The organism is Parasaccharibacter sp. TMW2.1882, assembly GCF_023337635.1.
Taxonomy (GTDB): domain Bacteria; phylum Pseudomonadota; class Alphaproteobacteria; order Acetobacterales; family Acetobacteraceae; genus Bombella; species Bombella apis.
This window is the reverse complement of the sequence record NZ_NWUT01000003.1, coordinates 111,901-227,243: the sequence shown is the minus strand read 5'-3', so window position 1 is coordinate 227,243 and position 115,343 is coordinate 111,901. Positions and strand designations below refer to the sequence as shown.

The 115,343-nt window shown below is 60.6% G+C and carries 88 protein-coding genes, 1 CRISPR repeat array and 1 riboswitch (1 of these 90 running past the window's edge); of the genes, 40 read left to right on the top strand and 48 right to left on the bottom strand.

What is annotated here, in order from left to right; genetic code table 11:
* Positions 1-34: 34 nt before the first annotated feature.
* From CO583_RS08540 to CO583_RS08505, 8 genes are all read left to right on the top strand, one after another.
* Positions 35-814 carry a gluconate 2-dehydrogenase subunit 3 family protein gene (locus CO583_RS08540; protein WP_249103359.1) on the top strand — a complete coding sequence of 260 codons (780 nt, stop codon included), beginning with the start codon at positions 35-37 and terminating at the stop codon, positions 812-814.
* A gap of 3 nt (positions 815-817) precedes the next feature.
* Positions 818-2,611, top strand: coding sequence for a GMC family oxidoreductase (locus CO583_RS08535; RefSeq protein WP_146046919.1), 1,794 nt, complete (start codon positions 818-820; stop codon positions 2,609-2,611).
* A complete protein-coding gene (locus CO583_RS08530; protein ID WP_227449727.1) occupies positions 2,611-3,984 on the top strand; it encodes a cytochrome c in 1,374 nt (457 codons plus the stop codon). The genes CO583_RS08535 and CO583_RS08530 overlap by 1 nt, the downstream gene beginning before the upstream one ends.
* Positions 3,985-4,282: 298 nt before the next feature.
* Positions 4,283-7,552 (top strand): efflux RND transporter permease subunit, encoded by a 3,270-nt coding sequence (locus CO583_RS08525; protein WP_081562917.1) that lies wholly within the window; start codon positions 4,283-4,285, stop codon positions 7,550-7,552.
* On the top strand, positions 7,552-8,751 hold the full coding sequence (locus CO583_RS08520) for an efflux RND transporter periplasmic adaptor subunit (protein ID WP_043558961.1): 1,200 nt from the start codon (positions 7,552-7,554) through the stop codon (positions 8,749-8,751). The genes CO583_RS08525 and CO583_RS08520 overlap by 1 nt, the downstream gene beginning before the upstream one ends.
* A gap of 8 nt (positions 8,752-8,759) precedes the next feature.
* A complete protein-coding gene (locus CO583_RS08515) occupies positions 8,760-10,418 on the top strand; it encodes an efflux transporter outer membrane subunit (RefSeq protein ID WP_408902070.1) in 1,659 nt (552 codons plus the stop codon).
* 135 nt (positions 10,419-10,553) lie between these two features.
* A complete protein-coding gene (locus tag CO583_RS08510) occupies positions 10,554-11,648 on the top strand; it encodes a catalase (RefSeq protein WP_248630762.1) in 1,095 nt (364 codons plus the stop codon).
* A gap of 3 nt (positions 11,649-11,651) precedes the next feature.
* Positions 11,652-12,200: a cytochrome b gene (locus tag CO583_RS08505; RefSeq protein WP_192848720.1), complete on the top strand. Its 549-nt coding sequence runs from the start codon at positions 11,652-11,654 to the stop codon at positions 12,198-12,200.
* A gap of 79 nt (positions 12,201-12,279) precedes the next feature.
* Here the strand turns inward: CO583_RS08505 and CO583_RS08500 are convergent, their stop codons facing one another.
* The 3 genes from CO583_RS08500 to CO583_RS08490 form a co-directional block, all read right to left on the bottom strand.
* Entirely contained in the window at positions 12,280-13,671 is a 1,392-nt protein-coding gene (locus tag CO583_RS08500) for an NAD-dependent succinate-semialdehyde dehydrogenase (protein WP_081562921.1), read from the bottom strand.
* Between the two features lie 133 nt (positions 13,672-13,804).
* Positions 13,805-14,965, bottom strand: coding sequence for an iron-containing alcohol dehydrogenase (locus tag CO583_RS08495; protein WP_081562922.1), 1,161 nt, complete (start codon positions 14,963-14,965; stop codon positions 13,805-13,807).
* 221 nt (positions 14,966-15,186) lie between these two features.
* Positions 15,187-15,780, bottom strand: a complete 594-nt coding sequence (locus CO583_RS08490) for a TetR/AcrR family transcriptional regulator (protein WP_086431560.1) — start codon at positions 15,778-15,780, stop codon at positions 15,187-15,189.
* Between the two features lie 155 nt (positions 15,781-15,935).
* On the opposite strand from CO583_RS08490, the gene CO583_RS08485 reads away from it, so the two are divergent.
* The 3 genes from CO583_RS08485 to CO583_RS08475 all read left to right on the top strand — a co-directional run bounded on the left by CO583_RS08485 (position 15,936) and on the right by CO583_RS08475 (position 19,135).
* Positions 15,936-16,637, top strand: a complete 702-nt coding sequence (locus tag CO583_RS08485) for an AraC family transcriptional regulator (protein ID WP_248630761.1) — start codon at positions 15,936-15,938, stop codon at positions 16,635-16,637.
* 84 nt (positions 16,638-16,721) lie between these two features.
* A complete protein-coding gene (locus CO583_RS08480; protein WP_248630760.1) occupies positions 16,722-17,624 on the top strand; it encodes a dihydrodipicolinate synthase family protein in 903 nt (300 codons plus the stop codon).
* Positions 17,625-17,839: 215 nt separating this feature from the next.
* A complete protein-coding gene (locus CO583_RS08475; protein ID WP_154981041.1) occupies positions 17,840-19,135 on the top strand; it encodes an esterase family protein in 1,296 nt (431 codons plus the stop codon).
* A 48-nt stretch (positions 19,136-19,183) separates the two neighbouring features.
* A CRISPR array of direct repeats spans positions 19,184-21,105; the repeat unit is 29 nt; unit sequence CGGTTCATCCCCGCGTAGGCGGGGAACAG.
* 246 nt (positions 21,106-21,351) lie between these two features.
* Here CO583_RS08475 and CO583_RS08470 read toward each other — a convergent pair.
* Together CO583_RS08470 and CO583_RS08465 are read right to left on the bottom strand one after the other, a co-directional pair.
* Complete coding sequence (locus tag CO583_RS08470) at positions 21,352-22,815, bottom strand: mannitol dehydrogenase family protein (protein ID WP_081562377.1); 1,464 nt, start codon at positions 22,813-22,815, stop codon at positions 21,352-21,354.
* A gap of 72 nt (positions 22,816-22,887) precedes the next feature.
* Positions 22,888-23,559 carry an HAD family phosphatase gene (locus CO583_RS08465; RefSeq protein WP_052348991.1) on the bottom strand — a complete coding sequence of 224 codons (672 nt, stop codon included), beginning with the start codon at positions 23,557-23,559 and terminating at the stop codon, positions 22,888-22,890.
* A 281-nt stretch (positions 23,560-23,840) separates the two neighbouring features.
* Here CO583_RS08465 and CO583_RS08460 point away from each other — a divergent pair, with 281 nt between their 5' ends.
* Complete coding sequence (locus CO583_RS08460; protein ID WP_081562378.1) at positions 23,841-24,623, top strand: DUF421 domain-containing protein; 783 nt, start codon at positions 23,841-23,843, stop codon at positions 24,621-24,623.
* Here CO583_RS08460 and CO583_RS08455 read toward each other — a convergent pair whose 3' ends face one another.
* Both CO583_RS08455 and ssb read right to left on the bottom strand, forming a co-directional pair.
* Complete coding sequence (locus tag CO583_RS08455) at positions 24,624-25,277, bottom strand: hypothetical protein (RefSeq protein ID WP_219811875.1); 654 nt, start codon at positions 25,275-25,277, stop codon at positions 24,624-24,626.
* A gap of 84 nt (positions 25,278-25,361) precedes the next feature.
* Entirely contained in the window at positions 25,362-25,928 is a 567-nt protein-coding gene (ssb, locus tag CO583_RS08450) for a single-stranded DNA-binding protein (protein WP_043558983.1), read from the bottom strand.
* 138 nt (positions 25,929-26,066) lie between these two features.
* Between ssb and uvrA the strand changes: the two genes are divergently transcribed.
* From uvrA to CO583_RS08430, 4 genes are all read left to right on the top strand, one after another.
* Entirely contained in the window at positions 26,067-29,003 is a 2,937-nt protein-coding gene (uvrA, locus tag CO583_RS08445) for an excinuclease ABC subunit UvrA (RefSeq protein WP_248630759.1), read from the top strand.
* A gap of 14 nt (positions 29,004-29,017) precedes the next feature.
* Positions 29,018-29,356, top strand: coding sequence for a multidrug efflux SMR transporter (locus CO583_RS08440; RefSeq protein WP_043558985.1), 339 nt, complete (start codon positions 29,018-29,020; stop codon positions 29,354-29,356).
* A 3-nt stretch (positions 29,357-29,359) separates the two neighbouring features.
* Positions 29,360-29,905 (top strand): DUF2946 family protein, encoded by a 546-nt coding sequence (locus CO583_RS08435; protein WP_248630758.1) that lies wholly within the window; start codon positions 29,360-29,362, stop codon positions 29,903-29,905.
* 239 nt (positions 29,906-30,144) lie between these two features.
* Entirely contained in the window at positions 30,145-32,310 is a 2,166-nt protein-coding gene (locus CO583_RS08430; protein ID WP_408902069.1) for a TonB-dependent receptor, read from the top strand.
* A gap of 68 nt (positions 32,311-32,378) precedes the next feature.
* On the opposite strand, the gene CO583_RS08425 is transcribed toward CO583_RS08430, so the two are convergent.
* The 8 genes from CO583_RS08425 to CO583_RS08390 form a co-directional block, all read right to left on the bottom strand.
* Complete coding sequence (locus tag CO583_RS08425; protein WP_043558988.1) at positions 32,379-33,323, bottom strand: rhodanese-related sulfurtransferase; 945 nt, start codon at positions 33,321-33,323, stop codon at positions 32,379-32,381.
* A gap of 109 nt (positions 33,324-33,432) precedes the next feature.
* Positions 33,433-34,953: an autotransporter strand-loop-strand O-heptosyltransferase gene (locus CO583_RS08420; protein WP_248630756.1), complete on the bottom strand. Its 1,521-nt coding sequence runs from the start codon at positions 34,951-34,953 to the stop codon at positions 33,433-33,435.
* Complete coding sequence (locus CO583_RS08415) at positions 34,950-36,119, bottom strand: autotransporter strand-loop-strand O-heptosyltransferase (RefSeq protein ID WP_043558991.1); 1,170 nt, start codon at positions 36,117-36,119, stop codon at positions 34,950-34,952. The genes CO583_RS08420 and CO583_RS08415 overlap by 4 nt, the downstream gene beginning before the upstream one ends.
* A 70-nt stretch (positions 36,120-36,189) precedes the next feature.
* Positions 36,190-38,013, bottom strand: coding sequence for an AMP-binding protein (locus CO583_RS08410; protein ID WP_248630755.1), 1,824 nt, complete (start codon positions 38,011-38,013; stop codon positions 36,190-36,192).
* Positions 38,010-44,522 (bottom strand): type I polyketide synthase, encoded by a 6,513-nt coding sequence (locus CO583_RS08405; protein ID WP_249103356.1) that lies wholly within the window; start codon positions 44,520-44,522, stop codon positions 38,010-38,012. The genes CO583_RS08410 and CO583_RS08405 overlap by 4 nt, the downstream gene beginning before the upstream one ends.
* Before the next feature lie 57 nt (positions 44,523-44,579).
* Positions 44,580-46,157, bottom strand: coding sequence for a class I adenylate-forming enzyme family protein (locus CO583_RS08400; protein WP_248630753.1), 1,578 nt, complete (start codon positions 46,155-46,157; stop codon positions 44,580-44,582).
* A 97-nt stretch (positions 46,158-46,254) separates the two neighbouring features.
* A complete protein-coding gene (locus CO583_RS09240) occupies positions 46,255-47,214 on the bottom strand; it encodes a glycosyltransferase (protein ID WP_248630752.1) in 960 nt (319 codons plus the stop codon).
* Between the two features lie 103 nt (positions 47,215-47,317).
* Complete coding sequence (locus CO583_RS08390; protein WP_248630751.1) at positions 47,318-49,531, bottom strand: protein-disulfide reductase DsbD; 2,214 nt, start codon at positions 49,529-49,531, stop codon at positions 47,318-47,320.
* Between the two features lie 159 nt (positions 49,532-49,690).
* Between CO583_RS08390 and CO583_RS08385 the strand changes: the two genes are divergently transcribed.
* Positions 49,691-50,344: an RDD family protein gene (locus tag CO583_RS08385; RefSeq protein ID WP_248630750.1), complete on the top strand. Its 654-nt coding sequence runs from the start codon at positions 49,691-49,693 to the stop codon at positions 50,342-50,344.
* 4 nt (positions 50,345-50,348) lie between these two features.
* Here CO583_RS08385 and mdoH read toward each other — a convergent pair whose 3' ends face one another.
* The 5 genes from mdoH to CO583_RS08360 form a co-directional block, all read right to left on the bottom strand.
* Positions 50,349-52,658 carry a glucans biosynthesis glucosyltransferase MdoH gene (mdoH, locus tag CO583_RS08380; RefSeq protein WP_249103353.1) on the bottom strand — a complete coding sequence of 770 codons (2,310 nt, stop codon included), beginning with the start codon at positions 52,656-52,658 and terminating at the stop codon, positions 50,349-50,351.
* Positions 52,655-53,770, bottom strand: coding sequence for a polysaccharide biosynthesis/export family protein (locus CO583_RS08375; RefSeq protein WP_249103350.1), 1,116 nt, complete (start codon positions 53,768-53,770; stop codon positions 52,655-52,657). Before CO583_RS08375 ends, mdoH begins: the two co-directional genes overlap by 4 nt.
* 35 nt (positions 53,771-53,805) lie before the next feature.
* A complete protein-coding gene (locus CO583_RS08370; protein ID WP_248630748.1) occupies positions 53,806-54,810 on the bottom strand; it encodes a hypothetical protein in 1,005 nt (334 codons plus the stop codon).
* Between the two features lie 227 nt (positions 54,811-55,037).
* Positions 55,038-56,318: a YncE family protein gene (locus tag CO583_RS08365; RefSeq protein WP_227449731.1), complete on the bottom strand. Its 1,281-nt coding sequence runs from the start codon at positions 56,316-56,318 to the stop codon at positions 55,038-55,040.
* Positions 56,315-57,103 carry a creatininase family protein gene (locus CO583_RS08360; RefSeq protein WP_086431643.1) on the bottom strand — a complete coding sequence of 263 codons (789 nt, stop codon included), beginning with the start codon at positions 57,101-57,103 and terminating at the stop codon, positions 56,315-56,317. The genes CO583_RS08365 and CO583_RS08360 overlap by 4 nt, the downstream gene beginning before the upstream one ends.
* Positions 57,104-57,335: 232 nt before the next feature.
* On the opposite strand from CO583_RS08360, the gene CO583_RS08355 reads away from it, so the two are divergent.
* Positions 57,336-57,890 (top strand): DUF2721 domain-containing protein, encoded by a 555-nt coding sequence (locus tag CO583_RS08355; RefSeq protein WP_227431483.1) that lies wholly within the window; start codon positions 57,336-57,338, stop codon positions 57,888-57,890.
* Here the strand turns inward: CO583_RS08355 and pstS are convergent.
* Complete coding sequence (pstS, locus tag CO583_RS08350; protein ID WP_408610232.1) at positions 57,841-58,899, bottom strand: phosphate ABC transporter substrate-binding protein PstS; 1,059 nt, start codon at positions 58,897-58,899, stop codon at positions 57,841-57,843. The genes CO583_RS08355 and pstS overlap by 50 nt on opposite strands.
* A 289-nt stretch (positions 58,900-59,188) precedes the next feature.
* Here pstS and CO583_RS08345 point away from each other — a divergent pair, with 289 nt between their 5' ends.
* From CO583_RS08345 to CO583_RS08315, 7 genes are all read left to right on the top strand, one after another.
* Positions 59,189-60,829, top strand: a complete 1,641-nt coding sequence (locus CO583_RS08345) for a hypothetical protein (RefSeq protein WP_143539847.1) — start codon at positions 59,189-59,191, stop codon at positions 60,827-60,829.
* An 88-nt stretch (positions 60,830-60,917) separates the two neighbouring features.
* A complete protein-coding gene (locus CO583_RS08340; RefSeq protein WP_248630746.1) occupies positions 60,918-62,264 on the top strand; it encodes a UDP-glucose/GDP-mannose dehydrogenase family protein in 1,347 nt (448 codons plus the stop codon).
* 153 nt (positions 62,265-62,417) lie between these two features.
* On the top strand, positions 62,418-63,548 hold the full coding sequence (locus CO583_RS08335) for a hypothetical protein (protein WP_248630745.1): 1,131 nt from the start codon (positions 62,418-62,420) through the stop codon (positions 63,546-63,548).
* Between the two features lie 25 nt (positions 63,549-63,573).
* Positions 63,574-64,359 carry an ABC transporter permease gene (locus CO583_RS08330; protein WP_043559016.1) on the top strand — a complete coding sequence of 262 codons (786 nt, stop codon included), beginning with the start codon at positions 63,574-63,576 and terminating at the stop codon, positions 64,357-64,359.
* Positions 64,359-65,195, top strand: a complete 837-nt coding sequence (locus CO583_RS08325; RefSeq protein ID WP_052348997.1) for an ABC transporter ATP-binding protein — start codon at positions 64,359-64,361, stop codon at positions 65,193-65,195. The genes CO583_RS08330 and CO583_RS08325 overlap by 1 nt, the downstream gene beginning before the upstream one ends.
* A 1-nt stretch (position 65,196) precedes the next feature.
* Complete coding sequence (gene radA, locus CO583_RS08320) at positions 65,197-66,603, top strand: DNA repair protein RadA (protein WP_081562394.1); 1,407 nt, start codon at positions 65,197-65,199, stop codon at positions 66,601-66,603.
* A gap of 83 nt (positions 66,604-66,686) precedes the next feature.
* Positions 66,687-67,679 (top strand): MIP/aquaporin family protein, encoded by a 993-nt coding sequence (locus CO583_RS08315; RefSeq protein ID WP_103765650.1) that lies wholly within the window; start codon positions 66,687-66,689, stop codon positions 67,677-67,679.
* Between the two features lie 33 nt (positions 67,680-67,712).
* On the opposite strand, the gene CO583_RS08310 is transcribed toward CO583_RS08315, so the two are convergent.
* Positions 67,713-68,324: a YigZ family protein gene (locus tag CO583_RS08310; RefSeq protein WP_043559417.1), complete on the bottom strand. Its 612-nt coding sequence runs from the start codon at positions 68,322-68,324 to the stop codon at positions 67,713-67,715.
* Positions 68,325-68,666: 342 nt separating this feature from the next.
* Between CO583_RS08310 and CO583_RS08305 the strand changes: the two genes are divergently transcribed.
* The 3 genes from CO583_RS08305 (at position 68,667) to CO583_RS08295 (ending at position 74,049) form a co-directional block, all read left to right on the top strand.
* Complete coding sequence (locus tag CO583_RS08305; protein ID WP_248630744.1) at positions 68,667-71,255, top strand: MMPL family transporter; 2,589 nt, start codon at positions 68,667-68,669, stop codon at positions 71,253-71,255.
* Positions 71,256-71,673: 418 nt separating this feature from the next.
* Complete coding sequence (locus CO583_RS08300) at positions 71,674-73,392, top strand: alginate export family protein (protein WP_081562396.1); 1,719 nt, start codon at positions 71,674-71,676, stop codon at positions 73,390-73,392.
* 162 nt (positions 73,393-73,554) lie between these two features.
* A complete protein-coding gene (locus CO583_RS08295) occupies positions 73,555-74,049 on the top strand; it encodes a flavin reductase (protein WP_248630743.1) in 495 nt (164 codons plus the stop codon).
* Between the two features lie 6 nt (positions 74,050-74,055).
* Here the strand turns inward: CO583_RS08295 and CO583_RS08290 are convergent, their stop codons facing one another.
* From CO583_RS08290 to CO583_RS08275, 4 genes are all read right to left on the bottom strand, one after another.
* Positions 74,056-75,345 carry an Nramp family divalent metal transporter gene (locus tag CO583_RS08290; RefSeq protein ID WP_081563321.1) on the bottom strand — a complete coding sequence of 430 codons (1,290 nt, stop codon included), beginning with the start codon at positions 75,343-75,345 and terminating at the stop codon, positions 74,056-74,058.
* 56 nt (positions 75,346-75,401) lie between these two features.
* Positions 75,402-75,650 (bottom strand): DUF3297 family protein, encoded by a 249-nt coding sequence (locus CO583_RS08285; RefSeq protein WP_043559024.1) that lies wholly within the window; start codon positions 75,648-75,650, stop codon positions 75,402-75,404.
* A gap of 169 nt (positions 75,651-75,819) precedes the next feature.
* Entirely contained in the window at positions 75,820-76,290 is a 471-nt protein-coding gene (locus CO583_RS08280) for a RidA family protein (protein ID WP_086431576.1), read from the bottom strand.
* 97 nt (positions 76,291-76,387) lie between these two features.
* Positions 76,388-77,677 (bottom strand): O-acetylhomoserine aminocarboxypropyltransferase/cysteine synthase family protein, encoded by a 1,290-nt coding sequence (locus CO583_RS08275; RefSeq protein WP_081562399.1) that lies wholly within the window; start codon positions 77,675-77,677, stop codon positions 76,388-76,390.
* 235 nt (positions 77,678-77,912) lie between these two features.
* Here CO583_RS08275 and CO583_RS08270 point away from each other — a divergent pair, with 235 nt between their 5' ends.
* Positions 77,913-78,689 carry an alpha/beta fold hydrolase gene (locus tag CO583_RS08270; RefSeq protein WP_043559029.1) on the top strand — a complete coding sequence of 259 codons (777 nt, stop codon included), beginning with the start codon at positions 77,913-77,915 and terminating at the stop codon, positions 78,687-78,689.
* An 82-nt stretch (positions 78,690-78,771) separates the two neighbouring features.
* Here CO583_RS08270 and hisD read toward each other — a convergent pair whose 3' ends face one another.
* The 3 genes from hisD to gmk are packed head-to-tail and all read right to left on the bottom strand — an operon-like array spanning position 78,772 to position 81,429.
* Positions 78,772-80,064, bottom strand: coding sequence for a histidinol dehydrogenase (gene hisD / locus CO583_RS08265; RefSeq protein ID WP_081562401.1), 1,293 nt, complete (start codon positions 80,062-80,064; stop codon positions 78,772-78,774).
* Entirely contained in the window at positions 80,064-80,756 is a 693-nt protein-coding gene (gene hisG / locus CO583_RS08260) for an ATP phosphoribosyltransferase (protein WP_043559032.1), read from the bottom strand. Before hisG ends, hisD begins: the two co-directional genes overlap by 1 nt.
* A 49-nt stretch (positions 80,757-80,805) precedes the next feature.
* The gene (gmk, locus tag CO583_RS08255; RefSeq protein ID WP_043559423.1) at positions 80,806-81,429 is read right to left on the bottom strand and encodes a guanylate kinase; all 624 of its coding nucleotides are present in this window, start codon (positions 81,427-81,429) and stop codon (positions 80,806-80,808) included.
* A 256-nt stretch (positions 81,430-81,685) separates the two neighbouring features.
* Here gmk and pqqA point away from each other — a divergent pair, with 256 nt between their 5' ends.
* The 6 genes from pqqA to CO583_RS08225 all read left to right on the top strand — a co-directional run bounded on the left by pqqA (position 81,686) and on the right by CO583_RS08225 (position 86,003).
* On the top strand, positions 81,686-81,766 hold the full coding sequence (pqqA, locus tag CO583_RS08250) for a pyrroloquinoline quinone precursor peptide PqqA (RefSeq protein WP_043559425.1): 81 nt from the start codon (positions 81,686-81,688) through the stop codon (positions 81,764-81,766).
* A 167-nt stretch (positions 81,767-81,933) separates the two neighbouring features.
* A complete protein-coding gene (gene pqqB / locus CO583_RS08245; RefSeq protein WP_043559430.1) occupies positions 81,934-82,851 on the top strand; it encodes a pyrroloquinoline quinone biosynthesis protein PqqB in 918 nt (305 codons plus the stop codon).
* Complete coding sequence (gene pqqC, locus CO583_RS08240) at positions 82,848-83,579, top strand: pyrroloquinoline-quinone synthase PqqC (protein ID WP_043559033.1); 732 nt, start codon at positions 82,848-82,850, stop codon at positions 83,577-83,579. The genes pqqB and pqqC overlap by 4 nt, the downstream gene beginning before the upstream one ends.
* 29 nt (positions 83,580-83,608) lie before the next feature.
* Positions 83,609-83,911: a pyrroloquinoline quinone biosynthesis peptide chaperone PqqD gene (gene pqqD, locus CO583_RS08235; protein ID WP_081562403.1), complete on the top strand. Its 303-nt coding sequence runs from the start codon at positions 83,609-83,611 to the stop codon at positions 83,909-83,911.
* A 20-nt stretch (positions 83,912-83,931) separates the two neighbouring features.
* Complete coding sequence (gene pqqE, locus CO583_RS08230; RefSeq protein ID WP_081563322.1) at positions 83,932-85,038, top strand: pyrroloquinoline quinone biosynthesis protein PqqE; 1,107 nt, start codon at positions 83,932-83,934, stop codon at positions 85,036-85,038.
* Positions 85,039-85,205: 167 nt separating this feature from the next.
* Complete coding sequence (locus CO583_RS08225) at positions 85,206-86,003, top strand: polyprenol monophosphomannose synthase (protein WP_081563323.1); 798 nt, start codon at positions 85,206-85,208, stop codon at positions 86,001-86,003.
* A 79-nt stretch (positions 86,004-86,082) separates the two neighbouring features.
* Here CO583_RS08225 and rfbD read toward each other — a convergent pair whose 3' ends face one another.
* The 6 genes from rfbD to CO583_RS08195 all read right to left on the bottom strand — a co-directional run bounded on the left by rfbD (position 86,083) and on the right by CO583_RS08195 (position 92,735).
* Complete coding sequence (gene rfbD / locus CO583_RS08220; protein WP_248630742.1) at positions 86,083-86,973, bottom strand: dTDP-4-dehydrorhamnose reductase; 891 nt, start codon at positions 86,971-86,973, stop codon at positions 86,083-86,085.
* A 45-nt stretch (positions 86,974-87,018) separates the two neighbouring features.
* On the bottom strand, positions 87,019-87,579 hold the full coding sequence (rfbC, locus tag CO583_RS08215; RefSeq protein WP_081562405.1) for a dTDP-4-dehydrorhamnose 3,5-epimerase: 561 nt from the start codon (positions 87,577-87,579) through the stop codon (positions 87,019-87,021).
* A gap of 77 nt (positions 87,580-87,656) precedes the next feature.
* A complete protein-coding gene (rfbA, locus tag CO583_RS08210) occupies positions 87,657-88,580 on the bottom strand; it encodes a glucose-1-phosphate thymidylyltransferase RfbA (RefSeq protein WP_227449732.1) in 924 nt (307 codons plus the stop codon).
* The gene (gene rfbB / locus CO583_RS08205; RefSeq protein WP_043559038.1) at positions 88,577-89,632 is read right to left on the bottom strand and encodes a dTDP-glucose 4,6-dehydratase; all 1,056 of its coding nucleotides are present in this window, start codon (positions 89,630-89,632) and stop codon (positions 88,577-88,579) included. The genes rfbA and rfbB overlap by 4 nt, the downstream gene beginning before the upstream one ends.
* Before the next feature lie 214 nt (positions 89,633-89,846).
* Positions 89,847-91,259, bottom strand: a complete 1,413-nt coding sequence (locus tag CO583_RS08200; protein ID WP_081562406.1) for a mannose-1-phosphate guanylyltransferase/mannose-6-phosphate isomerase — start codon at positions 91,257-91,259, stop codon at positions 89,847-89,849.
* A gap of 126 nt (positions 91,260-91,385) precedes the next feature.
* Entirely contained in the window at positions 91,386-92,735 is a 1,350-nt protein-coding gene (locus CO583_RS08195) for a glycosyltransferase family 39 protein (RefSeq protein WP_156878792.1), read from the bottom strand.
* Positions 92,736-93,020: 285 nt separating this feature from the next.
* Here CO583_RS08195 and CO583_RS08190 point away from each other — a divergent pair, with 285 nt between their 5' ends.
* Complete coding sequence (locus CO583_RS08190) at positions 93,021-94,514, top strand: glycosyltransferase family 39 protein (RefSeq protein WP_248630741.1); 1,494 nt, start codon at positions 93,021-93,023, stop codon at positions 94,512-94,514.
* A gap of 95 nt (positions 94,515-94,609) precedes the next feature.
* Here CO583_RS08190 and CO583_RS08185 read toward each other — a convergent pair whose 3' ends face one another.
* From CO583_RS08185 to CO583_RS08150, 8 genes are all read right to left on the bottom strand, one after another.
* Positions 94,610-96,022, bottom strand: coding sequence for a hypothetical protein (locus CO583_RS08185; RefSeq protein WP_248630740.1), 1,413 nt, complete (start codon positions 96,020-96,022; stop codon positions 94,610-94,612).
* A gap of 18 nt (positions 96,023-96,040) precedes the next feature.
* Positions 96,041-96,982, bottom strand: a complete 942-nt coding sequence (locus CO583_RS08180) for a glycosyltransferase family 2 protein (protein ID WP_043559049.1) — start codon at positions 96,980-96,982, stop codon at positions 96,041-96,043.
* Between the two features lie 269 nt (positions 96,983-97,251).
* Positions 97,252-97,722 carry a 6,7-dimethyl-8-ribityllumazine synthase gene (gene ribH / locus CO583_RS08175; RefSeq protein WP_043559053.1) on the bottom strand — a complete coding sequence of 157 codons (471 nt, stop codon included), beginning with the start codon at positions 97,720-97,722 and terminating at the stop codon, positions 97,252-97,254.
* Between the two features lie 3 nt (positions 97,723-97,725).
* Complete coding sequence (locus CO583_RS08170; RefSeq protein ID WP_043559442.1) at positions 97,726-98,970, bottom strand: bifunctional 3,4-dihydroxy-2-butanone-4-phosphate synthase/GTP cyclohydrolase II; 1,245 nt, start codon at positions 98,968-98,970, stop codon at positions 97,726-97,728.
* 5 nt (positions 98,971-98,975) lie between these two features.
* Positions 98,976-99,626, bottom strand: a complete 651-nt coding sequence (locus CO583_RS08165; RefSeq protein WP_081562410.1) for a riboflavin synthase — start codon at positions 99,624-99,626, stop codon at positions 98,976-98,978.
* Between the two features lie 4 nt (positions 99,627-99,630).
* The gene (gene ribD, locus CO583_RS08160) at positions 99,631-100,692 is read right to left on the bottom strand and encodes a bifunctional diaminohydroxyphosphoribosylaminopyrimidine deaminase/5-amino-6-(5-phosphoribosylamino)uracil reductase RibD (protein WP_243831558.1); all 1,062 of its coding nucleotides are present in this window, start codon (positions 100,690-100,692) and stop codon (positions 99,631-99,633) included.
* 92 nt (positions 100,693-100,784) lie between these two features.
* Positions 100,785-100,936, bottom strand: a riboswitch (FMN riboswitch).
* Between the two features lie 110 nt (positions 100,937-101,046).
* On the bottom strand, positions 101,047-101,571 hold the full coding sequence (locus CO583_RS08155) for a hypothetical protein (RefSeq protein ID WP_043559059.1): 525 nt from the start codon (positions 101,569-101,571) through the stop codon (positions 101,047-101,049).
* Positions 101,572-101,669: 98 nt separating this feature from the next.
* Positions 101,670-102,413 (bottom strand): Crp/Fnr family transcriptional regulator, encoded by a 744-nt coding sequence (locus tag CO583_RS08150; RefSeq protein WP_227656483.1) that lies wholly within the window; start codon positions 102,411-102,413, stop codon positions 101,670-101,672.
* 264 nt (positions 102,414-102,677) lie between these two features.
* Here CO583_RS08150 and CO583_RS08145 point away from each other — a divergent pair, with 264 nt between their 5' ends.
* The 4 genes from CO583_RS08145 to CO583_RS08130 all read left to right on the top strand — a co-directional run bounded on the left by CO583_RS08145 (position 102,678) and on the right by CO583_RS08130 (position 109,556).
* A complete protein-coding gene (locus CO583_RS08145; RefSeq protein WP_043559061.1) occupies positions 102,678-103,544 on the top strand; it encodes an OmpW family protein in 867 nt (288 codons plus the stop codon).
* A 226-nt stretch (positions 103,545-103,770) separates the two neighbouring features.
* A complete protein-coding gene (locus tag CO583_RS08140) occupies positions 103,771-104,886 on the top strand; it encodes an efflux RND transporter periplasmic adaptor subunit (protein WP_193599749.1) in 1,116 nt (371 codons plus the stop codon).
* Between the two features lie 16 nt (positions 104,887-104,902).
* A complete protein-coding gene (locus CO583_RS08135) occupies positions 104,903-107,995 on the top strand; it encodes an efflux RND transporter permease subunit (RefSeq protein ID WP_103765654.1) in 3,093 nt (1,030 codons plus the stop codon).
* Between the two features lies 1 nt (position 107,996).
* A complete protein-coding gene (locus tag CO583_RS08130; RefSeq protein ID WP_248630739.1) occupies positions 107,997-109,556 on the top strand; it encodes an efflux transporter outer membrane subunit in 1,560 nt (519 codons plus the stop codon).
* A gap of 85 nt (positions 109,557-109,641) precedes the next feature.
* Here CO583_RS08130 and CO583_RS08125 read toward each other — a convergent pair whose 3' ends face one another.
* The 5 genes from CO583_RS08125 to CO583_RS08105 form a co-directional block, all read right to left on the bottom strand.
* Entirely contained in the window at positions 109,642-110,238 is a 597-nt protein-coding gene (locus tag CO583_RS08125) for a histidine phosphatase family protein (RefSeq protein WP_043559071.1), read from the bottom strand.
* Positions 110,239-110,327: 89 nt separating this feature from the next.
* A complete protein-coding gene (locus tag CO583_RS08120; RefSeq protein WP_043559073.1) occupies positions 110,328-111,263 on the bottom strand; it encodes a ribose-phosphate pyrophosphokinase in 936 nt (311 codons plus the stop codon).
* Positions 111,264-111,423: 160 nt separating this feature from the next.
* Positions 111,424-113,382: a DnaJ domain-containing protein gene (locus tag CO583_RS08115; protein ID WP_248630738.1), complete on the bottom strand. Its 1,959-nt coding sequence runs from the start codon at positions 113,380-113,382 to the stop codon at positions 111,424-111,426.
* 225 nt (positions 113,383-113,607) lie between these two features.
* Positions 113,608-114,627 carry a hypothetical protein gene (locus CO583_RS08110; protein WP_193599751.1) on the bottom strand — a complete coding sequence of 340 codons (1,020 nt, stop codon included), beginning with the start codon at positions 114,625-114,627 and terminating at the stop codon, positions 113,608-113,610.
* 119 nt (positions 114,628-114,746) lie between these two features.
* Positions 114,747-115,343: the 3' portion of an energy transducer TonB gene (locus CO583_RS08105; protein WP_227449735.1), read on the bottom strand. The gene runs 567 nt beyond the window's last position; the window shows 597 of its 1,164 coding nt (coding positions 568-1,164); its start codon lies off the right edge, out of view; the stop codon is at positions 114,747-114,749.

The window sequence follows — 115,343 nt, the reverse complement described above, 5'->3', positions numbered from 1 at the left end:
TTCTGGACTTTCTCAAACCGGGCCGCCCTGTGCGATGACATCATCTTCCTCCCCTCCCTCCCACGATGCTCCTGCCCCGTTGTCCCGGCGTGGCTTCATGGGAGGGGCAGCCTCCCTCTCCAGCCTTCCCCTGCTCAGCCATGCCGCCCGGGCAGACGAAAAGGATGGGAAACAACAGCCCGCCCCCCCGGATGATGACCCCGCCCATTACAGGCCCGTCTTTTTCAGTGCGGAGGAATATCTCTTTCTCTGCCATGCGTGCGAGCGCATCTTTCCGCAGGATGAAAACGGGCCGGGAGCCCAGGCCCTCGGCGTACCCCGCTTCATCGACAGGCAGATGACCACCCCTTACGGCCGGGGTGACCTCTGGTACATGAAGGCTCCCTTCGTGAATGGGCCGCCAGAGCTGGGCTACCAGCTGCCCTACAGCCCACAGGACCTCTATCGTGGGGCCATCACGCCCATCAACACCCATTGCCTCATGCTGCATGATGCCGTTTTTGCAGCCCTCTCGCCACAATGGCAGGATGAGGTGCTGCATGCGCTGGAAGATAACAGGCTCCACCTCAATGACATTCCCAGTGCCGCCTTCTTCGAGCAGCTGCGGACCAATACACTGGAAGGGGCCTTCTCCGACCCTGCCTATGGCGGCAACCACAACATGGCTGGCTGGAAAATGATGGATTTTCCCGGTGCCAGGGCGGACTTCATGGACTGGATCAACCAGGACGGGGCCCGCTATCCCCTGGGCCCGGTCGGCATGCCTCCAAAACCGGACCCATACAGCGCCTCTTTCCAGAATGAGGAGGGATGAACCATGACAGACCAGACATTCCCTCCCGCGAAGCCGGATGTCGTTGTCATCGGCGCTGGCTGGGCCGGCAGCATCATGGCCAAGGAACTGACAGAGGCCGGACTGAACGTCACCATGCTGGAACGTGGGCACGACCACAGCACAGCCGTGGAAGGGACCTATCCCGGCTCCATTGACGAACTGCGGGGCGCCGTGCGCAAGCGCCTCTTCCAGAAACTGGCCCGCACCTCCCTGACCATCCGCAACCGCCCAGACCAGACTGCCCTGCCCTACCGCCAGCTGGCCGCCTTCCTCCCCGGCGAAGGCGTTGGTGGTGCCGGACTGCACTGGTCAGGCTGCCACTTCCGTGTCACGGAGGATGACCTCCGCCTGCGCAGCGCCACCATTGAGCGCTACGGGCAGAAATTCATCCCCAAAGACATGCACCTCCAGGATTACGGAATCAGCTACGGAGAACTGGAACCGTTTTTCGACAAGGCAGAGAAGGTCTTTGGAACTTCGGGGGAGGCATCCTCCGTGCAGGGGCAGAAAACAGGCCGTGGCAACGTCTTTGCCCTGGACCGCTCCAGCCATTTTCCCCTGCCGCCCATGGCAGACACCTTCTCTGCCAGCGTCTTCCGCCAGGCAGCCCGGGAGGCAGGCTTCCACCCTTACAGCATGCCTGCCGCCAATGCCTCCCAGCCCTATACCAACCCTTATGGCTGCCAGATGGGCCCCTGCAACTTCTGCGGTTATTGCAGTGGCTATGCCTGCTATCTCTATTCCAAAGCCTCCCCGAACGTGAACATCCTGCCCGCTCTGCGGCAGGACAAACGCTTCCGGCTCATCACACAGGCACAGGTGCTGGAAATCCTGCTGGATGACACCCGCAAGAGAGCCACCGGTGTGCGGTACATCGACCTCAAAACCGACTCCGAACAGGTCATTGAGGCGGATCTGGTCATCCTCAGCGCCTTCCAGCTGCACAATGTCCACCTCATGCTGACATCCGGCATTGGCAAACCCTATGACCCGGTCAGCCAGAGCGGGACCATCGGCCGCAATTTCACCTACCAGACCATCACCTCCTCCCGTGTCTGGCTGCCGGAAAACCGCTGCACAAACCAGTTTGTCGGCGCCGGCGGCGCTGGCGTGGCCATTGATGACTTCAACCAGCCCGGTTTCGACCGGGGGCGGGCCGGTTTCATTGGCGGGTCTCCTGTCTGGGTCAATCAGGCGGGCCTCAAGCCCATTGCTGCCGCACAGGGCAGTGGCGGAAAAGGATCACCCCGCTGGGGAGGTGCCTACAAGGCCGCCATGATCGACCAGTACAGGCATTCCTTCAGCATTGATGCCCATGGCAGCAACATGGCCTACCGGGATGTCTATCTCGACCTGGACCCCACATGGCGCAATGCCTATGGCCAGCCCATGCTGCGGATGACCTTCACATGGAAGGACAACGACATCCGCATGAACCAGTATGTCGTCAGGCAGATCGGCGACATTGCCCAGGCCATGGGGGCCACACGGACCAGCCTGAACAGCCTCCAGCCGGGCCAGCTTTTCGACAGCCGCATCTATCAGACAACACATCTCAGCGGTGGTGTCATTCTGGGCAGCAACCCGAAGACCAGCGCCCTGAACCGGTATCTCCAGAGCTGGGACGTCCCGAATCTCTTCGTCATCGGCTCCAGCGCCTTCCCGCAAGGAATGGGATACAACCCGACAGGCCTGGTGGCAGCACTGGCCTACTGGTCCGCTTACCATATCCGCCAGACCTATCTCCGCAATCCCGGCCCGATGGTACACGCCTGATGTCCCTGTTCCTCCGTTCCACCGGCACGAAACGCACATCCCCCCTTCGCCCCCTGCTGATGATGGGGCTGGGTCTGCTGGGCATCGTGGCTGCCACCCTGCCCACCCGTCCTGCACAGGCTGATGATGCTCCCCTGCCTGCCGGACTGATTGAAGAGGGCCATTATCAGGCCGTTCTGGGCGACTGTGCCGCCTGCCACACCCAGCCGGGGCGGCCACCCTACAGCGGGGGGATGCCCTTCAAGCTGCCCATAGGCACCATCTACTCCACCAACATCTCGCCAGACCCCGTCCACGGCATCGGCCACTATACCGAAGCCGAATTCGCCCGGGCCGTCCAGCTCGGCATCCGCAAGGATGGCAGCGCCCTCTATCCGGCCATGCCCTATCCCTCCTACGCACGGCTGAGCAAGGCGGACATCCACGCCCTCTATGTCTATTTCCAGAGGGGGGTGACACCGCAGCCTGTTGACCCGCCCGCCAATGGGCTGATCTGGCCACTTTCCATGCGCTGGCCCCTGCATATCTGGCGCTGGCTGTTCTCACCCTCCATCCAGTCTGCCCAGCTGCGCACCAACAACCAGTTCTCCGACCCCATACTTGCCCGTGGAGCCTATCTGGTGGAAGGACCCGGCCATTGCGGGGCCTGCCACAGCCCCCGCAGCATCACCCTCAATGAAAAAGCCCAGACAGCCAAGGACGGGCCGCTCTTCCTCTCTGGCGGGGGCGTGGTGGAACAATGGGTCGTCCCCTCCCTCCGGCAGGAAAACCGGACAGGACTGGGCCGCTGGAGCGAACAGGACATCGTGGATTTCCTCCGCACGGGGCGGTCCCGGACTGGTGCCAGCTTTGGCGGGATGACGCCTGTCATCGTCCATAGTGCCCATGCCTTCAAGGAGGCGGACCTGCACGCCATTGCCCGTTACCTCATGCAGCTGGCCCCGGCACGGAAGGAAACACCCTGGGTCTATGACCCCACGACGACCGACATGCTCCGCCGTGCCGACCTCTCCCAGCCCGGGGCACAGACCTACATGGACCGCTGCGCCGCCTGCCACCGCACCGATGGTGCCGGGTATGGAACGGTCTTCCCCCCACTGGCTGGCAACCCCATCGTGATGACGGATGATGCCACATCACTCATCCATATCATTCTGGCCGGCGACAGTATGCACGCCCTGCCTACGGCGGCCTCCGCCTTCACCATGCCGGGCTTTGCGGACACGCTCTCTGACAGGGAAGTAGCTGATGTTGTCAGCTTCATCCGGCAGAGCTGGGGCAATAACAGCAGCCCCGTGAAGGAAAGTACCGTGAAACACATCCGCCACTCCATCCCGCAGGCAGAAACACCGGACCAGCTTCCCAAAAACTGACACCATCGGCACGGAAGGAAGAAACATCCTTGGCGGTTTTTTCCCTCCGTACCCATACAGACGGAGCGTTGCATTCCGTGACATTCCTGTAACCTATGCTCCCGTCATCTCGTGACAGGATGAGGACTGTAGAACAGAAGCAGGGGCCTTTCTGCCTGCCCTACAGAAGAAGGTGCCGTACCTTACGGAGATGTCATAACTCAGACTAAAACAGTATTTAATTCGCCCTGTCGTCCTTTTTGCCTAGATTGTCCCGGCTTCCTTCTGCCTCTGGAATAAAACTGGAACAGTCCGACCCATGAATGCCATTGTCATCACCGCCCTGAAGCGGCCTCTGACCTTTGTGGTACTGTCCATCCTGATCGTGATGTTCGGGGTGATGTCAGTCTTCAAAACACCGACTGACGTCTTTCCGAATATCAAGATCCCGGTGGTCTCTGCCGTCTGGACCTATGGCGGGATGCTGCCTGAGGAATTTGCAGGCCGCATCATCTACAATTACGAGCTGATGGTGACCTCCACCGTGGAGGGCATCGAGCACATGGAGTCCAACTCCTATTACGGGCGGGGGATCGTGACGATCTTCTTCCAGCCCGGGTCTGAGATTGGCGAGGCAGAGGCGGAAGTCACCGCCATTTCCCAGACCGTCATCAAGCAGCTGCCAGTGAACATCCCGGCCCCGATGATCATGCGGCTGGATGCGTCTTCCGTTCCAGTCATCTCGCTACAGATCACCTCGGACAAGCAGACGCCGTCCGACCTCTACAAGCTGGCGATGATCCGTGTCCGTCCGCTTCTGGTCACCGTCGAGGGGGCCGTGGTGCCGCATCCCTATGGCGGGATGGACAGCTTCGTGATGGTCACGCTGAACCAGGACCAGCTGCGGGCGCACCATCTCTCGGCCATGGACGTGCAGAATGCCATGCATGACCAGAACATCGTCCTGCCCGCCGGTGACCAGAAGATCGACGCCGTGGACTGGATGGTGCAGACCAACGCCACCCCCAAGAGCATGAAGGCCATCGGCAACATTCCGGTCAAACGGGTGGGCAATGCAGTGATCTACGTTCACGATGTGGCGGACGTCTATCGTGGCGGCCATCCGCAGACAAACCTCGTGCTCGTGAAGGGACGTCAGGGCGTCGAGGTCGTCGTCATGAAGAGCGGCGAAGCCTCCACGCTGGACGTGGTGGATGGCGTAAAGAAGGCCCTCCCCCGCCTGCGGGCCGTGCTGCCGGATGACGTGAAGGTCAGCATCCTGACCGACGCCTCCATCTTCGTGAAGGACGCCATCAAGGACGTGGTGCGGGAGATGGTCACCGCTGCCTTCCTGACCGGCATCGTGGTGCTGCTCTTCCTCGGCTCGTGGCGGTCCACCGTCATCATCGCCACCTCCATCCCGCTGGCCATTCTCTGCTCGGTCATCGGGCTGAGCTGGGCCGGGGAATCCATCAACGTGATGACACTGGGCGGGCTGGCCCTGGCGGTCGGCATCCTCGTGGACGACGCCACGGTGATGATCGAGAACATCGACACCCATCTCGAAATGGGCAAGGAGCTTGAACCTGCCATCATCGATGCCGCCAACCAGATCGTGACGGCGACCTTCGTCTCCACCACCTGCATCTGCATCGTGTGGCTGCCCCTGTTCGAGCTGGACGGCGTGGCCGGTTACCTCTTCCGACCGATGGCGGAAGCCATCATCTTCGCCATGATCGCCTCCTTTGTCCTCTCCCGGACGCTGGTCCCGACCATGGCAAAATATCTGCTGGCCAATCATGGTCACGGCCATGACATCCCGGACAGGGAGCAGCATACTGCCGATGCCAACGCTGCTGCCGTGGCGGCCGGTCACCCGGCCAACCGTGGCGACGGGACGGACAGCCACAACCATTCCGCTCCCCTGCCACCACGCAGCGGTGTCATGGGCTTCTTCATCCGCTTCCAGCGGGGCTTTGAGGAAAAGTTCAACAGCTTCCGGGACGGCTATTACGCCATTCTGGTCCGCTGTGTGGAGCAGCGCAAACTGTTTGTCGGCATCTTCCTCGGCCTTTCCGTCCTGTCATTGGGGCTTTACTTCACGGCCGGGCGGGACTTCTTCCCGGAGACGAAGTCCAACGCCCTCCAGATGCACATGCGGGCCCCGCTGGGTACCCGTATCGAGGTTGCGGGCCGCATTGCCGCTCTGGTCTCCGACCGCATCGAGCAGGACCTGCCCGGCCAGGTGGAAGAGATCGTCAGCAACTGCGGCCTGCCGGAAGGGGCGCACAACCAGGCCTTCATCCCGACACCGACCATCGGGACGCAGGACTGCGACCTGACCATCGCCCTGAAAAACGAGGCCTCCCCCGTGTGGGATTATCGTGCCCTGCTGCGCAAGGACCTCTCCGCCCGCTTCCCCGGGACGGTCTTCACCTTCCAGCCGGCGGACCTGACGGCGAAGATCCTCAATTTCGGCTCTCCCGCACCGATCGACATCCAGATCAACGGGCCGGACATTGCCGACAATTATGACTATGCCCGCAAGATCATGACCCGCCTGCGGCACATCCCGGGGGCTGCCGATGTCGTCATCCAGCAGACGATGAAGACACCGACACTGATGATCCGTGGCAACCGGACCTTCAGCCAGGCCACCGGCCTGACCGAGGCCGACCTCGCCAACAACCAGCTGATGACGCTCTCCGGTTCCAGCACGGTGGACCCGCAGTTCTGGCTCGACCCCAGCAACGACGTCACATTCCCGCTGAACACCTACGTCTCGCAGGACCAGCTGACGCATCTGAGCGACCTGCTGACCATTCCGGTGGACAAGGGGGACGGCAACCCGACCGGTACGGGCGACCAGCTTCTGGGCAGCATCAGCACCGTCGTGCCGACCGGCACGCCGGGTGAGGTGTCCCACTTCAACTCCATGCCGGAGGTGGACATCTACGTCTCCACCGAAGGACGGGACCTCGGGGCCGTGCTGACGGACGTCAAGAAGGTCATCAGCGACACGAAATCCCTGCTGCCCAAGACGGCCGCAACGGAGATCCATGGGGCCGCCGTGACCATGTACGGGGCCTATGGCCAGCTCATCATCGGGCTGATGGTTTCCATCGTGCTGATCTACCTGCTGATCGTCGTCAACTTCCAGTCCTGGATGGACCCGTTCATCATCATCACCGCCCTGCCCGGCGCACTGGCCGGGATCGCCTGGGCCCTGTTCCTGACCGGGACACGCCTGTCCGTCCCGGCCCTGACAGGAGCCATCATGTGCATGGGGACGGCCACGGCCAACTCCATCCTCGTGGTGTCCTTCGCCAGGGAGCGGATCGAGCTGCATGGCGATGCCCTCCGGGCAGCGACGGAAGCCGGACGGGAGCGCATCCGCCCCGTGCTGATGACGGCCCTTGCCATGGTGGTGGGGATGATCCCCATGGCCACCTCCAACTCCACCAATGCCCCACTGGGCCGGGCCGTGATTGGCGGGCTGATTGTCGCCACGCTGTCCACGCTGCTCTTCGTTCCCTGTGTCTATGCAATCATCCACAACCGTACTGCGCGTCATAAGGAGACCGTCTGATGGCCAGCATGTCCCGCAAACACAAATTACTGCTCGGCCTGATCGCCCTGGTGCTGGGCCTCTACATCATCGTGCTGCTGCTCGGCCGCATGGCCCACAACGCCCACCTGCATGACGTGGCGGAACAGAGTGCCGTGCCCAACGTGGCCATCATCCTGCCCCACAAGGCGGACAGCAAGGTGAGCCTCACGCTCCCCGGCACGATTGATGCCTGGTATCAGGCGCCGATCTATGCGCAGGTCTCCGGTTACGTGAAGATGTGGTACAAGGATTACGGTGCCGTCGTCCATCAGGGTGATGTGCTGGCCGAAATCAACGCCCCGGCACTGGATGCCCAGTACGCCCAGGCCCTGGCAGACCTTGATGCCCAGAAGGCCAAGTACAATCTGGCCTCCGTGACGGCCAACCGCTGGCGGGCCATGGGGCACTCCCAGGCCGTTTCCGGGCAGTCCGTCTCCGTCGCCACGGCGGATGAACAGGCCGCCTACGCCAAGATGGAAGCAGCCCAGCGCAATGTGGACCACTTCGCCGCCCTGGAGAAGTTCAAGCAGATCGTGGCTCCGTTCGATGGTGTCGTGACGGCCCGCTCCATCAATGTGGGTGACTATGTCAACAGCGGGGGCGGGCAGCTCAACGCCACTGGTGGGGCCTCCGAACTCTTCACCGTGGCGGACACGCACCGCCTGCGTCTCTTCATCTCCGTGCCGGAAATCTTCTCCTACATGCTGACGGACGGGCTGACGGCGGAGGTCCACGTGCCGCAGTATCCGGACCGCATCTTCACGGCCAAGTTCCTGACGGCATCCCTCGGCTATGACCCCAACACGAGAACGGCCGTCTCCGAATTCACGCTGGACAATGCCGACCACGCCCTCTGGCCGGGGACCTTCGCCTCTGTCTCGCTGAAAGCCAACAATAATGCCTCCCACCTGCTGAAGATTCCCACGGGGTCCCTCGTCTTTCAGGAAAAAGGAATGCAGGTGGCAACCGTGGACCAGAAGAACACCGTCCACTTCAAGAATATCCGTGTCGGCAAGATGGCGGACAGCTCCACCGAGGTTCAGGCAGGCATCACGGCGGATGACCGCATCATCAACAACCCGCCCGCCGACCTTCTGGAAGGCGACCCCGTCCACATCGTGACACCGGCCCGGGGCTATAACCAGAGCGGCTGGGAAGAATCCGGAGATGATGACTGATGACCACCATGATCTCTGACCGTTCTTCCTCCATGAAGAAGACCCGCCGCAGGCTGGGCCGTCTTGCCCGCCGGACTGCCCTTGGTGGCAGCCTGCTGGCCCTGACGGGCCTCGGTGCCTGCGACCTCGCCCCACGCTACGAACCGCCGCATTTTGTCGTGCCGGACAGCTGGCAGGGGCAGGCCCCCTTCGCCGTGGCACAGCCCGCCGATGCCACCCTCCCCAGTGACTGGTGGACGCTCTTTCATGATCCGCTGCTGAACGAGCTGGAAGACCGGGCCATTGCCGAGAATGGTGACCTCCAGGCCGCCGCCGAGCGTTTCCTTCAGGCCCGCTCCCTCGTGGCCAAGGCCCGGGCGGACCTGCTCCCGCATCTCAGCCTTGATGCAGGCGGGTCAGACAACAAGCAGTCGGCAGACAGGCTCTTCCGCAACGGGGCCACGCTGACCCAGACGCAGGAAGAATATGCCGGTCTGGCCTCGTGGGAGCCGGACATCTGGTCCGCCATCCGCAACCGTGTCCGCATGAACCGGCAGGCCGCCCAGCAGGAGGCCGCCCGCTTCGCCATGGCACGGCTGAGCCTGGAGGCCGAGCTGGCCACCGACTACATCCAGCTGCGTGGTTATGATGCGCAGATCGCCATCTACCAGCAGTCCATCGCCTATTATAACCGGGCACTGGATGTCACCCGCACCCAGCTGCAATACAAGGCGGCCCCCCGGCTGGACCTCGCCCGGGCAGAAGCCCAGCTCTACACCACGCAGGCCGCCCTGTATGACATCCAGGCCGCCCGTGAGGTGACGGAACATGCCATCGCCGTGCTGACCAACAGTGCGCCCTCCAGCTTCCACATCGACCCCGTCAAGGCGCTGGACTTCCACCAGCCCAATATTCCGGCGGGCGTGCCCTCGGGCCTGCTCCAGCGGCGGCCCGACATTGCCAGTGCGGAGCGTGAGATGGCCCAGGCCAACCGGGCCATCGGCATTGCCCGTGCCGCCTTCTACCCGCATTTCTCTCTCAATGCGGATGCCGGGTTCGAGGCCAACGGCTTCAAGCTGGCCAATCTGGCCAACTCGCTCTGGACCTACGGTGCCCGCATGAACATTCCGCTCTTTGATGGCGGCGTACATCGGGCGGAACTCCAGCGGTCATGGTCCGCCTACCGGGAGACACGGGACCAGTACCGCACGACCGTCCTCTCCGCCTTCCGGGAAGTGGAGGATGGTCTCTCCCGCACCAACCGCCTGAATCTGGAAAACCAGGCTCTGGAAAAGGCCGTCAATGCCAATCTGGAAACCCAGAACATGACCATGACGCTCTATCAGGGCGGTGTGGGCACCTATCTGGATGCCATTTTCAGCCAGGAAAACACCCTCCGCAGCCGCATCACGCAGGTGGAGGTGGCCACAAGGCTGTATCAGGCTGATGTTTCGCTGATCCGCAGCCTTGGCGGCGGGTGGGACTCCAAGAACCTTCCCACGATGGCCGAGACGCTGTCAGTCGGTGCCTTCCAGTATGAGGGGCTGCACCATCCCAAGCAGGTTGGTGACGTCAATGCCTCCGAACATCCCGAGGCCCATGAGGACCTGACCCATGATGCCCCGGATGCCGTAGGTCGTGGCACCAATGCCCACCTCAAGCCGCTTCCCATCGGGGCGATGCCCTGAGGCAAAGAACGGTTCCACCCGCCCCGTCCGGCGGGTGGAGTCTTCTGGTGCGGCCCGTCCACTTTTCTTCCCGTCACTGGTAACATCTGATACAGCCTACGAATTAGTTTCGTCACCTGTTGAGGAGAGCATCCAATGGCGCATTCCCCCCGCAAGGGCAGTCCGGCCCGCTGGGCGGCTGTCATTCTGCCGCCACTCTGTCTGGGTGGCCTGCTGGCCTGGACGGCCGACATTTTCAGTCCGGCCGCCATATCTCCTTCCCACTTCATGCAGCGCTTCCATAATGCTGGGGCTCCGGGTGATGGCTTCCGCCGTGCTCATGCCAAAGGCATGTGTACCACCGGCTGGTTTGATCCCTCTCCAGAGGGACGGGCCCTGTCCCGTTCCGGCATCTTCAGGGGCGAGCATCTGCCTGTCATGGGGCGTTTCTCACTGGCTCCGCCACTGCCGTATCTGCCGGACAATCCCGCCGTGGCCCGCAGCCTTTCCATGCAGATACGCTCCCCATCCGGTGATGACTGGCGGCTGGCGCTGGTGGATGCCCCTCTCCAGTCCATGCGGGATATTGCCGATGCTTACGCTTTCTTCGGAGCCGCAAAGCTGGACCCTGCCACCCACAGGCCCGACCCTGTAGCCGTTCAGGCCTATGCAGCCCAGCGCCCCTGGCTGAAAACGGCTTTTGAACAGGCAAAAGCCCACAAGCAGACATCCGACCTGACCAACGACACATACAACAGCCTCGACAGCTTCATCCTGACAGATGAAGCTGGAAAAAAGGCAGCCGTCCGCTGGGCTGCCGTGGCGCAGGAACCCTTCAGCCCGGCTGACGGCAGTGGCGCCAATGATGGCAACTATCTCTTCAAACGGCTGGTCCAGACGCTGGATCAACGGCCCCTCCGCTGGGACATCGTTGCCACGGTGGCCCGTGAAGGAGACCCGGTCAACGACTCCAGCCAGCCATGGGACAATGCGGACCAGAAGGTAACGGTCGGCACGGTGACCTTCACGAAGGCCTACAGCGAGGATGAAAGCCCCTGTGGCCCCATGGTGTTCGACCCCACCATCCTGCCTGACGGAATCAGCGCCTCGGACGACCCGCTGCTGGCCCTGCGCTCGTCAGTCTACATGAGGTCCTATGCAACCCGGTCTGCCGAGCACAAAGCACCCAGCATGGTCACGCCGGGCGATGTTGCCAGTCCGACCCTCACACAAGACGAGAAGGGCCAGTAACCCATGTCTTTTCCACAGAATACAGGCCATGCTACGCCCTTCCCCCGCCTCTCCATCCTGCTGCACTGGGTGATGGCGGTCCTCATCATCGTCATGCTCTTTGTCGGGCTGGTCATGGCGCATGACTCCACCATCCACTATGCCGGTCTCTTCACGCTGCATCGCACGGTGGGGTTCCTGCTCCTGCTGCTGGTGGTCATCCGGCTTGTCAACCGGTTTGCCAACCACACACCTGCCCTGCCAATGGACATGCCCGGCCCCATGAAGCTGGCCGCCCATTTCTCCCATATCCTGCTTTATGGCTTCATGATCGCCCTGCCGCTGGTCGGCTGGGCCATGCTCTCGGCTGGCGGATACCCGATCACCCTGTGGGGGGGCTGCCACATCCCGCCGCTCATGGGCTTCCATCCCCATCTGTGGGGTGTCCTGCGCTGCCTGCACAGTCTTCTGGCCTATGGGCTGATCCTGCTCATTCTCGCCCATATTGGAGCGGCCCTGCTGCACGGCATCATCCGGCGGGACGGTGTCATGGGCTCCATGCTGGGGCGATAAAAACCTCCAGACACGAAAAAAGGCGGCTCCATGATGGAGCCGCCTTTTTCATGACCAAAGATACGGGCCAGCCCGTTCTTCAGAACGGAGAGTCAATGTCCATGACATTGACGAGCTTGTGGTTCACGAATTCCTTGATCCCAAGGCTCATAAGTTCACGCCCATAACCGGAGCGGGCAATACCGCCGAAAGGCAGTTCCGCTTTGGTCGTGGTCGGGTGGTTGATGAACACCATGCCGGTACGGATCTTGGACGCCACACGAACTGCCCGGGCTTCATCCCTGGAGAAGATGGCGCCACCCAGACCATACGGAGAGTCATTGGCGATGCGAACGGCATCATTCTCATCCTTGGCACGATAAAGCTGGGAAACCGGGCCAAAGAACTCCCAATGACGGGCCTCATTGTTCTCATCCAGTTCCGTCAGAACAACCGGCTGGAAAAACGCCCCCTGGTTAGGCACGGCTACAGGAATGGTCTCAGCCTTCGCTCCCTGCTTGACGGCTTTCTCCACCATTTCACGCAGATCATCCGCAGCCTGCTGGGAAGCAAGAGGAGCGAAATTGGTGTTCGGGTCCAAAGGATCCCCGGCCCTCAGCTCGGCAATGCCCTTCTTGTACAGTTCCACAAAGCGGTCATAAAGGCTGTCCACCACAATGATGCGCTTGGCAGAGACACAGACCTGACCGGCATTCCAGTGGCGGCCGAACACGGCCCATTTAACGGTCTTCTCAAGGTCGGCATCATCCAGAACGATGAAGGCATCGCTGCCCCCCAGCTCCATGGTCGCCTTCTTGAGAGCCTTGCCAGCAGCACCAGCCACGATGGACCCGGCCCGCTCGGACCCTGTCAACGCCACACCACAAGTACGGGGATCATCCAGCACCATCTCCGTGAATTTGTGCGGCATGTAGATATTCTGGAACAGCCCCTTCGGTGCGCCCGCTTCTTCAACCAGCTCCTGGCAGGCAGCAGCACACTGCGGCAGGTTGCCTGCATGTTTCAGAAGGACCGCATTACCGGCAGAAAGCTGTGGCGCCACAATGCGCAGCACCTGATAATACGGGAAGTTCCAGGGTTCGATGGCCAGCACGATGCCCTGCGGCTCATACACCAGCTTGGCACGCCCCATCTTGGGGTCGGAGAGCTTCAGGTCTTCCGGCTTCAGCAGCTCTGCCAGGTTCTCGGCATAATATTCGCAGATCTGGGCAGACAGGATGGCTTCGGCCTTCCCTTCGGCCAGCACCTTGCCCATCTCCAGCGCAGCCAGACGGGCCAGCTTCTCCGCATCACGGCGCAGCAGGGCACCGATGTTCTTCATGAGCTTGGCGCGCTCTTCAAAGCTGGTTTCCCGCCATGCTTCGTAAGCCTCATGTCCCCGGGCCAGGGCGGCCTGAACGTCCTGTTCCGTTGCTTCCGGAAACTCTTTGACAACTTCATTCGTATAAGGATTAACAGTGGCAAATGCCATGATACACCTCGTTCTTCCCGGGTCCCTGCAGCGGAACCTGGGTGTGATATGGACAGTGTTGAATCACTGCCCAAAGGTCGGCTGGGGAGCAACAACACGGACCATTGCCGCCCCCCAACCAGATATTGGAACCTTACAAACTTCTTTCCAGAACTTTGCGGCTGATTTCTGACGTAATGTCCTGATGTTCACCAAGAGTTGTCATGCCATGCTCTTCCAGCTGGGCAATGATGGGATCAATACCAGCACGGTCAATGTCGTAGGCAGAAAGACGGACCGGAATCTCCAGCCCTTCAAAGAAGGCTTCGATACGGGCGATGGCGGCATCGATGCGCTCATCCTCCGTGCCTTCCGTCAGCCCCAGAACACGGGCGGCATATTGCAGCAGCTTGGCACGCTTCTGCTCCCGACGCTCCTTCAGCATGGCCGGGAAGACGATGGCCAGCGTGCGGGCATGGTCGATCCCGTATTTCGCCGTCAGCTCATGGCCGATGGCATGGGTGGCCCAGTCCTGCTTCACGCCAGCCCCGATGAGACCATTCAGGGCCTGTGTTGCCACCCACATCAGGTTGGCACGCAGGTCGTAGTCATCAGCAGGAGCACTGGTGATGCGCTGGCCAATCTCATGCAGGCTCAGCAGCAGGCCCTCAGCGTAGCGGTCCTGCACCATCGCATCCTGCGGCAGGGTCATGTACGCTTCCATCACGTGGACGAAGGAATCCGCCACACCATTGGCCACCTGCCGGGGCGGCAGGCTGAAAGTGCGGGTCGGGTCCAGAATGGAAAAGACCGGGAAGACGTGCGGGTTCGAGAAAGCCAGCTTGTCGCCCGTCTCCTTGCGGGAGATCACGGCAATGCTGTTCATCTCCGACCCGGTAGCGGGCAGTGTCACGACCGTTCCCAGCGGCAGAGCCTGCTGGACCGTCTCACCCTGCTTCAGCAGGATTTCCCACGGTTCGCCCTGATACGGCACGGCAGCAGCAACGAATTTCGTGCCATCCATGACGGAACCGCCACCAACAGCCAGAAGGAAATTCACCTTCTCCTTGCGGGCGACCTCGACAGCCTTCATGAGCGTCTCGTAAGTCGGGTTGGCCTCAATCCCGCCGAATTCGCAGAATGTCCGCTGCCCCAATGCCTTGCGGACTTCACCCAGCGTACCGCTCTTCTCGGCGCTGGCACCACCATAGAGGACAAGAACCCGGGCCTGCTGGTCGATCTGCTCATCCAGCCTGGCAATCATCCCTTTGCCAAAAAGGATTTTTGTCGGGTTATAGAATTCAAAATTATCCATGCTGTCCTCCTTACCGCTCTTTCAGGCCAGATCACATAATAGACCGGTCATCTTTAACGGCCATGTGAGATACCATTCTCTCCCTGGTCCCAAAGCCTTTAGGGAATCGGCCCTGAGCCTTCATCGGGAACACTCAACAAATAGACCGGTCATCTCGAAAATGAAAGACCCTTCCCGAAAAAACTTTCCTTCTTCGAAAAAAGACGGGAAACCGGGATGACTCAGACTGTCACAAGATGACGGGTCGCCTCGAAAGCCTCCTCGAACGGAGCCTGCTGGTGCGTGACCTTGACCAGCAGAGTGGCTCCGAGCCACGTCTGATACACGGCAGACGCCAGATACCGGGCGGGCAGCGCCTTCGTGATGGAGCCATCCTTCTGCCCCTCCTCGACGATACGGGCCAGACAGTCCACGATCCGGGTCGTGCCTTCGGCAAGGATCAGCCGCATCCTCTCCGAAAGATCGGACACCTCCGCCGCCAGCTTGACGACAAGACATTTCTCATTGAGGCAGCCATCCTGCTGGGCATCCACCCAGCACTGGCAATACAGAGACAGTTTCTCAAACCCGGTCCTGCCCGTCTGCGCAATGAGAGCTTCCAGCTTGACCAGATACTGCTCGTTGTAAAGCTCCAGAAGGGCAGCCCCGAAATGCTCTTTCGACTCGAAATAATGATAGAACGAGCCTTTGGGGATACCAGCTGCCTCCAGAATCTGGCTCAGCCCCACGGCAGAAAACCCCCGCAGCCCAATGAGAGGGCGGGCAGATTCCAGAATACGCCGACGGGCCTGCTCATGCTTTTCTGCAACTGTCATGCTGTAATCCTATCAGGAAAGACCTGTTCTGTCCACAAAGAATAGACCGGTCATTCTATTTTTGGTACCCTCCAGATCAGATGGACGCTCCCCCGGAAGGCAGGTTATCCTGCCCCCCCCCTATCAAGGACCAGACGACGCCCCGGCACCACATCATGCTCCCTCTTTCCTCCTCCCTGATGCCTCCCGGCCCCCCGTGGCACTACTGGCGGGCAGGCCATCCTGACGTGAAAGAAATGAGCATGGCCCGGGGCACCACGCTCGCCTTGCCGCTGCATTTCCATCAGGAAGACCAGCTGGCCTTCATCCTCTCCGGCTGTCGCCATTTTCTCATCGCTGGCCAGCCCGTCCACCTCACGGCGGGGCAGGCCCTGCTCATTCCTGCGGGTACGCCCCACGTTTCGCAGGATGCCGATCCAGCCCGTGTCGGGCAGACACTCTGCCTGAACCTCTATCTCACGCCCGGTCTCCCTCTGGACCAGGCAGACTGCGCCGCCCTCATCCAGCACTGCCTTGGTAACCGTCCGTCCCATGTCCATCTGGCCGCCCCACCGCGCCTTCCCCTGCCCATGCAGGACATGTCGCTCACGACGTCCATCCAGAGTCTTGCCCAACAGGCCAACATGAGCCGGGAGGCCTATTCCCGCCGTTTCCAACGTCATTACGGCTTATCACCACAGACATTCCGCCTGCTCCAGCAGCTCAACCATGTGAAAACGCAGCTGCGGGCCGGTGTCGGCAGCCTTCAGGCCGCCATGGAGGCAGGCTTTGCCGACCAGAGCCACATGGGGCGCCTCTTCCGCCGGACATTCGGCACGACACCGGGCCGGTACCGGGCAGGTCCCCTGCCCCGCTGAAACCACGGCCTGTCACATTCCTTCTATACGGCGCAGCCTTTTTCCCGCCATCATGACCGGGACCGTACACGGAAAGGACAGACCATGACATTTTCCTTCACGGGGCTGAGTGCCTTCCCCATCACCCCCATGCACCAGGACGCACCCGATGAGGCCCGCTTCGCCGCACTGATCGCCCGACTGGTCGAGGCAAAAGTCGATTCCATCGGTGCCCTCGGTTCCACCGGCAGCTATGCCTTCCTGACCCGGAACGAACGGGAAAAGATCGCCCGACTGGCTGTCAGCCACGCTGGCACGACGCCGGTTCTTGTCAGCATCGGGGCCATCAACCTGCGGGACACGCTGCTGCTGGCCGAAGATGCCCAGAAAGCCGGTGTCAAAGCCCTGCTGCTGCCCCCGATGAGTTACTTCCCCCTGCGGGACGAAGAGGTCTTCACCCTGTATGAAACGGTGAGCCGCCATGTGTCCGTGCCGCTGGTCGTCTATGACACCCCCGGCACGACACAGTTCCATTTCTCCGATACCCTGATGCAGCGCATCTGCCAGCTGCCGCAGGTCCGTTCCATCAAGCTCCCCAGCGGCTCCCCCACGGCAGAAGAGGCTACCGCCCGGATGAAACGCCTGCTGCCTGCCCTGCCTGACAGCACCTCCCCCGGCATCAGCGGTGATCCGACCGCCGCCGGTGCCTTGATGCAGGGCGCCCGCATCTGGTACTCTGAATGGGGTGGCCTGTTCCCCCATCTGGCCCGCCAGCTGACGGATGCGGCCCTGACTGGCCAGAGAGAAGATGTAGCCCGCATCGAGGCCATCTTCGCCCCCTTCTGGGAGATGAGTGCCCGTTATGGTGGCTCCCTGCGTGTGATCGCCTCTGCGGCGACGATCATGGGGCTGGCTGGACCCAGTGCGCTCCCCCGTCCGCTCCAGGGCGTGTCCCCGCAGGATGCGAAAAAACTTGCCACGCTGATCGACACCCACCAGCCGGGCTGATCCAGCAGGATGGGCCTCTGATCCCTGGGTCAAGGCCCATCATTTCCGGGACAGCAGGGCTTGGCGATGAGGCAAACTATGGTAGCGTCTGACACGATGTGTCCCATATTTCTTCTTCCGTGATGTTTGCCATGCGTTTTTCTGCCCCAAGCCCTTCACCGCTCCGATGGAGCACCAAAATCCATTTTTGCCGGTACAGCCTCTGCACCGGGCTCATGAGTCTGATACTGGGTATTTCAGCCCCTACCCTGGCACAGGCCGCCTCTGCTGACTGCGTTCCCCTGAAAGCCCTCCAGCCCCCACAGGCCAATACAACCGCACCACACAAACCTTTCTTCATCGACACATCCGGCCTGAGTGGCTCTGGCGCCATGCCGATACATGATCCACATGATCCACTTTATCCTGAAGCCATTGACCTGCCCGACAACGCCCTGCCGCCTGTGGATAAAACAGGCAACTACATTCTTGGCACCTCCCACACACTCCCTGCACAGTGGCAGAACATACAGCTCCCGGAGGGGCGGATCATCAGCTTCACGCTGGCCTCATCCCCGACCAGTGGCTACAGCCCCGGCACTGTACGGGATGACCCAGCCCCCTGCACCACCAGCACAGGGGAAGCAGGCATGGTGCATGTCTCCACAAGCGTGCCGGGCGATCCATCCAATCTGACCGTTCCCGGAGCTCACCCGGCCCCTTGGACCCGCACGGTGGATGTCTATATCCCCCCCAACACGCCGACCGACCGCCCCCTTCCCTTTCTCATCTTTGGTGATGGCAGCAATAATGGCCTCTATCCGGGACGGGATCTTTTCGCCATGGTGGACGGGCTGCTGAAAGAAAAACGTATCCCTCCCATGATTGTCATTGGCGTTGGAGCCGGGGGTGGCGACGCCCAGGGCAGTGAACGGGGGCGGGAATATGACACCATGTCCGGCGCTTATGCCGACTGGGTAGAGGCGCATGTCCTCCCTCTTGTGGAGAAGAAGGCCAGCCTCACTCTCTCCCGCAACCCGGAGGAACGGGCCACCATGGGGTTCAGCTCCAGTGGGGCAGCGGCCTTTGCCATGGCCTGGTTCCGGCCCAACCTCTATCACCGGGTGCTGGCCTACTCTCCTTCGCTGGTCAACCAGCAATGGCCGCACGACCCCGCCCTGCCCGGCGGGGGATGGCAGCTTCACTCCCCATGGGCCGGAACACCGGAAGCCGTACCCCCCCATCCCGGTGCGGCGCTCATCCCGGCGGCACCACTGGCCCCGCTGCACATCTGGTACGAAGTAGGCGACCAGGACCTGTTCTACCCCGTTCCGTCCATGCCTGATGGCATGCATGACTGGGTGCTGGCTGGGGAAAACATGGCCCGCGTGCTGGCCGACAAGGGCTATGATTACCAATTTGTCTTTGCCCGCAATGCCCGGCATGTGGATGGCCCCACCATCGAACAGACCCTTCCCGAAGCTCTGGAATGGCTCTGGCGACCACATATGCCACCAACCACCACCCCATGACCCACTGGCGAACAGTTCGGTACAGGCCAGTGATGGCGGTCTGGCACCGAGTTTGTCCCCGCGTGGGCGGGGAACAGGGGTAGATGGGCTGACTGGGACCAATAAGTCTCGGTTCATCCCCGCGTAGGCGGGGAACAGAGTGAAGCGGGCCGCTGTTTGCTCTGTTATGACGGTTCATCCCCGCGTAGGCGGGGAACAGTGCTCTTTCAAAAGCTGGAAAGGGTCATTCGTCGGTTCATCCCCGCGTAGGCGGGGAACAGCCACTGGGCGTCGGTCATTCCTGCCATCTGAACGGTTCATCCCCGCGTAGGCGGGGAACAGGCCTTCCCTGCGACGGTCTCTGGCGGCCGGACCGGTTCATCCCCGCGTAGGCGGGGAACAGCCTGCTCATCCGGTGTGGTGGGTGTGCCTACCCGGTTCATCCCCGCGTAGGCGGGGAACAGCTGGCAACCGCTGGCCGGGATGGGCACCACCCCGGTTCATCCCCGCGTAGGCGGGGAACAGCTTGGCCCGGAACCCGGTTACAATCAGATTGCCGGTTCATCCCCGCGTAGGCGGGGAACAGCATGATGTGCCGTCCCGCCAGTCAATGCCGGTCGGTTCATCCCCGCGTAGGCGGGGAACAGGTGGCGCAGCACGTCAGAGGGGATGATGATCCCGGTTTCATCCCCGCGTAGGCGGGGAACAGAATGTGCTGATCTGGATGCCCATGCGCTCCGGCGGTTCATCCCCGCGTAGGCGGGGAACAGGAGAAATCCTTAATCCAGACGATCTGAATTCTCGGTTCATCCCCGCGTAGGCGGGGAACAGCAGAAACGATGAGCAGATCGGTGAGGGGCTGCCGGTTCATCCCCGCGTAGGCGGGGAACAGGGTGGTGTTCATCAGTCTGGCGGATCAGGCCGCGGTTCATCCCCGCGTAGGCGGGGAACAGGGGACGCTCCCTCGGTATGAAATGACCTCCGCCGGTTCATCCCCGCGTAGGCGGGGAACAGACTTGAGCCTGACATATGCAAGCCTGCACGGACGGTTCATCCCCGCGTAGGCGGGGAACAGCGGCTGCGATATTGCGCCACGCCTGCCTGGGGCGGTTCATCCCCGCGTAGGCGGGGAACAGATACCTGTGTGGAGCGATTGCGGCTGAAGTCTCGGTTCATCCCCGCGTAGGCGGGGAACAGATTATCTCCACCGGGAGGGATGAGGGCTACGACGGTTCATCCCCGCGTAGGCGGGGAACAGCTTGGCCTCGCTCCCATGCAGAGCCTGCAAAACGGTTCATCCCCGCGTAGGCGGGGAACAGCTGGATTTTGGTTTCGGCCTCGTGGTGAAACACCGGTTCATCCCCGCGTAGACGGGGAACAGACCGGCGCAACACACGTGACACTGACCACGGGCGGTTCATCCCCGCGTAGGCGGGGAACAGACCGGCGCAACACACGTGACACTGACCACGGGCGGTTCATCCCCGCGTAGGCGGGGAACAGCACAGCCTCCGTAGGAGGCGTGGGTGGGGCTACGGTTCATCCCCGCGTAGGCGGGGAACAGGACCTCCCAGACACGGTCTATGATGCCGCTGGCGGTTCATCCCCGCGTAGGCGGGGAACAGCCATATCAGAGGCCGCCATCATCAACGATGTACGGTTCATCCCCGCGTAGGCGGGGAACAGTGACCAAAACGGGCCAAAGCGGAAAAAAACAGCGGTTCATCCCCGCGTAGGCGGGGAACAGAGTTGGCCGGTTTATTTCCCTAAGGTCAAGTAAGGTTCATCCCCGCGTAGGCGGGGAACAGTACCCGCATTTTTATGTCGTTAAATGTCGCTACGGTTCATCCCCGCGTAGGCGGGGAACAGCTGATCGACCAGAGACCCATAAGGGTTCTGGCCGGTTCATCCCCGCGTAGGCGGGGAACAGTGCTCCCCGCCTGTCATCTCCGCCCGAGTGATCGGTTCATCCCCGCGTAGGCGGGGAACAGACTTCTTGTAACCATTTGTATTATAAGTCTTTTTTAATTGTCAAAGAACTTACCGAATTAAATATAATTTTAATGACCTCGCCGAGGCAAGTCCTCTCCGGCCCTTACAGAAGAAAGTTGAGACGCTGAACAGCCAAAAACCACTCCAGCAAATTTTATCCACAAGATTGACAGCAAACATGAGAAAGGGAGGCCGGAGCCTCCCTTTCTCTACACACAATCAATTTTCAACGGCTCATCGCCTCATCACACGGGCAGGCTGGCCAGAACACCCTTCTGACGGATCAGCTCCCGATCACGCACAATCTCCTGCTTAATCTCTGGGGTCAGAAGATCACGCCAGCTGTCGAAAGCAGGCAGACCGATGGAAGCCTCAAAATCGTCAGAGGCAGCAATGTTCAACTGTTCTGCCGTCAGGAACGGCTCCTGAAGCGCAATTTTCTCGCCTTTTTCATTCCTGCCCCGCAGCAGCTCCAGCAGGAGGGCCATGCAGTACACGATACGGGTCCGCTCCCGGCCACCCTCCAGCACGGCACGCACTGTTTCCGTCCAGAACACCTGCGCCTTGGATGTTGCATCCGAGGCAATACGGGCTACCTGGTCTGCCATGGCAGCGTTGGAGAAGCGGGTCAGAAGTGTCGCCTTATATTTATGCAGGTCCACACCCGGCGGAGCCTTCAGTGTGGGGATCACATCCTTTTCCAGAACAGAATCCACAAACTTATGCACACGTGGTTCACCCAGAACCTGGTCCACAAGTTCCAGATTCAGCAACATGCCCGCAGCACTGAGAATGAGATGGCTGGAATTGAGCATACGGATCTTGGCATGTTCATAGGCACTGACCTGATCGGTAAACTCCACCCCGACCTTATCAAAGGCGGGACGACCTGCCGCAAATTTATCCTCAATCACCCACTGGATGAAATCCTCGGACAGAAGCGGCTGGAGATCGTCCAATCCGCTGCGCTCATTCAGCTTGGCTTTACCCTCATCAGAGACAGACGGCGTGATGCGGTCCACCATCGCATTGGGGAAGGTCACGTTCTGATCGATCCACTCGGCAAGGTCCGCATCCACAGCCCGGGCATACCCGACAAACGCCTTGCGGGACACATCGCCATTATGCCGCAGATTGTCGCAGGACATGACAGTCAGACCACCATGACCCGCCTCACGGCGGCGGCGCAGCCCTTCCACCACGAAACCGAAGATGGTGCTGGGCTTTTTCGGGTTGGCAAGGTCCTCCTGCACGGCAGGCAGAGACGTGCGGAACTCCCCTGTTGTCTCGTCAATATTGTAGCCGCCTTCCGTGATGGTCATGGAGACGATCTTCGTGGCCTTGTCCGCCAGAAGGGCGAGAACCGTCTCCGGCTCATCAGGCGCCTGGAGATAATCCCTCAAACATCCCATGACACGGATCTCCGCCTTGCCATCAGCGGCAATCTCCGTCAGAGAGTACAGCCCCTCCTGTGCCCGAAACTCTTCGGCCTTCCTGTCGGAGTTCCCACCGGAGCGCAGCCCGACACCTGTGATGCCCCAATGCTGCTGGTCCGGCAGGGCCAGAACACGGTCCACATAGTATCCCAGATGGGCTCGGAAGAAATTGCCCACCCCGAAATGCACAATGCCTGACGTCACCTTGCGGACGTCATAAGCAGGACCAGCCACCTTCTGCGGCAGGGATTTCAGACTGTCATATGTCAGCATAACAGGTCTCCAGCAGGATCATGAACAAAACGGGCGGGAGCGTGGCTCCGGCCTCCAGCAGGCAAGGATGTCTCAGCCCTTGCGATGCTCTTCCTGTGCAGCGATGATTTTCTTGAGCAGCGGCACGAACTCATCAAGATGGGCAATACGCAGCAGGCCCGGCCAGGACGGGGCAGGCTTGTCAAGGTCACGCAGCAGCACGCAGGCCATGCCGGCACGGCGGGCAGCCTCGACCCCGGCATCCGAATCTTCCAGCACCAGGCAATGCGCCGGATCAACCCCTTCCTGCTTCGCCCCATGCAGGTAGATATCCGGGCGAGGCTTGGGCATGTTCAGGTCACGGCCGGAATGGATGCGCTCTTCCTTCAGAATCTTGTCCAACCCTGTGCTGGAAAATTTGGCCTCCATCTCTGCCTCGGAAGAGTTGGAGCCAACACGGATCGGCAGGCGAATCTCGTTGACGACATCACGCAGCATCTTCGTGGCACCGGGCACTTCCTTCGCCTTCTTCCGCATCATCTCCACAATGCGGTCCTGCATGATCATGTCCCAGTTGTCCGGGAGCTTGTCACCTGTCTTCTCGGCGATCATCTCACCAATCTTGGCCAGCTCACCACCACCGAAGAGCTTGTTGCCTTCTTCATCACTGATGTCCCAGCCATGGCTGCGGGCATCTTCGGACATGAGCGCTGTGGAGAGATGCTCCCCCCCTACCAGCACGCCGTCACAGTCAAAAAGGATCATATCAAGGCGCCCCGTGGGCAGCACCGCAGCAGGGGCCTGATCGGGGATCGGAAAATTCGTGTGCTTGCTCATGAATACTCCTTGTTTGCCTGACCTGATTCGGTCTCCGAAAAATTCGATGTCTGTTCTGTTTCCTCAAGGGTAACAGGCAGGAAAAAGAGCGCAACATCTTGAAAAGATATTAATGCCCCTTATAGCCTTGCATACAAAGGTGCATCTCCCTTACACGGCAGCAGGGGGACACCCGCTGCCCCCTCTTCCCCATAGCAAGGTTCTCCCCGATGCTTCACCAACTCTTTCCGAATCTGGCTCTCAACATCTGGATGTTCCTGAAGCTGGTCACCGGCTTCGCCATCATCATTGCTTATCTCAACATCTCTGGCCGCAGCCAGGTCTCCCAGATGAACGCCATCGACCTCGTCGGCAACTTCATCCTCGGCGGACTCGTTGGCGGCGTCCTTTATACGACCAACATATCCTTCCATGAATATGTCATCGCCCTGCTCATCGGGGTTGGTATCCTGCTCACCCTGACACGCTTCTGCAGAAAAATCAACATGTTCAGAAACGTGACCATCGGCAGGCAGATTCCGATCATCAAGGATGGCCGCTTCCTCATGGAGAACATCCGTGACAAGAACAACAAGATCGACATGCTCAACATTGCCTCCCAGCTCAACATCCAGGGTATTTATTCCTTTGATGATGTTTACTTTGCCCAGATCGAGCCGAGCGGCGCCATTACTGCCATCACGGACAAGAAAAAACTCCCTGCACTGATCGTCTATTATGACGGGGTTGTCCGTGCTGATGACCTTGAAGATGTTGGCCTCTCCGAAGAAGCCCTTATGGAAGACATGAAAAAGCGGAACATCGAAAAACTGGAGGACATCTTCCTGGCAGAGATCAAGGATGGCCAGTTCCGTTACGTGCTCATGGATGGTAATGTCATCCCGCACACACGGCATGATGACCGGGATGGTGCACCAAAAAAGGCTCCTCACAGCCCCGGTGCGGCAGCGGCCCTGGCCAACGGCCTGACAAGCCCGCAGAAGGGCGGCTGATCAGAACAGCCAGTCCCAGAAATTTTCCCACCAGCCGCCCTTGAGCCTGTCCCGACAGGCATCATACTGCTGCTGATACTGCCGGGCACGGTGGCCCACCTTGCGGGCCACCGTCACCAGCCAGCCCTTGCTGGCGTAAGTCCGGCGACGGTACCCCGTCCATCCCTCATGATAAGCCAGATACTGCCTCGTGGCATCCGTGACGGGGATGCCATCCACCTTCCGGCTGTTGGTGATATACCAGTTCATGAAATTGAGAGCGTCGGCATAATCTGTCCGGCTGCCACCGGCGCCAGTCTGCCGCTGGTAATCACGCCATATCTCGTTCTTGGCCTGGGCATAGCCGTAAGCCGTACTGATATGCCCCCACGGGATGATCCAGAGTATGTAGGTCCGTCTGGTCCGTGCATTGGCCCGGAAACTTGATTCCTGATTCATGATGGCCATGGGAACGGAAGCAGGAATGTGCCATTTGGCCTCCTGCCGCATGGCTGTGTGATACCAGCTGCGTTTTTCCTGAAAAATGTCGCAGATATTATTGGGATGCTGCGGGGGCGTTGCCGCACACCCAGCCAACAGGCCTCCCGCCGCAACCAGCACGGCACCAGCCTGCACCCGCCACCTTACGGCACGCCTGCTCCCCGTTCCGCCCATGTCCCACCCGTTCCCTGCCTGCTGCCTGCCTGTCCTGCACGACCCGATGGCACCCACCGGACCGTGCCTCATGAAAGGACAGGGTCAGAACGGAATCTCGTCATCCAGTGCCTGATCACCCTGCCCGGAAGAACTGTCCCAGCCAGCACCGCCACCGAAGTTGCCACCCTGCTGACCACGACCACCGGCACCGCCACGGCCCGCCGGAGCGGACCCGCCACCAGCCCAGTTGCTGCCGCCATCACCATAACCACCGTCATAACCATCATCACCATAGCCGCCGCCGTCACCACCGCCACGCTGGCTGTCCAGCAGGACAAGATTGCCACGGAAGCGATCGATCACAACCTCGGTCGTGTATTTCTCCACGCCCTGCTGGTCCGTCCACTTGCGGGTACGCAGCTCGCCTTCGATATAAACCTTGCGGCCCTTGCGCAGATAACGTTCCGCCACATCACCGACACGCTCGTTGAAAATGACGACACGGTGCCATTCCGTCCGGTCACGCCGCTCTCCTGTATTGCGGTCGTTCCACGTATCGCTGGTAGCGATAGCCAGATTGACGATCTTGCTGCCGGACTGGGTGTTCCGGACCTCCGGGTCACGCCCGAGATTCCCCACCAGAATGACCTTGTTTACGCTACCTGCCATATGCCTTCTTCCACTTCTCTCAGGAACTTTTCACTGCCACGGTTCGATTCTGGCACCGTGTACCCATATTGCCTATATTGCACAGATGGACCGCCCGTGCATCCATACCTGCCACAAAGGCCGTAATGAGGACATAGCGTGACAGACACAGCCCGCCCTGCCAGCACAAGCCACATCATCGTCCGTGGTGCCCGTACGCACAACCTGCGGAACGTCAACGTCACCATCCCCCGGGACAGGCTGACCGTGCTGACGGGCCTTTCCGGCTCCGGCAAGTCCTCCCTCGCCTTCGACACCATCTATGCCGAAGGGCAACGTCGCTATGTGGAGAGCCTCTCCGCCTATGCCCGCCAGTTTCTGGAACTGATGGGCAAGCCGGATGTTGATTCCATCGAGGGCCTCTCCCCGGCCATTTCCATTGAGCAGAAAACAACCTCCCGCAATCCACGCTCGACGGTCGGCACGATCACCGAAATTCACGACTACATGCGCCTGCTCTGGGCACGGGCGGGTGTTCCCTACTCCCCGGCTACCGGCCTGCCCATCGAGGCCCAGAGCATCAGCCAGATGGTGGACCGTGTGATGGCCATGCCCGCCGGCACACGGCTCATGCTGCTGGCCCCGGTCGTGCGGGACCGCAAGGGCGACTGTGCGAAGGAACTGGCCGAGCTGACCCGCCGTGGCTTCGCCCGTGTACGCATTGATGGCACGCTCTACGAGATCGGCGACGCCCCGAAGCTGAACCGCAAGACACGCCACAACGTGGATGTCGTGGTGGACCGTGTGGTGCTGAAGGACGGTGTGGAAACCCGGCTGGCCGACAGTTTTGAAACCGCCCTGGACCTCTCGGACGGCCTGGCCTCTGTCGAGGAAGTCCTCCGCAGCGGGGAAGACCGTGAGCCGCTGAAGGCTTCCTTCTCCTCCCGCTATTCCTGCCCGGAATCCGGCTTCATGCTGGAAAGTGTGGAACCCCGCCTCTTCTCCTTCAACGCCCCGATGGGAGCCTGCCCGACCTGTGACGGGCTGGGTACGGAAACGCATTTCGACCCCAACCTCATCATCCCCGATGACAGCCTGACCCTGCGGGAAGGCGCCATTGCCCCGTGGCGGAATGAGCAGGACCCGCTCTTTGACCAGACCCTCGCCGCCCTGGCCCGCCATTGCGAGGAAACGCTGGACACCCCATGGAACAGGCTGAAGGACAGTTCACGCCAGTTCCTCCTGCATGGCGGGCCGGAAGCCGTCAGCATCCCCTATCAGGATGGCAAGGGGAAGACACACACCATCCACCGGCCTTTCGAAGGCATCATCAGCCATCTGCAACGCCGTCTGGCGCAGAGCAGCAGCGTCCATGTCCGGGAGGCCCTGGGCCGGTACCAGTCCGCCATGCCCTGCCCGGCCTGTCACGGTGCCCGCCTGCGGCCGGAAGCCCTCTGCGTGAAGGTCAATGACAGCAACATTGCCGAGGCCTCGGATCTGACCATCAGCGAGGCCCTTGCCTGGTTCAGCACCGTGGAGGCCAGCCTGACACCCCAGCGGGCCGAGATCGCCCGGCGCATCCTCAAGGAAATCACCGAGCGGCTGCATTTCCTCGACCGTGTGGGGCTGGACTATCTCACCCTCTCCCGCAGTTCCGGCACGCTCTCCGGCGGGGAGAGCCAGCGCATCCGGCTGGCTTCGCAGATCGGCTCTGGCCTGACGGGCGTCCTCTACGTGCTGGATGAGCCCTCCATCGGGCTGCACCAGCGGGACAATGCCCGCCTGCTCACCATGCTGGAGCGGCTGAGGAATCTCGGCAATACCGTCCTTGTCGTGGAACATGACGAGGATGCCATCCGGCAGGCGGACTACCTCATCGACATGGGGCCGGGAGCCGGAACACAGGGCGGGCACGTCATCGCCTGCGGCACGCCGGAAGAGGTCGCCCAGAATCCCGACAGTCTGACGGGCGCATGGCTGGCTGGCCGCCGGGGCATCCCCGTCCCCGCCACCCGCCGCAAGAGCAGACGCTGGGTGAGCATCCACGGGGCAAAGGGAAACAACCTCAAGAATGTCAGCGTGAAGTTCCCGCTCGGCACCTTCATCGCCGTGACGGGAGTTTCCGGCAGCGGCAAGTCCACACTCATCACCGACACCTTCTACAAGGGGCTGGCCCGGCAGATCATGAAGTCCGCTGCCGTCCCCCTCCCTTATGGACGGCTGGAAGGCACCGAGCAGCTCGACAAGATCATCGAGATCGACCAGTCCCCCATCGGGCGGACACCCCGCTCCAACCCCGCCACCTATACGGACCTCTTCGCCCCCATCCGGGACTGGTTCGCCGAACTGCCGGAGGCCAAGGCACGGGGCTACAAGCCGGGACGTTTCTCCTTCAACGTCAAGGGAGGGCGCTGCGAGGCCTGCCAGGGTGACGGCGTGCTGAAGATCGAGATGCACTTCCTGCCGGATGTGTTCGTCACCTGCGATACCTGCAAAGGGGCCCGCTACAACCGGGAAACGCTGGAGATCAAGTTCAAGGGCAAATCCATTGCCGACGTTCTGGCCATGACAGTGGACGAGGCCGTGCCGTTCTTCAGTGCCGTGCCCCGCATTGCGGACCGTCTCTCCATCCTCCAGCAGGTGGGGCTGGGCTATGTAGCCCTCGGCCAGCAGGCCACCACCCTCTCCGGTGGTGAGGCCCAGCGTGTGAAGCTCGCCAAGGAACTTGCCCGCCGTGCCACGGGCCGGACCCTCTACGTGCTGGATGAACCCACCACCGGCCTGCATACCGAAGACGTCCACAAGCTGCTGAATGTCCTTCATGCCCTTGTGGAACAGGGCAATACGGTGCTGGTCATCGAGCACAACCTTGATCTCATCAAGACGGCGGACTGGGTGATCGATATCGGGCCGGAAGGCGGTGCAGGCGGTGGGCAGGTTGTCGCCACCGGCACGCCGGAAGACATTGCCGCTTGCAAGGAAAGCCATACCGGGCAGTTCCTCGCCCCCATGCTGGCCGCCGGGAAAACAGGCCCGGCACCAGCCACGCCGCAGCAGGATACCGGCAGGGAAGGTGGCAGAAAAAAGAAATCCTGATATAGGATGTCGCCATGACGCCTTTTCTTGCCTGGCTCTTCCTGTTCGGGGCCATCCTGCTGGAGGTTCTGGCAACCAGCCTGCTCAACATCTCCAACGGGTTCCGCAGGCCCCTGCCCACCATCGGCTCGCTCCTGCTCTATGGAGCGGCCTTCTTCTGTCTGGCACAGGCCCTCAAATGCGTCCCTCTTGGCATCGCCTATGCCGTCTGGTGCGGGGTGGGGATCGTCTGCATCGTCCTCATCGGCGTGACCATCTTCCGTCAGCCCCTGTCCCTGACGGCCTATCTGGGCGTGGGGCTGATCATGCTGGGCACGCTGCTGGCCTGTCTCTCCGGTGGAGTCCGGCACTGACCCATGAAGGCTCTCTCCACCCACGGCCTGATGACCTCTGCCCTGTTCCGCTGGACGCCGCTGCGCCTCCTCATGGTACTGGTCATGCTGCTGGGATTCGGGGCACAGACCCTTCTCACGGCCGCCAGCCTGCCCGATGAAAGCCCCCGGGCCGCCATCCTGCGGCTGACAGGCATCGACATCGCCCCCCGGCCAGAAGCCATCCCTGCCGCCATCATGCCGGGCATGGATCATGCCACCATGGGGCAGGGTGTGGAGCCACAGGCGCACTGCCATCCCCACAGCCCGACAGCACCATCAGCTCCCCTGCTGATGAACCATCATCATTCTGGCGGGCACCACCATCACGGGCTGGACTGTCCCCTCTGCCCCCTGCTGGACCATGTCCTGCTCGCACTGACCGTCCTTGCCGTCCTGCTGAGCTGCACCCGGCTGGCCCGCCAGATATGGCAGGCGGTTCCTCCCGCACAGGCACCGCCAGAACCGACCCGCCAGCGGCCACCGAGCCGTGGGCCACCCGTCACCATCCTGAGCCACGCATCCGCCTGACCGGCCCGGCCTGAAGAAGGCTGCGTGTCGGCCTTTCCGCATGTTTTCTTCAGAATGGATGACTCTTGTCTATTTTTCCCCGTTGCACGGGTGGACGTATCGTGCGTCCGGCCCTGACCACCCTGTTTCTGGGAGGTGTGATCCTGCCAGCCGGACAGGCCACCGCCCAGACCCTGCCAGCCTCCGGCTCCTCCCTCCCCGGCCATGGGACCACGACCAGCCCCCCGGACAGGCCGCAGATGTCGCCCATCCGGCAGGTCCCCACCTCCCTGAAGCCTGGCCAGGCCCCAGCCTCCTCCAGCAACCGACCGGCTGAAGAGATCAGCGTCACAGCCATCCGGCGCCCTTTCACGCAGGCAGCCGACACGGCGGCCCTGTTCCGGGACGTACCGGGTTACAGCAGCTACAGAACGGGCGGCATCGCCAGCCTGCCCGTTCTCAACGGCATGGCGGATGACCGGGTCGCCACATTCGTGGACGGAATGCCCCTGATGGCGGACTGCCCCAACCACATGAATCCTGCCCTCTCGCAGATCAGCCTAGATGAAGTGTCCCACAGCGTGGCCATTGCCGGGATCACGCCTGTCAGCCTCGGCGGAGACAGCACGGGGGGCACCATCTCCGTGGAACGGAAAGACCCGCAGTTCGCCCGGGAAGGCAACATCCTCGTGACAGGCGATGGAAGAGAAGACTGGCGCAGCAATGGCGGCGGCTCCGGTGCCGGTGGTTCCATCACGGTTGCCAATGACATGCTCAGCCTGCGCTACAGCGGCTCCTACACCCATGCCAGCGATTACACCGCCGGAGGGCGTGGCGGACGGGTTCTCTCCAGCAGCTATCTCAGCTTCAGTCATGATGTGACGGCGGGCCTGAAACTGAAGAACCATCTCTTCAGCCTGACATTCGGACAGCAGGACACGCCCTACGAGGGTTTCCCCAACCAGTACATGGACGAGACCAACAACCGCTCCACCTTCGTGAACGGGAAATATGTGGGCACCTTCGGCTGGGGGACGCTGGAGGCCCGGGGCTACTGGCAGCGTGTGACCCATGCCATGAACATGCTGGCCGACAAGGGCGGCCACAGCGCCACGACCGGCATGCCCATGAACAGCGATGGCCGGACGGCAGGCTACAGTCTGGTCGCCACCATGCCGCTTGGGCGACGCCATCAGCTCAAGATCGGCAGTGCCTTCAGTCATGATGGCCTCAATGACTGGTGGCCGCCCGTCATGGGCAGCATGATGATGGGGCCGGGCACGTTCCACAGCCTGAACGGTGCCCATCGGGACCATCTTGGCCATTTCATCCAGTGGAATGCCCAATGGACGCCCCGCCTCTCCACCGAACTCGGCATGCGCAGCGACGTCATCATGATGAATACCGGCCCGGTCTCTCCCTATCAGGGCCTCTCCTCCATGAATGACATGGGAATGGGAGGAATGTCTGGCATGAACATGATGAGCATGGGCCACATGTCGGATATGGGTATGTCTGGCATGGGTATGTCTGGCATGAACATGGGCAGCACCAATCAGGCGGCCGCACGTGCCTTCAACAGTGCCCGCCGGGGCCGCACGGATGACAATTTCGATGTCACAGCCTTGGTGCGCTACAAGGCCAGTGCCTATCTGAACATTGAGGGCGGCTATGCCCGCAAGACACGCTCCCCCAACCTGTATGAACGCTATGGCTGGAGCCGGGACAGCATGACGGCCCGGATGATCAACTGGTTTGGTGATGGCAACGGCTATGTCGGCAACCTGAACCTGAAACCTGAAGTCGCCAACACCACCAGCGTGACATTCCGCTTCCACGATACGGATGACCACCAGTGGGAGGCCATGATCCAGCCTTTCTACACCTACACGCACAATTACATGAACGTCGTGCGCATCGGTGCCCTGTCACGGGGTTTCAACCTGCTCCAGTTCGCCAACCACAATGCCCAGAGCTACGGCATCAACGCCTCTGGCCGGACGACCCTGTGGGACAATACACACTGGGGCACGGGGGAACTCTCCGCCACTCTGAACTGGGTGCGGGGGCAGGACTTCAAGACCCAGTCGGGACTGTACCAGCAGATGCCGCTCAACGGGACCATCCGCCTGCATGAGCATTTCGGCCCGTGGCACGGCATGGCGGAAGTCGTGCTTGTCAAAGCCAAACATACGGTGGACTGGGTCCGCAACGAGCCCCGGACACCCGGCTATGCGCTGTTCAATCTCGGAGCCGGGTATCACTGGTCCCGCTATCTTCAGCTGGATGTGAGCCTCGACAACCTGCTGAACCAGCGTTACGCCCTGCCGCTGGGGGGCCGGGCCGTCAGCACGGCGGGCAGCCCTCCCGGGGCTGTTCTGGGCATGGGCCGGTCCGTCAACCTGACCCTGCGGGAACATTTCTGAACAAGATGGAGGCGTCACCCCGTTTCGGGGGACGCCTTTTCCACGGCAGACCGGGGCTGAAAAGCCGGTCAGCCCTGCGCCTCATCCCCCAGATGGGCCTGTCCCCGTTCTGCCGCCAGCTGCGCCTGACGCTGGCGTTCACGATAACGCTGCCGCTGGGCATCCGTTCTCTGCCCGTAACAATGCGGGCAGCTCACGCCTTCCTCATACTGGGGCGACTCCTTGTCTTCCGCACTGATGGGCGCACGGCAGGCATGGCAGAGGTCATACCTGCCCAGTTTCAGCCCATGCCCGACCGACACACGCTGGTCGAACACGAAACATTCGCCATCCCACAGGCTTTCTTCCTCTGGAATCTCTTCCAGATATTTCAGGATGCCGCCTTTCAGATGGTACACATCCTCCACCCCTTCCTGCCGGGCAAAGGCGGTAGATTTTTCGCACCGTATGCCCCCCGTGCAGAACATGGCGATCTTCGGTGTGCGGCCCTGTGCCTCCACCTCTTTCCGCCAGTTGCGGAACCACTCCGGGAAGGCACGGAATGTCTTCAGGTTCGGGTCCACGGCACCCCGGAAAGTGCCGATGGCCACCTCATAGTCGTTGCGTGTGTCCATCACGACCGTATCAGGGTCAGAGATCAAGGCATTCCAGTCCTTCGGCTCGACATAACGGCCAACGCAGACATGGGGGTCAATGTCCGGCTGCCCCATCGTGACGATCTCTTTCTTCAGCCGCACTTTCATCCGCAGGAAGGGCATCGTCTTCGCCCGGGACTTCTTGTAATCGAACCCGGCACAGCCCGGCAGGCTGTCAATGTAGGCCAATACGGCATCGATGCCTGCATCAGGCCCGGCGATCGTGCCATTGATGCCCTCACGGGCCAGCAGCAGGCTGCCTTTCACGCCCTCCTTCTGGCACAGCTCCAGAAGGGGCTGGCGCAGGGACTTGTGATCCTCAAACGCCGTGAAATGATAGAGGGCGGCCACGCAGACCGGCAGGGATGTATCTGTCATCAGTCAACCATTCTCGCAAAGAAGGAACCTGACCGCCCTTCTAGCAGGCTGACCAGCAGATGGCACCCTCCGGCAGACAGGAGACGCTGCCGGGCCGCCACTGGAAGGCTCAAAGCTCCCAGTACACCTCATGCCTGTGCTCGTAATGCAGATTTCCCTTCACCATGGCGATCCGTTCTGCATCATCAGGCCAGGGTTCCCCGGCGGCCACAGCCGGTGGCACATAGCCATGATCCCTGCACAGCTTCTTGATGACGGACAGTACATACGATGTGCTGATGTTGCGTGTACATTCAAACGCCTTGTCCGTCCCTTTGTGCCGGGGGCAGAACAGATGATCGTCATGCTGGAAGGGCGTCCGGATATCGTGCCAGCAACTGTTGCAGCCATGGTTGCTGAACACCCGGTACGGCGTATGGAACTCGTTGATCGGGTCCGTAAAACCACTGATCATGATGACAGGCGTACCGGTAGCCCAGGCCAGCCATGACAGGCCGGAGGACAGACCGACAAAAAACTCGGCATGTTTCAGCCAGCGGGCCCGTTCTGCCAGCGGGCGCTCCCCTGTTTCATCCTCCACGCCATTGGGTATGTGGTTCCAGGTAATATTGTGCCCGACCACCGGGTCCTTGTCGATACAGATGACCCGATACCCCATCCTCTTCAGATACTGGACCGTATCCAGCCACCCGAATGGATTCTGCCACATCTTGCAGGCACAGGAAGCCTGCACGGCCACCACGACATAAGGCTCCTCGATCGGGCGGGTATCAGCCTTCTCGATGACCACCTTGGGGCGGATCTCTGTTGGATCCACGCCAAGAATCCACCCCGCTGTCCTGTGCAGGCCAACGGCACGGAAGTCCCGCGGCTGCCAGGCCTGTTCCACATCATGAAAGAACAGCCCGATGTAATAGGTGGCGTAGAATTCGTCCTTCACATCCGCAAATTCCTCTTCCTTCAGGAAGCGGACATGCGGATAGGCCGGCCCCATGAGGTCGATGATCACCTCACTGGTCACGATGGTCATTTCACAGTCATGATCACGCCCGAACCGGTCGGCATAAGGAACCCAGCCCAGCGGATCCCCCAGAGTGCCTGTCGGCATGAGGACAGCGACCTTCTTGCCCCGTGCATCATATTCGTGCGTCCAGACAAGCGTTTCACCATCGAACAGTTCGATCAGCACGTTCATGAAATACTTTTTGCGGGAGGAAACATATTCCCCACCAACCTTGCCGTCATACAGGCAGGTATCCGTATCCATGTCCCAGAAACGCAGCCGCCACTGCTCACCCTCCGGCACCTTCACCCGGACGCCGAAGTTGAAATCATACCGAAGGCCGTGGTCACCTCCCTGCGTCGGCTCCATGGCAGGCGCAGGAAAAGGCAGATGGGGCAGCCTCTCGATGCCATCGTCCTTTTCCTTCAACGATCCCGCATCACCTGCCCCGGATGGGACGGATGGCAGCTCCGCAGCGGAAAGAGAGGAGACAACAGACTGTTGTTCCCCCTGCTCCTCCAGGCCAGAACCTGCCGTCTCCTCCGTAAAGGGCAGACGTGATGCCGAGGAAGGGGCCTTGAGAGCGACGATATCCTGAAGAACACGTTCCGTTTTCTTTTCAGTCATTCTGACAGCTCTCCAAAACCCGGAATCCGCTCAATGGCCTTTTTGACCTGCGTAAAGGAAATCCCGCGTGAACACTCAAACATCCTCTCCGTGCCTTTATGATGAGGACAGAAGAAAGGATCCTCCGCTTGCAGGTCGATGTTCACATCATTGGCACAACCATTGCAGACATGCCTGTTGATGACACGGTATGGCGTATAAAACTCGTTATATGGCTCTGTATAACCACTGATCATGACCACCCGGGCTCCGGCTGCCCAGGCCAGCCATGACAGACCGGAGGATGTCCCCACAAAAAACTCGGCATGTTTCAGCCAGCGGGCCCGTTCTGTCAGCGGGCGGGGACCTGTTTCGTCCTGAGCACCATGAGGAATGGTCCGCACCGCCGTGACAGGGCCTGCCACACGGTCTTTGTCAATGCAGACCACCTTGTATCCCTTCTCCTTGAGAAAGCGGATCAGATCATACCAGCCACGGGGATTATTCCAGTATTTGCTCAGACCCGAAGCCTGCGCCCCGATGCAGACATAGGGCTCCTCCATCGGGCGCCCGCCCGGATCCACCACAATACGTGGTTTCCTGTCCTGCGGTGGCAGTCCCAGAATGTAAGCCCCCATATGGGAAAGACCCGTCTGCCGATAATCGTTGGGCTGACAGGTGAATTCCCTGTCCCCGAAGAAAACCAGAACCCTATACCGTGCGTAATATTGCCTGTCGCCCACGTCCTCTTCATCAATGAAGCGGATATGGGGATAAGCATCCTCAAAAAGGGAAATCAGAGCCCCGTTCACAAGAAAGCTTGCCCGGCAGCCATGCTCCTCCACAAAGGCGGCGGCCTGTCCTACCCAGGCAATATGGTCTCCCAGCCCGCCCAGCTGCATCACGATGAGCACTTCACGGTCCTTCAGGTCACAGACATGGGTAAAGACCTCGCTGCCATCCTTGCAGACGGTGATCTCGAACCGGACATAGTAACGCTTGAGGCTCTGCACCATGCCGGACCCGTTGATCTCCTGAAAGAACAGGACAGTATCCGTATCCACATCACGCAGGCTGACCGTCCAGCGGGCCCCCTCCGGCACCCAGACACGACAGCCATCCATGAAATCATACCGGATGCCCTCGGGGCCAACCTGTGTCAGAACGACCCTGTCATTATCACTCATGGCCACACACTCGCATACATGCCTTTCCTTCTCCCCCGGGCGCCTCTCCACCCGTCACCATCATAACCAGTCACAGCGGCGTCTTTCCCCAGGCCAGAATCTCGACCCTCTCCAGTGCCTCCTGACCAAAAAGCTGCTCTGCCACGATGGGCAGACGCCCCGCTGCAAAAGCCCCGGCTGTAGCCGCAAGACGTATCTTGCCACTTGGCGTGCGAAACACGCCGCCCTGCCGCACCAGAACACAGCGCAGCTGCCGGACCGGGCAGACCCGCCCTATGGCCTGGGCCATGTCGGCCAGAAGCCTCTCGTACCCTGCCACCTGCCTTGCCTGTGCCAGGGACAGCTCCCCCATGACGCACAACACGCCCTCATGCCGGAAAACCGCCACACTCCGGCTGGTAAAGACAGGACAGGCCTGCCGGACAGCCTGTGCCAGATCATCCGGGTCATAGCGGTGGTCACCAACAGGGAGGCTGTTCTCCATGCGACCTGTCACGAACAGATGCCCCTTCACGAGAAAGCCTGAATCCCGGCTGCGGAACCAGGTGCGACCATCCGCCCCCGTGACGAAACGTTCCCTGTTTTCCTGCTCCCGGTTCAGATACCCCGGTGTCACGCAGGGGCCACTCAGCCATAGCTCGCCCACCCGACCATCCGGCAGGCTGTCTCCCGTCTCCGGGTCCACGACAAGAACGGCGTGTTCCTCAATCACACGGCCACAATCTGCGAGAACACGCTCGTCATGCTCATCACGGGGCGGGCCGACCCGCCCTTCTGCCAGCCCGGCACGGGAAAACGTGGCAAAAGACACGCCCTCACCGTCCCGGCTGTCACCGGTGATCATGAGGGTTGTCTCAGCCATGCCATAACCCGGCCGCAGAATGGACGGCTTCATCCCGAGCGGCCCATACCGGCTGAAGAACCGCTCCACCGTTCCCCGTTCGATCATCTCCGCACCGATGACGGACTGTGTCCAGCAGGAAAGGTCCAGCCCTTCCAGGGCGGAATCCGGGACATGCCGGGCCAGAAGCTCATAGGCAAAGTTGGGACCGATGGAGAAATTGAGACGGTACCGGTCAATCGCCTGCACCCAGCGCTCCGGACGGGTGATGAAATGCTCCGGTTTCATCAGCCACGTCGTGCCTCCCATCGCCACACCGAACATGAGACTTACCAATCCCATATCGTGCGACAGAGGCAGCCAGACCAGCCCACGCCGGCTGAGCCAGAAGTCACTGCGGATGGCCAGCAGATGCAGGTTCGTCCCCAGATTGCGGTGCGTGACCTTCACACCACGGGGCCGCCCTATGGAGCCGGACGTATATTGCACAAGCGCCGTATCATCCAGGTCTGCCGCATGGCGGCGCTGGAGCGGCTCGGCACTTTCAGCTCCTTCAACGGGAATCCACTTCACCTTGCGGGCACGGCCTGCCGCCTGCCGCCGAAACCCCATCAGGGTCTCCCGTGGCCCCAGAACGGCCACCGCACCGGAATCCTCCAGAATGTCAAACAGGCGGTCCACACTGCCCACCATGCTGGGGTACACACCCAGCACAGGCACGGTATTGGCATAAACACAGCCAAAAAACCCTGCCACAACTGCCGCCTCATTCTCAAAACAGAGCAGGACCAGCCCCCGCTCCGGCACGAAACGGCTCACCAGTCCCGCCACCCGGCATGCCCACTCATGCGCCTGCCGGAATGTCAGGGACGCAGCAACCTCCAGCGTCTGGTCCAGTGCAACGCACTGAAGCTCATCAGGCCGCTCCTCCGCCCGGAAGCTCAGCATCTCATCCAGTCTGCTTTCGTACCTGTCCAGTATGCTGAACCCATTGTCGTAATACTCGACCACATAACCGGACTGGCGGACAATATGGCATGTCCAGGGGATCATGCTTCCCCTCCGACGGCCTGTGCCCCTTCCAGAGCAACCGTGCCCCCCTGCTGGGCCATCACTACCGCCTGACGCAGCAGGCTGCGGGCCATTTCGAGAATGGTTTCGTTACGGGCCAGCAGCACGAGCGACACATCCACCCCAAACTCCGACCGGATGGCTGTCTGAAGTTCCACGCCGGCGAGGGAGTCAATCCCCAGCTCGGAAAGGCGGGCACTGTCCTCGATCGTCTCCGGCTCAACCTGCAACACGGAGCCAAGCTGCTGTTTCAGACGGAACAGGACATAATCTAGACGCTCATTTTCCGGCATGCTCATCAGCAGCTGGACCGAGCCCGACATGCCTCCCTTGAGGCTTTCCTGCTGCAACAGCGTAAAGCGTGCCGAAGTTTTCAGCCAGGCCAGCGCCCCGAACACCTGCGCCCAGTTGAGGTCCACCAGAGACACGTCACTGCGGTCCACGCCATAGAGCACCGGCAGATACGCCAGAGAGTCCGCCGCCATCATGGTTCTGATGCCAGCGACATCAAACATGCGACCGGCAGCATCACTCTCGGTCAACATCCCCACATCCCCAATGGCTCCCCAGCCCACCGCCATGGCGGGCAGCCCCTGCTGGCGCCGGTTTTCAGCCAGGGCATTGAGGTAGCTGTTGGCCGCCATGTAGCTGCTCTGCCCCAGATTGCCGATCTCTGCCGTAAAGGAGGAGTACAGCACGAAATGATCCAGCTCCAGCCCACGGGTGGCATCATCCAGCGCCTGGGCCCCCAATACCTTGGGTGCCATGACATGGGCGACATTCGCCGCATCCATCCTGCTGAGAAGCTGGTCATCCACCACACCGGCGGCATGGAAGACACCCCGCAGCGGCACATCATCCCGGGCCAGTTTCCTGACCAGACGACGCACAGCCTCCTGATCCGTCACATCCAGACGATGGGTCACCACCGCACCGCCAACACTTTCGGCCAGCTTCTTCAGCATTGCGATGGCCTGTTTACGCTCCGGGTCTTTCGGCAGGGACCGCCCTGCCAGATGCAGCACCCCAGCCCCCTGGGACAGAAGATATTCTGCTGTCTTGAGGCCAAATCCGCCCATGCCACCAGTGATCAGATACGCCCCCCTGCGGCTGAATCCCGGCTGAACCTGCGGCAGCGGGCGGGCCTTGAGGCCGCTCATGTCCTCATAGGAGAGCATGATCTTGCCAATGTGCCGGGATGACATGAGGTAGCGGAAGGCCTCGGACGCTTCTGCGGCCGGGAAGATGCGTGTCTGCGGGAAGGAGAATTTCCCCTGACGGGCCAGCAGCAGGATTTCGTCCATGACGCCATACAGTTTCCTGTGCGGCATCATCCGATCCATGTCGAAGGAGAAATAGGCCAGATTTTCATTGAAAGGCATCAGCTCCAACGCCCGATGCTCCACGATGTCCCGCTTGCCGATCTCCAGAAAACGCCCCATCGGCGCCACGAGCCGCAGGCTGTGGATCATCGCCTCACCGGGCAGGGAATTCAGCACCACGTCGACACCCCGGCCATTGGTGGCCTCACGGATGCCATCCACGAATTCCAGCGTCCGGGAGTCCCAGACACCCGCACAGCCCTGCTGACGCAGATAATCCCGCTTCTCCTGGCTGCCTGCCGTGCTATAGATCACCGCCTTTTTCAGCTGGGCAATCTGGATGGCGGCCTGCCCCACGCCACCAGCCCCGGCATGGATGAGAACACTCTCCCCTTCCTGGAGCTGGGCCAGGTGGACCAGCGTATAATAGGCTGTCACGAACACCAGCGGCAGACCGGCAATCTGCTCCAGCGAGAACGGCAGGGCCTCTTCCGACAGGGGCAGGGCACAATAGGCCAGTTCACTGGCCTTCACGATGCGGCGGGATGCAAAACTGTCGGGATAGACAAGTGCGAGCATGTCGCCCGGCTTCATGTCCTCAACCCCATCTCCAACCGCCTCGACCTCAACCACACATTCCAGCCCGAGAGCATCGCCGCTGAAGGTCCCTTCCGTCACGCTCTCCGGCAGGAGAGACATGGCTTTCAGCACATCCTTGAAGTTGAGGCTGGCCATGCGGGTACGGAGCCTGACTTCGCCCGGACCCGGCTCCGGCACGGCAAAAGCCTGCCATGTGACACCATCCAGTGTCCCGGACCGGCTGGCCTCGAGGCGGACACCGACGGTACCATCATCCTGTCCCCCCATGATCTGCTCCAGCGGAACAGGCTGGGGATCGGGCTCCAGTGGCGGAGATACCAGCCGCTGGACCATGCGTTCCACCATCTCCCCGGCTGGAGCCGCCCCATGGCCAGCCCCGCCATCAGCCTGACGCAGCCAGACCGTATCCTCCGATGTGTCCTCAAGAACGAGTTCGGCCGCAATATCCTCCAGAAAGGCCTCTGTGCCCTCGGCAGGAACATCAACACACCGTACGGCGAGGTCCAGAACACGCTCAGCAGCAGCACCACGAAACAGACCATGGAAGGCCCGCTGGAGCGCCTGCGCCTGCCCATCCCTGCCATAAGCGCCACGGGTCACGATGATGACCGGCAGGCGCCGCTTGCGTGCCCGTGTCGGCACACGCTGGAACAGCGCCACGCAGGCGGCCATATCATCAAGGCACTGCTGGTAATCATCCCCGCCATGCGGGAACAGCACCAACGCCCGCTGTCTGGCGAGGAACGGTTCCTGATCCAGCTGCTCCGCCAGATCAGCCCCATCCAGACGGGAGCTGACGGTCAGCTCGGCACCATTATCCTCCAGCAGGTCTGCCAATCCGGCTACCAGCCCATTACCTTCACCCAGCAGAGTGATGGCCAGCGGTTCGCTCAGCAGCACCTGTCGCTCCGCACTCATCCAGTTTGGCGCATAGACCAGCCGTGCCGCAGATGACGCCTCATGCCCGCCACGGGCCACACGACGACAGCACAGGCCCATCACCTCGCAGAGCAGCTCACCCTCCGGTGTGAAAAGCCGCAGATCGGCCACGATCTTGCGGCAGGTCCGCAGGGTTGGCGTCACCATCACATGGGCCCGGGAGACCTTCTGCCCCATATAGCTGATACGCTCGATGGACGCCGGAACGTACACGTCCTTCTGCTCCTCAAACGGGAAAGCCCCGATGAGAGCATGCATGGCACCATCCAGCAGTGCCGGGTGCAGATGATACTCCTCCAGCGTGGCGGCCTGCCCATCCTCAAGGGCAATCTCCGCCACGGAATACCCTTCACCACGATACAGGTGCCGCAGGGTCTGGAAGGTTGGTCCATAATCCAGCCCCATAGCGGCAAAAGCCTCGTAAACCTCTTTCCCTTCAAAATGGGCCGTTCCCGCACACAGGGCTGCGAAATCAAAATTCCTGTTCTTTTCCGATGCTGCACACCATGGAGCCGCCTGAAGGATGGTGGCCTGCCCATGTGTCTGCCAGTCCCCATTCCAGGCCACGGTCTCGCTGTCAAAAACGAGACGGCGGGTCGCCATGTCAAACCGCCACATGACAACCGGCGCCTGCCCCTCCTGCACGACCAGCGGTGTGCTGATCGTGATGTCCTCGATCACGGCCGGAGCTTTGGCCTCCAGCTGGGCATGAGCCGCAAGAGCAGCCTCGACATAAGCAGCCGCCGGGAAGAGCGCCATACCGTGGACCTTGTGGTCCATCAGCCATTCCATGGAGGCCACGCCGATATCAGCCCTCCAGGCACGGCTTTCCAGCAGACTGGGCGCGCCGAGAACGGGGTGGACCTGCGTATCCAGGCGGTCACGGCGGGAGGCCTCGGTCTCCAGCCACATTTTTCCCCCTTCTTCCCACCGGTAGAAGGGCAGCTCCATCCGCTCCGGCCGCAGGACATGTCGCCAGTCCGGCTCTGCCCCGCTGAGTGTCAGGCGGACAAGGGCCCGCAACAGCCCTTCTGCATCATCCTGCATGCGCCGCAATGTCGGAATGACAGCCACCTCGTGACGTCCCTCCCCAGCACAGCCTGTCACGGATGCCCCCAGCACCGGGTGGGCCGCAAGCTCAAGGAAAATGACGTGACCATCATGCAGCAGAGCCCGTATGGCCTCATGGAACAGGACCGGCTCCCGGGCATTGGCGTACCAGTAGGCACCATCATGCAGCGCCCCATCGTCCCACAACCTGCCCGTAACGGTGGAATAGAGCGGAATCGCTGGAGCACTGGGCTGGAGATGGGCCAGGGAGGACAACATCTCTGCCTCGATCGCAGCCATGTCAGGACTGTGATAGGGCACATCCACCTTCAGGAACCGGGCAAACACGCCTTCCCTCTGGCAGTCTGCCTCCAGCACGGCAAGGTCATCACGGGGGCCAGCCACCGTGCAGGACTCACTGCTATTGATGGCAGCCACAGAGAGCCTGCCACCGAAGGCCTCCAGCCGTTCTTCCAGCAGGCTGCGGCCCATGCCGACAGCCAGCATGGTGCCCCGGCCTGCCAACGTCGCCTGAAGGCGGCTGCGGTGATAAATGACTGTCACGGCGTCTTCCAGCGTCAGTGCCCCACTGACATGCGCCGCTGCCACCTCTCCCACGCTATGGCCGACAATGGCGCCCGGCGTTACGCCATGCCGGGCAAAGAAAGCTGCCAGACATATCTGCACAAGGAAAATGGCAGGCTGGGCAACTTCCGTCTCCTGAATACGGGATTTCTGTTCCGGCTTCAGCAGTTCAGCCCGCAGGGACCACCCTGCCACCTTCATGAACAGTTCATCACAGCGCCGGGCCAGCGCACGGACCTCCGGCGGCCCCTTGCGCAGGAGATGACGGCCCATCCCCCACCATTGCGGCCCCATGCCGGAAAAAAGGAAAACCGGTTTTACAGCCTCATCCACAACAGCCTTGCCCGTGAACAGGGCCGGATGGGTCCGCCCTTCGGCCAAAGCCTGCAAGGCCTCACGGGCCTGGGGGATCTCATCCTCTCCCCGGGCCGGGAGGATCACCGCCCGCTGCCGGAACCGTGCCCTGTACCGGGCTGCCGAGAAGCAGAGAGCCTCCCACAGGCCATGCCCGGCCTGCCCACCTTCCAGCCGTTCGGCATACGCTTTGGCCATATAGCCCAGCGAGGGCTCCGCAAACGTACTGAGCAGCAGCGGCACACGCTGCATGAAACCCACCGGACGAACACCTTTCAGCCGATGATCCCGCACGGCCCGACGCTGGGCCACCTTCCGCTCCGCCTCGGTCGGGCGGCGCAGCAGGGCCACGGCATTCGTCCCGCCATAACCGAAGGAATTGACAACCGCATACAGCTTTTCCCGCTCAGGCAGAGCCGTGGCCTCTCCCTGCGCCACCTGTACGCGATACTCCTCGAATGGAATGGCAGGGTTCAGCTCCTTCAGGTTCGCCTGTCCGGGCACCATGCCATGTTCCAGACACAGCATGGTCTTGAGAACAGCCACAGCACCAGCTGCCGCTTCCATATGCCCCAGGTTGGCCTTTACCGAGCCAACGAGAATGCTGCTTCCCTCCGGCTGGTACTGCCCGATGGCCCGTGCAATGGCCTTGGCCTCGATCGGATCGCCAACAGGCGTCCCCGTGCCATGTGCCTCGACATAGGCCACATCCCGCGCTGCCACATTCGCCCGACGCAGCACATCCCGGATCAACGCCTCCTGCGCCCCGGCATCCGGCATGGTCAGAACCGGAGTCCGGCCATCCTGGTTCACACCGGAGCTGCACACGACACCCCGTATGTCATCCCCATCCCGCATGGCATCCTTCAGGCGCTTGAGCATGAGGACCACGCAGCCCTCACCACGCCCATAGCCATCCGCATCTGCCGCAAAAGATTTTGACAGGCCATCCTTGGCCAGAAAATGGCCCTTGGTCATGAGCATGGCCGTCTGCGGGATCACCATGAAGTTCACGCCACCTGCCAGAGCCACGTCACACTCACCAAGACGCAGACTGTTGCAGGCCTGATGCATGGCCACCAGCGAGGATGAACAGGCTGTATCCATGGCAATGGCTGGCCCCTGCAGCCCGAACACATGGGCAAGACGGGCCGCATACATGGTCATGCAGGAAGACACCGCCGCAAACTGGTCACGAATCTGCGACTGCATGAAAGGGCTGCCACACTGGACGAGCTGGTCCTGTGTGAAGCTGCCCATGAAAACACCCGTCCTGCTGCCCTCGAGCGTACGGGGAATCACACCGGCATTCTCCATGGCACGCCAGCTCACATCGAGCAGAACACGCTGCTGGATGTCCATCACCATCCCCTCACGGGGAGAAATGCCAAAAAACAGGGGCTCGAACTGATGGTCTTCCGGCCTTACGAAATGACCATACTGCATGGTCGTCTTGCCCGGGGTCTGGTCAACCGGGTCATAGAACCGTCTGCGCCCCCAGCGGTCATCAGGAACAGGCACGCAGCCATCCCGACGCTCCAGCAGAAACTGCCAGAGGGCATCCCTGTCCCCCAGCCCGGCTGGCAGAATACAGCCAACACCAATGATGGCGATTTCATCGGAAGTGTATGTCTGGCTCATGAATGATCTGTTTCCTGTTCCCGGTTGGTCCAGCAGCTATCCTGCATCATGAAAAGGTCAGGCCTGCCCTCTATGCAGCCCACGCTGGATATAGTCCTTCAGCGTCGCTTCCAGCCTGCGTCTGTCCACGTGGCCCTCCTGTGTGCGTGGAATTTCCGGCACCCAGATCATGACGACCGGCGGCAGTGCAGGGTAACGCTTCCGCAGGCGGGCAGACAGGGCCTGCTCATCAAACGACTCATGAGACACGATGGCCGCATAAAACCGTTCCTGCCCCTGCCCGTCCGTCATCATGAAAACACCCACGTCCCTGATCCGTGTTTCGGAGCGCAGGATGTCTTCCACCACCTCCAGGTCGAACTTGGCGCCACCGGCATTTACCAGCGCATCCATTCGCCCCCGCAGGTGCAACCCACCTCTGGCTGACATGAAGCCCCGGTCTCCCGGGTAAAACCAGCCATCCCGGAAGCGCTGTTCCGCTGCCGGGTTGTCATCCACATAGCCCCGGACAACACCACCGCCACGGATGCGGATCTCACCCACCTCTCCTGCCGGTACCCTGTTGCCCCCGGCATCCACGATCTCGACATCCACCCACGGCAGGGGAGCACCGACATCATCCTCGCTCCTGCGCTGATCGGCAGGCATGGCCGCCACCAGGCCGCTTTCATCCGTCCCGTACACGACCTGAACATGCGGCGTGAAACGTTCTGTGGTCTCCTTCAGAAGACTGTCGGACAGCCTGCCCCCCACGATGCTGAGATAGATATGGCTCATGGGACGCCCCTGTGGTGGCAGGGCACGCAAAAGATGCCTGAGATGAACCGGCGTCATGACGATCATGAGGGCAGGCGCCTGCATGACTTCCGTCCCGATATTCTGGGCATCGCTGCTCCGCAGCGTGGTGCCACCTGCAAGGGCGGCCCCCATCATGAGAAACCCGCTCAAGGATTGCGGGCCAACCGTGCAGAGCAGCTGTGGCTTGCCCACCATACGGCTCTGGCCCCTGCCCATGCGGGTAAAATACTCCACCATGTCATGATAGATGATCCGGTGCAGCTGCTCCTCCACCTCACCGAAGCTCAGCTCCAGCAGATGTGGCTCCCGGCCTGTCCCGCTGGCCAAGGCAGCACGGCATGGGGCCGACCGCTCCACAGGGACAGGCGGGTAGTAACAGGACGCATCATCATCCTCCACATTGGCGAGGGCACGGCTGAACCAGTCCTCACCGAGGACCAGACGCCCCTCACCGGGAAGCAGGCCGCCCGGACCGTGGAGGATGATGAGGTCCGGGCGCAGGGTGGCCAGCTCCTCCTCCGAAACATCCCCATTGGACAGGGAAGCAGATACAAGCCCCAGCCGGCCAAGCGCCAGGGTCAGTGCCCAGTGCCGCCATGTATCGGGGCACTGCACGGCCACACGACGAAGATTGAGGGAGCGCAGCCCCTCCAGCGCATGGGCCAGACGGCTGACCGTTGCCTCCAGCAGGGCATAGGACCGCTTCCGGGACAGGCTGCCAAACGCCACCTCGTCTCCTGTCATCCGGGCATTGTAAGCTACAAAGCGGTCCAGCATCGTCTCACCCTCCCAGGCGGCCTGTCGGAAAACCCGCCGCCATCCATGTCTCTCTGACAACCAGAAGACGCCATTGATTAATGAATGTCTTTTATATCGTTAACGAGTGACGAAAACATCCCTGCCGTACAGCTTTTTCCTGCCCCCGGCAGCAGTCTCATCCGCAGAGACATCCATAGACCTGCCGTATCTGCGCACTGACCCTCTCTGGCGCATAGGCCCGGGCCGTACACCGCCCCTGTTCCACCATCTTCAGCAGAGCGGAACTGCCGGAAACATATCCCTCCAGCGCCATGGCCAGGGAGTCCACGATGCCTTCCATATCCTCCGGGGAATGCCAGAACCCGTTCTGCGGCGTAGCGTACTCGCGCCCACCACCGCCATGATACCCCACGACAAGGCAGCCTGCCGCCATAGCCTCCAACGCCGTGATGCCAAGAGCCTCCATCCGTCCCAGAGCAAGACAGACAGCGGACTCACCCATGAGGGCCGCCACCTCCGCCTCACCCTTCTTTTTCAGAGGGATCCACGGAACGTTGGAAAACTGGGGATACTTCAACGACAGCATGTCACGGAACAGGCAGACATAGGCTGGTATCCCTCCCTGATGGGGCCATTTCCACTCAGCACAAAGGATCTGGAGTTTTTTCTGCCGTGGCCTGAACACAGCTCCATCCACCACGGGCGATGTGACAGGAACAGCCTCCAGTCCCAGCACCCGCTGGATCAGATGCGCTGCCTCCATCCCCGGAGCCAGAACCTGCGTCACGCCCCAGTCCCTCAATTTTTCAACTGATGGCCTGTATGTGAAGAAATAATAGGGATTCTGACAGAAGATGATCTTCTTCCCGGCCATGGGCTGGCGGATCATGTCCGCATACCATCCATCCAGCACTTCGGGAAAAACGACCATATCCTCTTCTGCAAGGTCCTTCACATCCCTGCAAACCAGCGGCAGCATCTCCTGCCCCAACCATGACGGCAAGCCTTCGGACTGCAGGACCTGCGCCTGAAATCCCGCCTGACGGAGCAGGAAAGCGTGGCGGTAGACTGTCTTGATGCCGCCAGAAACGAGATCCCGTGGGAAGCAGTTCAGAAAAATGATTCGCCCCGCCACCAGTCAATCTCCCAGCCCACCACTGCACCCTGCCCACTCCGGGTAGAGAATGACTGGAATATTTACAATTTACTAATGAAAAGTAAATATCATACCTCTGGAATCATTCCTCCTTTCCACGCTTCCCGGCAGGTGAAAGCACATCCAATACAAGGCCGGGTGTAAGAATCTGTGGCAACACCTGCTCCGCTCCCCCAGAAGGATAATACAGGTATAGCGGTACCCCATCACGATCATGGGCCCTAAGAAACGCCGTGATCCGCTCGTCCCGGCGGGTCCAGTCGCCCCGCAGGATGGTCACGCCATGCTGCCGGAATGCCCGCCGGACAGACGGAACATCCAGCGCCACGTGCTCATTGACCATGCAGGTCACACACCAGGAGGCTGTCATGTCCACAAAAACTGGCTGCCCTGCGGCCCTCAGAGCAGCCAGACGCTCTGCCGAAAACGGTTCAATGGCAGGGCCATCCTGTCCCTGTATCGCTGCTCCGGTCTTTCCGGTGGCTGCGACGGGAGAGCCAGACTCATCATCCATCACCACACTGCGCCCCAGCCCGGCAAGACAGACCAGCAGGCACAGCAAGGCCAGCAGGCGGCAGCCCAGCACGAAACGGGGTGCCTGCCCCAGCATGGCCCGCTGCTGCGCCAGCCCGTACAGCCAGCTCCCCAGCCCCAGAAGCACGGCCCCTCCGGCCATCAGCAGTACTGCATCTCCCCCACGCTGAAGCACCGCCACCCAGAGCAGCCACACGCAACTGGCCAGCAAAGGAAAAGCCAGCAGCTGTTTCAGACGTTCCATCCAGCCACCGGGACGTGGCAGACGCTGGGCCAGTCCCGGCACAAGTGCCAGCACGCCATAAGGTGCTGCCAGCCCCAGCCCCATGGACAGAAAGATCAGCAGGCCAGACCAGATCGGCCCACCCAGTGCTACAGCAATGGCGACCCCCATGAAAGGTGCCGTACAGGGCGTGGCCACGATCACCGCCAACAGGCCCGCCAGAAGATCACTGGCCGGACCATGCCCTGCGGCCATCTGCCCGGCCCGCCCGGCCAGGCGCCCCCCCGTTATCTGGAACACACCCAGCAGATTGAGCGCCATGACAAACAGCAGCCAGCCAACCCCCACAACAAAAGCGGAAGACTGGAACTGGAACCCCCACCCCACGGAAGAGCCTCCATAACGCAGGGCCATCATCAGGGCACCAAGAAGGGCAAAGCAGCCCATGATGCCCAGAGTGTAAAAGGCTGCACTCCGCCAGCGTGTCCGCCAGCCAGCTCCCCCCATATGGGCAAAGGAGAGGATCTTCATGGCCAGCACGGGAAACACGCAAGGCATGAGATTGAGAATGACACCCCCCAGAAAAGCCGAGAGCAGGCTGCTCCAGACGGGCCGTTCCCTGTTCCCGGTGGCAGCCACGACGGGAACAGCCGGACTGGCGCCAGACACTGGAACCGCCGTTACCTGAAGGGCCGACCGGCTGCCAGCAGCATCCACCAGCACGACAACGCCAGCCAGCGGTTTCTGCCAGAAAGGCGGATGGGCATAGGAATCCGGCTTCAGTGTCAGAGCCAGCTGCCCGGTCTGGACAGACAGGGGCTGCGGCGCATTCTGGGCGATCACGCCGCCCTCCTGTGGCAGAAACCAGGCCTGCCGCACCGTATCGGGCGAAAGGCCAGCTCCATGCAGGGTCAGCAGACCATCGGGGCCAAGACGGGCCTCAAAGGGGGAAGGCTGGGGCATGGCCGCATCAGCCCGACGGAACAGGGCTGCCTCGGCAGCATCCGGCACGACATCCGAGGCAACAGCAGGCAATGCAAGGGAAAAGACGCCTTTTTCGGGCACGCAGACATCCGCACAGACCAGCCAGTCTGCACGGGCCGTGACCTGCACCGCACCTGCCCCCCGCCCCTGGAGGGGAACCCGCACAGGCAGCAGCACATCCCCCTGGTAGGCATAGGCCATCAACCCGCCCTCTGGAATGCGCTCCGGCACGGGCCATGCGACCGTGTCCGTCCCGCCGGACCGGCTGCCACTCACCATGACATGGACATGCGGCGCCTCACCGGCATCACCGGGATTCTGCCAGTATGTGTGCCAGCCGGGCTTCAGCTGGAGCCTCAGCCCGACCCGCAGCGTGCCCCCGTCAGCCTGACTCTCCTCCTGCCCAACAGCATCCACCGCACTGACAAGGGTAGCCGTTGTATGGCTGGTCACGACCGGTGTGCTCTCTGCCGCCCGAACAGGAGAGGCCAGAAAGACCATCCCGCTCACCATGGCAAACACAGCCATCATCATCCTGCCGATATGCCGCGCCATCCGCTTACCCTCCCTTTCATGATTGCCAGACAGCCCCGGAACCTGTCCCCGTACCCCGGGCAGGCAGCACTGGCCCATAGCATTGGCCCATATCCGTCTTAAAGACATAATTGCTGCCTACCGTCCCCAGTTCACTCTTTCACAGACCATGAGTAGGCCATGACCACACATCCCGCCCCATCCGACCATCCCAAAGCAGGCCCGTGGAACCGCCTGATAGCCCGCAGCATTGATCTGGACATCTACGGAAGCCTTCTCATGCTGCCAGTCTATGGTTCCATCCACCAGCTGGAAGACATGTTTCCCACATTGCAGAAAATCGGCAGTGCATCCTTCAGCCCCATGATGCCACGCTGGGATACCCTCATCGCCAGCCTGCTGCTCATCTTTCCCCTCTCCATGGTGCTGGATGCCCTTGTCTGCGCCTGGTTCGGCAATACGCTGGGCAAGCGCCTCCTCGGCATCAAACCCTACCGTACCAATGGCCGCCCCCTCGATCTTTCCACCTGCCTGAAACGCAACTATCTCATCTATGTCGCCGCCTATATGGGGGGCATGGATGTCCTGTCACCGCTGGCAGGCCTCATCCATTACATACGCTACAGACGCACCGGAACGACTTTCTGGGACGAAGAAATGGGCACGGTCGTCCGCTCCCTGAAAAGTAGCGTCGCCCGCACGGTCACAATCACCATCCTGTGGTTTCTGGTCTCAATCCCGCTCACCATGGTTGGAAACCTGCTCTTCCCGTCCATTCTGAACAACATCAGCACCGTGACGCCCACATCCCTGCAGAAACCGGCCACTCCCTGAAAGACTACAGGCCATAATAGCCCTGGGCCTGGAAATGGGCTTTCACCAGCGCCACGAAACACGCCCGTTCATTCAGGGCAAGCAGCAGGCTGCGCCTGTCCAGCTCATGCCCGGCCCTGATGGCTGGCAGAAGCCTTTCCGCCACGGCCCGCCGATGACGGATCTGCCGATAATGGGACACATAGAACAGGGGACTCTCCAAGGCATGGCGAAGGATGGCACCATCCGCTGGTGGAAAGCAGCTCCCAAGCCACACGAGAGCTGCCTTCAGGCAGCGGATGACAGCGGGTTCCGACTCTTCTTCCGGGATGAGGAACCACCTGCAACGATTGACCAGTGCTGATGTCCGGCTGGTCAGGTATGCTGTGAAAGGCGCCAGAACGAGACCGGCAATCACCGGCAGAAACCAGACCAGTAGCGCCTCCCCTGACAGAACTCCCTCTGAAAGATGATCCAGCAGGGTAGCGCCGTAAGCAAACTGCTTCTCCAGCACCTGCACCAGCCCCCAGGCCCCCGCCAGACCAAGGGCAGAACACCATCCGTAATCCTGCAGGCAACTCCGGAATGTCAGTGGGGCATCATCTCTCTGCTGCCCTGCCCAGCGGACGGATGACCGCCTGAAACAGGCCAGCAGGAACTTCACGATGAAGCACATGAGAACCGGATTGAGCAGAAAGGCAAACAGCATCTCCAGCAGGAAACTGAGCAATAATCTGCCACGACCACCATACTGCCTGGCCACAGGACGCCGCATGGCAACGGCCAGGGCAATCAGCCTTGGCGACAGCAGGAAGATCATGGCCAGCACGAACAGTCCGGCAAAGGCCAGCCTCACACTCTCCAGCTCCCCCGTTCCCTCTGCCCCCATGCCCGCCTCCAGATGGGCCAGCGTATAAACGGATGACACCATGAACAGAACACTGAGCGGCGCCATGAAATAGGCCAGTGCCCCCATCAGCAGGGTTTCCCTGTGCACCCCCTGAACCCTGTCTGCCGACAGAAAGCGGACATTCTGGAAATTGCCCTGCATCCATCTGTTCTCACGGGCCAGAAAGCCCGAAAGATTGGCCGGGAGCTCCTCATAACTGCCCCTGACATCCGCAAGAAACCAGACTTCATGGCCTGCCCGCCCCATCATGGCGGCCTCGGCAGTATCATGTGAGAGCGGCCTGCCGCCCCATGGCCTTTCCCCCGGAAAATCCGGCAACAGGCAATGCTTGATGAAGGCATCCGTCCGTATGATGGCATTGTGCCCGATATAGCTGCCATGCCCCATGGAAAGAGCCTCCACCGCCTGGGGAAAGACAGCTCCCTGGAGGTGGCTGCTGAACTGCATGAGCCGCCCGAAAAAGGATTGCCGCAGGACAGGCAGCGGGCTGGTCTGGATGATGCCGACATGCGGGTTGCCTGCCATCATTTCCAGACACTGATGGACACAGGCCCCCGACACGATGGAATCAGCATCCATCACGTAGAAACAGGCATAATCCCGTCCCCACCGGCGAAGAAAGTCCGTGACGTTGCCCAGTTTGGCATTGGCATTGTGTGCCCTGCGCCGGTACCGGACTGTCACACCCGGATAACGCTGCCTCAAATGATAGAGGGTGGCCTGTTCGGTCAGGACATGTCGTACGTCCGTACTGTCCGACAGCAGATACAGGTCATAATGGTGGAGCTTCTCTGGCACATCCTGGCTGAGTGTCTCGATCAGGGATGCCATGCCCGCCCCGACCCGGTGCATCTCCTCATGATGGACGGGGTACAGAATGGCACAGCGCTCTTCCGGCCCCGGCTCCCTGGCCCTGTGTGCCGGATGGCAAGGATTCCCCGCTGCCCCCCGGCGGGCCAGCCGGTAACCGACAACCATCTTCACGAAGGCATATGTCGCAAGAAAGGTGAACAGCAGGTACAGGGCCGCATAAAGGCATGGCAGGATTTCATGGTCGTCCAGATCGGGAAACAGGGTCCCACTGGCCAGGCTGAACATGAAACCGGCCACCAGCAGGGAGACAAGCAGCATTTTCCGCCGCCGTCGGGCCATGATTCTTACCCAACCCGGCTGTCTCTGCCCCCCTTTGGGACATGCCTGCCAGACCAGCTGGCGGATGATCTTCTTCCAGTCCGTATCAAACCGCATGATCTGGAGAGGCAGCCGTCTGAATCCATCGCCCGATGCACCGCCATCAGTTTCCTCCCGCTCCAGAAACCGGTTGAGGGTCTCGAATGACGTGATCTCCCCATCCACGCCTCCCAGAATGTCCCTGTAGGGAGAAAAATCAAACGGTATCGCCCCTTCTTCCTCCTGCCCGTTCATCGGGCAATGGAGGCCAGAACCCCCGCCTGAAGCATGAGGGAAAAAACCTTGAAATAAGGCACCCATGATGACTCGGCGACATAGACGACATCACCATCTTCCAGCAGGAAACTCTGTGCGACAAACAGGCCGTAGGTCCGGTCAAAACGGATTTTCAACAGATGAGGCGTGTCATGATCCCGTCGCAGCACGAAGATGGCCCGGCTGGAGGCGGCGTCCCGTTGCAGGCCGCCTGATATGGCCAGAATGTCCGCCAGTGTCGGACATGTTCCGAAAGAATAGATACCCGGCCGTGATGCTCCCCCACCCAGAACCGGAATCCTGATGGAGGCCTCCTTCTTCACGATCACCCGGTCATGTGGGGCCAGATGAATGTCATTCACCAGCCCATCATCCAGCGGCAGGGCTCCAACCACCTGCCCATGTCTGACAACAGACACCACAGTTTCAGGCCGAACAGACACAGGCTGCCCATCACTGGGCCCTCCGGCGGGCACAGGCGGGCCTCCCCCCATGGCTTCCGCCAGAACATGGGCCAACATCAGCCCGCCAGGCTGCCACCGCACCTCCCCGGGTATCTTCACTTCACCCAGTACAAGTACGGAATCAGCTTCCCACCGGCCATCCGGTGCTTCCTCCTGCACGATGACTGACGGATGGCTGAACACACGCTGTGCCGCATAAAGGCGGGACAGCTTCTGCTGGATGCTGGCATAGGTCAGGGACACCACCCGGACAGCCCCCACATAAGGCAGGGTGACCATGCCATCCCGCAATACGGGAAAATGCCCCAGCTTCATGATGGCTGGCGTATCTCCCCCTCCAGCAAACGAAAGAATGGACACGCTGAGATCATCCCCCACATGGATGACTGGATCCCGGGTGCTGTGCCCCGCATCAATGGCCCATATGGCCTGCCGGACCCGCAGCTTTTCTGCCTCCCGCATCTGCCCGGCCATGATCGTGGCCTCTCTCAGGGTAATGTCCTGCATCACAAGGCCAGAAAAAAGCCGCCTGCTGTCCTGCCTCTGGGGCTGGGCTGTCAGCTCCTTCACGCCTGGGCCGCCACTGGGCAGGTCACACCCTGCCAGAACCGGCACCAGCAGGGCCATGAACGCCAGAGAACAGAAAAACGGGCCCCTCATCATCAAGCCAGAGCAACATACAAGACCAGCCCTGCGACCAGCGCAATGGCGCTACTCCACCAGAAGGCCGGTCTGAGAGGCGTGTCCTCCACAACAGGCCCGCTGACGGTTTTCAGGAAGTAATGCCCCATGATGGCATTTGTCCTGACAGTCTCACAGGCGGCCATTTCGGCATCCAGAATACTGGAAAGGGACCTGACCTCACGAATCAGACGATCATTTTCCAGAATGACATGCCGTGGTGTCACGCTCCGTTGGCGCAGAACCTCCTGCTCGCCCTCATAGGCCATCACCTCCCTGTGCATGGCTTGTGCGGCATGGTCCACATCCTCCTGAAGGGCCGCCTGCCTGCCCTTCAGGGCTGCCTGGTCCGCCATCAGCCGGAACTGCGTCTTCAACACCGTATCGTAAAAGCCGCTGCCCTCATAAATGCCGGAAGACAGGATATTGTCGGCAATCACCTGCTCATCATGAGCCATGACCTGCCTGATCCTGTTGATGGAGGCCTCATGCTCATGCAGCAACAGATCATCCGGCTCGACATTCAGGCGAGCCAGCCGGGCCCGGGCATCGCCAAGTATCTGCCCTGTCAGACGTTCGGCGAGAGCCGCAGAAGGGGCCCGGAGGGTAAATTTCACAAGGCCATTCTTCTTCCCGACATCAATATCCACGATGTAACGGTCATAATAGCGGTAGAGAGCATGATCATCGTGCGAAAACAGCGACAGAACGCCCCCGAAACTCTGGACGGGATCTGTGAAATCATACGCCTCTGCAAGATTCACGTTCGCCCTGAGGGCCCTGAATTCCTCATAGGACAGCACGAAAGCCTGGAAGAGATAATTCCCCTCATTCCGGCCATCCGGGCCTGTAAAAACTCCCCCGCCACTCCCCCTGCTATCGGGCTTCTCCACGACAAGGACAGTCTGTGTTCTGTAAAGAACTGGCGAGAGAAACGCATAATAGGCCAGCGTTACCAGCAGGGGAACCAGCAGGAGAAAACGCACGGCACTTCCTTTCGTTTCCGTCAGGAAAACACAATCATGCAGACCATCTGTCGAGATGAGCATCCCATAATGACTGGACGCAATGCGTCCCTTCTTATTTTAACAATACATTAACTTTACAGAAACCATTTTCTCCTCCCCCTCCGCAGCCAGACACAAAAAAAGGAGGCCAAAGCCTCCTTTTCCTGAAAAAGCTCCATGAGAGGGAGTAACCCCTGTCTGGTTTCTCAACGCATGATGCCCGTATGGCCAATGCTGTAGCGACCCGGCTGGGGCCAGACTGTCAGACCATGCGGTTCTGCCCCGACAGGAATCTGTTTCATGGCACCGCTTTCCGTATCAATGGCATAGACGACATCATCAAAACGGCCGGAGAGCCAGAGTGTTCTGCCATCCGCACTGACATTGCCCATGTCCGGGCTGCCACCACCGGGAATAGGCCAGGTCTTCAACACCTTGTCCGTTGCCATATCCACGACGGACACACTGCCCTTGCTGTGGCGTGGCCCATGCACCATGTGGGACCCACGGTTGGCAACATAAAGCAGCTTTGCATCACGGCTCGGATACAGCCCATGCGTTCCCAGCCCCGTGGGAATGAAACCCGTCTCCCTGAAGCTGTCGCCATCAATGATGAACACGCCATCAGCATGCATGTCGGCCACATAGAATTTATGCCCATCCGGTGCGGCGAGAACATCCTGCGGCATCCCCCCCTTGGAGAGTTTCAGCATCCCCAGAAGGGTACGGTTGACCGTATCCACCTTGGCCAGATAGCGCCCGAATTCGCAGGTGAAGATCGCATAACGCCCATCTGCCGAGAAGGCAGCATGATTGATGCCCTCACAGAGCGGAGCCTCGACAGACCCTTTCAGCACCATGCTGTGCGGATCACGGAAATCCAGACGGCGATGGGCTTCTGCCACAACGATGGCATTCTGCCCGTCCGGTGTGAAATACATATTGTAGGGGTCATCCACGGCAATGGCCTTGCCGGGCTTGCCTGTCAGCGGGTCGATCGGTGTCAGGGAGCCATCCGTATGGCCCTCGCTGTTGTTGGTCACCCACAGGGTCCGCAGGTCCCATGAGGGGACGACGTGCTGGGGGGACCGCCCCACCGGGAACGTATCCACGACCTTGTAGGTCTTCGGGTCGATCACGGAGACACTGTTGCCACGCAGGTTGGGCACATAGATCCGCTCCAGATCATGCGCCACGACGGGGGACAGTTTGTCCGGGCCGCTGGCTTCACTGTAAATGTTGTGAATGTCCGGCACGGGCGGCATGCCCGGAATGGTCTGTACGACCAGCGCCTGCTCCGTCACGGCACCAGATGGTGCAGGTGGTGCCTTTGCCGTGGCGGATGGATCACCATCCGGAAAAGGCTTTGGCGAATCGGCAGCAATCGGTTCATCCTGCGGGTCAGGATGGTTGGCCGTCTGCTGGGCCTGCGCTGCCCCCGCAGCCAGTAATGCCCCCATTGCCAGAAACGAAATTTTGAGCCTCATGGGTGTCTCCTGTTGAAAGACGAAATGGCCTCAACGGCGGCCTGCACCTGCATGGCTGTGCCGACCCGGCCAAGTTCAGCCGTTGCCTGCCGCGGGTCACCACCATAGACACCATCGGCAGAATCCGGTTTTCCAGCCTGCCTCAGAAGCCCCTCCCGCACAAGGGACGGATCCACGGCCAACATGAGGGATGTATCGCTTATGTCGGCATGTTTCCCCAAAGCCACACCATGGCCCTGTCGGCGCAGGTAATCTGCGTACTGTCCGGCCACGACATCATAATAGGCTCCGACATACAGCACCCTTGCCGCCCCTTCACCAGCCCAGCGCCTGTTCAGCCTCTGTGCCAGGGCAGCCAGCTGGGCCTGATAACCACCATGGTCCCCCAGCAGCACAATGGTGGTGAAGCCCTGCGCCCTCAGGCTTTCCGCCGCTCCTTCCACCAGCCCGGCAAAAACGGCTGGTGGAATGGAGAGTGTCCCGGCAAACCGCATGTGGCCTGTGCGGGGCCGGGTCGAGCCTTCCGGCACATAGGCCAGCACGGGGGCCACCAGGGTTTGCCCTACCCTGCGGGCAATCCTGTCCGCCAGAACACGGGCCCGCACATCATGCTTGCCCACTGCCATGTAAGGCCCGCTCTGCTCCGTACCACCAACCGGGATAATGACCGTTCTGGTCCCGGCTTTAAGGCCGGCGTCAATCTCCGTCCAGCTCTGGCAGGCCAGCTCCACCTGCCGGACCGCAGGCGGACAGGCCGGAGACACCCCCTCCGGCTCTTCTGCCATGGCCGGAGCCACCAGCCCGGCCAGGCAGGCCAGCAGGACCAGCGGTCGCAGCCGGGGCCAGCACGGATACCCGGCCACCACCTTCACAGTTCTGTTGCTCATCCAGCGCCCCTTGTGCATTATCACCCCACCCCCATGGCCCCGGTGTTCCGGATACGGGTCCTGCACAGGCCCATGGCCTGAGCGGACTTCATCCGGCATACTGTCCCGGCGTACAACCACCAGAACCGTCATGACCGTGCCCCTGCTGAACACCCTGCCCTTTCTTACCCAGATGAACAATATCGACGACGCCGCCCACATCATCCAGATGGCCCTGACCCCCGTCTTCATGCTCTCCGGCATCGGCACGCTGATCAACATCTTCAATACAAGGCTGGCCCGTGTCTCGGACCATCTGGACAATGTCAACCGTCTGCTGGCCGCCCCTCCTTCCGAACAGGACCACCAGTACAGCTACGACACGCCGCAACGGCTGAAAACCCGCCAGAAACGCCTGACACGCCGCATTGTCGTGCTGGACCTTGCCATTATCCTCAACGGGCTGGGCGGGGCCATGACCTGCGGTGCGGCCATCGCCCTCTTTGTCGGCTCACTGGGAGATGCCACGACATCACTCTGGCTGCTGGCCCTCTTCGGCACTGCACTGGGCTGCACCGTGGCAGCCCTGCTGGCCTTTCTGGCCGATACGCTCCTCAGCTGGCATGGCCTGCGGCATGAAGGGCAGGTCTCCCTGCTTACTTCCCTGCTGCGCTCGAAGGCCAGCCACGCAAAACGGCATCACTGACCGAGGTTGGCAGCCCCACATAGCCCAGCCGGGCATTGATCTCTGCCCCATGGGCAAACCCCCAGCTGAAGAAGCGCTTCACACCCTGCCCCTCGGGCCGGTCCACGGCATCTTCCGGCACCAGAACATAGGTGGCTGACACGATGGGCCAACTCTCCGCCCCGGGCTGGTCCAGCAGATTGACGGCAAAATGGTCCTCCGCTTTCCATTCCGCTGCGGAGGCAGCGTCAATGAAGCCCTTCAGGGATGGCAGCACGAACCGCCCATCATGATTCTTCATCTGCACGATGCCCAGATGGTTCTGTGCGGCGTAGGCATATTCCACATAGCCGATGCTCCCTTCCGTCTGACGGACAAGGGCGGCAATGCCGTCATTGCCCCGTGCTCCAGCACCGCCAGCCCACTCCACAAGGGTCCCTGCGCCGATACGGGCCTCCCACTCCGGTGATGTCCGGGAAAGGTAGGATGTGAACACATAGGTCGTCCCGGCACCATCGGCCCGATGCACGGCCACGACTCCCATATCCGGCAACGTCACCCCGGGATTGAGAGCCTGGATGCGGGGGTCGTCCCAATCCGTGATGCGACCATCATACAGGGCTGCCAGTGTCGGACCGTCCAGCCGCAATGCCCCGGCGGGAACACCGGGCAGATTGACCACCAGCACCACACCACTCATGACGGTCGGAAACTGGTAGAGGTGCGTCTCTGCCAGACGGTTCGGGCTCATCGGCTTGTCGGATGCTCCAAAATCCACCGTACGTTCCACGACCTGATCCTGCCCGGCGCTGGAACCGACCGTCTGATAATTGACCTGAAGCCCTGCCTGTTCTCCCGCCGGAACGCTCCAGCTCTGATAGACGGGGGCAGCAAAGCTGGACCCTGCGCCCGTTATCTCCACATCCTCCGCACGGGCCACCCCGGCCAGGGCTGACGAAATGGACAGCACCAGCATGAAGGCCCTGCCGCAGTTCTTCCAGCGGAGAAGACGTTTATCTGTCGGACGCATAAATCCCTCGGCACACGCAATGATCACCTGTCTGCCGTTATAGCTTCGCCGACGCTTCAGACAATAAAAATATACCACAAGACAAAGAAAAGTCTTTTTTGACACAAAAAAATGAGTAAATAGACATGAAGGCATGTGATGACTGCGGGAGATTTTCGTGAAACTGACAAAAAAATGTAATATAAATCCCTTTCATTACAGTTTTATGACAGTAATATTTCTGTCATACAGTGCATCACACTTCGCATCATCTGCCCATGCCGCCGGCACCAATGATGCAATTGCCCTGATGGAAAAACAGATACACGCCATGCAGGCCCAGCTCGAAGCCATGAAGCAGAAACAGGCTGCCGAGAATCGGCGTGTCCGTGCTGAACTGGCCCGCCAGAGAGAACTGATTGAGGCCGACCCTTATGCCCCCCGGGAAAGGCTGCTTGGCCCGGCAGCCGCGGCGGGGCATCTGGCGTCCTCCCGGACCAGGCATGACGATGTATTCGGCCTTGGTGACAATGCCATCCTGACCCCTTCCCGCACGGCCAGTACCCCCTATGGCGAGCTGACAGCCATTCCACCCGCCCATCCAGACCTTTACAGCCCGCTGCGCCGGGGGCAGCTCCAGATTGGCGGTATCCGCCTGACTCTGGGGGGATATCTGGAGGCCGCAGGCGTCTGGCGCTCCCGCAACAGTGCTGCCGATATTGCCAGTGCCTATAACGGCATTCCCTGGCATAACCAGCCTGCCTCCCACATGAGCGAATTCCACCAGACAGAGCGGCAGAGCCGGCTGGCCCTGCTGGCAGAAGGGATGCTGACCCGGAAACTGGTAGCCGATGCCTATGTGGAGACGGATTTCCAGGGTTCCGGCTCATCATCCAACTCCCGCCAGTCGAACTCCTACGTCCTGCGTGCCCGTGTCGTTTATGGTGAACTGAAGAACCACGAAGATGGCTGGTACCTGCTGGGTGGGCAGAGCTGGTCTCTCATCACGCTCTACAACAAGGGCCTGCTGGCCCGTGACGAACAGACCCCCATGGTCATCGAGGCCCAATACGTCCCCGGCTTCAACTGGACACGCAACGCCCAGTTCCGTGCTGTCAAAACCTTCGGCAAGGAGGAACGTTACGCTGCTGGCCTATCCATCGAAAACCCCAGTGCCGTCCCGGCTGGTGTATCTCCCTGCTCCAACGCTGCCAGACACTGCACCACGACCGACCGGCTGACCGGCACGAACGTCAACAACCCTTCCACCTACTACACGACCGACCCGGCACCGGACCTCATCGCCAAGATCGCTGCCGACCCCGGCTGGGGCCATTACGAACTTACTGGCGTCATGCGCTTCTTCCGGGACCGGACCAGCACGCTGGGAGGAGGAAGCAACCATACCCGCATCGCCGGTGGAGGCGGGGGCGGCATGGTCCTGCCCCTCATCAACAGGAAACTGTATTTCCAGGCCTCCGGCCTTGTCGGCACGGGCCTGGGCCGCTACGGCACGTCCAACATGCCGGATTATACCTACGGGCGTAACGGTGCCGTCACACCCCTGCCGGAAGCCAACCTGCTGCTCGGCCTCTATGGCAACCCTCTCAAGACCCTGAAACTCTATTCCTATGCCGGGGCAGAAACTGTCCTCAGCCGCCGTTCCTTTGATGAAGATGGCAGCCATTACGGCTATGGCAACCGTGGTTTCGACATGCGGGGCTGCTTTACAGAACTCGCCACCAACTGTGCTGCCTCCGGCAACATCCGCACAGTGGCGCAGGCAACCGGGGGGTTCTGGTACACGGCCGCCAAGGGTGATTATGGCACCCTGCTGGTGGGGGGGCAGTATTCCCACACCCATGTGCAGGCCTTCTCCGGCGTAGGGGGCAAACCCAAAAGCGACGCCGACATGGTCCTGATGTCCCTCCGCTACCAGCCCTTCAATTGAGGAGTGATGTGTTTCCCCTAGCCAGCACCGCCTGCACCTGACAGAAACAGAATGATCGTTCCATTCTTTCCAGCCCGAAGGAGACCCCATGCACATCACCATGATTGGCGGCGGTTACGTCGGGCTGGTATCAGGGGCCTGCCTGGCGGCCTTCGGGGCGAATGTAACTGTCATCGAGCATGATCCTGCACGGCTGGACCGCCTGAAAACCGGAACCATGCCCATCTATGAACCCGGGCTTGAAGAGCTGGTTGCCGCACAGCGGCAGGCGGGACGGCTGGCCTTTTCTGGTGATCTGGCCACCGCCCTCCAGAAAAGCCGGGCCGTCTTCATCGCTGTGGGAACACCCACCCGCCGGGGCAGCGGCCATGCTGACCTGAGTTACGTCCATGCCGCCGCACGGGCCATTGCCACCCATGCCCCTGACGGCCTGCTGATCGTCACGAAATCCACCGTCCCGGTCGGGACAGGGCGGCAGGTCGCCGCCATCGTGCGGCAGGCCCGGCCCGACCTGACCTTTCACATCGCCTCCAATCCCGAATTCCTGCGGGAAGGCCACGCCATTGCCGACTTCATGCAGCCGGACCGCGTCATCATCGGGCTGGAAGAACAGCTGGGCGCTCCCTCCACCGCCCGCACCCTGCTGGAAACACTTTACGCCCCCCTGTCCGGGCCAGCGGGCCGTCTGCTCTTCATGGGGCTGGAAAGTGCGGAACTGACAAAATACGCCGCCAATGCCTTCCTCGCCATGAAGGTCACTTTCGTCAATGAAATGGCCGATCTCTGCGAAGCCACAGGCGGCCAGATTGCCGACGTAACCCGTGGCATGGGGATGGACCCCCGCATCGGCCCCCATTTTCTCACACCCGGGCCAGGCTATGGTGGCTCCTGCTTCCCCAAGGATACGCAGGCTCTGGCAACCTCCGCACGACAGGCCGGAACCCCCACGCAACTCATCGAAACCACCATCGCAGCCAATGAGGCCCGCAAACGCCGCCTTGCCGAGCGCATCCTTGCTCTGGCCGGGGGTGACATCACACGCTGTACCATCGCCGTACTGGGGCTCACCTTCAAGGCCCATACGGACGACATGCGGCAGGCCCCAGCCCTGACCATCCTCCCCCTGCTGCACGAGGCCGGTGCCACGCTGCGGGCCCATGACCCGCAGGGCATGGAGACAGCCTGCACCCTGCTGCCAAAAGGCATCACCTACACCGCCACCCCTCTTCAGGCCGCCGAGGGGGCTGACATGCTGCTGGTCCTGACAGAATGGCCCACCTTTGCCGCTCTCACCCCGGACCAGCTCGCCCCCCGGATGCGTGGCAGGCTCGTGCTGGACTACCGGCAGATATGGCGGAAAGATGAATGGCTGGAAGCCGGCTTCCATTATCACTGCCTGGGCAGCGCCCCCCTGCCGCCACATACCTGCCCATAAAGCGGGCTATCCTCATGCGGTCAGGCTGCCTATAATGGTAGCCATCAATGACGGAATCATGAACGGGGGCAGGCTGACAGGGCCTGCGCCCTGTCCGTTTCCGCAGGCGGTACAATCCTGCCATCTCTTGTAGCCGGGAGTTCCTGAGTGAACATGCGTAACGTCCAGACCTGTCTTTCCCTGTTGCTCGGGTGCGGCATGTGCCTTGGTGCCATGCTGGGTGGGACCCTGATGGCCAGCAGCGCTCTGGCAGCCGATGTGCGCACTCCCCTCCATGCGGACGAGCTGGACCTCAGCGTGCCCTGTGCGCAGGTCCATATCCGGGCTGATGCCGCCCTGAAAGACAGCGTGGTGGTCGAAGAGGCTACCGGCCTCACCCCGGATATCCAGACAACCCGGGACGGGACGGAAAGCCATATCCGCCTCGCCCTGCACAACTGCCCAAAGGGCGGACGGCTGACCCTGCACCTCTCCAGCGACACGGCGCTGACATTGCATGACAGCCCACAGGCCCACATCATCATCAGTGGCACACTCACCACGCTGGAAAGCAATCTGGATGATGCGTCCCTTCAGGTGGACCGTGTGGAATCGCTGGACATGTCCATCTCCGGCACGACACAGGCCCACATCCACCAGCTGAACCGTGCAGCACAGCTCAATGCCACAGGGGGGAGCCACCTTGAGGTGGATACCGCCCTTCTCTCCGCCTTTTCGGCCCAGATGTCCGACAGCAGCCATCTTTCCATTACCGAAGGGCAGATTGACAGCCTGACACTGAATGCCTCCCAGCAGGCAGATGCCTCCATCATGGCCACGGTCAACAATGCCAGCATCACCACCAGCGATGCTGCCAGCGTCACGCTCAGCAAGGTGACAGGCACCGTGCAGGATGGGGGAACAAAGCACATCACCCACGCCAGCCCGCCAGAGGCCACCCCGGCAAAACAGGCCGCAGGACCGGCACCTGCCGCCCAGCCCCCCCAGCCGGATGGCCAGGCACAGGGGCTGAACAATCCTGCCGTTCCCCATGTACCGAAGCAGGCTGCCGGAACATCCACCCCTCCTGCTGGAACAGCAGCCGGACAGACGGCGGGGACACCCGTCCGGCCCGCAGTGCCCGCTGTTGCGCCCCCCGCCACACCGGCAGCAACACCCCCTGCGTCCAGCCCCGTTCCACAGGCCCCCACTCCCGCACCACCGGCATCAGCTACATCCCAGCCTGCCCCACAGGCGCCGCAGGCAGGCACCCCGGCAGGGGCGCAGAACACACCATCGCGATGACCGGCAGAGAACAAAGGCAGACCGTGTGAGAGCTCTATCCCTTCCCTTCATCTTTCTTGGCCGTGGCATACTGGGAGGCCTGCACCATGCCGGGGCCCTCAGCCTGTTCGCCCTGCGGGGGCTGGGAGGCATTTTCCGCCTGCCCGTTTACGGGCAGGTCATTCTGTCCTGCCTGGTCGAGATCGGCTTTCTCTCGCTACCTGTCGTGGCCCTGACAGCCATATTTTCCGGTGCCGTCATCGCTTTGCAGTCCTATAGCGGCTTCAGCCAGTACCATGCCCAGAATGCCGTTGGTGGCATCGTGGTCATGTCCATCACGAAAGAGCTGGGGCCAGTTCTGGCAGGCCTCATGGTGGCTGGCCGCATCGGGGCAGCCATTGCGGCACAGATCGGCTCCATGAGGGTCACAGACCAGATTGACGCCCTGAACACACTGGCAACCGATCCAATCAAATATCTCGTCACGCCCCGCCTGGTGGCAGGTATCCTGGCCCTGCCGTTCCTCGTCCTGATCGCCGACATCCTGGGCGTTGCCGGGGGCTTCATCGTTGCAGTGGGGAAGCTTGGCTTCAGCCCCGCACTCTACATTCATGCCACCCATGCCTCCCTGCACAGCCATGACGTACTGGTCGGACTGCTGAAGGCGGCTGTCTTTGGATTTCTCATCACCCTGCTGGGCTGTTACGAAGGCTACAACAGCCGGGGTGGAGCCGAGGGTGTCGGCCGGGCGGCGACAGCAACCGTCGTCGCCTCCTCCATCCTGATTCTCGCCTTTGACTACCTGCTGACGGATCTCTTCTTTACCGCATGATGACGTCTTCCTCCTCTTCCCGGACGGCAGCACCGTCTGGCCAGCCCCGCCTCCGCATCCGTGGCCTGAGAAAATCCTTCGGAGACCGGACAATCCTCAACGGGATTGATCTGGATGTGCCAGCCGGGAAATCCACAGTCATCATCGGAGGATCCGGCAACGGAAAGTCCCTGCTGTTGCGCTGCATCCTGGGATTGATCGAGCCTGATGAAGGCACCATCGAGATTGATGGCGAGAACATCATCGGTGCCTCGCGCAGCCGACGTGGAACCCTGCTGAAACGGATCGGAATGCTGTTCCAGAATGCTGCGCTGTTTGACAGCATGAGCGTGATGGACAACGTCCTTTTCGGTCTCACTGCCAAGAGCCATGGCCGGCGCCGTGATCGGGCCACGCAGGAGAAGGAAGCTCTGCGCCTGCTGGAACAGGTCGGGCTGGGACCGCATGTGGCTCCACTCAACCCGGCGGAGCTCTCCGGCGGCATGCAGAAACGTGTCGGACTGGCCCGTGCCCTGGCCGGACAACCGGACATCCTCTTCTTCGATGAACCCACGACCGGGCTGGACCCCATCATGTCCGCCGTAATCGATGGTCTCATCAGCAGCTGCGTCACCCAGCGGGGGGCCACGGCGCTGACCATCACCCATGACATGACCTCCGTCACCCGCATCGGCGACCATGCCGCCATGCTCTACGGGGGGAAGATCATCTGGCAGGGGCCGGCCAATACGCTGATGCACAGTGGCAATCCGATTGTCGATCAGTTCACCCACGGGCGGCTGGACGGCCCGATCCCCACCAGTGGCATGACGGCCAACCCTGCGGAAAAACGCTGACATGGCCCGGAAACCTGCCAGCCTGTTCGTCTGCCAGAACTGCCAGGCCCAATACCCCAAATGGACAGGCCGCTGCGAACAGTGCGGCGAGTGGAACACTCTGGAGGAAGAAACCAGAACCGCCACCCCCAGCCGTAGCGCCACCACACGAAAAGGTGCGGGCCTGAAAACGACACGGCTGGATGGCAAGGCCACCCCTCCGGCCCGGCTGGACACGAACATGGCGGAGCTGAACCGGGTGCTGGGCAGCGGGCTTGTGCCCGGCTCGGTCGTGCTGGTGGGCGGAGACCCGGGCATCGGCAAATCCACCCTCATGCTCCAGATGACCTGCGCTCTCGCCAGAGCGCAGCACAATGTCCTCTATGTCTCCGGGGAAGAGGCCATCGACCAGATCCGCCTGCGGGCACGGCGGCTGGAACTGGACCGTGACCCCAAGGCGCTGGACCAGCTGGAGCTGGCCGCCTCCATCAATGTCAATGACATCACGGCCTCGCTGGAAGAAAGACGGGCTTTTCAGGTCGTCGTCATCGACTCCATCCAGACCATGTGGCTGGAAGGCGTGGCCAGTGCCCCCGGTTCGGTCTCGCAGGTCCGCAGCTGTGCCTTCGAGCTGATCCGTCTGGCCAAGACACTGGGGTTTGTCCTCATTCTCATCGGCCATGTCACGAAAGAAGGAGCCCTTGCCGGCCCCCGTGTGCTGGAACATATGGTCGATGCCGTGCTGTATTTTGAAGGTGACCGGGGCCATCAATTCCGCATTCTCCGGGCAGCCAAGAACCGTTTCGGAGCCACGGACGAGATCGGCGTCTTCGCCATGACCGATACCGGCCTGCGGGAAGTACCCAACCCTTCCGCCCTGTTTCTGGCCGAACGGCATGGCAATATTGCCGGTTCTGCCGTTTTTGCCGGGCTGGAGGGAACACGCCCCATCCTGCTGGAGGTGCAGGTCCTGCTTTCTGCCAAAAGTGGTGATGGAGCCGCCCGCCGTGCCGTACTGGGCTGGGACAGCTCCCGACTGAACATGGTTCTGGCCGTGCTGGAGGCGCGCTGCGGACTGAAACTAGGCAGCCTGGATGTCCACCTCAACATCACCGGCGGGCTGAAGGTCACCGAACCGGCTGCCGACCTTGCCGTAGCCGCAGCCCTGATCTCCGCCGCCACGGGCCAGCCCACTGCCCCTGATGAAGCCTATTTTGGCGAGATCGGTCTTTCCGGAGAAGTCCGGCAGGTCAGCCAGACAGGCATCAGGCTGAAAGAAATTGCCAAGCTGGGCTTCCGGCAGGCAGTCATCCCCCGCCATGTAGGCACCGCCAACGCCCGCCCCAAAGCCCCGCACACCCTCACCATTGCTGAAACGGGACATCTGAGCGACCTCGTCCGCCGCTTTTCCCCGGCTGGAAAAGATTAAATCATCTTTATTGTCTTGACCGGCCCGCCAGCAATTCTGAAACATGATGGGTAATTCCTCCATCTGTTCACAAGAGAGGCCGCATGACCATCTCTTCTCCCCCTCCGCAGCCGGACGATAAAAAGCGTTTTGCCGCCCACCACGTCCGCTTTCCCCATATCCACCTGCCTCATATCCGGTTTTCCCACCGGGAACTGGTGGACCGCCCCTTGGCTGGCAAACCTCACCCTGACCAGCCCCTCCACTGGAAACTGTATGCCATGGAGGCCATCGCCACGGCCATCATGCTGACCATCGGCATCAGCACGACCACCATCCTGGCGTCAGACCGGTCCCCCTTTGCGGCCATGCTGGCCCCGCATCCCATCATCCGCTCTGTCCTGATCGGCCTGTTCTTCGGGCTGGCAGGGACAGTCGCCACACTGTCCCCCTTCGGCAAGGTCAGCGGTGCACATCTCAACCCCTCCGTGACGCTGGCCTTCTTCCTGACGAAGAAAATCCGTTGGCCAGATGCGCTGGGTTATCTCGGGGCACAACTTGTCGGGGCCTTCAGCGGGACACTCATTTCCTGCCTGGGGATCAGCCTGCTGCTGCCTTTCTGGCAGCCCATGGTCAGCCAGATCAATTATGCCGGAACATTCCCTTCCAGCAATTACGGCCTCGGCCTTGCCGCCCTGATGGAAGCCATCGCCACGGCGGGACTGATCATGATCATCTATTTCACGGCCTCACGCCCGAAATTACAGCATCTGACGACATGGATCTGCGCCTTCTATTTTGCCGTCACCAACCCGTTGATCGCCGGGTTCTCCGGCAACAGCACGAATTTCATGCGGACACTGGCCCCCGATACACTGGCCCATAACCTGCATGGTGTGTGGATCTATCTTGTCGGCCCCTTCATTGGCTCTGCACTGGCACTCCAGCTTGCCCGCATGCTCTTCTCCATGCATGGGCTGAAAGAGGCCCGGATCGTCAATTTCGGCCATCACGGGCGTGTTCCCCGCTACACGGCACCTGACGCCACCGGCCCCTCACCGGAAGAGCTCAAACGGCAGGACAGAAAGAAAAACTGACAGAAACGGGAGCGAAAGCAGAAGCCCCGTCTCTTACCCTTCCGGCTCCCCGTCCAGCACCCGGACGGGTTCCTGCCCCCGTGTCAGGTCCCGCAACCAGGCCTCCACGGCCATGCGCTCCTGCACGGGGACAGCCAGCTCCATCGTAGCACCAGCCGCTCCAAAATCGCAGCGCCGTGTTTCCACATTCCAGCCCGGCAGTTTGGCTTCCACCTCAGCAAAAACGGGAAAGGGGCAATGAAAGCCAAGGCGGATACGCTCCACCCGCTCGATCCTGGCGGCCTCCCGCAGGCAGGCCGCTGCCGCACCGCCATAGGCCCGGACCAGACCACCGGCCCCCAGCTTGATTCCTCCAAACCAGCGGGTCACGACCACCATGACCCCGTCAAAGTCCTGCCCTTCTATGGCTGAAAGAATCGGACGGCCCGCCGTACCGGATGGCTCGCCATCGTCACTGACACGATACCGCCCTCCCACACGGAAGGCCCAGCAGTTATGGGTGGCATCCGGCACGGCCACCTCTGCCAGAAAGGCCATCGCTCCTGCCTCGTCCTCCACAGGGGCGGCCAGAGTCCGGAACACGCTATGGCGGATGATGCTTTCATGCTCGGCAATGCCGTCCAATGTCCAGGTCATGCCGCCCATTCTGCCGCAGAATACTCCTGCTGTCAGCCAGAAAGCCTGCACGGGCACAAGAACACCACCACGGACCGGGCAGCCATGAGCCCTCCCCTTCATTCCCTCGCCACCTCATGCAGGGGATAGAAAAAAGCCCCCCTTCAGGCTAGTAGTTCCTGTGCGCATGGTATCCGCAGGGACGGTCCCTCCGCCCCGAATGGCCAGAAAACGCCATCCGTCATGCGTCCCGGCAGGGGCCTCCCGGCTGCCCTGCCAGGTTCCTTCCGGTCCGGCCGAGACGCCTTCTGGCCCCGGCCTTTCTGTTATATGCAGGGTGCCTGCACGGTCACAAAGAGGTCAGATTTCCCCATGCTTTCCACTCTGACAAGCCGCCTCAATGCGTTCTGCGGCCGTCATGTCACCCTTGTCCTGACCATCTTCATGCTCCTCTGCGTGGGATCAGCCTGGCTGAGCATGACCCAGCTGGGCATCACGACAGAGACGGACAGGCTGTTTGCCGACACGCTGCCATGGAAGCAGAAAAACCGTCAGATAGAGAGCCTCTTCCCCGGCGAGAAGAACACCCTCGTCGCCATCATCAGCGCTGCCACGCCGGAAGAAGGCCGGGAAACCGCCAATGCCCTTACGGCTGTCCTTTCCCGGGACACGACCCATTTCGACCGGGTGGACCAGCCGGATGCCAACCCTTTCTACACCCGGAATGCCTTCCTCTTCATCGATACGAAGCAGCTGGAACCGCTGATGGATTCCACCATTGCTGCACAGCCCTTCCTTGGCATGTTGGCAGCAGACCCCTCGGCCCGTGGGCTGTTTGGCACATTCAGCCTCATGGCCACGGCCATACGCAGCAATCAGCCCATCCCTGCCAGTTTCAATACCGCTCTTGATGGCCTGACACGGACCCTCAACGATGGTCTTGCTGGCCATGCTGTTCCTCTTTCATGGGAAAAGCTGCTGGCCGGTGGCCTGAGCGACCTAGGCAGCCATTACCAGTTTGTCGTCACCCACCCGAAACCTGACTTCACCTCCTTCGAACCGTCCGAAGCCGCCACGGCGGCCATGCGGACCGCACTGGACAGCCTGCCTACTGTAAAGGCTGGTCGGGCCCATGCGCTCATCACCGGAGAAGCCAAGCTGAGTGATGAGGAATTCTCCACCGTGGCCCAGGGCATGATCATCGGGCTGTTCATCTCCCTCGCTCTTGTCACGCTCTGGCTCCTGCTGGCCGTCCGCTCGCTGCGGGTGGTCATTCCCATCCTCCTCACGCTCATCATCGGGCTGCTGCTGACAACCGGCTTTGCCACACTGGCCGTTGGTACCCTCAACATGATCTCCGTGGCCTTTGCCATCCTGTTTGTCGGCATTGCCGTGGATTTTGCCATCCAGTTCGGCGTGCGTTTCCGCTGCCAGAAGGATGAACAGGGGCGGCCTCTCTCCCCCCTCGCCGCACTGGACCGCACAGGCCTGGAAAGTGGCGGCCAAATATTTGTTGCCTCTCTGGCCACCGCAGCGGGCTTTCTTGCCTTCACGCCCACCAATTTTGTCGGCGTGGCCCAGCTGGGGCTGATTGCCGGTGGCGGCATGGTGATCGCTTTCATCTGCACGCTGACGCTGCTGCCTGCCCTGCTGCGATTCTTCCGGGCCATGCCGGGGGACAACCTCCGGGGCTTCACCTGTCTTGAACCACTGGACAGGGCCCTGCACCGTTTCCGCCTGCCCGTGCTGGCCATCTTTGCCGTGCTGGGGCTCATCGGAGCCGGGCTGGCGCCATCCCTCATGTTCGATGCCGACCCGCTCCATACCAAAAATCCCAATACGGAAGGCATGAAGGCCCTGAGCCTGCTTGAGGAGAACCCTCTCACCACACCCTACAATGCCCAGGTGCTTGTCCCCGACACGGCAACGGCAGGCCGGCTGGCCGCCGCTCTTGGCAAGCTGGACAGCGTGCATGATGTTCTCTGGCTGGGAGCTCTGGTCCCGGACGATCAGGAAACGAAACTCCAGCTGATTCATGAAGCTGCCGACATCCTGCTGCCCACGCTTTCCGTTGCCCATCCGGCACCGCCCCCCTCGGCAGCGGACCTCCGGGCAGCAGCTCTCAAAGCGGCACATGATTTTGATGGGCTGGATGACAGGCTTTCCCCTTCCCTGAAAGCCCTTCATGCAGCGCTGGAACACCTCTCCACAGCACCCGATGCCACGCTGATGGCCACCAATGAAGCCCTGACACGCTTCCTGCCGGGAGAGCTGAGCCAGCTGAAGGCGCTGCTCGCCCCGTCCCCCATCACCCTTGATACCATCCCCAAAGACATACGCAGCGACTATATTGCCTCCACAGGGGCTTACCGGCTGATCATCCACCCCAATGGGCGCATGTCCGAAACGAAAACACTCCACCATTTCGTGCATGAGCTGGAAAGCGTAACCCCGGACATCTGCGGCCCTGCGCTGGAGATCATCGCCAGTGCGCAGACCATCACACACGCCTTCATCACGGCGGCCCTGTGTGCCATCGTGGCCATCGCGCTGATCCTCTTCGCCACGCTGCGCCGCCTGCTGGATACGCTGCTTGTCCTGCTTCCGCTACTGCTTTCCTCCCTGCTGACCGTCATTCTGATCATCACGGTGCCGGAGCAGCTCAATTACGCCAACATCATCGCCCTGCCACTGCTGCTGGGCGTTGGTGTTTCCTTCAACATCTATTTTGTCATGAACTGGCGTGCGGGCCTTCAGAACCAGCTTTCATCCCCAACAGCCCGGGCCGTGCTGTTTTCTGCCCTGACAACCGGCTCCGCCTTCGGCTCACTGGCAGCTTCAGCCCATCCGGGGACAGCCAGCATGGGCCGGCTGCTGCTGCTCTCTCTTGGCTGTACGCTGGTCTGCACCCTTCTGTTCATCCCGGCCCTGCTGCCACGCCACCGAACGACAAAAAACTGACCGGCTGAAAGGTGAACATCCTCACCTTCTGCTGGATCAGCCCTGACACCTGCCCATGCTGGCAGATGTCAGGGGCTCACCGTTCCGTGAAAAAAGTCAAGTGCATCTTATATGAAAATCACAGAGAAAAGGAAATCCTATAAATAAATAGGTAATAAAATTTCCCCCTACCCTTCTTTTTCAGGGCAGGACATCTGATCAACATCAAAGAATAATCCACTGTTTTATAATGATAATCTCAAGAAAAAACCACGGATGGAGCAGGTCCGTTTTTTCCGTCTGAAAGGTTTTTCATGTTATTGTGAAAGGTTTATTCTGTAAGAACCTTTTGCACATTCTTGCCTTAAATCAATGTTGAGGAGCATTTTTTCCCGTCTTCTTCCGCTCAACAATTCACAGACGAGCCTGACAGAAGACAATGAGACATTTCTCCCTCTCCCGCACCATCCTATGTACCACACTTCTGGCAACAGGTTTCGGCACTGCTTTTTCCTCCGCTCATGCTGAAACCTCCACACTGGATGCACCACAACAGCGCAGCATTCTGGACCGCATCATGCACACGGCTCCCGGTGGTTGCCCCAAGGATGACGGAAAAACCACCCCCAACCCCTACGGCGTCTGGGCACGGGGCGATGGCAGCGAGACGGGCTTCGGCCCGGTCTCCCAGTATGGCACACCCGCCGGGATGGACAGCATCAGTGCCCCCGGGAAAGGCATCTGCGACAGGGGCGATCCCTTCGATTCCTACAAACACATGAAGCTGAATGACAGCGGGTCCATCTGGCTCAGCCTGGCTGGGGAAACACGCCTCAACAACTGGTATGACAAACGCCCCGTTTTCGGTGCGGCCATCGACCCCACCACCTCCATGAAGGCACGGCCCTTCAATTCAGGCCGCTTTGCCGTCCGCAACCTCTGGAGTGCCGACCTGCATCTAGGCCAGCACGTGCGCTTCTTCGGCCAGCTCATCAATGCCGATGCTGGCGGGTGGCGTGGATACAGCTATGACGGTACGTTCCGCAAAAACCTGGACCTGCAACAGGCTTTTGTGGAACTCAGCGGCAAGGCTGCGGGGGGGCATGGCGGCTTCATTTTCGGTCGCCAGCAGTTCCTGGATGCCCCGGATTACATGATCGGCAACCGTGACGTGCTGAACGTACCGCTCAGCTGGGATGGTTTCCGCATCTATGAACACTGGAACCGGGTCCGTTTTGACGGCTTCTACTTCATCAACACAAAAAACAACCATACGGACAGCTTCCGTGGCGGCAATTCCCTCTTCCACGACACGCTGGATTACAAGACACGGCTGTACGGGGCCAATGTCACCATCGCTCCGCCTGATTTCCACTTTCTCGGCGAGAAGGGCTATTCTTTCATCAACCTTTTCTATTACGGTTATGAAATAAATGGCGGCCCTGCCCAGCAGACCGTGATGTACAACGCCTCCGCCCTCGGCCACACGAAGCGCAACAATTTCGGCCTGCGCTGGCATGGTGAGGCCGGTCCCATCAGCTTCTCTTTCGGCGGGGCCTACCAGCAGGGCACGTTCTACCAGTCCTACAACAGGGCCAACCATTATGACCGCATGAACCGCAACGTGAATGCCTGGTCCATGAACGGTACGGTGGATTACCACTTCCGCCATGTCATGTGGCATCCGACCATTGGTGTGCAGGGTGATGCCTATTCCGGCGGTGGTGCCCGTGGAACGACCGGCAGCGTGAACACCTACATCGAACCCTTTGGTGTGAACACCAACTATCTGGACCCGACCAACTACCTGACCGGCCAGAACCTGATCGACTTCGCCCCCAAGGCCAGCTTCTCACCCACCAGCTACCTGACCTTCCAGCTGAAGCTGCCCATCTACTGGCGTTACAGTGCAGGGGACGACACCTATTCCATCTATGGCCGCAACATCTTCCAGCGGCAGTTCACCTCCGGCATGTTCAACTCCTACAATCATGATTCCTTTGTCGGCATTGCTCCGCAGATGGCCGCCAGCCTGCGCCTCGGCCCGCATCTGACATGGGATCACCACGTCGTCCGCTTCCTCACCTCCCATGCCATGCATCAGGTTGGTGCCCGCGACGCAACCTACTATCAGTCCTCCCTGACACTGACCTACTGAGCACCGGCGTCACACGCCCTTTCCCAGATCGCTCCTGCCGTGATACCACGCAGGGGCGATCTGCGTTCCCACCTCTCGGGAATGGCATTTGCATCCCTGTGACAATGAGTCCATAATCAGTCCTTCATTGGTCCTGTTTTATCACTACCAGAAGGGTCCGCCATGCAGGCTGTCTTTCGCAACGCCATGAGCCGCCTTGGCTCCCCTGTCGTTCTTGTCACGACTGATGGTCTAGCAGGCCGGCATGGGCTGACTGTCTCTGCCATTACCAGCGTGACGGACACGCCTCCCACCGTTCTGGTCTGCCTGAACCGCAGCAACCAGTCCCATAGGGCCTTTCTGGAAAATGGCAGGCTGGGCATCAGCATTCTCGGCAAGGGGCATGACACTCTTGCCTGCGCTTTCGCCAACAGCACCCTTTCTTCTACAGACCGTTTCGGTTACGGAACATGGCAGACTGGTCCGCTTGGCTCACCGCTTCTGGATGGTGCCCTTGCCACGCTCGACTGTACGATAGACGATACCCACAGCATCGGCACACATGACGTGCTGATCTGCCGTGTGCATACCATCACCGTCAAAGACGGAGCTGGTCACGGTCTGACATGGTTCGACCGCAGCTTCCATTATCTGCCCCCGAAATGCACACCCTGCTGACACGCTTCAGAAAAGGGCATCTCCCAGCAGCTTGATGTTCAGTCCGACAATCACCAGCACAACCAGCCAGGACAGCACAGCCAGAAGAGGGGAAAGATGGAATCGCCCCATATGCTTCCGGCTGGACACGAACCAGACCAGCGGAACCATGGCGAAAGGCAGCTGCATGGACAGCACGACCTGACTGAACACCAGCAGGTCACCCACCTTGCCCTGCCCGAAAATGGCGATCACGACGATGACGGGCAGAACAGCCAGCCCCCGGGTCAGCAGACGCCGTGCCCAGTAGGGCAGACGAAGATGCAGGAAGCCTTCCATGACAATCTGCCCGGCCAGCGTCCCCGTCACGGTGGAGTTGGTACCCGCAGCAAGCAGGGCTACGGCAAACAGTGTGGAGGCCAGCCCGAACCCCAGCACGGGGGAGAGGAGCTTCCACGCATCGCTGATCTCCGCCACGTCCTGATGCCCCGTGCCATGGAACGCCGCTGCTGCCACGATCAGGATGGCTGCATTGATGAAGAGGGCAAGCGTCAGGGCCAGTGTACTGTCCCATGTAGCCCAGCGCAGCGCATCCTCCCGCCCTTCATCCGTGCGGGTATAGGTACGGCTTTTGACCAGCGAAGAATGAAGATAAAGGTTGTGGGGCATGACAGTCGCCCCGATGATGCCTATGGCCACATAGAGCATACCCGGATTGGTAAAAACCTCTGACGAGGGGAGAAACCCTTTCAGCACCGCTCCAACAGGCGGGGCCGCTGCGACAAGCTGCACACCAAAACAGACAGCAATGATCCCCAGCAGGGTGATGACGAAAGCCTCCAACGCTCTCATGCCCCGCCGCATGAGCAGCAGAACAATGAACACGTCCAGCACGGAAATCAGCGTTCCGGCCATGATGGAGATGCCGAACAGCAGATTCAGGGCCACAGCCGTGCCGATGACCTCCGCCAGATCACAGGCGATGATGGCCAGTTCACAGGTCAACCAGAGAGGCAGGCTCAGCCCCCGGGGCAGCCAGTCCCGGCAGGCCTGTGCAAGGTCTTTCCCCGTGACGATCCCCAGCCGGGCGGCAAGGGCCTGAAGCAGGACGGCCATGATGTTGGCCAGCAGAATGACGGACAGCAGCCGATAACCGAACTGGGCCCCGCCCTGGAGGTCGGTCGCCCAGTTGCCGGGGTCCATGTACCCCACGGCCACCATGTAGCCCGGCCCCACGAACGCCAGAAACCGGCGGAACCAGAAGCTCGCCCTTTCCGGCACTGTGACGGCACCGTGTCCGGCATCCCCCACAGGCATGGCAGCATCAGCTTCTTTCACGGTTCCGCCCCTCCCGTCATCCGCACCTGCCTGGCTCAGGCATCGGCCTTGTCCTTGAACCACACCTCAACCGGGCCAGTCAGCTTCAGTGTCATGGGCCGACCACGACGGTCCAGCGTCCGCCCGACGGACACGCGGATCCAGCCTTCACTGATGCAATATTCCTCAACATTGGTCTTCTCTTCTCCCCTGAAGCGGACCCCAATACCACGGAGCAGAATCTCCTCATTGAAGTACGGGCTGTCCGGGTAGATCGAGAGACGATCAGGAACTGTATCACTCATCCGTCAATTCATCCTTTTACAGAGTATTGCCACACCACCACGGCACGCTTCTGGTGATGATGATCCTCCTCCATAACAGGCAACCAGCCAAAAAGAACCCCCCAATGTGATACGGGCCGCCACCCCCTCAGGGATGGACGGCCCGTCCTCATATCTGACAACCGGACAATCAGACGACTTCAAACATCGCTTCAACCTCAACTGGCGCATTCAGCGGCAGGCTGGGCACCCCGACGGTGGAGCGGGCATGCTGCCCGACTTCCCCGGCGAAAACCTCCGCTGCCAGATCAGACGCCCCGTTCATCACGGCAGCATGATCGGTAAAGTCCGGCGTGCAGGCCATGAAGCCCCCAAGACGCACGACACGGCGCACCCGGGACAGATCACCATTCAGGGCCGTGTTCAGCTGGGCCAGAATGTTGATGAAACAGGCCCGGGCACAGGCCGTCCCCGCCTGATTGGAGACCTCGGCCCCCAGTTTGCCGGTAATCAGCAGCTTGCCATCCACCAGCGGCAGCTGCCCCGACACGACCAGCAGATTCCCCGTCCGCACGACCGGCAGATAATTGGCAACCGGGGCTGCCGCCACGGGCAATTCGATGTTCAGTGCGGCAAGGCGGCTTTCTGGTGTGGACATGATGATCTTCCTTTCCTGTTCATCACTTCATTGAATGGGCTGACCGTCACACTGCGCCGTAAAGAAAGCCTTGCCAAGAGGAAGAGACGGGAAACACCCTTCATCCCGCTGCACGATCCAGTGCCTGAGCCAGATCAGCCAGAATATCCTCGGGATGTTCCAGCCCGACAGACAGACGGACATAGCCCGGCGATACACCAGCCGCCTTCTGTTCCGCCTCGCTCAGCTGTGCATGTGTGGTGGACGCCGGATGGATGGCCAGACTCCGGGCATCCCCAATATTCGCCACATGATAGAAAAGCTCCAGCGCATCAATGAAACGCTGACCCGCTTCCCGGCCACCGGGCAGCTCGAATCCGACAAGTCCACCCAGTCCTCCTTTCAGGACGGCTTCGGCCCGCTGGCGGGCCTCCCCCTCCTGCACGGCAGGATGGATCACACGCTCCACATCACGACGCGCCTGCAGGAACTGCACCACCTTCAACGCATTCTCGCAATGGCGGGGCATCCGCAGGGGCAACGTCTCCACACCCTGAATGAGCTGGAACGCATTGAAAGGCGACAGAGCCGCCCCGCCATCCCGCAGCAGCACGGCCCGGGCCCGCAGCGCATAGGCCACCGGCCCCAGCGGGCGGGCGGCCTCCGTCCAGATGGCACCATGATAGCTGGGGTCAGGCCGTGTCAGCAGTGGATGACGCTGCCCCCAGTCAAACTGGCCACCATCAATGATCAGCCCGCCAATGGATGTCCCATGCCCGCCAATATATTTGGTGGCCGAATAAACCGTAATGGCAGCCCCCTGCTCCAGCGGGCGGGCCAGCAGAGGGGCTGCGGTATTATCCACAATCAGCGGAATCCCCTGCGCCCGCCCTGCCTTGGCAATGGCCGCCATGGGCGGCACAACCAGCTTGGGATTCGGCAGGGTTTCCAGATACCAGGCCCGTGTCCGCTCATCGCTGGCCGCCTCAAAAGCAGCCGGGTCAGAAGGGTCCACGAAACGGACCTCCACTCCCATGTTCTTCAGCGTATGGGCAAACAGATTCCATGTTCCGCCATACAGGTCCGTCCCGCTGACAATATTGTCCCCTGCTTCTGCCAGTGTCTGTATCGCCACGGTTGCCGCCGCCTGGCCGGACGCCACAGCTACGGAGGCCGCACCACCCTCCAGCGCCGCCATGCGTTTTTCAAACACATCCACGGTCGGATTGGTCAGGCGGGAATAGATCATGCCCACATCCTTCAGCGCAAAACGGTCCGCAGCCTGCTGGCTGCTCTCGAACTGATAGGATGTTGTCTGATGGATGGGTGGCACGACCGATCCCGTTACCGGGTCTGCCCGCCAGCCTGCATGAAGGGCCAGTGTTTCAGGGTGCTGTATCTTCCGGACCATTGGAGCGTCTCCTTGCGTGCATCATGACATCGGCTCCACCGTGCCCGAGAATGCCCCCGTCCGTCCAGCACCGCGCTCCATGCCTTCTCTGCCGCAGCTCCTGCCAGAACCATTTCTTTACAGAAATGAAGAAACTGCAATAGCTCTCATAGGTAATATAGGATTGATTTTATCCAGAATGACTCTATAAGCAGCGCTTCTTCTTGTTTTTTCAGTCCGTTAAAGAGTTACAGTCATGCAACTTGCTTCCCTTGTTCGCAATGAGACGGGTGTGGACAATGCACCGACAGTTGTCATGCTTCATGGGGTTTTTGGGCGGGCCCGCAACCTCGGCATTCTCCAGAGAGCCTTGAGTCCCTATTTCAACACGGTTGCGTTTGATCTCCGATGCCATGGCGACAGCCCCCATGCGCCCATTTCCTACCCGGAAATGGCCAAGGACGTGCTGGAAAGCATGGATGCCCTGGGCATTGAAGACGCCTACATCGTGGGGCACTCCATGGGCGGCAAGACGGCCATGGCCACTGCGTTGACAGCACCGGAGCGCTTCAGGAAACTTCTGGTAGCGGACATTGCCCCGGACATCATGATCCACGGTCAGCACGATCTGGCGCAGCAGCTGTACCACACGCCGCTCCCGGCCCTGAACAGCCATGCCGAAATCCGCAAGTTCCTTCATGACCTGACAGAAGACCCTTCCGTTGGCGAGCTGATCGCCCAGCACATCACGCCCGGCAACCCGGCCCGGTGGAACATCGGCGTGACGGACATCGTCGCCAGCTTCCCCGTCATCCAGTCCTGGCCGGATGTCTTCAAGGGCAAGACATGGGACGGTCCGGCCCTATTCATCCGGGGCGGAAACTCTCCCTACATCAAGCCGCAGCATCATGATGTCATCCGGGGTTACTTCCCCCAGGCGGACATCAAGACCATTCCCAACACCGGGCACTGGCTGCATGTGGAAGACCCGACCAGCTTCAACAGCCTGATGCTGGAGTTCCTGCGGGGCTGAGCACAACCTCCCTCCAGTCCAGAACGAAAAAGGGCCGCTCCCATGCCGGGGCGGCCCTTTCTTCATGACAGGGTCTCCTGCCTCACCCCTGCTTCAGACGTTCCGACAGGCTCATGGCATGGGCGTCCAGCCCTTCCTCCCGGGCAAGAATCACACCGGCGGGGCCGACCTTCTTCAGCCCCTCCATATCCGTCTCGATGGATGTCGTCCGCTTCAGGAAGTCATAGACGGAAAGACCGGAGGCAAAACGAGCTGTGCGGCTGGTCGGCAGGACATGGTTGGGACCACCGACATAATCCCCGACTGCCTCCGGGCAGAACCGCCCCATGAAAATCGCCCCAGCGTGACGGACCTTCCTGCTGAAGGCTCTCGGGTCATCCAGCAGGACCTCCAGATGTTCAGGGGCAAATTCGTTTACCACCTCGGCCGCCTCATCTTCCGACCGGACAATCACGACTGCCCCACAATCCTCCCAGCTTCTGCGGGCGATCTTCGCCCGGGGGAGTGTTTTCAGTTCTTCTTCCACTGCCACAATGACCCTGTCGGCAAAGGCTTCATCCTGCGTGATCAGGACGGACTGCGCCTGCTCGTCATGTTCTGCCTGTGCCAGAAGATCAATCGCTACCAGACGGGGATCATTGCTGCCATCCGCCACCACCACGACCTCGGACGGACCGGCAATGCTGTCGATTCCCACATGGCCGAACACCTGCCGCTTGGCTTCCGCCACGAAGGCGTTGCCCGGCCCCACGATGCGGTCCACCGGGGCGATGCTCTGCGTGCCATAGGCCAGGGCACCCACGGCCTGCGCCCCGCCAATGCGGTAAATCTCCGTCACGCCACAAAGCCGGGCCGCCTCCATGACCAGAGGATTCAGCACGCCATCCGGTGTCGGCACGCACATGGCCAGCCGTCTGACACCAGCCACATGAGCCGGAAGGGCGTTCATCAGCACGGAGGACGGATAGGCCGCCTTGCCACCGGGCACGTAGAGGCCGGCGGCATCCAGTGCCGTCCAGCGCATCCCCAGCCGCAGCCCGGCATCATCCGTATAATCGAGGTCCCTGGGCAGCTGGGCCTCATGAAACGCCCGGATGCGCTCTGCCGCCAGGGCAAGGGCCTCCTTCGTCTCCGGGGCAACACGGTCTGCCGTCTCCCTGATCTCCGCCTCACTGATGCGCAGCTGGTCGGGGGTCAGGGCCAGCCGGTCGAACCGCTCCGTATAGTCACAGAGAGCTTCATCGCCCCGTTTCTGCACGTCGGCCAGAATGGCCCGTACCGGCTCCGCCACGGAGCCGCTCTGCTCACCACGGCGGGCCAGAACGGCCTTCAGCTCCGTTGCGAACTGCGGGGATGTCGTATTCAGGCGTTTCATCAGATGGACTCTCCCTTCCGGGCAGACTGGGCAACGGCAGACCGGAACCGTTCGATCAGGCTGCCGACTTCCTCGGGGCGGGTTTTCAGGGCGATGCGGTTCACGATCAGGCGGCTGGTCACATGGGCGATGGTTTCCACCTCTTCCAGCCCATTGGCCCGCAGGGTGGAGCCTGTATCCACAAGGTCCACGATCACGTCGGCCATATCCAGCGCCGGGGCCAGCTCCATCGCCCCATGCAGATGCACGATCTCGGCATTGATGGCGCGGGAAGCGAAATGGCGGCGGGCAATGGCCGGATATTTGGTCGCCACCCGCAGCCGGGACCGTCCTTCCGGCGGCTCTTCATCCCCGCTTCCCTTCGGGCGGGCCACGGCGATGCGACACCCGCCAATGCCAAGGTCCAGCGGTGCATAGAGATCGGGATAATCGAACTCCATCAGGACATCCGCCCCGCAGACACCAATATCAGCCCCACCATAGGCCACGAAGGTTGCCACATCGAAGGACCGGACCCGCACGACATCCAGCCCCGGCTCGGACGTGGGAAAACGGAGGCGGCGGCTGCTCTCATCGAGACAGTCCTGCGCCGGTTCAAACCCCGTATGATGCAGGACAGGACGTAGGGCCTTGAGGATCCGCCCCTTGGGGAGGGCCAGAATAAGCGGCGTCTTCGCCTGCATATCAGTCATCAGTAAGCTCCTGCTTGCAACATACGGGGCCAGCTTATCAGAGCCGCTTTCAGCCCGCTACTGGCCAGAGGGCGGCAACATCCCGGCGGCGGGCACGGGCCAGACGGCTGGCCGACAGCACGGCCCGTGCCTCTTCCACAGCCCGGTCCAGATCATCATTGACCAGAACGTAATCAAACTCCGGCCAGTGCGAAATCTCGCTCATGGCGGCCTTCATGCGGGAGGCGATTTCCTCCTCACTGTCCGAGTTCCGCCCACGCAGGCGGGACTCCAGCTCTTCCAGCGAGGGAGGCAGGACGAACAGCCCCACCACATCATCCGGCATGGCCCGGCGCATCAGGCGGCAGCCCTGCCAGTCAATGTCCAGAATCACGTCACGCCCGGCGGCAAGAGCTTCCTCCAGCGGCGCACGGGGAGTGCCGTACCCACGGCCGAATACCTCTGCCCACTCCAGCAGCTCACCATTGGCCGCCATGTGGCGGAATGTTTCCAGATCACGGAAGTAATAATGAACGCCCTCTTCCTCACCGGGGCGGGGGGAGCGGGTCGTGACGGACACGGACGTGAAGATGGTCGGGTCAGCCTTGCGGAGAGCCTGCGCTATGGTGGATTTTCCCGCCCCTGATGGTGCCGAAATTACCAGACACACGCCCCGTCGTGACTGCTCAACCATACCCTGCCTCATCTGCTTCCCTGTTCTGCCGTCCGGATGGCCTGCCCATCCACGGCCTCCGTTCCTGCCAGAAAAACACCTCCTTTGCCAGCAGAGGCCCGCTGTCACCCCACCGCATGGCCGGAATACCGTCAGGCCCGGGCTGCCTCTCATGTTTCTTCTGGCATTTCCGGCTGTTTCTGCTCTATCCTGCCTTAGCAGGTTCGTTTCCTGTCCGGGACACGGCCTGTATTGACCATAAAAAAGGAGTCCCATCATGGCATGGAACACACCGAAAGTAACCGAGATCCCTCTGGGCGGCGAAATCAACTCCTATGTCTGCGGCGAGAAGAAGTAATCTCCGCACGGGCATATGCGTGACAGGGAGGTGTTGGCAGACATGCCTGACCTCCCTGTTTCCGCACCTGATGGATCGGCGGGGCAGGTCCGTAGCCTGAGAGCGTCGCAGGTGCATAACACGGACACAACCAGCTGCTGCACTGCTGGGGAAAGGTGGTCTCTGTCGTGCTTGATGTCATTATTCTGGGCGCCGGTGCCGGTGGCGGTTTCCCGCAATGGAACTCCGCTGCACCGGGCTGCCTTCAGGCCCGTGAGGGCAGAAAAGCCAAGCCTCGCACGCAGGCCTCTCTGGCCGTCAGCGGTGATGGGGTTCACTGGTTCCTGCTCAATGCCTCACCGGACCTGCGCCAGCAGATTCTCGCCACCCCGGCCCTCCAGCAGCATGGCAGTACCCGTGGGACGCCGATCCAGGGGGTCATTCTTGCAGGGGCGGAAATTGATGCGATTACCGGCCTGCTGACCCTGCGGGAACGAGAACCCTTCACTCTGATGGGCAGCCCGTCTACCCTGGCCCAGCTGGACCGCAATCCCATTTTTGAGGCGCTGGACCGCAGCATCATTCCCCGCATCGCCCTTTCAGAAGGCACGACGGTGCCACTTCTCCTGAAAAACGGAGCCCCATCTGGCCTTGTGCTGGAAGTTTTCACCGTTCCCGGCAAGGCGCCCCTTTATGCCGAGGCGGAAGGCACAAAGCCTGACGACACGCTGGGTCTCTCCATCTCCGATGGACAAAAGACCATGCTCTTCGTCCCCGGCTGTGCCGAGATCACGCAGGCCCTGAAGGACCGTGCCAGCCGGGCTGACCTGCTCTTTTTTGACGGGACGCTCTGGCAGGATGACGAGATGATCCGCACGGGCCTCAGCCCCAAGAGCGGGCACCGCATGGGGCATGTCTCCATGAATGAAACAGACGGCCCGCTCCGACAGTTTGCTGCCTGTACAAGGCCGAAGAAATTCTTCGTCCATATCAACAATTCCAATCCTGTCCTCCTGGAAGACAGCCCCCAGCGTCAGGCAGCCGAGCAGGCGGGCTGGGTCATTGGTGAAGACGGGATGAGACTCAAGACCGAGGGACCGTCATGAACACTCTCCTTTCTCCTGACGAGCTGGAAGCCCGCCTCCGTGCTATCGGGGCGGAGCGCTATCACCGCCAGCACCCGCTTCACAAAGCCATGTATGAAGGCAGGCTGACCAAGGGTCAGCTGCAGGCATGGGCCCTGAACCGCTATTATTATCAGGCCCAGATCCCCCGGAAGGATGCCACCCTGCTCGCCCGCCTGCCCACGACGGAGCTGCGCCGTGAATGGCGCCGCCGGATTGAAGACCATGACGGTACGGCCGAAAGCCCCGGCGGCATTGCCCGCTGGCTGAAGCTGACCAACGGCCTGGGGCTTGATGATGACTATGTGACGAGCCTGAAGGGCCTGCTGCCTGCCACGCTGTTTGCCGTGGATGCCTACGTGGCCTTCGTGCGGGACCGCTCCATCCTGGCGGCCATTGCCTCCTCCCTGACAGAACTCTTCTCACCGACCATCATCGGGGAACGCATGGAGGGGATGCTCCGCAACTATCCCTACATCTCAGAAGATACGCTGGCCTACTTCAAACCCCGCCTGACACAGGCCCCGCAGGATTCCACCTTTGCGCTGAATTACGTCAAGGAACATGCCCGCACGCCGGAGCAGCAGCGGGAGGTCCTCGGTGCACTGGAGTTCAAATGCGCCATCCTCTGGCAGCTGCTTGATGCTCTGGACCATGCCTATGTGGAAGGCCATGTTCCGCCCGGTGCGTTCGTCCCTGAAACACCCTGATTCCTCTCCTGCCCGTCTGAAAGCTGTCCATGTCCTCCCCATTGCCCACGCCACCTGTCAGAGTGACTGAAGATGACTGTCCCGGTTTCAGCCGGGGTTACCGCCTCCAGCATGACAGGGTGCGGGAGCAATGGGTGATCCAGGCCCCCGAGCGGGCCCTGCTGGCAGACCCCATTGCTGTTGCCATCCTCCAGGAGCTGGATGGACAGACCCGTCTCGGTACGGTCATCGACCGGCTGGCAGCACGCTACGAGGCCCCCAGGGAACAGATTGCCACGGATGTGCTCGCCCTGCTCTCCGAGCTGACGGAGAAGAGGATTCTCCGGCTGTGAGCGGGACACCAGACAGCCCCATGACAGACGGAACCTCCACGCCTCCCCCGGCTCCCATGAGCCTGCTGGCCGAGCTGACACACCGCTGCCCGCTCTCCTGCCCCTACTGTTCCAACCCTGTGGAGCTGGAGCGCAAGGCACAGGAACTTGGCACGGAAGACTGGCTGCGTGTGCTGGAGGAGGCAGCCGGAATGGGCGTCCTTCAGGTCCATTTCTCTGGCGGGGAGCCCATGGCCCGCCCGGACCTCTACACCCTCATCTCCCATGCCCACAGGCTGAACCTCTATACCAACCTGATCACGTCTGGTGTTCTCATCACACCTGAGACCATGAAACGGCTTGATGAAAGCGGGCTGGACCATGTGCAGCTCTCCTTTCAGGATACCGATGGACCAGAAGCGGACCGGCTGAGCGATTTTAAAAGCGTCCAGCCCCGCAAGCTGGAGGCAGCCCGCCTCATCACGCAGGCCGGCATCCCCCTGACGCTGAACTTCGTACTGCAGAAGGCCAACATTTCCCGCATTCCCGCCATGTTTGCTCTCGCCCGCCAGCTTGATGCCCAGCGTGTCGAGATGGCCCATACCCAGTATTATGGCTGGGCCCTGAAAAACCGGGCAGCCCTGCTACCATCCCGCACACAGCTGGAAGAGGCGGGCCGCCATGTCGAGGCCGAAATGGCAAAAGGCGGGCTGGCCATTGATTATGTCACGCCAGATTATTATGCCGAACGCCCCAAACCCTGCATGGGGGGCTGGGGGCAACGCTTTCTCAACGTCTCACCCTCCGGCCATGTCCTGCCCTGCCATGCAGCGGAAACAATCCCCTCCCTGCACTTCGACAATGTGCGGGATCATTCACTCAGCCATATCTGGTACCACTCACAGGCTTTCACCCTCTTCCGGGGAACTGACTGGATGCCGGAGCCCTGTGCCTCCTGCGCCCGCAAGGAAATTGACTGGGGCGGATGCCGCTGCCAGGCACTGGCCCTGCTCGGAGATGCCTCCCAGACCGACCCTGTCTGCTCCCTCTCTCCCCATCGCCACCTGATTGATGACGCCATTGCAGAAGCAGAACAGACTGACGAACAGGCGTTCATCTATCGTCGTATGGGCCAAAAGACTTTCTGAACAGCCCCCTGTCTCCAGAAGCACCAGAACTTCATTTACACATCTGAAATAATGGGAAGCAGTTCCATTAACAAGATATTATGGCATCCCGCACGGGCAGGGTCATTACCTTGCGCTCACCTGTCATCCCCCTTATTAGTGGACATCCCCCTCACATGGAATCTGCTATGACCGCCCCTGAGATCAGCATCATCATCCCATGCTACAATGAGGTCGAGAACGTTGTCCCCGTCGTAGATGCTCTGGAGACCGTCCTGAGTGGCATGACATGGGAGGTTGTCTTCGTGGATGACAACTCCCCCGATGGCACGATGGAAGCTGTCCGCCAGCTGGCCCAGAAGAAACCCTACGTGCGGGGGCTGCTGCGTATTGGTCGGCGAGGGCTGTCCTCCGCCGTGATTGAAGGGGCCCTCAGCGTGTCTGCTCCCCTGATTGCTGTCATGGACGGCGATCTCCAGCATGATGAAGGCTGTCTGCCCCACATGATTGCCGCCCTGCGGGATGGTCGGGCAGATATCGCCGTTGCCAGCCGGCACATCACGGGTGGCAGCAATGAGGGGCTTTCCAGCGTCTGGCGCCGCTTTCTCTCCAATACCGGCATCTGGACAGCCCGCCAGCTTCTCAATGTCCCCCTGACAGACCCGATGAGCGGCTTTTTTGCCATGCGGCGTTCCGTCTTCATGGACCGTGCCCCCCGGCTGGATGGCACGGGCTTCAAAATCCTTCTGGACATCATGATCGCCCGGCCTGAACCTCTGCGGGTTCAGGAAATTCCCATGAATTTCCGGGACAGGGCCCATGGGGAAAGCAAGCTGGATTCTGGCGTCATGCTCTCCTTTGCACGGATGCTGACCAAACACAGCTTCCGCCGTCGCCCCCGGCTGACCTATGGCACGACAGCTCTTGCGGGTGCCGGGCTCTTCTGGGCTGGATGGCGCCTGCTGTCCCGCAAACGATCAGCCTGATTCACAGCGCCACCGCTGATATGAAAAAAGGCCGCCCCATTGGGAACGGCCTTTTTTCATCCCCTTCGGCAGGGCCTCTTCAGGCCTCAGGCTTCAGCAGGGTTCTGACTGTCCGGGCCACACTGTCACGCCAGTCTGGCATTTTCTGCCCGAAAACACGCTCCAGCCTGCCATTGTCCAGGCGGGAATCCGCCGGGCGGGCCGCCGGTGTGGGCCAGTCTGCCGTAGTGATGGCCTCTACCTTCGGCATGGGCTGGCCATGACGGGCGGCTTCCTCCAGAGCGTGGCAGGCAAGCTCATGCCATGTGGCCTCACCAGCGCCCGTAGCATGATAAATACCAGCATAGGAATCCTGCCAGCCTGTCTGTCTGATCGTCCCGATGATGCCCAGAATCACAGCGGCCAGATCATCGGACGAGGTCGGGTTTCCCCGCTGATCCCCCACCACACGCAAGTGGGGATTCTTTGCCCCCGCATTCAGCATCGTCTTGACGAAATTCTTGCCATGAGCGGAGTAGACCCATGCCGTCCGCAGGATGATGCTCTGGGGCTGCGCTTTCAGAACAGCCGTCTCCCCATCAGCCTTGGTCCGTCCATAAACCGTGACAGGATTGATCGGATCACTCTCCAGATAGGGCGCTCCCTTCCGGCCATCAAAGACATAATCCGTCGAGACGTGAATGAACGGAATCCCCCGGCGGGCAGACTCCTCAGCCAGACGGGCCGGGCCAGCATGGTTGCCCTGCCGGGCCCCTTCCTGTTCCGTTTCAGCCAGATCGACCGCCGTCCAGGCCGCCGCATTGACAATAATATCAGGCTGGTATGTCTCAATGGCCGCAGCCAATGTCTCCGGGGCTGCAAAATCCACCTCCGGGCGGCCAACGGTCACGACATGCTTCCCGCCCTGATCTCTCAAGGATGTGGCAAGCTGGCCTGTCCGGCCGATCACAAGAATGGAAGGCTTCGTCATGATGAAGACCCTTTCATGCCAGAAAACACGTAGCCCGCACGGGACTCACCGGTACTCGAACCACCCCTTGGCAGCCTCGAAGGAAGGGGCTTCCAGGTCTTTCTCCGAGAGAACAGCCTCCCCCGGGGCCACCGGCCAGTCGATCCCGATCTGGCTGCAATCCCAGCGCACGGACCGCTCGGATGCCTTGTCATAAAAACCGGTGCATTTGTACTGCACCTCGGTATTTTCCTCCAACGTGACAAAACCATGCAGGAACCCGACAGGCAGCCAGAGCTGGGACCAGTTTTCAGCCGACAGTTCAACACCGACCCACTGGCCGTAAGTCGGTGAGCCAGTGCGTGCATCTACCGCCACGTCCCAGATGGCCCCCCGTGTCACCCGCACCAGCTTGCCTTGCCCATGAGGGGCCAGCTGGCAGTGCAGCCCACGCACCACACCCTTCTGACGGGACAGACTCTGGTTGTCCTGCACGAACGTATCAGGAATGCCAGCCGCAGCCATGCTCTTCTGATTGTATGTCTCGGAGAAGAACCCTCGATTATCCCCAAAACGGGCCGGCGTCACCTTCACGATGCCGGGCAGGGACAGTGCCTCAACCTTCATCTCGTCATCTCCTCATCTCTCTGTTTCATGGCCCGATACAGGAGCCTCCCGGACGGGCAGAACCGGGGCAGGCAGCCTCACACCACTACCGGCCCACTCTCTGCTGCCACATAAAGCAGCATCTGCCCAAGCGGCGTTTTCTTCATCCTGGTGCCTGTCTCCAGAAGCTGCGCATGGGAGATGAATCCCATGCGATAGGCTGCCTCCGTTGGTGAACCAACCAGCAGCCCCTGCCGGGACTGGATGGCCTGCACGAACGTACCGGCCTGCATCAGGCTGTCCGGTGTTCCAGCATCCAGCCACGCACACCCACGGGCCAGCCGGTCCACCTCCAGCGTTCCTTCCTCCAGATAGATGCGGTTCAGATCCGTGATCTCCAGTTCACCACGATCACTGGGACGCACCCGACGGGCAAAGTCGCACACCCGCCCATCATAGAAATACAGCCCTGTCACCGCCCACTGGGAGGGAGGTGTGACCGGTTTTTCAATAATATCAAGCGCCCGCCCAGCCTCATCAAATGCCACAACGCCATAACGCTCCGGGTCCCGCACCTGATAGGCGAATACCGTCGCACCATGAGACCGCTGTGTGGCATCCCGCAACATATGTCGCAGCCCATCAGCAAAAATGAGGTTGTCCCCCAGAATCAGGGCACAAGGCGCACCATTGATCCAGTCTTCGGCAATATGAAAAGCCTGTGCAATCCCCTCCGGCTTCGGCTGGACACGATAGGTGAAAGTCACGCCAAACTGCTCACCCGTGCCCAGCAGACGCTGGAACTGCGCCTGATCATCCGGCGTGGTGATGATCATGATATCCCGTATCCCTGCCAGGATCAGGGTCGTCAGCGGATAATAGATCATCGGCTTGTCATAGACAGGCAGAAGCTGCTTGGAGACAGCCAGCGTCATCGGGTACAGGCGCGTCCCGGACCCACCGGACAGCAGGATACCCTTTGTTGGCGGTTGGTCAGTCGTTTCTTTCAGCATACCCGTCATGCCTCAGCTCCCAGTCTCCGGCCATCGTACCGCTGGCGGCGCAGGCGCTGCCACCATGCCCTGTTATCCAGATACCACTGGACAGTCCTGCGCAGGCCTGTCTCGAAATCGTGCTCCGCCTCCCAGTCGAGACAGCGCTCGGCATGGCTGGGATCAATCTCATACCGGAAGTCATGCCCCGGCCTGTCACTGACAAAAGTGATCAGCCGCTCCCTCGGGCCGGCCGGGTCCGGCTCCAGCTCATCCAGCAGGGCGCATATCCTGCGCACAACCTCCAGGTTGCTACGGGGCTGCCTGGCCCCGATGGCGTAAGTCTCACCCGGTCTGCCATGCTCCACAGCCCGGACCAGTGCCCTGGCGTGATCCTCCACAAAGAGCCAGTCCCGCAGATTCTCGCCCTTGCCGTAAACAGGCAGGGGCTTGCCCTCCAGCGCATTGATGATCATGAGCGGGATCAGTTTTTCCGGGAAATGCCAAGGCCCGTAATTGTTGGTCGTGTTCGTCACGAAGGCCGGAAAACCATAGGTATGGTACCAGGCCCGCACCAGATGGTCGGAAGCCGCCTTGCTGGCCGAATACGGGCTGCGGGGATCGTAGGCCGTCTCCTCCGTAAAAGGAGGATCCTCCGGTGACAGATGACCGAAAACCTCGTCCGTCGAGATGTGAAGAAACCGGAATCCAGCCTTCTTCGCCCCATCCAGCCCCATCCAGTACCGGCGGGCTACATCCAGCAGACAATACGTCCCCACGATGTTGGTCTGAATGAAGGCACCCGGCCCCTCGATGGAGCGGTCAACATGGCTCTCTGCTGCCAGATGCATGATGGCATCCGGCTGGAACTCTGCCAGAGCCTTCTCCACGGCTGGCTGGTCATTGATGGAAATACGCACATGACGGTAGCGTGGATCGGACGCCACGGCAGCCACCGTCTCCTCGGAGGCTGCATAGGTCATGCAGTCCACATTGAGAACCTGATGGCTGGTCCCCTCCATGAGGTGCCGCACGACAGCGGACCCTATGAAGCCGCATCCACCTGTTACCGCAACCCTCATCATGCCTCCTCATCCATCAATCTGTCGGGGGAACTTTACCCAAAAGCCCCCCACTGCCGACAATATTCCCGCTACCCTCTGTTCATAATAAACATATCAGGCAAAAATCATAATAAACATATCAGGCAAAAAAACGGTTTCCATTCCTGAAAGTCCACCCGATACATGGGCCACATGTCCGGGCTCCTGCCAGTAATAGTAACGATGATGGCACCTACCGCTGATACACGTCATCCAGACGGACGATGTCATCCTCTCCCAGATAAGGGCCGGACTGCACCTCGATCAGCGTGACAGGGATGCGACCCGGATTCTCCAGCCTGTGTACGCAGCCAAGCGGCAGATAGATGCTCTCATTCTCCCGCACCGTGATCTGCTCGTCATCCCGTGTCACGAGGGCCGTACCCGCCACGACAACCCAGTGCTCCGAACGGTGGAAGTGCTTCTGGAGGGACAATTTCTCCCCGGGACTGACATGGATCCTCTTCACCTGGAAACGGTCCCCCTGGATGAGACTCTCATAGAATCCCCATGGGCGGTACATGCGGACATGCTGTTCCGCCTCCGTATGGCCCTCATCCCGCAGGCGTGACACCATGTGCTTGATGTCCTGCGCCCGCTCCCGATGTGACACCATGACGGCATCCCCCGTCACGATGATGATGAGATCATCCACACCGGTCACGGTCGCCACGATGCCATCGGACTTGACGTAACAGTTCCGGGCACGGTCCAGAAACACGTTGCCCTGTACGGCATTACCGTTTTCATCTTTGGGGGTCAGCTCCCAGACGGCATCCCAGCTGCCGACATCCATCCAGGAGAAACTGGACGGTACGACTGCGGCACGATCCGTCCGCTCCGCCACGGCATAATCCACGGAAATGGATGGGGCACGGGAGAAAGTTTCTCCGGCCAGCTGAACAAAGCCAAGGTCGCAGCTGGTTTCCTGCACTGCACGGGACACGGCCTCATGAATGGCCGGTTCGTATTTTTTCAGTTCCTCAAGGAAGACACGGGCACGGGCCACAAACATTCCCGAGTTCCAGAGATGCTGCCCATCACTGGCAAGGACCTTGGCCCTTTCGGCATCCGGCTTCTCCAGAAAACGGGCAATGTGATAGGCATTCTCCTGCCCATCCAGGAGGGGGCCCTGCTGGATGTATCCATAGCCCGTTTCTGCCCGGTTCGGCCGGATGCCAAAGGTCACGATATAATCCTGCCGGGCGGCCTCACAGGCCTGCTCCAACGCCTGCTTCAGCGCTTCCTGCCCCTCTATGGCAGCATCGGCTGGCATGAACCAGAGAATGGCCTCCTCGTCCTGCCGGGCCTGCCAGAAAGCGGCGGCAGCCATGGCAGCAGCAGAATTGCGGGCAACCGGTTCAAGAATGATACTCGCTGCCTCGATGCCTGTCTGCCGCAGCTGCTCAGCCATGATGAAGCGATGCTCACGATTCCCCACCACAATGGGGGCGGCCTCCAGCCCAAGCGCCCGTGTCCGCTGCACAGTTTCCTGAAACGGCGTGTCCTTGCTCAGCAGAGCACAGAACTGCTTGGGATAGCTTTTACGGGAGACCGGCCAAAGTCGTGTTCCGGACCCACCGGAGAGAACAACAGGAACAATCATCGCACACCTTTCCAGCGCAGGCTGTCATCCAGCCTCTGGTCATAAAAATCATGTTAGCTATTATGATACCATGTTCATGCGGCTACCGGATAGAGCCGCCGCCACAACTCTGGCAGCTTCCCTGCCTCAGTGGACGTATCCGAGAAGAATCAGCTCACCATTATCCATGACTGGCCGATAGCCAGCCTTCGCCAGCCAGCTATCCACAGTGAGATTGCCGCTGCTGTAATGGGCCGAGGTACCGTAAAGCTGCACAAGGGAAAACCGGTGCTGGGCGATCACGCTACGCAAGGCCACAATATCCTGATTTTTCTTCAGCGCCTGTGAAAGATTGAACCCATCAATGGCATCACGGCTATTCGCCCAGTAGCACAGGGCCATATCCGTACAGAGCAGGGATGTGCTGTGCATCTTCAGCGCCTGTATGTAGGTCTGCCACTCACGGTCTTTCAGACTGACCGTCTGGACCTGCCTGTAAGAAGTCACCCCCCACAGCGGCAGCAGGAACAGCAGGGGCAGGCTCATCACGCAGCAGGCCCGGACAAAGCGCTGCTTCTGCTCCGGCCCCTCTGGAAGACGGGCCAGCCCGATCCCGCACAACAGGGTCGCCGCCACAAAGGCATCAAACATGCAATTGTAATCAACACCTTCGCCCAGCGATTCAAGACAGCCAAACAGACAGCCGAACGCCAGAAACAACCCCACCAGACAGGCCGGGTCCTGCCATTTCAGGGAGCGCCATTGCCGGAAGAAGAGCCCAAGCCCGACCAGAAGCATCCCCCCCATGAGGGGCAGCTGCCGCAGGCCATGAATGACCCGTCCCAACCGGATGACCCGCTGATGGAGAAAAACATCCCGAAAAAAACTGACCCCGTAAACCTCGTAGCAGCTGGCAAACCCGACCAGCAGCAGCCCGGCCGCCATCATGCCCCAGAGGACGGCTTTTTTCAGGTCGATGCAGAGCAGCCAGACAGACAGGGCCAGCGGCAAGGCCACAAGATTATGCTTGGTAAAGCCCCCCAGCACGATCAGGACAGCACAGAGAAACAGGCGCCGCCATGTCAGGTCAGCCACATTCCGGCTGACCGCCACGTACAGCCCCCCCAACATCAGGGCCTGGGCCAGCCATTGTGGGTCATTCATCCCGAAGTAACCCTGGAAGGCTGTATTCGCCGTGACAAGGAACAGGGAGGCCGTGGCCAGGGCCACCGGAAGTCTGCCTGTCACGACCTGGATGATGCGGACGATCAACACGGCCGATGCAAGAACGGACAGGCAGGACAGGATGCGGCCTGTAATGATGGCATCGAACCCGAGCCGGACCAGCCCGCCCATCAATACAAAAGAAAGAGGCGGGTAATTATTGAAAACAAAACCCCGGTCCGATGAATAAAGCTGGTGATCTCCACCGGCTGTCCAGCTGGCCAGCTGGGCATTCCACCCCTCATTGACGTCCAGCGGGACATGATGGAACATGACAAGTACAGTCCGGAGACATGTCAGAAGAAACAGAACTGCCCAGGCCAGACACCAGGGCCATACAAAACTGTCCTCTTTTTTAGACATGAACGGATCCAACCCCTGAAAAAAACATCGCCTTATTCCTAACACTTCCTTTACAAAGGGCCCTGTAGCACAAAAAAATATAACGATTTACTGCCTGAAACAGCCAAATATATTTGACCCCATGCGTCCTGCGTATAGAATGCGCTCTCGTTTTCTTCTAAAGAAAATCGTCCTTATACTTAACTGGCCACCTGCATGTCATATAATTCACTCCGGGACCGCCTTGCCCGGTCACTGGACAGCAAGTACGTAGCGTACTCTCTACTGTTTGTCATGGCAATCCTGACCCGTTTCATGGTGTTCGGGAATCCCTTCATCTTCGCTGATGAAGAATTCTATATGCTTGTCGGTGGCAGAATGCTGCATGGCGAACTGCCCTATGTCGACATATGGGACAGAAAACCCATCGGCATCTTTCTGCTCTATGAACTTTTCCACCTTTTCGGTCCTTACCGCATCTGGGCCTATCAGGCCATTGCCCTGCTGAGTGCCTGGGCGACGTCCATCCTGTGCATGAAAGTCGCCCGCCTCATCGCCCCGGTCGGAGGGGCCCTCTGTGCTGGCTGTCTCTATCTGGTCTGGATTGCCAACTCACAGGGCTGCGGCGGCCAGACGCCCATCTTCTATAATCTGCTGGTCGTCTGGGCCATCCTGCTGGTCGCACGGTTCATGGCCGGGCAGGCCCGCCTCACCCTGTTCCAGACGGGAGCGGGAGTCATGCTGCTGTTTGGCATCGCTCTCCAGCTGAAAACATCTGTCGTTTTTGAAGGCATCTATGTCGGGCTGTTCCTGATGGGACTGACCTACCAGCAGGGCGGTACCCTGAAGCAGGTCATGGGCCATGCCATCATCTGGTGTGGGCTTGCCCTCGTGCCAACACTGGCTGTCATGCTGTTCTATGCGCTGGACGGCCACTTCCAGGAATGGTGGTTTGCCAACACCGTCTCCATCTTCCTGAAAAAACCCATCCCGGCTGCCTCTCTGCACCAGTGGTTGCATAATGTATACTGGTGCCTTGTCATGCTGGGCATCCTGCTCGGCACGACAGTCCTGCGCTTTCTCTTCAGAAAACAGACCGCCCACTGCCAGCCTCTCTCCCTTTTCCTTGGCGGGTGGGCATGGACAGCCTTTGCCGGTTTTGCCCTCTTCAACACCTTTACCAAACACTATTCCCTGCCCCTTTATCCGGCCTTTTTCATAACCGCAGCACCACTCTGGGCCTCCCCTTTCAGCCGTCTCTGGCTCGTGCTGCTGCTGGTATGGGGGGGCATCCGCACCTACGACACAGAAAAGAAGATCAACCGTGCCAGCGATCTTTCCACCCTGCGGCAGGCCGTCTCCCGTCTTTCATCCCCTGTCGGCTGTGTCTTCAATTACGACACGCCGGATATTCTGCTGGACAGTGTCCCTTATTGCCATCTGACACGCTTCCCCTTTTCGGCCCATCTCAGCGCCGATACGGAACGGGACGCTCTGGGCATCGACCCTGTGCAGGAGACCGAAGCCATACTGGCCCAGAAACCCCTCTACATTCTCCTCTCTGCCGACGATACCGAGCATGACATGTCCATCAACCGGGATACCTATGCTGTTCTCACAAGAGAGCTCAAACAGCATTATGAGATGATCTACGAACATCCCCCACGCTATGCCTTCAGCGGGTTCATAATCTACAGGAGGATCCGTTGACCCTCCCGCAGGCGCCATGATTGCAAAAGGCGGCTTCTCCCTCTCCCGGAGAAGCCGCCTTTTTTTGGCCTTCAGGCAGGAGAACTCCCTGCTTTTCAGAAAACCCGATGGTAATAATAAGAAAAAATGCCGTCCTTGATGTACAGGTAGGCAGGGCCGAGCTCACTTTCCCCATACAGGAAAATATTGAGATTGGATGAGACAACACTGACAACCAGAAGGGCAACCAGAATCTTTTTCAGAGCCCGTACATCCTTCAGATTGTTGTACAGATAGACACAGCCAAGCGTCCCGAGGAAAACGATATCCGGGTAGAATTCCGCCCGGTACCGGTAATTCATGCTGATGGCAATCATCATCAGGAAAGCCGGTATTGCCAAGGATACGGCGACAGAAGCAAGCGCTGCCCGATTGATGGGAAACACACGGCCCTTGCGGAGCAGCCCGACAATCAGCAGCGCACCACAGAGCAGCATGAAACCATCTGTCAGAAAGAAGCTGCTGGGTGGCAGCTCATTCGCATCAATCAGCCGCGTGAAACTATCCTGAAGAACGTAATGCCCGTCAGCCTTCTGGAAAATCCACACCGGTACAAAGAAATAGACAATCCCCAGATAGAATCTCTGAAGATTGAACAGCCCATAAGTTTTGGTCCGCATGATGCGGCTGGGAAACTCCACATTGTAGAGGTACAGGTCATAATTGGCGAAGGTAAGCGGATTGCCCCATCGTCTGTAATTCACATATGCCGTCACGATGATGGCCAGAACGGAGATGACTGTCGGCACAACGAGAGACAGCAGCGTGACGCCCTCATCCTTCGTCCTGAAGCTGCGGCACCATCTGTAAAAATGGATGATGAGAAAACAGAGCAGCGCCACATACAGCCCGATCCCCATCGAAACACGGGTCAACAGCGCACAGCCCGCCGCAACGGCCATGCAGACCCCACCATATCGCCAGTACTCCTTCTCGCAGAGGACACGGATGGCGCAGTACACAAACCATGAAGCGAAGGCCAGAGCCCAGAAGCAGACCTCCTGATACAGGCTGTGTTCAAAAAAACAGACCTGTTCACCCGAAAAAGCAAGGGCAATGGCCAGACAGAGCGAAACCCAGGACGTACCTCCAAGGTAACGCTCCGACACGAAACGCCATGTCCTGTAATTGAAAAACAGGATCATCAGCAGGGCCATGATGGATGAAAGACGGGTGATGTCCCAATGCAACCCATTGGGGAACAGCAGGACTGGCAACCTCAGCAGGGAGGGGAAAATGCCCCAGTAGGCATACACTTTCCCATTCCGGAGGAAACCCTCCTCTTCCACGGTCTTCGGGTCCACATCAAAATGGCCATGCAGCATGTGATCGATCATGCTGTTGAAAGTCAGCCGCAGCCCACCGGGCCGGTATTCTATCGGCAGATGGGACCATGACAGAATACCCATGATACTCCACACGATGGCGGCACACCATATGACCGTGGTCACGTTTTTCTTGCAGAACATCACAGCGCTCCCGGCAGCTCAGCGCCTGTCTGGAAAGACGGCAGGATAGGAAAGATAGGTCAGCCTCTTCTGCTCTTTCCGGGCAATGGCAATCGTGTCGAGGATCAACCCACAGACAAAACTCAGGAAAGAGAGCAGCACCAGGGCCGTGGCCAGCAGGGCTGTTGGCAGGCGGGGGACGACACCCTGCCGGAGATAGAAGGAAACGACAGGAATCCCCAACCCAAGCCCCAGGACAAACAGGACAGCCGCAATGGAGGAAAACAGCAGAAACGGCTTTTCCAGCTTCACGATCTGGACGATCGTGCAGAGTATCCTGATACCGTCCTTGTAAGTGCTCAGTTTGGACACGCTGCCCGGTGGCCGCTCGACATAAGCCGTCTTCAGCTCACCGACAGGCAACCCCAGCTCCAGCGCATGAATGGTAAACTCGGTTTCCGTCTCGAACCCCTGGGACAAGGCCGGGAATGACTTGACGAACCGCTTTGAGAAAACCCGATAGCCGGACAGCATGTCCGTAAGGCGGCGCCCGAAAATCATGGTCACCAGCCCCGTCAGCATCCGGTTGCCCAATACATGACCCATGCGATACGCCGCCGGACGGTCCGTGACACGAGCCCCATTGACCATGTCCAGACCATGCTCATACGCATGCTCCAGCAGCCTGGGGGCCGCCTCGGCCTCGTAGGTCTCATCACCATCAATCAGGATGTAGAAATCTGCATCAATGTCGGAGAACATCCGCCGGACGACGTACCCTTTCCCCTGCATCCGCTCTGTCCGGACAATTGCCCCTGCGGCCCGGGCAACGTCCACTGTCCGGTCGGTGGAATTGTTGTCATAGACATAAATCTCCGCCCCCGGCATGTGCCTCGTGAATTTCTCCACAACATGCCCCACTGTCATTTCTTCATTGTAACAGGGGATGAGGACGGCCACCTTTATGGTCTCAAAATCCACGCAAACCTCTTTCCGAACATTTCAGGACAATAAAATTCCATACAGGTATCAGTCACTCTGTCTATGATGTCGGGCACAGAAACGCAACAATCCTGCCAGAAGCATTATATGGGGACTTCTATTGCACGATTGTTAAATACCTCGCCGTTCTCCATCAAATATCAGGCCACCTCCGGGCCCATGAAGCGCGTCAACCAATGACCTGGCGGCAACATTCCTGACCTGTCTCCACAGGGCAGGAATGTTTCTTGCCATACAGGAGGGCCAGATCACTTCCGCAGGAAGGCCACCGTCTCAAAGCAGGCCGCAGCGGCCTCACGCCCCTTGTTGTGCTCATCCCCCCGGGAGCGCACGATGGCCTGTTCGTCCGTATAGGTTGTCAGAATACCGAAAGAAATCGGCACATCATTCGCCAGCTGGGCCTGCATGATGCCAACAGTGGCCCCCATGGAAATGAACTCGAAATGAGCCGTATCCCCCTTGATGACACAGCCGAGGCAGATCACCCCCTCATAGATACCCTTACGGGCAAGGTGCTGGGCCATGATGGGCAGCTCGAACGCACCGGGGGCCTCATAGACATCCACCGTCTCATCAATGCCACGTTCCTTCAGCCACTCCAGCGCACCATCACGCAGACCACCCGTCACATCAGGGTTGAAGCGGCTGACCAGCAGGGCCAGTCTTGGCGCTGGATTGAGTTTCAGCCCTTCCGGGGCCGTAGCGATATGTTTGCTCATGGTTCAGCTCTCCTGCAGCATATGCCCCATACGGGTGCGTTTCGTTTCCAGATAATGGCGGTTGAACGGATTGGATGGCACGACAAGCCGTTCCACGGCTTCCACCACCAGTCCGGCCTCCGTCAGGCCACGCTCTTTTTCCGGGTTGTTCGTCAGCAGGCGCAGGCGGGTCACGCCGAGACTGGCCAACATATGGGCCGCCATATCCCAGCGGCGGGCATCAGCGGGCAGACCAAGCGCCTCATTGGCATCAACCGTGTCCATGCCCTGATCCTGAAGCTCATAGGCCCGTATCTTGTTGGCCAGACCGATCCCCCGGCCCTCATGCCCCCGCAGATAGAGCAGCACGCCTGATTCCGCCGCCGCAATCCGCTTCAGGGCTTCCCGCAGCTGTGGGCCACAGTCGCAGCGCAGCGACCCCAGCGCATCCCCCGTCACACATTCCGAATGAAGGCGGACCAGTGGCACGGTCTGGTCAGGCTTCCCTTTCACAAGGGCCAGATGTTCCACACCATCAGCTCCACGGAAGGCATGGACACGCAGATCCTCTCCACCACACACGGTCGGCAGGTCGGCCACGGCAAGCTGGGCTTCCTCCGACAATGGCGCTTCCGCCATGTCCAGAGCTCCGACATCACCCCGCCCATGTTCAGCAATCCAGCGGCGCATTTCGGCAATGCTGATGAGCGGCAGACCGTGCCGACGGGCATAGTGACGCAGCTCCGGCAGACGCATCATCGTGCCATCCTCGGCCATGATCTCACAGATCACACCAGCCGGACGCAGACCTGCCAGCCGCATGAGGTCAACAGCTCCTTCCGTATGCCCCTCCCGGGCCATCACGCCATCAGGGTTGGCCCGCAGGGGGAACATGTGACCGGGGGAGATGATGTCCGCCGGTGTCGCATCCGGCGCAGATGCCACCTGAATCGTATGGGCACGCTCGGCAGCGGAAATGCCCGTCGTCACGCCGTGGGCGGCCTCGATGGACACGGTGAAGGCCGTGCCCCGCGGGTCCTGATTCTTCGCCACCATGGGAGACAGGCCAAGCCGGTCTATCTGGTCAGCCTCAAGGGACAGGCAGATCAGCCCGCAGGCCTGACGGGCCATGAAATTGATGGTCTCCTGCGTGGCAAACTGGGCTGGCAGAATGAGATCACCTTCATTCTCCCGATCCTCATCATCCACCATCACGACCATGCGGCCAGCCCGCACGGCGGCGATGGCGGCCTTCAGGTTTGAAGACAGGCTGCTCACCGGGCATCTCCCCTGTAACGCAGTTCCTCTTCCGGCGTGTGGCGCAGGAGCGTCTCCACATATTTGGCCATCATGTCCACTTCCAGATTCACCTTCGCCCCGATGGCCAGCGTGGAAAGGTCCGTATGGGTCCATGTATGGGGAATGATCATCAGGCTGATCTCAAAGCCTTCCTGCCCGTCATGGCGCACATCATCATGCACCTCATTCACCGTCAGGCTGATGCCATTGATGGTGATGGACCCTTTCTCGATGACATAGCGGCGCAGGGAAGCAGGCATGAAAATCCGCAGATGATGTGATTCCCCAGCTTCGGCAACATGGGTCAGCCTGCCTACCGCATCGACATGCCCCTGCACGATATGGCCGGAAAGCCGTGTGTTGAGGCTGACGGCCCGTTCCAGATTCACACGGGCACCCTCCACGAGGTCACCCAGAGCCGTCCGGGCCAGCGTCTCGCCACTCAGATGGAAATCCGCCACACCCTCGGGCGTGAAACGGGTCACGGTCAGGCACACGCCATTGGTGGCGATGCTTTCACCTTCCGTCAGATCGGTAAAATGGGTGGCGATCCGTACATCCATGGCCCTGTCCCGCAGGGACACGGACTGCACGTCGCCAACACGTTCGATGATTCCTGAAAACATGGTCTTAGTCCCCATATTGGCGCAGAAGCTGGATCGGGCTCCGCTTGTCCGCACTCTCTTCACGCAGGGTAATGGAAAGCTGGTCGTCCCTGTCGGCCCCCTCATGACGGATGGTCAGCCAGTCATCCCACAAGCCCGCCTCCCGCACGCTGGCCAGCAGGGCAGGTCCGGCCTCGATCAGGGCCCAGTTGATGTCCATCTGCCCCAGAAGGGCAGGCAGGGATGACAGGTCACGGCACTGTTCCACATGGAACCCGTCCGCCTCCCGGGCCTGACGCCAGGCGGCTGGAAGACGGCCCTGCCGGTCCAGCACGATCAGGGGCCGGGGTGCCCGCCCGGCGTGATCGGACACATGCCGCACGGTAAAGGACGGGTCATCAGCCAGAACGGTCCCGATCCCCGTCACCACGGCGTCACAGGCCCGCCGGAGCTGATGGGCCAGCCGCAGGGATGCGGACGAGGTGAAGGTCTTCTGTCCTTCCGGAGGAATCATGCTGCCGTGCCCGTCCAGAGCCTGCTTCACACTCAGCCACGGGCGGCCCTGCGTCACACGGCAGGCAAACGGTGCGAGAAGTGCGGCACAGTCCTGCGCCAGAGAGCGCAGGCCGGGTTCATCGGCCAGAAAATGCACCTGTTTCGGAGAGAGGCCCCCGGCCAGATGGTCCGCTCCCCCTCTGGCCTGCGGGTTGGGGTCCCGGGCACCGATCCACACGGTCTGCACGGGACTGTTCTTCAGCCGGTCGCTACAGGGAGGAGTCCGGCCATGATGGTTGCAGGGTTCCAGCGTCACCAAGGCAGTGCGGACCTGCTCCAGCACGCCTTTCTCCCGGGCCTGCTCCAGCGCCATGACCTCGGCATGAGGCTGGCCCGCAGCGGGATGTGCTCCCACGGCGAGCAGGTGCCCTTCACCATCCAGCAGGGCGCAGCCCACCGCCGGATTGGGAGCGGTCGCCCCCATCTTCTGCACGGCCGCCTTCACGGCCTCCCGGAAACCGGCCCGCACGCTCTCCAGCGGCGGGGGCGGGCTGTCCGTTCTTCGTGTCCCACTCGACACATCTGTCATCATCAGTCCCCAATCGTCTCAGGGACGTTCGCGGCGACGTCACGCCTTCCCCCCTCACGGAAAGGCGGCATCCCCCCTCCCGCGATGGACAGGAAGAACGTTCTCTCTCATCCGGACTCTGACCGTCGGCCCCGGATTCACACCGGGTCTGCTTGTCCCCTGCACGGATGCAGGGCGCTCGCGGGCTGAGGCAGCCAAAGCCACCAACACCGCCGGTAGGGAATTCCACCCTGCCCCGAGAACGTCTATCTCAATCACGCCCTATATGGAGGTACTCCCCCCAAAGAGCAAGAGGCCGCCCCAATGGGAGCGGCCTCTCTCATCACCCTGTCCTGTCAGGACTGATCCTGTAGAAGATCAGAAACCGCCCTTCAGGGAATGGACGAAGTCCTTGCCGGACTGCACCGTGCTGTCGTGCATCTCCTTCAGGCTCTTCTTCTGGGCGTCAAGCTGAGACTTCTGGGCATCAAGCTGGTCCTTGATGCGCTGCTTCTCCTCAGCCGGCGCATTCCTGTACCTGTCGCGCACATCCTTGATCTGCTGTTTGCGATCATCAATGTTCTTCTGGATCTCGGCCTTCTTGTCGGCGGCAAGGTTCTTGTACTTGTCCTGAAGGTTCTGCAGACGCTCCTGACGCTGCTTCACGTCGGACTGGAGGGCATCCATGCGCTTCTGGATGCGGGCACGAGCACGCTCCGGAGCGCCAGCATACTTCTCCTGCAGGGCCTGCAGCTTGGCGTTTTCGTTCTGGATGGACTTCGTCACGCTGTCCATGCTGCTCTGGATGGCCAGCGGATCATTCGGATCATAAGCATGAGCCTGCGGCAGCAGGGCAAAGGACGAGGCAAGCAGTGAAACTGTAAACAGAGTACGGATCTTCATGAAGCAGCTCCTAGAATGAGTACCGGATGCGTCCATTCACTACACCACGAGGTTACATCCCTAAAGTTAAAAAAAGGCCATGCCACACTCCTGAAGGCTCAGCTCCGCTTTATGCCACCAGCCATGTCGCTCAGCAGCCCCGGTGACAGAAGCGTGACGGAACTGGCCCCCCTGATGCTGATCAGCCCCTCTTTCCTGAACAGGCTGAACGTCCGGCTCACCGTTTCGATCGTCAACCCCAGATAATCGGCAATGTCTGTCCGGGACATGGGCAGGGACAGTGTCAGCGGGCCGTGCTCATCCTTCAGCGCATGGGCACAGCAGGGGCTGGCCTGTTCGACAAGGAAACTGGCCAGACGCTCACGGGCTGTCTTGCGCCCCAGAAGCATGAGCCGCGCCTGCATCTTGACCAGCTCGCTGGAAGCCTCCTGCTGGAGGCGGCCATGCAGACGGGGGAAGCGCTCCACGAGACGGTCGATGGCAGAATGGGGGAACCGGCAGAGTGTCACCTCTCCCAGAGCTTCTGCGGTGAAGGCATAACTCTCTGAGGAGGCCAGCCCCAGAAAATCCCCCACTTCTGCAAAACCGACAATCTGCCGACGCCCATCAGGCATGAGACTGAACAGCTTGGCCCGGCCGCCTGTCAGCACATAAAAATCGTGCGCCGGTGCGCCTTCCTGTATGAAACAGCGCCCCGCCTGAACAACCACCCGGGAAGATTCCGCCACAAGGGCAGGAAGGTCCTGGTCCTCAATGACGTTGCAGATACTGACCGAACGGCCAGGGCAGCGACCACACCGTTCCCGAACGGCCTCCATGAGGCTGCGACCTGTTTCCACCATTATCTTTCCTGTCTCACTATAGCCGGTGTCAGAGTTAGCGGGTTATCCCCCCCCTTGGAAAAGAAACCTTCCTTATGACAGTGATAAGAAAAGCCCCATTTTTTGATATAGATCAATTTCTAGAATATTTTCAGTTAATGCCCTATTACAGTTATAAATTTTTTCTTGTTTTCGAGGCAGATCATTCTTATAGGCGGGGAAGGAACAATTACATTTTGTCCATTTTCGCCACGCCGTTGTAACTCATCGAGGATTCTAGGAAAAATGAGCCGCACCTTCACCCGGATGGCCACAGCTGCGCTGTTTGCTCTTGGGTCTGTCTCCTTCGCCGTTGCCCAGACAGCAGCGCCAGGAGCCCACACCTCCGTATCCGCATCCAGCACCATGCAGGCTGCTCCGGATGCTTCCGTGCATCTTCATGCTCCGGATGACCATCGCTGCGGCATTTTCCAGACCTGTGCCAATACCAAGATCGGCCTTGGCAAAGGGGACTTCGTTGTCCGCCTCTCCGCTCTCGGCGTAATCACCAACAACACCGGCTCCCGCGTCAAGCTGAATGCCAGCTCACCTGCGGCAGCTCTGGCTGGTGGCAGCATCTTCCGCCACAATGTAAGCGTGACCAACCAGGTCATGCCGGAACTGACGCTTGAATATTTCCTGACGGACCACCTCTCCCTGGACCTCATTGCTTCTTCCACCCGTCATGAAGCCGCTGCCCATGTCGGCAACCTGGGCAAGCTGGATGCTGGCAGCTTCTGGATTCTCCCCCCGACACTGACAGCCGCCTACCACTTCCGCCCGCACAAGCGCTTCAACCCCTATGCCGGTCTTGGCATCACGGTGGCCATCTTCCACAACATGCATCAGGCCACCAATCTGGGTGGGGCCTTCAACGGGGCCGTGTTTGATGCCATGCACATGAAAACCAACGTCGGGCCGAGCTTCAACCTCGGGTTTGATTACCAGCTGGTCGGCAACTGGTTCTTCAACTTCGATATCAAACAGATCCTTCTGTTCAATCAGAGCGTTCATCTGAGCCAGCGCGGCAACCCCATTACTGGTGGTCGGGTCCGTGTTCATGATGACGTGCATCCGACTGTTGTTGGTGCCGGTATCGAATACCGCTTCTGATCTTTCCACAACAACATCAGATCATTCGGGAAAGGGGCCGCAGAGTAATTGCGGCCCCTTTTTCATATAGTCGCAATACTGGACAGCAATTACTCATCACGACAGCCATCATCCATAAAGTTCGAATATTACGGTACAGATACAATACCGTGACAAATCACTGCGCATGTGTCAGAAGGGAACGAATTTTGCCCTGGCAGTCAGAAGAACGGAGAACATCCCAATAATGCGTGTCTCACGTAACATGATTATTACTGGCATCGTCCTGATCGTTCTTCTGCTTCTCTGGGGTGTGTGGTCTCTCGTCCCCCACCGGGTCATAGAGACTGCCCCACCGCCCGCTGTTACTCACAACGGTGACCTGCTGCGCATCAGGCCCGGAGGGCCGCTGGATGGCCAGCTGACTGTCGAGCCCGTCGCGGAAACCCTCTCCCCCCATCAGGTAGAGCTTCCAGCACAGATCATCGCCTCCCCCGGCCAGAGCGTGGACATCCACTCCCCGGTCGTCGGGCGGGTGGCCAACCTGTATGTGCAGACAGGCCAGCATGTACAGAAAGGCGATGTTCTTGCCATCCTGTATTCCGGTGACCTGGCACAGGCATGGTCAGATGACCGCAAAGCACAGGCAACCCTCACCCTTACCCGATTGGCCTATCGCCGTGCTGTTGGCGTGCTGAATGCGGGAGGCAATGCCGTAAAAGACATGCAATCTGCCAGAAACGATCTGGAACAGGCCCAGGCCGAAGCCACCCGTGCCCATCTGCGCCTTCAGGCTCTCGGCACAGACGGCAATGCCGGCTACCAGCCACTGGTAGCGCCTGTCTCCGGCATCGTCACCGCCATATCCACCGGCATCGGCCAGAATGTGACAGACATGACAGCAACCCTGATGAACGTCGCCAATCTGGACACTGTCTGGATCCAGGCCAGCCTGCCGGAATCCCTCCTGCCCATGCTCGGTGCAAGCATGACGCTGGAAGCCCCCTTCCCCGGCCAGACATGCCATGGACCCGTCACCTCGCTGGACGGCACCGTCCATACTGATACCCGCCGCCTGAATCTCTATCTGCGCTGCAACAACACCCAGGGGGCGCTGCGCCCCGGACAGTTCACCACCGCCACGCTGAACATCACCCAGCAGGCCCAGCCCCTCCTGCCCAAAACAGCCCTGCTGATGGACAATGACCAGGTTTCCGTCTTTGTGGAGACAGCCCCCAACACCTACCGCCGCCGCTTCATCACCATCAGCTACGAGGAAGGAGAGTCCGTACGCATTCTCTCCGGCCTGAAAGCTGGTGAGCGTATCATCACGCATGGGGCCATCCTGCTCAATGATTACTGAGGACCGCTGAGCAGTCATGTTCATCGAGAAATTCATCACATGGTGCTTTGGTCACCGCAAGGCCGTCGCTTTTCTTACCGCAGCTCTGTTCGTCACCGGAATGCTGGCGTGGAAACAGCTGCCCGTGGAGGCCTACCCGGACCTCGGCCCGGCCAGTGTTCTGGTCACCACGCAGGTCAACGGCCTTGCTGCCGAGGAGATGGAACATCAGGTCACCACGCCTGTCGAGCGTGAACTGGCAGCCGTCCCCGGTGTTGTGGAGAGCCGCTCCAGCACGACATTCGGCCTCTCGCTCATCACGCTCATCTTCAAGGATGGAGAGGACATCTACCGTGCCCGCCAGCTGGTGCAGAGCCAGCTTGACGGCCTCCAGCTGACAGGCGGTGCCCAGCCCTCCCTCGGCCCCATCTCCGGTGCCAGCGGAGAAATCTACCGCTACACGGTCGAGTCCGACGATCAGGACCTCATGACCATCTCCGACGTGCAGCGGTGGGAGATCATTCCCGCCCTCCAGCGGGTGCCCGGCGTGGTGAACATCGACAATTTCGGCGGTTTCACCCGGGAATATCAGCTGATCCTCGACCCCAACGCCCTCATCCGCTTTGGCATCAGCATCAGCGATGTGATGAACGCCATCCGCAACAGCAATGCCAATGCTGGTGGTGGCCGCGTCACCCGTGGTGAGCAGTCCTACATTATCCGTGGCGTGGGGCAGATCCACTCTCTGGAGGACATGCGCAACACCGTCATCGGCCATCATGATGGTGTTCCCATTTTCCTCTCCGAGCTGGGACGGATCGAATTCGGCCATCAGGTCCGGGAAGGGATGCTTGGGAAAAACGGCAATCCGGATACGATCGAAGGGGTCGTGACCATGCTGCGGGGCGCCAATCCCTCACAGGTGCTGGATGACCTGCACGCTGCCGTCGCCAAGCTCCAGACACAGCTCAAACCCAAACATATCCGCATTGTTCCGTATCTGGACCGTGACAACCTCGTAAAATCCACAACGGACAAGGTCAGCGAAACGATTCTTGAGGGGATCGGCCTCGTGCTGGTCATCCTGACCTTCTTCCTGGGCTCGCCCCGCAGTGCCGCCATCACGGCGGTGACCATTCCCTTTGCGCTGTCATTCGCCTTCATCCTCATGCGGGCCTGCGGCATGGCGGCCAACCTTTTCTCCCTCGGAGCCGTGGATTTTGGCGTGATCGTCGATGGAGCCATCGTCATCACCGAGGTCATCCTCCGCCACAGGGAGGAGCACCCCAACCTCCCGCTGAACCAGCCGGACATTCTTGCCATCACCCGCCGTGCGGGCCGGGCCATCTTCGCCTCCACCATCATCATCGTGGTGGCCTACAGTCCCCTCTTCGCCTTTGAAGGCAGCGAGGCCAAAATCTTCCGCCCCATGGCCTGGACAGTCAGCTTCGCCCTGCTGGGAGCGCTGCTCTGCGCCCTGGCCCTGACACCCACCATGTCCTTCCTGGCCCTGCGCAAGCCACGGCCCATCTGGCACAACAGGCCACTGGACTGGCTGCACAAATATTATGACGCCCTGCTCCGCCATCTGATTGATCACCCTGTCATCCCCTTCGTCAGTGCCGGACTGGCACTGGTGACCGTCATTGCCCTTGGGGTCACGACGGGCCGGGAGTTCCTGCCTGACCTTGATGAAGGGGCGCTGTGGCTCCAGGTGCAGATGCCAACGGGCATCTCACTGGAAAAAGGGCAGGAAAAGGCTTCGGAAATCCGTCGTGCGGTACGGGAGTTCCCGGAGACATCCTATGCCATAACGCAGCTTGGTCGCTCGGATGATGGTACGGACCCATGGACGCCCTCCCACATCGAAATGCCCGTTGGCCTGACGCCCTACAACCAGTGGGCCCACGGCGAGACCAAAGCCGAGTTCATCACGAAACTCCGGGCCCGCCTGAACAAGATCGCTGGCATTTCCTTCTCCATCAGCCAGCCGATCGAGGACAATCTCAGCGATCAGCTTGGCGGAGCGCACAGCCCGCTGGTCATGCGCATCTATGGGGACGACCTCTCGGGCCTGCGTACCCTTGGCAAGCAGGTCGTCCAGCAGCTCTGGCAGGTACCCGGCACCGTGCAGGCCGACATCTTCCAGGAACCCAAGATTCCACAGATTGCAATCACACCAGACCGGCTGAAAGCCGCCCGTTATGGCATCAGCATCAATGATGTAACGGATGTCATCAACAGCGCCATCGGCGATGCCCCGCTGACCAGCGTGATTGAGGGCGACCGCTTCTACAATGCGACCCTGCGCATCGACAACACGCAGCGTTCCAACCTCCAGCTTCTGGGCCAGATTCCCATGATTACGGGTGATGGCAGTGCCATCCCTCTGGCTGAAATTGCCCATATCCGTCTCCAGATGGGTGAAAGCAGCATCGCCCATGAGATGGGCGAGCGGCAGATCACCCTTCAGGTGGATAATGGCAACCGGCCCATGTCCCTCTACCTTGACGATGCCCAGAAGCTCATCGACCAGAACGTCCATTACGACCACCAGAAGTTCCGTCTGGAATGGGCCGGAACCTTCCAGGAGGCCCAGCACGCCCAGGTCCGCCTCGTGGCAGCCCTGGGCGTCATGTTCGCCGTCATGCTGGGGCTGCTCTATGCGGAGTTCCAGAAGTTCCGCCATGCGCTGCTCATCATCGGCATTGTGCCACTTGCCGCCCTGGGCGGGCTGATCGCCCTGCATCTACGGGCCGAAACACTGAACATTGCCACGGCGGTCGGCTTTATCGCCCTGTTTGGTGTGGCCATCCAGAACGGGATCATCATGGTATCCAACATCAACCGTCATCTTGGTGCTGGTGGCAACATACGGGAGGCCACCCGGCTGGGAGCAACCGAACGCTTCCGCCCCGTGCTGATGACAGCAACCGTGGCCAGCGTCGGGATGCTGCCCGCCGCTCTGGCCACAGGTGTGGGAACCGATGTGCAGCGTGGCCTGGCGACGGTCGTTGTCGGTGGGCTGGGCATTGCCACCCTGCTGACCCTCTTCATCCTGCCAGTCTGCTTCTGCCGTCTGGAAGAATGGGTCAGCCGCAGGACCAGCCAGAAAGAGCAGGAGGCCTGACATGAAACAGCATTCCACCCCCTGCATGAGGGGCCGTTCCTCCCGATTGCTGGCCAGTGTTCTTCTTGGCGGCATGGCTGCCGGGTTGGGGGGCTGCATTGTCGGCCCTTCCTCCAAGGACATTCCCCCCCTGCCAGAGAGGACAGGATACAGCCAGAAGAACATCACCCAGTCTGAAGCTGGACGGGACAGAAGCAGCGACAGCCTCCTCCACCGCCAGCAGTTCATCTCCGGGGCAGATGTTCCCGGCAGATGGTGGGAGGCCTTCCAGAATCCCCGTCTGAACCAGATGGTGGAGCTGGCCCTGACCAACAACCAGACATTGAAAGCCATGCAGGCTGGCCTGCGGGCGGCATGGGAGCAGCGCCGTGTTGAGGGTGCGTCACTCTATCCGAGCATTTCTGCCCAGTTCATTCCGACACGCAACAAGACCTCCAAGGCACTCTCGCCCGTGCCGAACAATAATGAATGGCTCTATAACCTGCACACGGCCCAGCTGAACATCGGCTATGTGCCCGATCTCTGGGGTGGCTCCCGCCTTGCCATTCGCAACGCCAAAGCCCAGGCGGATATCCAGCGCTTCCAGCTGGAGGCCACGACGCTGACGATGATCTCCAACATCGTCAACACGACCATCACCGAGGCGGGCCTCCGTGAGCAGATCCGTGCCAAGGAAGTTCTGATCGCCCAGCAGACAGCCATGGTCCGCATCAATCAGAATCAGGTCGGCCTGGGGGACCAGTCCCGCCAGAGCCAGCTCCTGCTGCGGGATTCGCTGGCGCAACTTCAGGCGGATCTACCTCCTCTCCGGACACAGCTTGCCCAGACCCGGGACCAGCTGGCCACTCTGGTGGGCCTCAGCCCCAATGCGGACCTGCCCATCTTCGAGCTGAAAGACTTCACCCTGCCGCATCAGCTGCCCGTCAGCCTGCCGGCCCAGCTCCTCCTGCAACGGCCTGACATCGCCTCTGCACAGGCGCAGATCCGCTCTGCCGGGGCGCAGCTCGGCATTGCCATTGCCAACCGCCTCCCCAATGTGCAGCTGAGTGCCCTGCCGGGCGAGGCTGTGGACAGCATGAGCAAGATGTTCAAGCCTGGAATGGGCAACTGGATGCTGGCTGCCACGGTCACCCAACCCATTTTCCAGGGAGGGTCACTGCTTCATGCCCAGCGGGAGGCCAAAGCCAATTACGAACAGGCCAAGGAATATTACAAGGCTGCCATCATGTCTGCCGTCAGCGATGTGGCAGACAGCCTCCATGCCGTAGAGCTGGATGGCAGCACACTTCTGGCCGACCAGAATGGGCTGGACGCCGCCACACAGGCCCTGCACATTGCAGAAGCCCAGCACAGGCTGGGGGACAACAGCCAGATTGACGTGGCACAGGCCCGCATGGCCGTGGCGCAGGACCAAATTTCCGTCGCACAGGACAAGGTCACCCGCCTTTCCGACACGGTCGGCCTGTTCCAGGCTCTCGGCGGGGGATGGTGGAACCGCAATGACCTCGGTGTCAGCCCGAAGGATGCCAAACGCCTCTCCACCACGCTTGTGCCGTGGTAAGCTGACGGCCGCCAAACCATCCAGACATGAAAAAGGCCGCTTCCTGACAGAGACGGAAGCGGCCTTTTCTTCAGCGGGGGAAATCTCAGGCCGAAAGCAGTTTCAGCACCCAGCCTTCTTCCTCCGGCGTGGCCTTCAGCGGTACGGCATTGGGCAGACGGACATTGATCTCCAGCCCCATGGCTGCCCGCAGCCCACGGAACAATGCCCCATGCGCCACGATCAGGGGGGCTCCCTCTCCAGCCTCCTGCGCCCTGTTGAGCGCCTGGACACCACGGGTCTTCAGCGTGAGGAAATCCTCACCCTTTTCCGGGACAAACGTGCCGTTGATCCATGTATTGTACCAGTCTCCCATCGGCTGGCCTTCCTGCACACCAAAGCTGACCTCCTGAAGGTCTGCATCCTTTATCAGCGGCAGATCAAGGCCCGTCCGATCCCGGATCGCATCCCGCACATGCTCGGCTGTGACGAAAGCCCGCTTGAGCGGAGAGCTTACGATATGCGTGAAGGGCCGCATCCCCGCCTCGAACAGGTCTGCCAGCTGGCGGCCTGCCAGGCGGGCCTGTGTCAGGCCGGTCTCATTCAGGGGAATATCCGTCCGCCCCTGGGAGAGATGGCGTGCATTCCAGTCCGTTTCACCATGACGGAGAAACCAGTACGGTTCTGCCCGAAGCTGTGTCATTTCCTGACCCTCCCCAAAATCCCGTCAGAGCGTGGCGGGACCTGTCTCATGCCCCTGGCCACGCAAAGCACCTCTCAATCAAAAAGATCTCAGTCAAAAAGAGTGGAGACCGAGCTTTCATCCGCCACGGCCCGGATGGCACGGCCCAGCAGATTGGCCGTAGGAATCTGCCGGATGTTGGACGTTGCCTTCAGCTCATCCGTCGCAGGGATGCTGTCTGTCAGGGTCAGCATGGAAAGCGGGCTGCTCTGCACCCGCTTGCAGGCATTGCCTGTCAGCACACCATGCGTCACATAGGCCTCCACCCCGGCAGCACCGTGCTTCATCAGGGCTTCAGCAGCATTGCAGAGAGACCCGCCGCTATCGATGATGTCATCCACCAGTACGCAGAAACGGCCGGACACATCGCCAATCACATTCATCACTTCAGACACACCAGCGCGCTCACGACGCTTGTCGATGATGGCCAGGTCCACATTCAGCCTGCGGGCCAGCTGACGGGCCCGCACCACCCCACCCACATCCGGCGAAACGATCATCAGTTTTCCCGGGTCCGGGTGACGGGAAATCAGGTCCCGCACAAAGAGCGGTGCTGCGTAGAGGTTGTCCGTGGGAATATCGAAAAAACCCTGAATCTGCATGGCATGCAGGTCCATCGTCAGGATGCGGTTGGCACCCGCTTCTGTCAGCAGATTGGCGACAAGCTTGGCACTGATGGGCGTGCGGGGACCGGACTTGCGGTCCTGCCGGGCATAGCCAAAATAAGGCATCACCGCCGTGACACGGCGTGCAGAGCCGCGCCGCAGGGCATCCAGCACGACAAGAAGTTCCATCAGATGATCATTGGTTGGCATGCAGGTGCTCTGAAGGACAAACATGTCCTCCCCACGCACGTTTTCCTGAATCTCGACAAACACCTCACCATCCGCAAAGCGGCGAATGGATGTCTTGCACAAAGGGATTTCAAGCTCATCAGCCACAGCCTGGGCCAGAGGCAGGTTACTGTTGCAGGCAACGATCTTCATGACGGGTACTTTTCATAGAAGGACGGTAAGATGCGGTTCAGCTCCTTCTATCAGCCCGCCCGATCAATGTCATGATTTTCCAGCAGACCTATTTCGGAACGATTAATTTACCACCTGTTTACCATGAAATGCCGTATGCTCTCCCGTCCACGCCCACAGGTCAGAACCGCCGGTACTGCCGCACATAACGATAGGCCTGTGTGATTTCCGCCGTCCGGCGGACAGCCTCCTGATAGACGTCCCCGCCAACATGGGCAAAACGGTCTGGATGGTGCTGCTTGACAAGCCGCCTGTAGGCACTGATGATCTCCTCATTGGAAGCCCCCTCGGAGACCTCCAGCACAACATGCCAGGCCCTGTCTGCGGGGGGCGCATTTCTGGCCCGCTGCCAGTCCCGCCGGGCTTGTTCACGCCGCCGCTCTGCCTCTTCCCTCTCCCAGGCTCTCTGCTGTTCCTGCCGCCGCCGCTTTCTGGCCGTCTCTGCCCTGTTCACCTGAAGCAGCAGACCGTGCACATGCACCGAACAACGCCGGAAATCCTGCCATGAACGGCCAGCCTCCAGCTCCTCCAGCACGTTCCGGGCGGTCTCGCCACCCATCGGCTGCACCAGCGCAGACAGAAACCGGAACGCCTCCCGCAGGCGCCGGGCCACGAGATGGTCCAGCAGAAGCTGACCATCAGCAAGAGCCAGCTCGCTGATCCAGCCAGCCCACATCATCCCGACCGCCTGATACGCTTCCTGCTCCCTGCTGGAGGCGAAGCCGGAAGGTGGCGGATCCGTCTCAGGTTCCGGTTTCTGCCGGGACGTCCGGCCTGTCTTTTCCGAGAACTGTTTCAGTGTTTTGGCATAGCGGTAGGCTTCGGTGATCTTCTTGCTTTTTACCACGGCTGCCTCGTAGGCAGCACCTCCCTCCTGCGCAAAGCGGTCCGGGTGATGCTGCTTCATCAACCGCCTGTATGAGGCCGTGATCTCCTCGGCAGAGGCCGTTGCAGAAACCTCCAGCACGATATGCCAGGGCTCATCCTCCGGTGGGGCGGAGCCGGACTGTCTGGCCCGGCGATAGGCCTGTGCCCGCTCCTGCTGCTCCTGCGCCGCCTCTTCCTCCCTGGACGGAAACTCTGACGACTGGGCGGAATCATCCTTCTTTTCTGCAGAGCGGAGGCCATTCACAATCAGGCCGACAAGCAAAAGAAGCAGCCCCTTCCAGCTGAACAGCCAGGTGATGAAGCTCCAGATCAACCGGACGAGCCTTACGGGCAAAAGAAGGATGAAGATCAACACGTGCCAGACGCCCGCCAGAACGGCCCCGCACATATGAATGACAGCCCCCAGCAACCAGAACGGCACGGACAGCAGGGAAAAAAGTCCCCCTGCCGTTTCATGATCCTCTGTCTGGGGAGATGCAGCCTCCTGCTGGGGAGCCGTACTGTCTGGAGACGGCGGGGATGGCTGAGGCCCGGCCGCACCGGCTGTTCCACTCTGCCGCAGGACGGACGCAACCGGTCCATCCCCGCCGACTGTGCCTGCCTCTGCCTGACGGGGTGCAGCACGTTCAGGTGGGGACGGAGAAGCCTCAGATGGGGCCGGAGCAACAGCCAGGTCCGGCATCAGCACCCTGGCATCATCATCTCCCAGAAATCCGTCCCGGCTGGGCTGCCCGGCCTGCTCCTGCCAGCGCAGGATGGCCCGCCGGGTCGCCTCGCCATATACGCCATCCGGCACGACGGCAGCCGGCAGAAAGCCGAGCGCCTGCAGTTTTCTTTGCAGGGCAATATGGGCATCAATCGGACGGGTCGCTTCCTCATGCGCACGACCTGTCAGGCGGGAGCGGTATCTGTCCGCAACCTGCGCCACAACCCGCTGGTAGCATTGGGCCTGGCTCTCTCCCTGCACACCCGCCGGTGAAAAACACGCCTGCAACGGTGCAAGATCATGGATCAGCTCCGCCTTCAGCTGGGGAAGACTGTAGGCCGCACTCTGATGGCGCAGGGCATAATAGGCCTGATCCAGAACCAGTTCACTTCTGGCTGAATCAGAATCCGAACAGAGAAGAACCTGTCCCGGTTCGTTCCTGTCCATCCGGCTACAGTCAAAGTCAGGATGATAAACGTCGGCCAATACAGACTGACAATGCACAACGACCCATGAAACCAGTAGACATTTCAGAAAAATGGAACGCATGACAGGCCAGCAAATATCAATCTGCAACCTGTATAAGTTGGTTGATACACCCTGTCCATTCGAGGAAACGTCTATCCTGTGCGGGATTTCAGAGAAACGGGGACACTCCCTGTAGCAGGAAATGTCCCCGTTCCGTCTGTTCCCAGAAAGGCTGGGCTGCCATCATCTGGGGGCACTGCCCTCCGGCTCCGGCCCTGCAACGAATTTTTTCATGCCATCCTTCTCACGGGACGCATCCCCGCCAATATCGGACGGAGCCGTCGCCGCCTTGCGAGACCGGCCTGAATAGTTGGTAACGATGGTCTTCACCGCTTCGGCAGCCTCCTGCGCCGCAGCACCGGCCACATCAGCCCATGGGCCATCCAGAGAATGTGCGGGAACATCATGAACCTGAGTGGCCGCCCCGGCCTCCACGCCCTGTGGGGTTGTCACGTGCCAGACGATGGTAACCTGCTGTTTCGGCCCCTCTCCCGGCGGAGGAGCATCCGGTGAAGGCTTGATGCTGACCACGGTCTTCACGATGTAATCCGCCCCAGTGCGTGTGGTCTGCACACTGTTGTGGCTGTCCGGCAGCATCATGTAGAACGCCTCGGCCAGAGACTTGTTGCCATCACCCGGGGCGCCCTGTACCCCCTCGAAACAGATGCGGGCCGAACGGTGCATGAGACTCTGCGGGTCATCCATCATCATGCGGGTCTGTATCTCTGTCAGCTCACGGGCGATTTCCGGGGCCATCTGGAGGGCCACCGTGTTCAGGGCCGCCGGGTCGGCGCTGCGCCAGCCTTCCTCATCAATCACGGCACCAAAGCCACGGGCCTTCACCTTGCCATCCGGCCCGACAATCGCATAGCGGGGGCGGATACCCCCATTCTCCGCCCGGACAGCCCCCAGCCTGACCCACCAGTCCCCCGGCTCCGGCACCTTCGCCACGGCAGGAATGGATTGCCCCACCAGGGCGATCACGACATCCCGTGCCCACATGGCCGTAGGTGCCCGCCATGGCGCTTTCTCTGGCACGGGAACAGGCACGGCCAGCCGGGCAGGCGGAATGTTGTCCCTGACAAGATGCTGGGCCTGATTGCCCGGATTATGGGCAAATGGCTTGTACACCTGCAGGCACCCCCCCAGTCCGAGGAGAGGCACACACAGCCCTGAGAGCAGCAGCTTACGACAGAAGCGCATGAACAGCCCACTTTCCCTGCAATATTTCTGGACAAGAGCCGACCGGACCCGACCGGCAGGCCCCGCAACTTAACGCCCTTTCCCTCTCCTGACCACAGGGGGAGCGCTGGCCAGAGCCCCTAATGGCGGATCAGCATGTAATGGATCGTCACATCCAGATCAAAATGGTCACCCTGCATGTCCGGCGGAACGGGAGGGAGCTGCGCCCCCTGGAACATGCCTGTCGTGGCGGCATCCAGCGCATAAGAGTTTGATGAATCCGTCAGCCGCACACGGATGACCTTCCCGCTCCTGTCAATCACTACATGGACGGAGGATGGCCCCTCCTCCCCGTTCTGCACAGCCTCATCGGGGTAGAACATGTGGTTCCGCACCCAACGGTCAATCTCGCTCCCATAATCGGAGCTGACACCCCGGACGCTGCTGCTCGTCTTGTACGGCGCATTGATCTGCCCATTCAGGCTGAGCGGCCCGAGAGAGAAATCGACCGGCCCCCGTGTCCCCCCATGGCGCCCCCGCTTGTGAGGATGCAAGGCTGGCTCACCATCAAAGGACAGATCCATCGGGTGAGCGAAAGGGTTTGTCTCGCTCTGCCGGGTCATACGCTGATGCGTCGGGGTTGCCCGGCTCCGGCGGGGGCGACGGGGAGCCGCCCTGGAGAGCGGCTTTTCCGACATCTCCGCACGGGTCAGCTCCCCGGTAGGTGAGGGGGCCGT

What these genes read in the sequence shown, in the direction of transcription:
- CO583_RS08540 (WP_249103359.1), top strand. Translation starts at nt 35, where the DNA reads ATGACATCATCTTCCTCCCCTCCCTCCCACGATGCTCCTGCCCCGTTG.
- CO583_RS08535 (WP_146046919.1), top strand. Translation starts at nt 818, where the DNA reads ATGACAGACCAGACATTCCCTCCCGCGAAGCCGGATGTCGTTGTCATC.
- CO583_RS08530 (WP_227449727.1), top strand. Translation starts at nt 2,611, where the DNA reads ATGTCCCTGTTCCTCCGTTCCACCGGCACGAAACGCACATCCCCCCTT.
- CO583_RS08525 (WP_081562917.1), top strand. Translation starts at nt 4,283, where the DNA reads ATGAATGCCATTGTCATCACCGCCCTGAAGCGGCCTCTGACCTTTGTG.
- CO583_RS08520 (WP_043558961.1), top strand. Translation starts at nt 7,552, where the DNA reads ATGGCCAGCATGTCCCGCAAACACAAATTACTGCTCGGCCTGATCGCC.
- CO583_RS08515 (WP_408902070.1), top strand. Translation starts at nt 8,760, where the DNA reads ATGATCTCTGACCGTTCTTCCTCCATGAAGAAGACCCGCCGCAGGCTG.
- CO583_RS08510 (WP_248630762.1), top strand. Translation starts at nt 10,554, where the DNA reads ATGGCGCATTCCCCCCGCAAGGGCAGTCCGGCCCGCTGGGCGGCTGTC.
- CO583_RS08505 (WP_192848720.1), top strand. Translation starts at nt 11,652, where the DNA reads ATGTCTTTTCCACAGAATACAGGCCATGCTACGCCCTTCCCCCGCCTC.
- CO583_RS08500 (WP_081562921.1), bottom strand. Translation starts at nt 13,671, where the DNA reads ATGGCATTTGCCACTGTTAATCCTTATACGAATGAAGTTGTCAAAGAG.
- CO583_RS08495 (WP_081562922.1), bottom strand. Translation starts at nt 14,965, where the DNA reads ATGGATAATTTTGAATTCTATAACCCGACAAAAATCCTTTTTGGCAAA.
- CO583_RS08490 (WP_086431560.1), bottom strand. Translation starts at nt 15,780, where the DNA reads ATGACAGTTGCAGAAAAGCATGAGCAGGCCCGTCGGCGTATTCTGGAA.
- CO583_RS08485 (WP_248630761.1), top strand. Translation starts at nt 15,936, where the DNA reads ATGCTCCCTCTTTCCTCCTCCCTGATGCCTCCCGGCCCCCCGTGGCAC.
- CO583_RS08480 (WP_248630760.1), top strand. Translation starts at nt 16,722, where the DNA reads ATGACATTTTCCTTCACGGGGCTGAGTGCCTTCCCCATCACCCCCATG.
- CO583_RS08475 (WP_154981041.1), top strand. Translation starts at nt 17,840, where the DNA reads ATGAGTCTGATACTGGGTATTTCAGCCCCTACCCTGGCACAGGCCGCC.
- CO583_RS08470 (WP_081562377.1), bottom strand. Translation starts at nt 22,815, where the DNA reads ATGCTGACATATGACAGTCTGAAATCCCTGCCGCAGAAGGTGGCTGGT.
- CO583_RS08465 (WP_052348991.1), bottom strand. Translation starts at nt 23,559, where the DNA reads ATGATCCTTTTTGACTGTGACGGCGTGCTGGTAGGGGGGGAGCATCTC.
- CO583_RS08460 (WP_081562378.1), top strand. Translation starts at nt 23,841, where the DNA reads ATGCTTCACCAACTCTTTCCGAATCTGGCTCTCAACATCTGGATGTTC.
- CO583_RS08455 (WP_219811875.1), bottom strand. Translation starts at nt 25,277, where the DNA reads ATGGGCGGAACGGGGAGCAGGCGTGCCGTAAGGTGGCGGGTGCAGGCT.
- ssb (WP_043558983.1), bottom strand. Translation starts at nt 25,928, where the DNA reads ATGGCAGGTAGCGTAAACAAGGTCATTCTGGTGGGGAATCTCGGGCGT.
- CO583_RS08440 (WP_043558985.1), top strand. Translation starts at nt 29,018, where the DNA reads ATGACGCCTTTTCTTGCCTGGCTCTTCCTGTTCGGGGCCATCCTGCTG.
- CO583_RS08435 (WP_248630758.1), top strand. Translation starts at nt 29,360, where the DNA reads ATGAAGGCTCTCTCCACCCACGGCCTGATGACCTCTGCCCTGTTCCGC.
- CO583_RS08430 (WP_408902069.1), top strand. Translation starts at nt 30,145, where the DNA reads ATGTCGCCCATCCGGCAGGTCCCCACCTCCCTGAAGCCTGGCCAGGCC.
- CO583_RS08425 (WP_043558988.1), bottom strand. Translation starts at nt 33,323, where the DNA reads ATGACAGATACATCCCTGCCGGTCTGCGTGGCCGCCCTCTATCATTTC.
- CO583_RS08420 (WP_248630756.1), bottom strand. Translation starts at nt 34,953, where the DNA reads ATGACTGAAAAGAAAACGGAACGTGTTCTTCAGGATATCGTCGCTCTC.
- CO583_RS08415 (WP_043558991.1), bottom strand. Translation starts at nt 36,119, where the DNA reads ATGAGTGATAATGACAGGGTCGTTCTGACACAGGTTGGCCCCGAGGGC.
- CO583_RS08410 (WP_248630755.1), bottom strand. Translation starts at nt 38,013, where the DNA reads ATGATCCCCTGGACATGCCATATTGTCCGCCAGTCCGGTTATGTGGTC.
- CO583_RS08405 (WP_249103356.1), bottom strand. Translation starts at nt 44,522, where the DNA reads ATGAGCCAGACATACACTTCCGATGAAATCGCCATCATTGGTGTTGGC.
- CO583_RS08390 (WP_248630751.1), bottom strand. Translation starts at nt 49,531, where the DNA reads ATGGCGCGGCATATCGGCAGGATGATGATGGCTGTGTTTGCCATGGTG.
- CO583_RS08385 (WP_248630750.1), top strand. Translation starts at nt 49,691, where the DNA reads ATGACCACACATCCCGCCCCATCCGACCATCCCAAAGCAGGCCCGTGG.
- mdoH (WP_249103353.1), bottom strand. Translation starts at nt 52,658, where the DNA reads ATGAACGGGCAGGAGGAAGAAGGGGCGATACCGTTTGATTTTTCTCCC.
- CO583_RS08375 (WP_249103350.1), bottom strand. Translation starts at nt 53,770, where the DNA reads ATGGCCCTGCTGGTGCCGGTTCTGGCAGGGTGTGACCTGCCCAGTGGC.
- CO583_RS08365 (WP_227449731.1), bottom strand. Translation starts at nt 56,318, where the DNA reads ATGAGGCTCAAAATTTCGTTTCTGGCAATGGGGGCATTACTGGCTGCG.
- CO583_RS08360 (WP_086431643.1), bottom strand. Translation starts at nt 57,103, where the DNA reads ATGGCAGAAGAGCCGGAGGGGGTGTCTCCGGCCTGTCCGCCTGCGGTC.
- CO583_RS08355 (WP_227431483.1), top strand. Translation starts at nt 57,336, where the DNA reads ATGACCGTGCCCCTGCTGAACACCCTGCCCTTTCTTACCCAGATGAAC.
- pstS (WP_408610232.1), bottom strand. Translation starts at nt 58,899, where the DNA reads ATGCGTCCGACAGATAAACGTCTTCTCCGCTGGAAGAACTGCGGCAGG.
- CO583_RS08345 (WP_143539847.1), top strand. Translation starts at nt 59,189, where the DNA reads ATGGAAAAACAGATACACGCCATGCAGGCCCAGCTCGAAGCCATGAAG.
- CO583_RS08340 (WP_248630746.1), top strand. Translation starts at nt 60,918, where the DNA reads ATGCACATCACCATGATTGGCGGCGGTTACGTCGGGCTGGTATCAGGG.
- CO583_RS08335 (WP_248630745.1), top strand. Translation starts at nt 62,418, where the DNA reads ATGCGTAACGTCCAGACCTGTCTTTCCCTGTTGCTCGGGTGCGGCATG.
- CO583_RS08325 (WP_052348997.1), top strand. Translation starts at nt 64,359, where the DNA reads ATGACGTCTTCCTCCTCTTCCCGGACGGCAGCACCGTCTGGCCAGCCC.
- radA (WP_081562394.1), top strand. Translation starts at nt 65,197, where the DNA reads ATGGCCCGGAAACCTGCCAGCCTGTTCGTCTGCCAGAACTGCCAGGCC.
- CO583_RS08315 (WP_103765650.1), top strand. Translation starts at nt 66,687, where the DNA reads ATGACCATCTCTTCTCCCCCTCCGCAGCCGGACGATAAAAAGCGTTTT.
- CO583_RS08310 (WP_043559417.1), bottom strand. Translation starts at nt 68,324, where the DNA reads ATGGGCGGCATGACCTGGACATTGGACGGCATTGCCGAGCATGAAAGC.
- CO583_RS08305 (WP_248630744.1), top strand. Translation starts at nt 68,667, where the DNA reads ATGCTTTCCACTCTGACAAGCCGCCTCAATGCGTTCTGCGGCCGTCAT.
- CO583_RS08300 (WP_081562396.1), top strand. Translation starts at nt 71,674, where the DNA reads ATGAGACATTTCTCCCTCTCCCGCACCATCCTATGTACCACACTTCTG.
- CO583_RS08295 (WP_248630743.1), top strand. Translation starts at nt 73,555, where the DNA reads ATGCAGGCTGTCTTTCGCAACGCCATGAGCCGCCTTGGCTCCCCTGTC.
- CO583_RS08290 (WP_081563321.1), bottom strand. Translation starts at nt 75,345, where the DNA reads ATGCCTGTGGGGGATGCCGGACACGGTGCCGTCACAGTGCCGGAAAGG.
- CO583_RS08285 (WP_043559024.1), bottom strand. Translation starts at nt 75,650, where the DNA reads ATGAGTGATACAGTTCCTGATCGTCTCTCGATCTACCCGGACAGCCCG.
- CO583_RS08275 (WP_081562399.1), bottom strand. Translation starts at nt 77,677, where the DNA reads ATGGTCCGGAAGATACAGCACCCTGAAACACTGGCCCTTCATGCAGGC.
- CO583_RS08270 (WP_043559029.1), top strand. Translation starts at nt 77,913, where the DNA reads ATGCAACTTGCTTCCCTTGTTCGCAATGAGACGGGTGTGGACAATGCA.
- hisD (WP_081562401.1), bottom strand. Translation starts at nt 80,064, where the DNA reads ATGAAACGCCTGAATACGACATCCCCGCAGTTCGCAACGGAGCTGAAG.
- hisG (WP_043559032.1), bottom strand. Translation starts at nt 80,756, where the DNA reads ATGACTGATATGCAGGCGAAGACGCCGCTTATTCTGGCCCTCCCCAAG.
- gmk (WP_043559423.1), bottom strand. Translation starts at nt 81,429, where the DNA reads ATGGTTGAGCAGTCACGACGGGGCGTGTGTCTGGTAATTTCGGCACCA.
- pqqA (WP_043559425.1), top strand. Translation starts at nt 81,686, where the DNA reads ATGGCATGGAACACACCGAAAGTAACCGAGATCCCTCTGGGCGGCGAA.
- pqqC (WP_043559033.1), top strand. Translation starts at nt 82,848, where the DNA reads ATGAACACTCTCCTTTCTCCTGACGAGCTGGAAGCCCGCCTCCGTGCT.
- pqqD (WP_081562403.1), top strand. Translation starts at nt 83,609, where the DNA reads ATGTCCTCCCCATTGCCCACGCCACCTGTCAGAGTGACTGAAGATGAC.
- pqqE (WP_081563322.1), top strand. Translation starts at nt 83,932, where the DNA reads ATGACAGACGGAACCTCCACGCCTCCCCCGGCTCCCATGAGCCTGCTG.
- CO583_RS08225 (WP_081563323.1), top strand. Translation starts at nt 85,206, where the DNA reads ATGACCGCCCCTGAGATCAGCATCATCATCCCATGCTACAATGAGGTC.
- rfbD (WP_248630742.1), bottom strand. Translation starts at nt 86,973, where the DNA reads ATGACGAAGCCTTCCATTCTTGTGATCGGCCGGACAGGCCAGCTTGCC.
- rfbC (WP_081562405.1), bottom strand. Translation starts at nt 87,579, where the DNA reads ATGAAGGTTGAGGCACTGTCCCTGCCCGGCATCGTGAAGGTGACGCCG.
- rfbA (WP_227449732.1), bottom strand. Translation starts at nt 88,580, where the DNA reads ATGACGGGTATGCTGAAAGAAACGACTGACCAACCGCCAACAAAGGGT.
- rfbB (WP_043559038.1), bottom strand. Translation starts at nt 89,632, where the DNA reads ATGAGGGTTGCGGTAACAGGTGGATGCGGCTTCATAGGGTCCGCTGTC.
- CO583_RS08200 (WP_081562406.1), bottom strand. Translation starts at nt 91,259, where the DNA reads ATGATTGTTCCTGTTGTTCTCTCCGGTGGGTCCGGAACACGACTTTGG.
- CO583_RS08195 (WP_156878792.1), bottom strand. Translation starts at nt 92,735, where the DNA reads ATGTTCCATCATGTCCCGCTGGACGTCAATGAGGGGTGGAATGCCCAG.
- CO583_RS08190 (WP_248630741.1), top strand. Translation starts at nt 93,021, where the DNA reads ATGTCATATAATTCACTCCGGGACCGCCTTGCCCGGTCACTGGACAGC.
- CO583_RS08185 (WP_248630740.1), bottom strand. Translation starts at nt 96,022, where the DNA reads ATGTTCTGCAAGAAAAACGTGACCACGGTCATATGGTGTGCCGCCATC.
- ribH (WP_043559053.1), bottom strand. Translation starts at nt 97,722, where the DNA reads ATGAGCAAACATATCGCTACGGCCCCGGAAGGGCTGAAACTCAATCCA.
- CO583_RS08165 (WP_081562410.1), bottom strand. Translation starts at nt 99,626, where the DNA reads ATGTTTTCAGGAATCATCGAACGTGTTGGCGACGTGCAGTCCGTGTCC.
- ribD (WP_243831558.1), bottom strand. Translation starts at nt 100,692, where the DNA reads ATGATGACAGATGTGTCGAGTGGGACACGAAGAACGGACAGCCCGCCC.
- CO583_RS08155 (WP_043559059.1), bottom strand. Translation starts at nt 101,571, where the DNA reads ATGAAGATCCGTACTCTGTTTACAGTTTCACTGCTTGCCTCGTCCTTT.
- CO583_RS08150 (WP_227656483.1), bottom strand. Translation starts at nt 102,413, where the DNA reads ATGGTGGAAACAGGTCGCAGCCTCATGGAGGCCGTTCGGGAACGGTGT.
- CO583_RS08145 (WP_043559061.1), top strand. Translation starts at nt 102,678, where the DNA reads ATGAGCCGCACCTTCACCCGGATGGCCACAGCTGCGCTGTTTGCTCTT.
- CO583_RS08140 (WP_193599749.1), top strand. Translation starts at nt 103,771, where the DNA reads ATGCGTGTCTCACGTAACATGATTATTACTGGCATCGTCCTGATCGTT.
- CO583_RS08135 (WP_103765654.1), top strand. Translation starts at nt 104,903, where the DNA reads ATGTTCATCGAGAAATTCATCACATGGTGCTTTGGTCACCGCAAGGCC.
- CO583_RS08130 (WP_248630739.1), top strand. Translation starts at nt 107,997, where the DNA reads ATGAAACAGCATTCCACCCCCTGCATGAGGGGCCGTTCCTCCCGATTG.
- CO583_RS08125 (WP_043559071.1), bottom strand. Translation starts at nt 110,238, where the DNA reads ATGACACAGCTTCGGGCAGAACCGTACTGGTTTCTCCGTCATGGTGAA.
- CO583_RS08120 (WP_043559073.1), bottom strand. Translation starts at nt 111,263, where the DNA reads ATGAAGATCGTTGCCTGCAACAGTAACCTGCCTCTGGCCCAGGCTGTG.
- CO583_RS08110 (WP_193599751.1), bottom strand. Translation starts at nt 114,627, where the DNA reads ATGCGCTTCTGTCGTAAGCTGCTGCTCTCAGGGCTGTGTGTGCCTCTC.